Here is a 115,343-nt window from a genome sequence, read left to right on the forward strand (position 1 = left end):
GATAGCTTATAAATAGAGGCCACCTTTCATCCAGTCTCGATGCCGAGATTGGATCGTATGCGGTATTAGCAGTCGTTTCCAACTGTTGTCCCCCTCTGAAGGGCAGGTTGATTACGCGTTACTCACCCGTTCGCCACTAAGATTGATAGAAGCAAGCTTCCATCGCTCTTCGTTCGACTTGCATGTGTTAAGCACGCCGCCAGCGTTCGTCCTGAGCCAGGATCAAACTCTCCAAGATATCTTGAAGCTATTTGAATAGCTCATTATTTGTTGTCGTTACATTTAAGTAACTTTGAATTATGGTTGGTTTTGACTATGTCAAAACCCGCACTCTGGCATATGTTCAATCATATGATTGATTACCTATCATTGTTCAGTTTTCAAAGATCTGTTTGCTAGTCACTGTCGTGCGCTAGCGACTTGATTATAATACCAAGTTCAGAGTATTTCGTCAAGCACTTTTTTAAAACTTTTTGAATTAAATTCACATGTTTTAATGATGTGCTGTCATCCGATTTACGCTGTGTCCTAACGACTTGTATTAGTATATCACAAACAAAGAAAACGTCAACCGCTTTTTCATCACTTTTTACAACTTCATTATTAACTCATTTATAATCAATATTTTGCCTTACGTAGCTTGTTACTATATCATTACTATTTCATATAAAAAACACGTATTTACCTAGTATTTTGATAGTTTACTATCATACATACTATAAGAAATACGTGCTTTTTATAATGCTTATTCCGCTATATATGAGTGTTTACGAATTACGAAATGATATAAAGCTAGTGCTATGATCATTATGAGTGATGTAATTTGATATAAAGATTGATAGCCTAATGCATTTGCAATTAAGGCTAAGATAACCGATCCAGCCCCGACGGCTATATCAAGTGCTAAAAAGTATGTGGCTGTAGAAACGCCTGCACGTTCTATTGGTGCTGATTGAACTGCTAACGCTTGAAATGCAGGTTGAGCAGCTCCATAGCCTAGCCCAAGTAATGGCGCAGTACAAATAATCCCAACCGGAGTCGATACCACTCCAAGAATAGCGAGGCCTACGATAAATAGGCCTACACCAGGATAGATGACGAACCGTGAGCCATATCTAGCATATACTTTACCTACTAATGGTCGGCTAATAATTATCATGAGCGCAAACAAAGCAAAGAACACACTACCCCATACACCTGCTCCCATACTATTCAATTCAATAGGAATAAATACTAGAACACCAGAGTATGTAAAACCTATAAACAATCCCATTAATGCCCAAGGAAGGCTTCGTTTTTCTATAAACTGAGATATACTCCATCCCTTAGAAGATTTTTGTTTTGGTTTAGCTAACTCTTTTGGCAATCGAATGACATTACTCAAAATAAAAGCTAGCGCAGTCATTATAGTCAGAAATATATATAGCGCTGAACTTCCATAGACTTGTAATGCATATAAACCAACAGCAGGACCTAATACCATAGCAATATTTGAGAATACAGCAAACATATTGATGCCTTCACCTTTGCGTGAAGCAGGCAAAACAACTACGGCCAGTGCTGCCATAACAGTAGTACCTAATGCAAATATAGCGCCATGTAAGCCCCGTAGCACAAAAATCGTTTGTAACGATGTTGTTAAATTAAACAACCCCATAATAATAAAGAATAAAACAGATGAAATCAATAAAATTATGCGTTTGTCCAACCCATCAATTAAACGTCCTGCAAAAGGACGACATAAGATGGTCCCGATTTGGAAATATGTCATAGCCAATCCCGCATCTAAAGCGGTACCACCTAATTCAGCTGTTAAAATTATGGGCAATGCCGCCACTAAGACATATTGGGTCATATAAAAAATGCCACTACTTACACCATAATTGATAAAAGCAGGACTCCATAAACGTTCTGAACTCACTATATCACTCTTTCTACTTAAAACCTTATATAGTCTTTATTGTATGTTATTTCTCTTTGAATCACAATGATCTCACTCATAAGAAAAACCCCAATCGCAATAAAATGCGATTAGGGTTTATAGCTTTCACCATAACAATCAAATTATTGATTGCGAATGTCGTTCTTATTTCTATTTTTCCAGAGCACCCATAAAGATGTAGCGACACAGATGGAGGAGTATGCACCACTGGCGAAACCAATAATCATACATAGAGCGAAGTTTTTTGTTGTGTCCCCACCAAATACAAATAGAGATACGCAGGCAAACATTACAGTAGCTAATGTATAGATACTACGATGAATACTTTGTGCAATAGAAGCATTCGCCAAGTCTTCAAATGTATCAGTACGTTTATGAGTATGAGCATTTTCACGAACGCGGTCAAATATAACTACAGATTCGTTCATGGAATAACCTACAACGGTTAAGATGGCTGCCAAGAAAGATGCATCGATTTCTAATTGGAAGAATGAGAATACACCTAATACCATAATCAAATCATGGAAAATAGCAGTCAATGCAGATACGGCTATTCTATATTCAAAACGATAAGAAATATAGAGCGCCAATACAGCAAAGGCAATAACAAGATTCAATAGCGCATGTTGCGTTACTTCAGAGCCGATAACAGCACCAACGGTTTCAATACGTTTTACTGTGTTTTCACCGATATCGCTATTCAATTTTTCTACTACAGCTGCACTTTCACTTGGCTCCAAGTTACGAGTTCGAATCATAACATCTTCGCCTGCTGTTTCTGCAGTATCACCAGACAATTGAATTTGTGCATTTTCAAGGTCGAATGTTTTCAATACATCACGAACTTGGCTAACCTCTACAGGTTTAGTGAATTGAACCTCTACAATGGTACCACCAGTATAGTCAATACCAAAGTTAAAGCCTTTTGTAAAAATAGAAATTAAACTAATGATTACTAGAATGGAGGAAATCACAAACCACCAACGATGATGTCTAATTACGTTGAAACTCATTTGCGCTTACCTCCTTTCAAAGATTTTGGTGCAAAATCATCAGAACTTTTACTTGGTGAGATATTAGCACCAAACCAGAATGGATGATTAGTAAAGTTACAATCAATTAATAGGCGAAGCAAGAAATGGCTGACAGTAATCGCTGTAAACATACTTACAACAACACCTACGCCCAAGCTGATAGCAAAACCCCTTACCGGACCAGAGCCTAAGACCGTCAAGATACCAGCTGTAATGATAACGGATACGTTCGCATCAGTGATTGTAGAAAGAGCCCGTTTAAAACCAGCCTCCATAGCAACACGCATGGATTTACCAGAGAAAACCTCTTCCTTAAAACGTTCGAAAATCAGGATGTTCGCATCTACCGCAACACCCATAGATAAGATAATACCCGCAATGCCCGGCAAGGTCATAGTTGCATTAAAACCTTTACCTAACACGAGAAGTAATAACATAACATATACAAGCAATGCTACATTGGCAACAAAGCCGGATAAACGATAGAGCAAAAGTAAGAATACCATGATCATGGCAATACCAGCGCCAAACGCTACTACGGATTTATCCTTTGAATCTTGACCCAAAGAAGGACCTACAGTACGAACTTCAAGGACATTAATTTTTACAGGTAATGCACCAGAACGCAATAAAATTGCTAAATCTTTTGCTTCATCTAAGGACTTACTACCAGAAATAGTAGCCTTACCACCGGTAATAGCTTGTTGTACTACAGGGTTGGTTAATACATCACCATCGAGAGTAATGGAAATATGACGACCAATATTTTTAGATGTTAAATCAGCAAATTTCTTTGCCCCTTCATCACTAAGCTCGATAGCAACTAAAGGTTGTTTATTTTGACCCATTTCCTCTTTTGCATCTTTTAGGTCATCACCGGTCATAACAGTCTCGCCTTTTTCATTTTTAAATTCAAGGACCGCTGTTTTACCGATACGTTTCATTGCTTCATCAGGATCTTTAACACCTGGTAATTCAATGATAATACGTTTTGCCCCTTCCCGTTGCACAATAGGTTCGGACAGACCCATTTCATTAATGCGTCGTTCAAGAATTTGTTTTGCTCGTTCTACCGCATCATTATCAGCTGTACCATGCTCAGTATCCTCTGCTTCTAGCACAATATGCGTACCACCTTGTAAATCAAGGCCTTGCTTTAATGAACCGGCTAACGGTCCAATAAAATACGCAAAACAACCAATAATTGCAGCAATAACGACTAAGAATTTAACTATAGCCTTGCCTTTCAAAATCGTTGCTCCCTTCTAAATAACATGAATTACACCCTGTTCTGTAACGATAGCGGGCATACGTTGATCATAGCGTTCCATCGGAATCGGGTTTTTCATAATTTGCGCTTTCCATGCGACACCAATATAGTTCGATGGTGAAAGCCCCTTAAGAAAACGGTCATAATAACCATTTCCCATTCCCATACGACCACCAAGCCGATCAAATCCGGCACCAGGCACTAACACAAAATCAATATCCTTAGGATCAATGATTTCATAGGGCTCCTTTGGGACACGGATATTTAGGACGCCATGCACTACATCGTGAAGATTATGAAGTCGTACAGCAATCATCGTAGTCTTATCAGTACAAACAGGTACATAAACGCGTTTACCTGCCTGTAAAGCATGTTCTATAACATCATCCAAATTGGCTTCTTTAGGCATCGCTAAATAGGCCATAATCGATTGTGCCTGTTCATACTGAGGTAATTGAACAATCTCGTGACATAGCTTAGGTGCCCAAGATTCACAATCTGCAATAGATAAAGCAGCGCGCTGGGACTTGCACGCCTGGCGCACTGCTTCTTTTGTTATCATTACTTAGTTTCCTTATTTTTTTTAGAAACTACGGATGCGATAGCAGTACGAGCAAATGTCATTTCTACTTTTTCCGCTACTTGTACCTTAACTTTTTCATCATCAAGTTCGATAATTTCGCCATAGATACCACCAATAGTTACAATTTTTTGGCCTTTTTTCAAGCTGCTCAACAAATTAGTACGTTCTTTTTGTTGTTTCTTTTGTGGACGCCACAACAAGAAATAAAAAATTACGACCATCAAAAGGATTGGCCAGCTAGTTTGTAAAATTTGTTCGATATCACCCATGGGTAATCCTCCTCACTAAAATTCATCTTATCTTTATAAGTATATCTATTCAAAATGAATTTGACTAGTTTTTTTATATTATTTATTAAAGTTATCCCAAAATTGCATTCTAAATTGAGGGAATCGATCCTCTAAAATAGCTTTACGCATCTGGCGCATAAACTCTAATAAGAAATATAAATTATGGTATGTAACAAGTCTCAATGCTAAAATTTCTTCCGCCTTATATAAGTGGCGTAAATAAGCACGAGAATAATTTTTACATGTATAACATTGACAACCTTCTTCAAGAGGGCCCCAGTCATGCGCATATTGAGCATTTCGAATATTAAGACGCCCGTGCCAAGTCATGGCCATCCCATTTCGCGCAACTCGTGTAGGATATACGCAGTCAAACATATCAATACCGCGAGCCACCCCTTCTACCAAACAGTCAGCTGTACCAACGCCCATCAAATAACGAGCTTTATTGGTTGGCAACAACGGTGTTGTATATTCGAGAATTTCATTCATCAAATCATGTGGTTCCCCTACAGATAAACCACCAATGCTGTATCCTTCAAAGTCCATCGCCACTAATTCTGCTGCACTTTGTTTGCGCAAGTCTTTATACATACCGCCTTGCACAATACCGAACATACCTTGTCTATCATGAGCATGACGAGCCTCTTGACATCGATGTGCCCAACGCGTAGTACGCGCTGTAGAGCGTTTCGCATAATCATGTTCTGCAGGATAAGGAATGCATTCATCAAAGGCCATCGCAATATCAGATCCAAGTTGTTCCTGTACTTTTGTGGCCACCTCTGGGGAAAGAAATTGTTTAGATCCATCGATATGAGATCTAAATGTTACCCCTTCTTCGGTAATCTTACGCATATCGCCTAAGCTGAATACTTGGAAACCACCGCTATCCGTAAGGATTGCTTGATCCCAATTCATAAATTTATGAAGGCCACCAGCTTCTTCTATGAGTTCAGGACCAGGTCTTAGGAACAAATGATAGGTGTTGCTTAAAATCACTTGTGACCCAATGGCCTTTAGCTCTTCTGGCGTCATCGTTTTTACTGTCGCCTGTGTCCCAACGGGCATAAACATAGGTGTTTCATACGTGCCATGTGGCGTATGTAACAATCCCGCACGGGCACCCGTATGAGGACATGTTTTCTGTAATTCATATGTAATACTCGGCATAGAATCTCCTAACGTATAAACATAGCATCGCCAAAACTAAAGAATCGATATCGTTCTTTTACAGCTGCTTTATAAGCTGCTAAACAATGTTCACGACCGGCTAGTGCACTAATGAGCATTAATAATGTAGATTGTGGTAAATGGAAATTGGTTACCAATGCATCTACCATCTTAAATTTATAGCCCGGATAGATAAAGATTTTTGTCCATCCACTTGTGGCATGTAGTATACCATCATCAGTAGAGGCTGATTCCAAGGTGCGAATCGATGTAGTACCTACTGCAATAATACGCTTACCCTTAGATTTTGCTTCATTAATACGACGCGCTGTATCTTCAGATACGCTGTAGAATTCGCTATGCATATCGTGATCTTCAATAGTTTCTACGGATACAGGTCTAAAGGTACCTAAACCAACATGAAGGGTAACAAACTCGAGTTCTACACCTTTAGCTTTAATTTTCTCTAATAGTTCCGGTGTAAAGTGTAGTCCCGCTGTTGGAGCCGCAGCAGATCCCTTTTCCTTTGCATACACCGTTTGATAGCGATCCTTATCCTCAAGTTTTTCATGAATATATGGTGGTAACGGCATTTCACCAATTTCTTGAATAATATCATCAAATACACCATCGCAGGTAAATTCCACGATACGACCGCCAAAATCAGTTTTATCTAATACAGTTGCTTTCAACCGCTCATCAAACACAATAACCTGTCCAATCGGACATTTCTTGCCAGGTTTAACGAGACACTCCCAGCGGTTTTCTCCACATGGTGTAAGTAATAAAACCTCCACCTTGCCACCGGAACCCTCTCGTTGACCATATAACCGAGCTGGGATAACCTTCGTATTATTAAACACGAGGACATCTCCTGCTTGTAATTCATCAAGTAAATCGTAAAAATGTGCTTTATGTGTATACTCACCAGTTATTTTATCCAATGTAAGCAACCGCGATGTATCGCGAGGCTCTACAGGATGTTGAGCAATAAGCTCCTCTGGTAAATCATAATCAAAATCTGTAACTTTCATTCTTATCCTTAATACATTTTTTTCAATGTAATACCACTATAGTAATGTCTTAAAATTGTTTGATAATAATTAGTGTCCCCCGTACCAGCTCGTTTCGCCATTTCAGCGGCGCCCCATTGTGACATACCAAGACCATGGCCCCACCCATGACCTTTAATGTACACTGTATCATTCTTGCCTGTGAAAGTATGATACGCTTTACCAGTTGAACTTGCTGGATTTTGATTGACATAAAAATCAAATAATGTTGACTTTAAACCTAACATGCCCCGTAAATCATCACCACTTACCGTAACCTTACCAGCAGTACCTACGAAGGTCGCCGATTTAATACGCCCAGACACGCCTCTATCGGCTGTGGCCTTGCCAGGATTTCCCAATGGGGTTAATTGAATACTCTTCAACTTACCCACTCCCTTACTAGCAGCATTTAACTTGCCCTCTAAAGTGCTACGGCTTGTGGATACTGTCCAATTTGACGCACTAGAATTGCTATTTGAAAAATCTTTAACACCTTTCAAGTACGGAATATCATTGCCCCATACATTGACACTGTCCTCGGTATAGCCACCACCATCAGAATGGAACAAGGCATTAATAGGACGATTATTATATAGCATAACAACGCCTTTAGTATGATTAACAGCAGCCGTAGTACTTTGTGTTTCACCGCTCACACCACCATATACTTGATGATCTGTAGACGTGCTCACATCATAGAGCTGATTTTTATTTTGCTCCATCGTATGTAGTGCATACGTACGAGCCGCTACTGCTTGCGCTTCTAAGGCCGCTGCTGGCCAAGATGGAATCGCCTCTTGTGGAACAACACCATATAAATACGATTCCAATGGAACTGCATTAATAACCATCATAGCTCCATTATTGGCCCGCAATGTAAGAGCCCCTCGATACGCTTTGCCTTCAAAAGTAAAAATGTCACCACTCGTAGGTTTTAATGTGACAACAGAATCAAGAGCTTTGCCATTAACAGCAATCTTATTGCCCCGTACACCTACGGATACAACCTTATGACTACCAACCTTACCATTATTGCTAGTAAGAACGGTTACACCATTTGCACTCGATACGGAGGCATCTTGACGACGAGATCCAAGTAAAACGCGAACGTCCGGTGTATTTTCTACACGAACGCGCGTTGTTACTTGTTCTACTTGATTCTTCGTCACCACCGCGGCCGTTGCACGAGATGCTGTAGTAGAAATTGTAATCTTCGGTTTTACAGCAGTAGTATTAGCAACCTTTGGTTTTGCATTGGCTATGGTCGTACCCTTTGGTTTTACGTTTGATTGTGCAGTAACCTTAGGTTTAACAGTTGTAGTTGCTGTAACTTTAGGTCTAATAGTCGTAGATGCAGTAACCTTTGGCACCGGTTTTGTAACAAGCGGTTTAAACGTGGATTTTCCAATAGTTCCACGCACAGCTTTTACAGGAGTTTTTCCCGACACCGTTGTTGATGATTTAGCTACAACAGGTTTTGTTCCCGATTTACCTACTACCTGTGCAGCCTCAACAGTTGCAAAACTATGAATGCCTAACAATAATGTTGTCATAATCATTAATGGTAATTGTTTCTTTTTCATTTTATTTCCCTGTTTGCGAAATACCTAGATGATCATAAGCCAATTTAGTAGCCACACGCCCCCGCGGTGTTCTACCTAAAAATCCCAATTGCATCAAATATGGTTCATACACATCTTCGATGGTATCTCTCTCTTCACTGACAGCAGCCGCTATTGTTTCTATCCCCACAGGGCCACCATCATAATTTTCAATAATACACTTCAACACTCGTCTATCAATGCGGTCAAGTCCCATCTTATCCACATGTAGACGTTTTAGCGCTTCATCTGCAATATCCGCAGTAATAACGCCATTCCCCACAACTTGTGCAAAATCGCGAACCCGTTTCAACAAACGATTCGCAATACGCGGTGTTCCTCTCGAGCGACGAGCTATTTCACTAGCACCAGCCTGCTCAATACCGATATTCAAAATATCCGCTGCACGAGTTACGATAAATTCTAATTCTTCTTGTTTGTAATATTCCAATCGACTCACGATACCGAATCGATCACGCAATGGTGCAGCCAATGCCCCAGCTCGTGTCGTCGCACCAACCAACGTAAACTTTGGTAAATCAATGCGGACGGAACGCGCACTTGGTCCCTTGCCGATGATGATATCCAAGGCATAGTCCTCCATAGCAGAGTACAATACCTCTTCTACACTTCGTGAAAGTCGATGAATCTCATCGATAAACAAAACATCATGTTCATCAAGATTCGTCAAAATAGCAGCTAAATCTCCGGCCTTTTCTATAGCAGGACCTGATGTTATACGAAAATTAACACCCAGCTCATTAGCAATAATGCCAGCTAATGTGGTCTTACCTAGCCCTGGAGGACCATATAACAGAACATGATCTAAGGCTTCACCACGCTGTTTAGTAGCTTGAATATAAATATTCAGATTATCCTTAGCCTCTCGTTGGCCAATATACTCATTAAAATACTTAGGTCGAAGACTATATTGCCATACGTCCTCTTCTCGATCACCGCCGCCTACGAGGCGTACTTCTTCGTTCATGGCTAACGTCCTTTCCCAAGTTCAACTAAACAAGCTTTTATCAATGCAGATACATCTTTTGAACCATCGTTTAAGGATTCAACTAGTGCTTCCACATCTTTTTGCGCATATCCTAATGATACCAGTGCCTCAATCGCCTCCCCGCTCGGTCCGCTATGAGTAACATCAATTGGTTGGATGGCTGCAGGTGTTTCAACACTGATCTGAGTCATCTTCGCTAACTTATCCTTTAATTCTAGAACAAGACGCTCTGCCGACTTTTTTCCTATGCCCGGTAATTTTGTTAATTGTTGTACCTGACCATTAATAACAGCCAATTTGAAAGCCTCTGGCGTCATGCCGGACAATATGCCTAAGCCTACCTTTGGCCCAATCCCAGAAACAGAAATGAGCAGAATAAAAAGTTCGTACTCATCCTCTGTCCAGAATCCGTATAGTTGCATCGCATCTTCCCGAACATTGAGATAGGTAAACAATGTGGCCTCTTGCCCCTCTATTAATTGTTGTCGTGTAGTGGTTGGCACATACACACGGTACCCTACACCATGTACATCTACATAACAAGATTCCTTGAATAGATGTGTTACAATGCCTCGTACATACCCAATCATTTAATTAACCTCATCAATCTATCTTGGTGAGAACTATGCGCCGTACAAATGGCGACTGCTAATGCATCCGCCGTATCATCGGGCTTAATTTTCTCACGAATCCCCAAAATATTCATGGTCATGTAAATAACCTGATTTTTATCGGCCTTACCATAACCGGTAACAGCCTGTTTAATTTGTAATGGCGTATATTCATATATAGGTATTCTCTGTTGCTCTGCGGCCAGCAATATAATCCCACGCGCTTGACCTACCTTAATCGCCGTCGTTACATTACGATTAAAAAAGAGTTCTTCTACACCAAACTTATCCGGCTTATATTCCTCTAAAATATCGCTTAAATCATTAAATAAGATTTCTAAACGCTGAGCATCTGTCAGTTCCTTCGGGGTCGTAATAGCCCCATAGGCTACTGGCGTTAGCTTGCTTCCCTGCACGTCAATAATGCCATAGCCACAAATTGCCGTACCTGGGTCGATTCCTATAATCCGCACTCCATCCCCCTCAGTTTAAAAATGAGATAAGCCAAAGCTTACCTCGTAACACTCATAATCTATTTTATTATAGCATATTAGACCATCGAAATTCATGAAATCACGATATTTTTATTACCTTTTTACAAGGAGAAACTAGAGGAAGACAAAAAATGAGGAGTGCTCCTAGAGCACTCCCCGTTTCTATTATTCTTCTTCGTCGTCTGGCAAAATACCATTGTGGTATACGTTTTGTACATCATCAAGGTCATCCAAAACATCGAGCATTTTTTGCATTTTTACAGCATCGTCACCAGATAATTCGATAGTTGTATCTGGAATCATTGTAATCTTTGCCACTTCAGTTTCTATGCCCGCATCAGCCAATGCTTGTTCTACTGCATCAAAATCTTCTGGCGTTGTATAGATTTCAAATACATCATCTTCCGCTTTAAGATCTTCTGCACCCGCATCAAGAGCCAACAATGTCAATTCATCTTCATCGTGACCTTCTTTATCGATAACGAATACACCTTTAGATTTAAACATCCAACCTACACAACCGCTTTCACCAAGATTACCACCTTGTTTGGAGAAGGCATGGCGCACATCGGCAGCCGCACGATTACGATTATCCGTCATAACCTCTACGGTAACAGCAACACCGGCAGGACCGTAACCTTCATATACGATTTCTTCATATGCATTCATATCCGTAGCGCCAACGCCTTTATCGATAGCACGTTGAATATTATCCTTAGGAATATTATTTTCACGAGCTTTTTGTAAAGCCAATTTCAAGCGCATATTACCTGTTGGATCCGCACCACCCATACGTGCTGCAACGGTAATTTCACGACCGATTTTCGTAGCTAATTTAGCCTTCAACGCATCGGTTTTACCTTTTTTATGTTTAATATTTGCCCATTTTGAATGTCCTGACATAGACGCCTCCTATTTATTCCACCATGCTTCGCCCCGCAATCGATCCAAGATGATTGAAACGGCACTACGCACAGATAAATGATTGTATTCACCGTGGCCATATATAGGTTCTAAAATATAGTCAAAGCTTTCCATCGTTTCTTTTGTCATACCATAACCGGTACCAAATAATACTAACACAGGGCGGCCCTCATTTTCAAGATGTTCACGCATCCGTGCATAGGAAATTGTATTATCATAGGTCCGAGCATCGGTAGTTGCTATGATGGGTTTCACCCCTTCTAATTCCTCGATAGTACGCACTGCCACAGCGATAGAATTAACGAGTTCAACGCCTGTGAAAGCATCTTTTCTATCTGGATTATAGGTACTACCAAAACCAGATTTCCAATGTTCCATAATGGTAGCCGCTAACTCTCGTTGAGCCGGTATATTATGAATCACAAAATATTTAGACACATCATAGGTGATAGATGCACGCGCAATATCGTGAATATCATAATTTGTAATGGCCGTCGTTATTACCTCTTTATGTTTATTCATAATCGGATAATGAACGAGTCCAATATATAAATTCGCCAATACTATATCTCCTAAATCTTAAACAACTTTTATCAATACATAGTACCATCATATCCATTACGAAGCACTAGACCGCGCACCAGCACTACCAAAACCAGACTTTTGCCCTATAGATGATGCTTTCTTACTTCTATTATTCTCATAACTACGAAAGATTCTTCCACCGCCATAGCCATGTATAGTTGATCCTGATGACGTATATTCATTAGGTTGTTCATACGGTTTTAATGGCGATACCACGCGATACGTCATAGTTCGTCCATCCATACGTGCCGTAGGAGGATTAAACCCATGAAACATATAATACCCAGCTGCAATAGTTGGTAACAAACTTGCCAAACCAGCATCCCACACTAAGTTTCCACCATTATCACGGTGAAAGGTAACTGAACGATTATCGTCATACAAGGCGGTTTCTTTTCCATCGCCATGGTTTAAAAGAGAATACCGATTACCTTGACTATCCTTTAATCGAACCTCCCCCTCATTTGCCTCTGGATAAACCTTATCACACACAGCATAGGAGATATCGTTCCAGTATGAATACACACCTACAAGACCAGCAACTGCGGCGAAAGCACCTGTAAGGTATATGGTTTTCTTACTTGGCTTATACATAAAACGCTCCCTTAGTGCACAGCACCGCTAATAACAAGAGCAAGACCAACGAAAATGCCAAATACAAGAATACCAGCCGCTGTATTACCACGCATAATTTCTTCGGATAATTTATATTTACGATGCCAAATATTGATAAACATATAGCCCGTTACAAATAGTATAATACCTAGCACAGCGTATACAACACTGGCTACAATGCCATGTAACAGAGACGTATCAGCCGTAGTCACGGCTGGTGACATAATAACAGCGCGCAAAATTTCACCGATACCGATAAATGATCCCGCTGAAAGCCACGCCACAGCACAGTTACCACGCTTAATTTCTTCACTAAATTTTCCAGGCACGAAGAAATCGATAACCGTATTCGCTGTTAACATCAGTATAACGCCAAAGCAAGCATAAAAAATTGTCAATAATACATCTGGTATATAAATCATAATAAGCCTCCTAATAATATAATTTTGTATTGGATGTGTTGTTAGAGTTGCTGGTAGGATACAATCGTTCGCGTCCCGTATTATCCCCTAGTCGAACCATGGTCGCATAGTTATCGAGTATATGAGAGCTGATTAATGTACGATCAATAATTTTCCAATCCTCTTGTGTTAATTTTGATTGTTCACATACCTTAACCCTAGTTTGTCCATCCGTATTAGTGATGAGATACACCAAGTCCCCAGAATAAAATACAATAACTTCATGTCCCTCTTCTAAGGTATCCCGCTCATTCTTAATATCACCATTCACAGAATCAATCAAATCTAATGCGGTACTAACAGGATCTAGTGTAGACGTGTATACATAGTCGCTATCCGAATCTGTCTTTGTATAATATGCAGATGTGTCATGCATATGTTCTTTTACCGTATAAGGCACTCCAAACATAGCGCGTATACTATGCCAAGACAAATCATTGTCCGACCAAAACAAAAATAGTAAAAATAGTACACCATACCCCACGCCAACAGCAATAGATCCAAACCTTTTTTTCATAAATTTGTTACGCATCTTTTGCTTAATAGCTTGAGCGGCTGCATCATTACAAAGGCGAATATTCACCAAGGGCACTCGTGACCCTTCGGCAAACATTTTTTCACCTTCAAACCACTCTTCTTCAAAGAATACACTAGCACCACCTTCACAAGGCAGCTGATATTCTCGATATCCTGCGCGGTCCCCTACGGAGGCACCACTTTCACCATCCACATCGACAACCTTTTCTAAGCCGATTTGATGTAATGTAAAATCTTTCCCTGGCCGTGTATGAAAGGATGTTCTAGATACGGTACACCATTCATTATCATTGTACTCAATGGTTAACCATATTTTATCGATTCCCTCAACAGCCTCCAGCCCATATTCATGCCAATAATCACCAGGTGATTTTGTCATAGACGGCTGGCCCCTATAGGATTGTTCCTTATCTGCTTTTGGAATAATCTCTATATATTTAATTTTCTCAGTGATTACATAACGGCTGCCATGAACCTCTAAGACATCATAACAATTAAACTCCATACGCACCCTCTCTAAAGTAGACATAACCACAACTGCTACGAAGTACACCTATTATCCTTTGTTTAACCATACTCTATATGGTCAAAAATTAGATAGTATGTTTCTTACTCTATTAGTAATGGTACAAAATATGCTTCTGTACCAGCTATCTCCTCTGGGGAAAAACGGCACCCTACCGCGGAGGCTTGATCGCCAAGCATAAAACAGGATAAGGTTAAAAATCCATCTTTCACTCCACAATCCACTGTATGAGTAAAACGTTTCTGCTGTATAAAGTCTTGATACATCACCTTTTTACTGTCGCGACAAACGATATCGTCATAGTTATCAACTAGCTTTTCCATGTAAAGCTCAGATGTATCACCACGCTTTTGAACAACTTGTACATGCCTTCCTTCACGGCCCCAAATTTCCTTTTGAATATAAAGGCCATCATCAAGAGCTGAAAAATCATTTTCAAAATAGGATGGTGCCAAATAACGCTCGATGATATCTCGATCTGGTTTCGTAAAAAATTGATCTGTTAAATACAATGCATATACTAAGGACATAAAGGATTTATTTTGTAAAATAATTGACTCTGGCGGATTAAAAAGAGCGAATGTATCATCCTCGTACAAATCTAAGAACATTTCACCCAGAGGTTCTCCATCTGGTGTTTGTTCATCAATTAAAAGTTCCATGGGATGCAATCGATACAATAGAGTCGCATGACTACCATCTTCTAAAGGAATGCCCTCATCATCAATCTTCATATCATAAAAGGATATGAATCGCGTATCTGCCTCAGGACAGGCTGTTTTTAATTCCCTCATAAGGAATTGTGTTGTACCGTAGTCTTCAAAATAATCATGAAAGCAGGAGAATACAAAAGGATCCTTAGGTAGGCTCTCTCTATTTGCCCGCATAGATTCATATTGGTTTCTACCATACTTAGCAGATAAAACAGCGTCATACATGCGCTTTAAAAATGTATGTAATTCATTTCGGCATTCTATATTAGGATGTTTTCGTCCTACATAATTAGCTGCCACTTCATTGGCATAATAGCTTTCAATGAGAAAACATGGCGTATCTGCATTAAGTTCTACCATGCGCAAATTGCCATTTACATCGAGAACAAAATCAAAGCGAGATAACCACGTCGGTAACCCTAAGGCATTCGACTTATGTAAATAAGGAATTAAATTGTCTGGCATATCCATATTTCGAGCAAAGTCATCTGGTGCCATCTGAAATACTTTTGCAGCTTTACAAAATATTTGAAATAATCTACGTGAAGCATGGCGAATTTCATCGTAAAAGTCGGATGAAAAGGCCTGCATGGACAAGGAAGGATACCGATCATCATATCCTTCATATTCCACGAAATTAAATATATTTCTATCAAGCTCATCAATATAGGATTTCATTGTTCATCCTTTCATTAAGAGGCACCGCTCGAAGTTCGAGCCCCTACACTACCAAAGCCATACTTTTCACCAATTCTATGTGCTCGATTACTCGTTTTAGTATTGTAACGATTTCTAGTCATTTCATTAATAGTTCTAGCCACTCTTGCACTATTAGATTTACTAGCGCCTGTACTTGCATCAAAAGGGGTAAGAGGTGATGTAGCGCGATAGGTCATACTAGGTGCATCCATATATGCCGTTGGAGCTGAAAAACCATGAAATGCATAGTATCCTACCGCCAAAGTTGGAATCAAACTGGCTAAGCCTGCATCCCATATAATATCACCCTTCTCATCACGATGAAAGGTAACAGACTTCTCAGCATCATCATAGAGCGCAGTTTCTTTTCCATCACCATGATTAATCAAGGTATAGCTTTTACCTTCATCATCAACGAGCCGCACTTCACCATTATTCGATTCTGGTTTGACCACATCACATAGAGCATAGCTAACATCGTCCCAATACGAATAAGCGCCTACTAGAGCTGCTATAGATGTAAAGGCTATGGCTATGTAAACAGTATTCTTACTTGGTTCATACATATAATATTCCTTCGTTTGATTTCGTAACTGAAATCAATACTATATCAATCTTTTATTATATTTGATAACGTCTTACGTCCCTGCTTATTCTTTAATTCCACCATATACGCATATCGTAACAATATTTCACTGTCATTTCTAATAGTCGCTATGCGTGTATTCTCCGAATCTGACAAGTTTTTTAATTCCCCCACTTCAACATACGTAGTGCCATTAACCACACTAATAACAGATACCTCTTTAGTCGTATAAATGACAATCCATCGCTCAGGAGACTTAGTGTCTTGTTTAATGTTATAAACCTTGCCATACACAGCATCGATAAGATCGATAGCCGTTGCATTGGGATCTTGCTTTGACGTATATACCATCAAACCGTCTTTTGTGCCTTGCGTTTCATAATAATAGGAATCTTTAATCCGCTCTTCCATGGTATATGGGAATCCTACTTCATCACGCAATTCATGCCAAGTCACATCTCCTATAAACAAATATCCCAAAAAGAATAAAATGATTCCCCAACTCAGACCCAATCGTGTCCATTCTTTTCTGCGAGCTGCATTACGAATCTTTTTACTCGCTGCTTGAGCAGCCTGATCTCGCCGTCGATGTACATCAGACAAACGAATCCGCTCACCTTGAGCCTGATCCGTCAAACCACCATGCCAGTCCTCAATAAAGAATACATATATCTTATCATTTTTAATCGTTCTATATTCTTTATAATCGGCCTTATCACCGCTTCTAGCTTTACTTTCACCCTTAACAGACATGACGCGTTGTAAGCCTTTATCGTACAGTTTATATCCTTTAGGCGGCGTTGAACGTAAAATAGTCTCTGAAAAGGTACAACAGTCTTTTTCCCCATTTACAATGGTGAGCCATTTTTTATCTTCACCATCCACTAGCATAAGACCATATTCGGTCCAATTCTTAGCCCCTTTATGAGTACCTAATTCATTATTATACATTTCATCATTAAGAGTATAATTCACTGTCTTTTCTATGATGAATTCTTGATAGGAGATAACTTCAGTAACTACGTATCGCTTTCCCTGAATCTCTACAACATCATAACACTTAAAATTCATAGCCTAGACTCTTCTTCAACAATTTCTTTTAAAAGTTTAATTTCCTCTTTTGTTAATGGTCGTTCCAACAAATCAGGACGCAACAATCGTGTCCGCTTTAAGGCTTCCTTTTGACGCCATGTGGCAATATTTTTATGATGACCACTGCGTAAAACATCCGGTACAGTCCACCCTCTAAATTCTGGTGGTTTTGTATATTGCGGACATTCTAAAAGGGGCTCATAAAATGAATCCTCTTGGGCCCCACTAGCTGCGCCTAATACACCGGGAATCATTCGAGCCACTGCATCGGCTACAACCATAGCTGGCAACTCGCCACCTGTTAACACATAGTCACCAATGGAAATGGTTTCATCTACTAAATGTTCCTCTACGCGATAGTCAACACCTTCATAATGGCCACATACGAGAATCAGTTGATCATAAGTTGCTAGTTCTCTAGCCTTTTCCTGTGTGAAAGGTTGACCCGTAGGCCCCATAAATACAATGCGACGACGTATACTTTCACCAGGATTACCAATGAGGCTCATCTCATCACACATCTCATCCGTTTCGTAGGCACCATTAATAGCACTATCATAGTTAGAGACAACAGATTCTACGGCCTCAAAAATAGGAGGCGCCATCATGAGCATACCGGCCCCACCACCATACGGTGTATCATCCACTTGTCCATGTTTATTATGACTAAAATCGCGCGGATTCGTCACAGCCATATCTAGCCGTCCCGCCTCTATGGCTCGTTTTATGATGGAATGACTAAAGAAGGCATCAAAAAACTCTGGAAACAAGGATATAATATCTATTTTCACAACAGGCCTCCTCCGAATACACTTATTATTATCATATATCTATATATAGCTATCTTATAATTAATTCTATCATAAGACACCTATAAATAGATATAAAAAACCGCCTAAATGGATTATACCCACTCAGGCGGATCTACGATCATCATGCGTTTGTCCATATCGATATCAATGATAACATCATCAATGGCTGCAAACAATTGATCTGGTTCCCCTTCTTTGGAAACCACATATACATCATTAGCTCCCGGTTGTAATACATCCGTCAATGTACCAAGTACATTGCCCTTTGTATCTTGCACCTTAAGGCCAATCATATCAAAGATATAGTAACGGCCTTCTGGTAATTCTACCAAATCTTCACGACGTACTTGAATCTCTTTCTTAGCGAATAATTCAGCCGTGTTACGATCAGGAATTTCCTTAAATGAAGCTAATACGAATTGTTTATGAAATCGTGCGGATGCAACGTGGTATTCTTTACCATCGATGTAACAGGCATCCATATGCATAAACCGTTCTGGAAAGTCGGTTTGAGGCATAATACGAAGATCACCCCGCACGCCGTGCGGGGCGATGATAACACCTATAGTGATGAAATCGTTAGGCTTCATTATTGACGAAACGCAACGATTTTACCGTCTTCTAATAGGATTTCAGCGCCCATCATGGCATCCAAATTATCCCCGATTTTAACGGTAACTGTTTGCTCTAATGTACCTTGAGGAATTTCAGTCCCCAACGTCAATTCTTGAGCATCTTTCAATTTAGCTGTTACTTCTTCTTTGAAAGCCAAGCGTTTATTTTTCTCTTCGTCGATTTGTTGACGAATTGCAGTAAGACTTGTCGCATCAACTTTAGCTGCATCAGCTAAAATACGTTGAGCTTGAAACTCAATTGCTTCCAAATCTTTATTCACCATATCAAGGCGAGTTTCAAGATCGGATACAATTTTCGCTTTCAAATCTTCTGTTACTTTTGCTTTTACTGCTACAGGGACACGTAATGTCATTTCTTCCATTGGAACACTCCCTTTTAGACAATATCAACAGATATCTTTTTGTTCTCTTTAATAGCCGCCGCTTTCACCACAGAGCGAATTGCTTTTGCAATTCGACCTTGCTTTCCGATGACTTTACCCATATCCTCTGGAGCTACATGAAGTTCATAGACCTCAACATTGCCCTTTTGGACCATGGTAACAGAAACGGCATCAGGCTGCTTCACTAATGATTTCGCAATTAATGAAATTAATTCTATCATCACAGTATGCCTCTCTATTAATTACTTTTTAGCGTCTGCAAATTTTTGCATAACGCCTTGTTTTTTGAACAAGGAGCGAACAGTGTCAGTAGGCTGAGCACCTTTAGCTAACCAAGCCAAAGCTTTTTCTTCGTCTACATTAACGATAGCTGGTTGTTTAGTAGCATCATATTGACCAATTGTGTCAACAGGACGACCTTCACGTGGAGCACGTGCGTCAGCAACTACGATACGGTAGAAAGGAGCTTTTTTAGCACCTAAACGAGTCAAACGAATTTTTAACATATGGGATTCACCTCCTTATAATGATGTGCTGGACAGGTTCAGCGCCCCTGTCCATGTATTACATAAACGGTAATTTTGGCATTCCTGGGAATCCGCCCTTACCGCCACGCAATCCTTGTAAACGCTTCATCATCTTCCGCGCTTCTTCGAATTGTTTTAATAAACGATTTACATCTTGCACTTGTGTACCAGAGCCCAAGGCAATACGCTTACGACGAGAACCATTTAAGATGTTTGGATCTTGTCGTTCTGCAGCCGTCATAGATTTGATAATAGCCTCGATGCGACGCACCTCTTTACTATTCAAATCAAGGTCTTTTAATTGATCCTTAATTTGCCCCATGCCTGGCAACATACCAATAATATTTTGTAACGGCCCTAACTTTCTCACCTGATTCATCTGTTTCAAGAAATCATCTAAGGTGAAATTGTTTTTCGCCATCTTTTGCGCCATTTCACGAGCTTCTTCTTCATCGATAGCGCCTTGTACGCTTTCAATAAGAGTTTTGAAGTCCCCTAAGTCAAGGATACGAGAAGCCATGCGATCTGGATAGAATACGTCGAAACCATCCATTTTTTCGCTTACGCCCGTAAACTTGATTGGCAAGCCGGTTACAGCCTTAATGGATAATGCAGCACCACCGCGCGCATCGCCATCGAGTTTAGTAAGGATAACACCGTCAACGCCTAATTTTTCATTAAACGTTTGTGCTGTCGTTACCGCATCTTGACCGATCATGGAGTCTACAACAAGTAGAATTTCATGAGGTCGAACAGCAGCCTTGATGTTGGATAATTCATCCATGAGGACTTCGTCGATTGCCAAACGACCAGCGGTATCGATAATAACAACATCTTTCAACATATGCGTGCTTTGCTCTACGGCACGACGCGCAATATCTACTGGATTAGCACCTGGTGTTTCATCAGCAAATACAGGAATATCGATTTGCTTACCTACTACTTGCAATTGCTTAATCGCTGCTGGACGGTATACGTCGGCTGCAACAAGCATTGGATGTTTACCTTGTTTGCGAAGGTATACAGCCAATTTACCAGCCGTAGTTGTTTTACCAGCACCTTGTAAACCAACAAGCATAATAATTGTAGGAGGCTTACTGGAAATCATGATACGGCTTTGCGTACCACCTAGGAGAGCTGTCAACTCATCATTAACGATTTTAATAACCGTTTGAGCTGGGTTCAAGGATCCGAACACCTCTTCACCAAGGGCTTTTTCTTTAATGGATTTAACGAAATCTTTCGCCACCATAAAGTTTACGTCCGCTTCTAAGAGAGCAGTTCGTACCTGACGCAACGCAAGATTGACATCTTCTTCTGTAATTTTGCCCTTACCTTTTAAGGATTTAAAGGCGTCTTGCAGTTTTTCTGACAAACTATCGAATGCCATATTATCCCTCCATTTGCGTCAATAATTGTTGTACCCGCGATTGTGAAAGCACATCCGCCGGCAACGTATCTTTTAATTCACTTATCACTTGTTCACGTGCCTCGTACTGAGCCACCAAGTGTAATTTAGATTCATAGTCATTCAAAATATGACGTGCACGCTGTAAATTATCGTGTACAGCCTGTCGTGATACGCCTAATTCCTCAGCAATCTCTCCAAGGGACATATCATCTTCGTGGTGAAGTTGTAAGGACATGCGTTGCTTATCCGTCAACAATGGCCCATAGAAATCAAGGAGTAAACTGATAAGTACTCGTTCTTCCATTTCGCCACCTCCATCACTGTCAAGTCATATTACTTTACATATACTACAGCATAAAAAAAGATGTGTCAAGTAGAAATACTTAACATCTAAATTATAGAGAATTATTTTCATATTTTACTTTTATATCTACTGTAATATGCTATAATAAATATATCTAATATTTTCAATATAAAAGATAGGAGGTATTATATGAATACCAAACATTATGATCTTATCGTCCTAGGTTTTGGCAAAGCCGGTAAAACATTAGCAGCGAAATTTGGCTCCATGGGCAAAGCCGTAGCTATGATTGAAGAAAATCCACTCATGTATGGTGGCACATGTATTAATATTGCATGTATTCCAACAAAGACTATGATTGTAGCCGCATCTAAAGGATTATCTTACGATCAAGTATTAAACCAACGCGAGGTTGTTACATCTCGTTTACGCAATAAAAACTTCGGTATGCTAGACACTAATGAACATGTCGATGTATATACTGGACATGGTGAATTCATTAGTAATAAAGAAATTGCCATTACAGCTGGAGAAGATAAAATCATCTTATCTAGTGAAACAATTATTATTAACACTGGTGCTGTAGCGATTAAGCCTAACATTGATGGCATCAGAGCAGCAACAGGCTTCTATAATAGCACAGAAATTCAACAATTATCGACTCAACCAAGTACACTCGGTATCATCGGTGCTGGTCCTATTGGTCTTGAATTTGCCAGCTTATACGCTAAACTAGGTGCAAAGGTAACAGTATTTAATATTGAATCTAGCATCTTAAAACGGGAGGAACCGATCGTACAAGAATTAGCTAACGAGTACTTGACTGAGCAAGGTATTACTATTCTCAACGATGTAACATTAAACTCTGTATCTAATGATGGCAACAAACCTGTTATTACTGCAAATGGTCAAAACTATACCTTTGATGCTGTTTTATATGCTACAGGTCGCAAACCAAATACAGCTAACATCGGTTTAGAAAATACGGATATTACTACTAACGAACGCGGTGCTATCGTAGTGAATGATACGTGTGAAAGCTCCGTTCCTGGTGTATATGCAGTAGGCGATGTAAACGGTGGTCCTCAATTTACGTATATTTCTCTCGATGACTTCCGCATTGTATTTGGTGCACTTACAGGTAATGGCCAATACACATTAAAAGATCGAAAAAACATTCCTTATACAACCTTTTTAACACCTCCTCTGGCTCGTGTAGGCCTTACAGAAAAAGAAGCTATTAATAAAGGTTACACCGTTAAAACGAAGGAAATGCTCGTTGCCACTATGCCAAGAGCTCATGTAAACGACTATTTAAAAGGTGCTTTTAAAATTGTAGTAAATGCAGATAACGATTTAATCCTTGGTGCTACACTTTATTCTCAAGGTGCTGAAGAGTTGATTAACCTCATTAAAATGGCTATGGATAACAACATTCCATATACATATTTCAAAAATCAAATCTTCACACATCCTACCATGGCAGAGAACTTAAACGACCTATGTAATTTTTAATGCCATAAACAAAATCAACAAACAAATGATATAAAACGAAAATAAAAGGGCGCTCATTAGCTAACATATATGCTAATAAGCGCCCTTTAACTATTTAGAGAAATAAGATGCGATTTAAATTATTTTCTATTAGTTTTTTGTAAATAATCTACGTACTACCTTTTGTAGTTTTGGTGTCAATATAATAGCCACCACAATACCTGCAGCACTTGTAATCAAGGAGTATTGAATTTTGCTAGCTGCTACGGCTGCACTTTCAAGAACAAACCACCATGCTAAGAAATAGCCAAATGCAGTCCAAATTGTACCAATAATAAGAGCACTCAAAATACGTGTAAAGGATGCTGTCGGCTTTGTAATGGATGGTGGCAAGTAACCTGCTGTCATACCACCTACAATAAGACCTGCAATACCTTTAATAAAGAAAGAGAATACAATGTATTGCGTATGTCCACCAAAAAGATCAAATAATGCGGAACCAATAGCCGCACCTAAACCACCATATAAACCACCAAAGAGAATAGATGTGGTAAATAGAGCAGCGGAACCTAAATGAACCATGGCCCCACCTGGTATTTCAATGCGAATCGTTGTTGCTACGGCACACAACGCAGCAATAAAACCGATATATACAATATCGCGAGTCTTTAATTTCATAATAAACTCCTTCCCTTTTCTTAAGAACTATACTCAGTATATCAGATGATAGGTACTATAAAAATACCGAGTTTATAGGAATTAAAATATTAGCAATAAAAATGAAGAAAATACAAAACAGCACCTATACCATTCTATAGGTGCTGTTCTATATTTTATCTCATATATAATTAGAGTTTAGCTCGTTTCAAGCGAAGGGAGTTACCCACAACTGTAACGGAACTGAATGCCATCGCAGTACCTGCAATCATAGGATTCAAGGCACCTACAGCAGCCAAAGGAATACCAATGCAGTTAAAGATCAATGCCCAGAATAGATTTTGTTTAATATTAGTCATCGTCTTACGACTGAGGCGTACTGCTTGTACTAATGTGTGTAAATCATTTCTTACAAGAACGATATCTGCTGCTTCTACGGCAATATCTGTACCACTGCCGATAGCAAAGCCGATATCTGCAGTTACAAGAGCTGGAGCATCGTTGATACCATCGCCGACCATACCAACTACAAGGCCTTTATCTTGCAATTCTTTTACCTTGCTAGCCTTATCTTGAGGCAACACTTCAGCAATTACATGAGTAATGCCTGCTTGTTTTGCAATATATTGAGCTGTACGGCGATTATCACCGGTAAGCATCCACACATCGATGCCTTGAGACTGTAGTTCTTTTACAACCTCAATAGTTTCAGGACGCAATTCATCTTCTACAGCCCATAATGCACTGATGACACCATCTACAGCGAGAACAGATACAGATGCACCTTGTTCTTCAAAATGTTGAATATCATCTTGCACCTTAGATAAATCATAACCGAGTTCACTCATCCAACGGCTATGACCAAGTTGTACAGATACACCTTGGTAAGCACCTTGCAAGCCTTTACCCGGTACATCGCCAAAGCTTTCAAGTTCAACAGCCTTCCCCTTGTAGCCATGATCTTCACCATAGTAAACCATAGCCTTAGCAATCGGATGTGATGTACCACTTTCGAGGGCCATCATGATGGACATGTTCGCACTTTCATCACCGCTATAGTTTTTGAAAGCCGTTACATCAAGCACGCCTTGTGTAAGGGTGCCTGTTTTATCCATAACGATAGCATCGAGTTTACCGGCCTTTTCAAGATATTCCGCACTCTTGATGAGAACACCATGTTCCGCACCTAAGCCAGAACCTACCATGATGGATGTCGGTGTAGCAAGGCCAAGCGCACATGGACAAGCGATTACTAGAACAGCGGTCGCATTAATAAGGGCTACATTGATAGAATCGCCTACAATAAAGTACCACACGAGACCAGTTAGTACAGCAAGGCCAATAACAGTTGGTACAAAGTATTGAGCCACAATATCCGCAATACGTTGAATGCTTGCTTTAGATGTTTGAGCTTCCTCTACGACCTTGATAATTTGAGATAACATCGTGTCGCTACCAATGCGCTTTGCTTCCATTGTGAAGGCACCACTTAAATTGATAGTCGCCCCAATAACCTCAGAGCCCACTTGTTTTTCTACAGGTAAGCTTTCACCTGTAAGCATAGCTTCATCAACGGTAGAGTAACCTTCTGTAATAGTACCGTCTACAGGAATCTTTTCACCGGCGCGCACTTGTAAAACATCGCCAGCCACAACCTTAGAGGTAGGAATATCTACAAATTCACCATCGCGCAATACATGAGCCGTTGCCGGTTGCAAAGCAATTAGTTTTTGAAGCGCTTCAGACGTACGCCCCTTGGCTACCTCTTCTAACAACTTACCTAGAAGGATAAATGTAATAAGCCATGCAGAGGTTTCAAAGTAAATACCATGAGGACCAAGTTCTGGATGGAACTGCCAATTATAAATACTGAACAAATACGCCACACTCGTCCCCATAACAACGAGGACATCCATCGTAAGAGCCCCATTCTTTACGGCACTCCATGCACTCTTATAGAACATGAGACCCGGGCCAAATTGAGCGATAGTGGCTAATACAAATTCAACCCAAACCGGCAACGCTTGAATACCAAAACGATGCAAGGTCATGTTGATCATCATCGGTACAGCCATACAAGCCGCAATAATGAGGCGTGTAATATGTGGTTTTAAATTAACCTTTTCTATTTCTTGTTTCGTTTCATCCGCTTCAGTAGCACCAAAACCGATATTCGTTATGGCATCGATAATTTGTTGTGGTTCTACGGTAGTGCCATCCTTAAACTCTACACTCCCCTTACGGGTTAGTAGGTTAACCTTTACAGAAGCTACGCCATCAACCTTAGATACGACGTTTTCAACGCGTTTTACACAGGCTGCACAGTGCATGCCCGTAATGTCAAACTCTTGTTTTTTAGTACTCATATATAACTTCCTTCGATACAATTCAAATCATAGATTCATAAAATATAATAAACACAGTATATTTGTAATATTTATCACATGAACTAATACTCATATATCTACTATTTATAATAACATAGATTCTCAATTCGTCAATATCCTACTAAAACTAGAGGGTTATTCCTTTTCTGTAAGGGAATTAATAATTACGATTGTATCGCTATATATTGTGTAAATAAATATATATATTATTAAACATTATCGCTCATAATCTATACATTACCTTTATAAATAGCTTATAATAAAGTGATGATGATGAATAAATACTATAGTGGTAGAAATAAAAATGGAGGTGAGGAAATGCCAGATACAACTAGCCCTACCGTGGAATTCATATCCATTGCCAAAGAATTCCGCCATGAATATGTAGTGGAGAAATCCAGATTTATCACTACCGTATATCCATGTAGTACCGAAGAGGATGCGCAATCTTTTATCGCCCGTATCAATAAAGAGTTTTGGGATGCTCGACATAATTGTACGGCCTTTGCATTAGGACCAAAGCAAGAACAACAACGCTCGTCCGATAATGGTGAACCATCGGGTACTGCTGGAAAGCCTATGCTAGAAGTCTTGAAAAAGACAGGTATTACAAATGTAGCTGTTGTGGTAACGCGCTACTTTGGTGGCATAAAACTAGGGGCTGGTGGATTAATCCGTGCATACTCCCACTCCGTCGCTGAAACATTGCGTCTTGCGCCAAAGGAATTGCATACCACAAGAACACAATTACAAGCGATTATTGACTATGCATTATATGGCACAATAGAACGCTATCTACAAGATGCCCAACTACATTATGAGGCTACCTTTGGAGAAAAAATAGATCTTACGATTTTAGTGCCACCTATCGATATAGAACGGATACAAAAAGAGCTCCAAGACATGAGTCATGGAGCTGCTACTTGTAATGTATTAGATGCTATCGAAGTGGTATTACCACTATATTAAGTGTTCAATCAAATCGTACACTAACTAATTAGTTGCCATTATGAACTAAACCAGTAAGGCCTTGATTCATTTCATGACGTTTTTCAGTTGTCAATGGATGTGGCCATACGCGTTCTAATTGTTTTTTACGACTAACACCAGCATTATGTGCTGTCATTAATCTGCGTGCTTCCCAATTACGAATTGCTTTACTTAATGTTCTTTTTACTACGCCCATAGTAGTACTCACTTTCCTAGTCACTGCAACTATATCAAAAATATTGATGAGATTATTAAAACAACTTTCAATGTGCTTTATTTCTCTTAATGTGTATAGTATATATGACATTTCTTAAAAGGTAAAATAACTATTCCTTTATTAGTTATAAATTTTAATTATCATGATTTGTGTATTAAAGGGGGATTTTATGGACACATCGTATTATCACAATTTTATAACCCTTGTTCAAACAGGAAACATGACACAAGCTGCAGAAATTCTCCATATTACACAACCGGCTTTGAGTAAGCAGTTAAAGTATTTAGAGGCAGAATTTGGAGCTCAGCTCATCAATATTAAACGAGGTCAACGAGGTTCCAATTTACAACTTACCGATGCAGGTAAAATTTTTTATGAAAAAGCACAGCAATTATGTTCTATTGAAGAATCTACGTATAATGCAGTACAACAGTTAAATTCACGTATCGAAGGTACGCTGCGCATCGCTACCTCTGCATCCCGTTCCACCCCCATCGTACAACAATATTTGCCAGCATTCTCCATGAAATATCCATCTGTACACTTTGAGATTTACGAAGGACTCATGACCAATGTCGTAAAACAGCTCATCAGTGGCAGTGCAGAAATTGGAATTGCTAATATCCAAATGGTAGATACTGATAAATTTGATATTCTCTTAACCCAAGAGGAACATCTATACGCATTATTTAGACGTGATGTGTTCTGGACTGATCGTGAACACGATACCATCACCTGGGATGATATCAGACAATGCCCTCTCTCCTTATCTGGTGGGTCCGTAAGAATGATTATGCAATCATCCTTAACAGATATGGAACATCTAAATGTGAGCGCTATTACGACTACAAAAACATCGGCTATTGAATGGGCATCATCCGGGCGTACGGTGGCACTGGTCCCAATGGATACTAAAGAAATGGTAAACCACCGCAAAATGTCACGCATTAAATTGCCTGAGTTTTCAGGTGACTATAAGAAAGCATTCATCACCTTAAAAGGTCATGCCCTTTCACCAGTGGCACAACAATTTATAGATTTCTATAAGGCCTACGTATAATACATTTACCAATATTGATGCGAAATAATTACATATATGCGAAAAAGCAGGAAACTGGCATTGCCAATTCCTGCTTTTTTGTTGCTACGAGACTATTATTGATGTACAGCACCAACAATGTCAGTAATGCTATTGAGATTATATTGTTCTACAAAATCGCCCATTTCACGAGCAATACGAGAAATCGCGGTTGGATCAACCATCGTAGCGGTACCAACTTGTACGGCCTGGGCACCAGCCATCATAAATTCGATAGCATCTGTACCACTCATGATACCACCAAGGCCAATAATAGGAATAGTAACCCCTTTATAGACTTGGTGAACCATGCGAAGCGCCACAGGTTTTACTGCTGGACCAGATAGACCGCCATAAATATTACCTAACAATGGTTTGCGACGGTGAATATCAATAGCCATGCCTAACAATGTATTAATGAGGCTGACCCCATTACCACCACCGGCTTCTACAGCCTTTGCAATTTCCACGATATCTGTTACATTTGGTGAAAGTTTTACGATAACCGGCTTATCGGTTACTTTACGAACCGCTTTAGTTACTTGTTCAACAACCTTTGGGTCTACGCCAAATGCCATACCTTCACTCTCTACATTTGGACATGATACATTGACTTCAAGGCCTGCAATACCATCCACAGATAGTGTTTCTGCCATCCAAGCAAATTCCTCTACTGTACCAGCAGACATATTAGCTAGTAGCGGTACATCATATTTCTTAAGTTCTGGCAAAATATCCGTAACAAAATGTTCTGCTCCAGGATTTTCAAGGCCAATGCAGTTCAATACACCAGATGGAGTTTCTGCAATACGCGGGCCCGGATTACCATGACGGCCTTTAGGCGTTAATCCTTTCACAGAGATAGCCCCCACCTCATTACTAAGGTCTAGATAACCAGCGTATTCAGGACCATTTCCAAAGGTACCAGATGCAGCGATAATAGGATTTTTCATCTTAATACCGCAATAATCGATGGCGAGTTTTGGATTCGGTGTAACGGTGTTATTTAAATCGTGTTCACTCATTAAAAGAACACCTCCTCAGCTGGGAATACAGGACCATCTTTACAAACCTTATAGCGCTTACCACCTACGCCATCACAAGCACAGCCTAAACAACCACCTGTACCACAGCCCATCCGTTCTTCTAAGGACACTTGGCAAGGTACATTGAGCTCTTTAGCCACTTGAGCCACACCTTTCATCATCGGTGTAGGGCCACAAGTCATAACGGAAGTGAATGTATTAGAATTAATTAGTTCAGGCATAATAGCCGTTGGGAACCCCTTTGTTCCTACACTACCATCATCTGTTGTGATATGAACCTGTACAGTTGTATCCTTGAACAAATCGGCCCAGAAGGTTTCGCTTTTATTTCTAAAGCCCAATATAACTTGTGCAGATTCACCTTTTTGTAAGTGAGAGGCAATACAAAGCATCGGTGCAATACCAACGCCACCGCCAACGAGAAGCATATTCTCAGATGTTACAAATGGTTCACCCAACGGGCCTAAACAATCTAATGTATCACCAGGCACGAGGCGAGTCATAATATCCGTCCCCTTACCTACGACACGGTACAAAAGGGTAATCGTACCCTTTTGTACATCAAATCCAGCATAGCTAATAGGGCGACGCAATAATGGCGCCGTAGAGTCCGCTACGCGAACATTACAAAACTGCCCTACCTTTGCTTCTGCTGCTTGTTTTGGTGCGTGAATATCCATAATCCACACATCAGAGCCTATTTGCTCATTGCGAACGACTTCGCCCTGTTCTACATAGCCACTCATGGTTTTACTCCAATTCAAAATCTTGTAATGCTTCTACATTGTAGTTAGCGTCATCTTTACGGTTTGCTACAACGCGCAATACTTCACGAGCTGTATCAAGACTTGTTAAGCATGGTGTACCCATTTCTACAGCGAGACGGCGCAATTGGAAACCTTCACGTTCAGGCCGTTTACCAGCTGTCAATGTATTAAGTACGAGATCCACCTTATCTTGGCGAATATGGTCCGCACAGTTGTCTTCGCCTTCATGGATTTTATTAACGACCTTGCAATTAACACCATGTTCGATGAAGTATTTGCCTGTACCACCAGTCGCTTCGATGTGATAGCCAAGGTCGATGAAACCTTTTGCAAGTTCACAAGCTTCTGCTTTGTCGCGGTCTGCTACGGTCATAAGGATTGTACCATCTTCTGGAATACGCATGTTGGCACCATTAATAGCTTTAAACAATGCTTCAGAATAGGTACGACCAATACCCATAACTTCACCAGTAGATTTCATTTCAGGTCCAAGAGCGATTTCTACAAGACCCATTTTAGAGAAGGAGAATACCGGTGCTTTTACAGCCACATATGGTTTATTAGGTACAAGTCCTAAAGGTAAGCCTAAATCTTTTAAGCTTTCACCAAGAGCAATTCGAGTTGCACATTCTACCATATTAATACCTGTAACCTTAGAAATAAATGGTACAGTACGGCTAGAACGAGGGTTAACTTCAATTACATTAAGTTCGCCATCAGCCACGATGTATTGAATATTAAGAACGCCCTTAACATTAAGGCCAATTGCAATACGACGTGTATAATCTACGATTTGATCGATAATTTCTTGGCTCAAATGTTGTGCTGGATAAACCGCCATGGAGTCACCGGAGTGAACACCGGCGCGTTCGATTTGTTCCATAATGCCAGGGATACATACATCGGTACCGTCGGAAATAGCATCAACCTCTACCTCCATACCAACCATATAACGGTCGATAAGAACTGGATGTTCTTTGGACGCTACTACAGCTTCCTTCATATATACATCAAGTTCTTTATCATTATATACGATTTCCATAGCACGACCGCCCAATACATAAGAAGGACGAACGATCAATGGGTATTTTAAGTTCTTAGCAGCTGCTTGTGCTTCTTCATCAGATGTAACAAGAGCACCTACTGGACGAGGAATACCAAGTTTTGCCAATAATTCGTCAAAACGTTCACGGTCTTCTGCCATGTCGATACTATCTACGGATGTACCGAGGATTTTTACACCGCGTTTAGCCAATGGGCCCGCCAAGTTGATAGCTGTTTGACCACCAAATTGAGCAATAACGCCAGCTGGTTTTTCTTTATCAATGATTTCCATTACATCGTCCACTGTTAATGGTTCGAAGTACAAGGAATCAGAAATATCGAAGTCTGTAGACACTGTTTCTGGGTTATTATTGATCATAATGGATTGGTAACCCGCTTTACGAAGTGCCCAAGAGGAATGCACAGAGCAGTAGTCAAACTCTACACCTTGACCGATACGAATTGGACCGGAACCAAGTACTACAACAGATTTTTCACCTAGTGGTTTAACTTCGTCTTCTTGTGCATAAGCACTATAGTAGTATGGTGTTTTAGATTCGAATTCTGCAGCACATGTATCTACATATTTATAGGTTGGAAGAATATTCCATTCTTTGCGTTTCGCCTTTACGTCTTCTGCCGTTGTATTCGCATAGCGCGCAATAACAGTATCAGGGAAGGAATAACGTTTAGCTAGACGCAATACATCTTGAGTCAAACCATGTTCAGTTAACGTTTTTTCTACATTGACGATATTCTTGATTTTTTCAATAAAGAATGTATCGATTTTAGTAATGTAGTGGATTTTTTCTACACTAATCCCCTTGCGAAGTGCTTCAGCCACAACGTAGATACGTTCATCATCTACTAAATGTAAACGTTCAATCAATTGTTCTATGGACTCATGAGCAATTTTCTTAAGCTCAATATGGTCTAAACCGATTTCCAAGGAGCGGATAGCTTTCAATAAAGAACCTTCCAAGGTACGGTCAATAGCCATAACTTCGCCTGTGGCCTTCATTTGAGTGCCCAATGTGCGATCTGCCAAATTGAATTTTTCAAATGGCCAACGAGGGAATTTAGTTACCACATAGTCCAGTGTTGGTTCGAAGCACGCTTTTGTTTCACCTGTTACAGCATTAGTAATTTGATCCAATGTCATGCCTACTGCAATTTTTGCAGCTACCTTCGCGATTGGATACCCAGTTGCTTTAGATGCCAATGCAGAGGAACGGGATACACGAGGGTTTACTTCGATAACGATATATTCGTTACTATCTGGATTCAAAGCGTATTGTACGTTACAACCACCTTCGATTTTCAAATAGCGAATGATGTCAACAGATGCGGTACGAAGCATTTGGTATTGAATATCGTTCAATGTTTGGCTTGGTGCCACAACGATGGAGTCACCTGTATGTACGCCAACAGGGTCGATATTTTCCATGTTACATACGATGATACAGTTGTCTGCACTATCGCGCATGACTTCGTATTCGATTTCTTTCCAACCTGCAACGGAACGTTCCGCCAAGATTTGGTGAATTGGTGAAAGTTTCAAACCACGGCGTGTGATTTCATACATTTCATCTTCATTATGTGCAATACCGCCACCAGTACCGCCCAATGTATAGGCTGGACGGATGATGATAGGATAGCCGATGCGATTTGCAAAGGCTACGGCTTCTTCAAGGTCATTGAAGATGTCGGATTCAGGAACTGGTTGATTGATTTCCTTCATCGCTTCCTTGAACAATTCGCGGTCTTCTGCATGTTTAATAGCTTCTAATGTCGTACCAAGCAACTTAACGCCATACTCTTCGAGTACGCCTGCTTCGGATAATTGAACGGCCATATTTAAACCTACTTGGCCACCCAATGTTGCCAATAAGCCCCAAGGGCGTTCTTTTTTAATAACTTCCGTTACGAATTCAAGGCTAATAGGTTCTACATATACACGGTCTGCAATATCTGTATCTGTCATGATTGTTGCAGGGTTAGAGTTAACCAATACTACCTTATAGCCTTCTTCACGAAGGGAACGGCACGCTTGTGTACCAGCATAGTCGAATTCTGCTGCTTGGCCGATAATAATTGGACCAGAACCAATTACGAGTACTTTTTTTGCTTCTGTGGTCATATTATTTTCCCTTTCTCATCATATCTTCAAATTCATCAAACAAATATAGGTTATCAGTAGGTCCAGGGGACGCTTCTGGATGGTATTGTACGGAGAAGATTGGCAATTCTTTGTGGCGCATACCTTCTACAGTACCATCATTCACACTGCGATGTGTGATTTCAATATAATCAGGCAAAGAAGAATCATCTACGGCAAAGCCATGATTTTGAGATGTAATATATACACGGCCGGTACGAAGATCTTGTACAGGGTGGTTAGAACCACGGTGACCAAATTTAAGTTTGAATGTAGTGCCGCCATATGCTTGTGCCAATACTTGGTGCCCCATGCAGATACCAAAGATTGGTTTCTTACCAAACATTTTCTTCACTTCTTCTACTGCATAACCTAGATCTTGAGGATCTCCAGGGCCATTGGACAAGAAAATACCATCAGGATTAACAGCGAGTACGTCTTCTGCTTTAGAATCTGCTGGGAATACAGTTAAACGGCAACCAGCAAGCTCTAAGGATCGAAGAATATTTTCTTTTACACCATAATCCATTACAGCTACATGAAATTCTGCATTTTTATCGCCACGCATGCCTTGCCATTTTGTAGTGACGCGCATAACTTGGTCTGTAGGCAAATCTTGTTTAAATAATTTTTGAATATCTTCCATCGGATAATCAGCACGTACAAGTACGCCTTTCATAACGCCATGGTTACGAATAGTACGCGTAATAGCACGCGTATCTACATCATAGAGGCAAGGAATGCCATGTAGACGTAAATATTCGCTGAACAAACCTTCATTTTGCCAATTGGATGGGAAATCACATAGTTCACCTACGATAAAGCCTTTACAGTATGGTTTAGGACCTTGTGTAATAGCATTTAATGTACCATAGTTACCAACGAGTGGATATGTTAATGTAATAATTTGATCCGCATAGGATGGGTCAGTCAAAATTTCTTGATATCCAGTCATGCCTGTATTAAACACAACCTCGCCCACTGTAGGAGCGCCGCCTAATAGGGAACCTTCAAATACGGAACCGTCTTCCAGAACTAATTTGCCTTTCATTATAGGACCACGCCCTCCTTCATAACGATATTACCGTCTACAACGGTAAGTTTTGCTTTACCAGTAACAGTCATGCCATCAAATGGGCTAACTTTACCTTTTGTATAGAATTTATTTCTATCTACAGTCCATTGTTCTGTAGTAGAGAACACTGTAATATCTGCTGGTTTACCAACTTCTAAAACACCTGCATCTAGATGCATTAACTCAGCTGGGCGCGTACTCATGTAGTACACCACTTGGTCGATGCTAAGTTTATCTTGCCCATAAGCATTTGTAATAACGCCGGCCAAGGATGTTTCAAGACCACTAAAACCATTTGGAGCACAGCAGAATTCATGGTCTTTTTCTTCAAATGCATGTGGTGCATGGTCTGTAATGATAGCATCAATGGTGCCATCTTTCAAACCTTCTAGCAATGCTTGACGATGATCTTCGGAGCGAATTGGCGGTGCCATTTTGAAAGCTGGATTATATTCGCGCAAATATTCATCAGTAAAGGATAGATGTTGGCTTGTTACCTCACAAGTTACATTAACCCCTTTAGCCTTTGCACGGCGTACCATATCCACCGTATTTTTACTACTTACGTGAGCGATATGGATATGACCACCTGTCATTTCCGCTAGTAAAATATCGCGAGCTACCGCCAAATCTTCAGCTACAGCTGGACGTCCGATAACGCCCATTTCATAAGATACGAAACCTTCATGCATATGACCATTTTTAGTCAAGCTAATATCTTCTGCATGGTCGATAACCATTTTATTGAACATGGATGAATATTCCAACGCACGACGCATGAAAGCAGCACTTTCTACATAGTGTCCATCATCAGAATACGCTACAACACCAGCCTCAGCCATATCACCTAATTCAGCAAGTTCTTTACCTTCAAGGTTCTTGGATACAGCACCGATGAATTCTACTTTTACGACACCAGTAAGTTCAGCTTGTTTTTTCAAACCTCGTACAAGAGCCGCATTATCTACTACTGGTGTTGTATTCGCCATGGTCACGACGCGTGTAAAACCACCAGCAGCTGCCGCTTGTGTACCAGAATGGAAATCTTCTTTTGCTTCTTGTCCTGGTTCGCGCAAATGTGTATGAATATCGATAAGACCCGGTGCTACAATAAGTCCTGTTGCATCATATACTTCAGCACCATCTGCACTTAAATTTTGACCGATGGCTGCAATTTTACCATCTTTCACGAGAACGTCTGCTACTTCATGTTGTTGTTTTGCCGGATTGACTACCGTACCATTTTTAATAAGCAAGCTCACTACCGTCACCTCCATGAATTGTTAAGTACAATACAGCCATACGAACGGATACACCATTGCGTACTTGTTCTTGAATTACGGATTGATCCCAGTAGGCTACATCTGGGGAAATTTCAAGGCCACGGTTCATTGGGCCTGGATGCATAACCATAACATCATCTTTTGCTAGGCTTAATACATCTTTATTGATACCAAAGATACGCGCATATTCGCGATTTGTTGGATATAGAGCGGAGTGAATGCGTTCTAATTGAATGCGAAGTACATTGACAACGTCTGCATCTTTTACAGCTTCACGCACATCGTGATGAATGGTAACACCCATTTTTTCAAGTTCAGGATAGAGCATAGTACGAGGACCTGCCAAGTGAACGTCAGCCCCCATTTTAGTAAGACCGTAAACATCGGAGCGAGCTACACGGCTATGCATAATATCGCCTACGATAACGACTTTTTTACCTTCTAATGAACCTTTGCGTTCAATGATGGAGAACATATCGAGCAATGCTTGTGTTGGATGTTCATGGGCACCATCGCCAGCATTGATAATGATAGGATCAACGGCTTTTGTCGCATAGAGAGGAGCCCCTTCTGCACTACTGCGCATCACGATGGCATCCGTCCCCATATAGGACAATGTTAATAATGTATCGCGGAAGCTTTCACCCTTACCCATAGAGGAACCACTTGGTGTAATATTGATTACATCTGCCCCTAAATATTTACCTGCTAGTTCAAAAGAACTACGCGTACGTGTACTAGGTTCCATGAATAGATTGATAATCGCCTTACCTTTCAAATAAGGGATTTTTTTGTCATCAGACAAAACAACCTTCTTCATCTTTTTCGCTACATCTAGAATTAATTTAATTTCTTCAGGTGTAGCATGTTGTAACCCTAACAAATGTTTGCCATGCAAGCTCACTTGTCCCATGATTGCCTCCTAACCGTATAACAAAAAAGACCTCTTGCCCCAGGGCAAAAGGTCGAATAGTTTGCACAAAGAAGCCCTTGAGGGCGCTTCAACTATATGTCCTTTTTTAGCCTCTCTGGACCAATTTAAAAGGGATTTTGTAATGCTACAGTATCTCGTACTGTATATTGCACTTATCTCTATTCATTGTACTGAAATTACCTGTGAAAGTCAATGTAATTCCCATGAAGAAACACAAATCGGATGCCTCAACAGGCATCCGATTTAATATGTAAATCCACCGATTCGTTTACTGTTGTTTTCTGGTCAACTGATCAATAGATACCGCATTTTGTGTAGTATCTTCATCTTGATTGGCAGATGTATTAACATCATCTAACTCGGCAAAGCTACGACGTTTACCACCTTGTGCTGCAATACGCGCTGCTTCACGTTCTTCTGCCAATTTTTGACGTGCAATTTCTGCGTTTCGCTTGGCGATAATTTGTCGTTGTGCAGCTAAGCGGATTTCTTCAGCCCGTTGAGCTGCTTTTTTCTGAGCTTCCCGTTGAATATCAGCACGACGGCGTGCCTCTTTGGCTTGTTCTTGAGCAATTTCGTATTCACGGTACCGTTTTTCTGCCAATTGGCGAGCTTCTTCGGCTTTTCTAGCTGCTTCTGCTTGTTCCTTCGCAATCCGTTCACGCTCTGCTTTACGTGCTGCTTCTGCAGCGCGATTTTCTTCGCGGATGCGAGCTTCCTCAGCTTGTCGAGCGGCTTCCGCAATTGCCGCCAAGCGAGCCTCTTCAGCTTGACGAGAGGCTTCTACTCTACGCGCTTCTTCACGTTGACGTGCTTCTTCAGCTTTGCGTGCCTCTTCTTGAGCTCTCTCAATCGCTGCTAAGCGCTCTTCTTCAGCTTTACGTGCAGCTTCTTGTCGAGCCATTTCGGCCTTGCGCAATGCTTCCTGACGAGCTTCTTCGGCTTTTCTAGCCTCTTCAGTGCGTTTTGCTTCGGCTGCAATTCGATCAGCCTCTGCTTTGGCTTCTGCAGCCTTGCGTTTTTCCTCGGCCTGACGAGCCGCCTCTTGACGCGCCGCTTCTGCTTTTCTAGCCGCTTCTTGGCGTTCTGCTTCGTTTTTAGCCGCTTGTTCTGCCGCTTTGTGTTCTGCCTCTATGCGTGCAGCCTCAGCTCGTTGTTCAGCCAAAATGCGTTCTTCTTCAGCCTTACGCTGCGCTTCTAAACGTTGTGCTTCTAACTTTGCTGCATATTCACGAGCTTTTTGCTCGGCTGCTTCTCGAGCAGCTTGCTCACGTTCCGCTTTTTCACGAGCTGCTTGTTCGGCTGCGATGCGTGCTGCCTCTGCTTTTTGAGCATCAGCCTTGGCTTTTTGTTCGGCTGCAATACGAGCCGCTTCAGCCTTAGCCGCATCATCTTTCGCCTTTTGCTCTGCTGCAATGCGTGCTGCTTCCGCTTTTTGGGCATCAGCCTTAGCTTTTTGTTCAGCCAATTGTCGATCAGCTTCCGCTTTAGCACGTGCTCGTTCAGCAGCTGCATCGGCTTTTGCCTTGAGTTTAGCTTGTTCCTCTGCATCTCGTTTATCTAATTCAGCCTGTCTATCTTGAGCTGCTTTATGAGCAGCAGTTGCCTTTTCAGCCGCTAATTTAGCTGCCTCTGCTAATTGATGAGCTTGTTCTTCTTTTTGCGTCTTCGCTGCTACATATTTTTCTTCAATAGCCACCTTCTTAGCTGCTTCGGCTGCTTCTTTTTGCGCCTCTGCTTCTAATGCACGCTGACCAGCTTCATTAGTAGCCAATACGCGAGCATATTGAGGGTTTGCTAACGCTTCTGGTATCAGTAAAAAACGAACTGGTAAATTCGAAGCACCAGCCGGCATGAAATCGATGGTCAACGTATCACCACCGTAATAGTTCCCCATGTATCGAGAATCTAATACAGTATTATGACCTAATGCCATTAAACCATCATCACCACCGATATGATAGGTCATGCTTTCACTAGGAGCCTTCTGCCAACGACGTTGTGCTTTCACAGTAAAAGAACCCGAATAACCGCCGCCTAATGGATTGAAATAGAGGCGGAAAGGATCCTCGCCGCTTGTAGGAATTTTAACGGTATAAGAAATACCATAGTTCCCTGCGTCCTTAACATAAGCTTTATTATCGAGCTCATCCACGCCCTCTACAAAACGGTCTTCTCTATCATTGCCCAGTTCCACATAGGCGCCACCTAACGTGGTGTTATATTCTTTTGTTACTGCCATTTCGCGCTCAGCACCGGTGAAAGTACCACGCAACCGCACATGGTCTATAGGCAAATTATTCACCCAATACGAGGACTCAATAGAGTTCAGATTCATAGGAATCATCATAACCCGTGCAAATACAGGAGCACTTGTTTGCAAATCTACGATGCCTGTAAATAAAGCATCTTTAGGTATTGGGGAGTGTTCTAAATCGGTAAATACGAGTTGACGACTTTTGGGAGGCATCACAAAGGAATACAATGGTTTATCCGTCAATGGTTGCTCTAATTCCTTTCGTGATAAATCGCGGCCCGCCGCAAAATAATCTGATGTGGCGATGGATTTTAGTTCACGGAACACGGCAATGCCATTTGGTTCATTACCTGTATTCTCCAAGATAATGGCAATCTTATGAGGTTCAGCCATTTCATTTACATGGTAAAAGTAGATACGCCCTTTCCCATTAATGCTACCAGCACTTAAAACGCCGCCTACGGGACCTACATATTCAGGACTATCAGATAAAAGCAATGTATCCTTCTGCGCTTGTAATTCCGCTGGTAATGGAGTAAACGAAAAATATCCTATGGAGTTCAAATCAATATCGCTTGCTGCATGACCTGTTAATGCTCCCATAACTGCTAACATCGTCGCTAGCTTATATGTTTTCTTAAATAACATAATATTAAACCTCTTCCAGCCCCATAGGATCATATGTAAGGGCTAATGCTTCTAACTTTTTCAAACGATGTCCAATACCTGATTTAGATAAGGTACCATTCATCATTTCTTCTAATTCTTTTAAACTTGCTTCCGGATTATTCCAGCGCAATCTAGCTACAATTTTCAATTTATCCGGCAATGCATCAATACCTATATGCTCATCCAATATACGGATGGCTTTCACTTGACGTACCGCTGCATCTACGGTTTTTTGTAAATTTGCAGTCTCACAATTTACCTGTCGATTGATCTGATTGCGAACGGTCTTCATGATGCGTACATTTTCAAATTCCATCAATGCCGATTGAGCACCCATGACCTGTAAACAATTTGTTACCGCATCGCCTTCTTTAAGATATACCACATATTCTTCTTTACGCTCTGTCAGACCTGCATGAATGTGAAATAATTTCAATACATATACAATCTCACGTGCAAAAGCTTCATTGCCCGTCATAAACTCAAGATGGTAATCACTTTGTGGTTTATTAACGGATCCGCCCCCTAAAAAAGCGCCGCGCAAGAAGGCGCGTCGCGCCTCCATTGAGTGTAACCACTTCCGCGGCAACTGTTCGGTAACAGGCCACAATGCCAAATCTTCTAAGGCTTGGCGCCCCTCTTGAGATGGATCCACCGTTAATGTATACATATTCTTTTTCCGCAAATTTAAGCCTTGGCGCACCATAACATGGGTCGGCAATTCGTATTGTTTTTTAAGTATGCCTAGCAAACGTCTAGCCACCGCATTATTAGCAGTGGCTAGTCGTATACCGATAGCTCCCCTCATACCGAGCAATAAGGAACCACCCATGCGCAATAAGCAGGATGCTTCAATTTTCATGGCCACATCGGTATCCGTTTCAGGCTCATAGGCACATAATTCATTTTTTACATCTTCTGCAAAAGACATAGGTTTTCCTTTCTAATGATCAGCACGGCGTAAATAATATTCTAATACCCGTGGTTCCATATCTGATTTCATAGCATATATGATATCCATAAGGACCTTACCTAAACGTTCTGGGTCATGAATAGCAGGTTTTTCTTGGCTAATAAGCGTTGCTCTAACCGTGCGAATCCCCATGTCTTGTAAACGTTTAGAATCGATGGCCACAGGTTCTGAACCAACTGCGCTATACTGTTCTACCATTTGAATTGGCAAAGGTCCATCATTGGCGAGAACCGTATCGATGATGCCTCCCCCACTATGGTCGATGATAGCTTGTACGTGATCAGCCAATGTATAGCCAGACGTTTCACCAGGTTGTGTCATTACATTGGCAATGTAAATTTTATTGGCCTTACTAGCGCGCACATGGTCCGCGATTTTGTCAGTCAATAAATTAGGAATGATACTCGTATAGAGACTACCAGGCCCTAATATGATAACATCTGCTTCATCAATGGCGCGCAATGCAGCGCCTTCTGGTTTTGGATGTTCAGGACTACTAAATACGCGTTTAATCTTCTTTCCTGCGTGTGGAATATTACTTTCACCATCCACAATTGTGCCATCAATGAGTTCAGCACTGAGTTGAATAAATTCTGTAGACGACGGAATGACACGACCGCGGACACGCAATAATTTACTAGCCGCTTCGAGGGCCTCCTCTATATCGCCATCATAAACCTGTGCCAACGCCGTAATAAAGAGATTCCCAAAGCTATGACCAGAGAGCTCATTGTTCCCTTCAAAACGATAGCGGAAAAGATTTTCCATAACACCTTCTTGTTCTGCAAGAGCTACAAGACAGTTGCGTAAATCGCCAGGTGCAATCATTTTAAAATCTTCTCGCAAGCGGCCGGAAGAACCGCCATCATCGGCAACCGTAACGATAGCCGATAAATTAGATGTGTGAGCTTTCAAACCGCGCAATAAATTGGATAAGCCCGTACCACCACCAATAACTACGATTTTAGGGCCTTTATCAAGACGGATATTTTGAAAGATAATATCCGATACCTTGCTAGAGGGATCTGGTAAAACAGCACGGATAATGGTTTTAATAACTTTGCTAGTACCAACTAAAATCAAGACAGCCGCTATACCAATAAGTACTGCGCCCACTAAAATCAATACATTGTAATTATAATATCCCGTTAAGGAATAGGAATAGGCAAGAACAATGTCCTCTATATACGATAACCATTGATAGTTAAATAATAGTGAAATGCCTATGATTAATAAGCCTACCCCCAAGCTATAGAGAGCAAGCCAACGTTTTATATTAAGGCCCGGGATTAACCACCGGAACCAACGTTTTCGTAACATATAATCCCCTTTTAATCCCCTAGATCTGCTTGATGTGGATTAAAATCTTCTTCCACATTATTCTTCATCATATCCCGATGTTCCACCGTGACACGATAACCTTTTTCTAATAAATGAGCATACAAAGCCTCTGCCATGGCAACAGAGCGGTGCATACCACCTGTACAACCAACGGCTACAATAAATTGTGCTTTGCCTTCCTTCTCATAATTAGGCACAAGGAAATCCATAGTATTAAAATAGTGTTTTTTAAATTCATCCGTTACGTCAAAGGAGTGAATATAGTCGTTAACAACCTGTACACGCCCCGTTTTATGACGGTATTCTGGAATATAGAACGGATTTGGCAAGAAACGAACATCCCAAATCATATCTGCATCCAATGGCAAGCCGTATTTAAAGCCAAAGCTCACAACAGTTACGGACATGCCGTGTTTATCCGCCACTTGAGTAAAGCGTTTTTTCAAGTATTCCTTTAAGGATGCGGTTTTCATATCCGTTGTATCGATAATATAATCCGCTTTATGGCGCACAGAATCTAGAATTTGACGTTCTTTTCTTAGGCCTGTTGTAATGCGACCACTTGGTGCGAGCGGGTGACTACGGCGAGACTCTTTATAACGACGAATCAAGGTTTCATCACTAGCATCCATGAACACGATTTCATAATCTACCTTCATCTCATTCAAGGTCTCTAACGAAGCAGATAAAGCTTCAAAGAATTCACCGCCCCGAATATCCACGACGAGGGCCACGCGATTAGTGCGGACCCCACCTTGACGACAAATCTCACTCAGTTTCGGAATTAATACAGGCGGAATATTGTCTACACAAAGATAGCCCATATCTTCTAATGCCTGTAACACCTGTGTTTTTCCAGCACCAGACATGCCGGTTACGATTAATAAACGAAATGCTTCCATACCTTACTCCATTATAATAAATGTTCTTCAATCCAATGAGCTACACCGTCTTCATTATGATGCCCACATACCTCACAGGCTACCGATTTTACATGATCCACAGCATTTTCAACGGCTACTGAGTACCCCGTTTTAGATAACATAGATATATCGTTCTCTGCATTACCAAAGGATACGATATGCTCTAGGCCAATTCCATATTGCTGTGCTAACTGATATAACGCATCGCCCTTGGATACATGAGGTGCAATGATTTCTAAAAAATCCTGTTGGCTCCGCACTAACGTAGCCGTATCGCCTACAATGGGCGTCAATGTATCAATGATAGAATCTATGTTTTTAACAGTATCTATAGCAATTAATTTATTCGGCTCTTGTGAAAGTTCATACAAAGAATCGCCTAAAAATTCAGCTTTAGCCCCTGTTTGACATTCATATAAATCCGATTGCCAATCCTGATGATGACACAATAGATGATCATCTACATATGACTGAATATGCCAACCATATTGACTTGCTATTTTCCAAATCCGTTGCACCGTATCTAATGGCACAGTCCGTTCAAATAGCTTACGACCTGATTCTAATTCTTGGATGAGGCCTCCAGAAAATAATATCATCGGCACATTACCAAGCTGCAATGACATGCCAACAGGCTTCGCCGTTTGGTACATGCGTCCCGTTGCAATAGTGATACGAATGCCTTTCTCTTGCAATTGATGCAGAACATCCTTAGTATACTCTGACACCGTATTATCACTGCGCAACAATGTTTCATCACAATCGATAGCCACCATCTGAATATGTGAAAAAGAAGGATTCATCAGCAGACCTCCTTATATAATTACTGTATTTATCTATTATACCATTTATAAGGGGTGCAAAAAAAGAGACTCCCGAAGGAGTCCCTTTTATATTTGTAACTATCAAATTAGAATTTGTAGTTAAGTTCTGCACGGTAGAAGTCAGCTTTGTCAGTTTTAGCGCTGTCAGCTGTTTTCCAGTCGAAGCCGTAGTATGCGGACAAGCCAACGTTTGGTTGTAATGCATAGTCAACGGAAGCCATCCAACCTTTAGCGTTTTGGATGTATTTATGGTTCCAAGTGGAATCGAATACAGGTGCGTTTTCTTTAGCGTTGAAGTATTGACCTTTAACATCCCAAGAACCTTTTTTAGCGATGCTGTAGTCACCATAACCGATGCCTGCAGTCCAAGCTGTGGAGTCTTTAATGTTAGAAGCTTTTACCCATTCGCCACCAACCCAAACTTTGTCGAAGTTAGTGTTAGCATTGAAACCGTAAACGTTTTTGAATTTATTAAGTTTAGCGGAGCCACCATTATCTGCGGAAACACCTAATTCTTTGCCATCGTTGAAACGAGCATAGAAACCACCTAAATCAGCATGTTTACCTACTTTACCATTTAAGCCTAAGTATACTACTTCAGCGTTAGCATCTTTTTCTACAGTTGTAGTTGCTGCAGTCGCACCAGCTGGTGTATGGGAAGCAGTCATAAGATTGCTAGAAGTCAAGTAACCATAAGCAGCTTGGAAACCGATTTTATCGTTACCAGCGTTGAATTGAGCACCATCGAATGTGGAGTCATAAGCTAAACCAGCACCGAATGTTTGACCGAAACGACCAGCTTTAGCGGATACGCGTTCACCAAATTTATGGTTTACATAAGCGCGGTCCATTGTTACTGTAGAAGATTTGGATGCATCACCAAATTCATACGCACCTTTAATACGAGCTACTGCATCAGTACGATCGTTTACTTTTGCATTGAATTGGATACGAGCACGGCCATCAGTATTGGAGGAAGCATGTTCTTGGTCTTCCCATTTTACACGCATATCGCCAGTTACTTTTACGTTACCAACGCGGTCTTCCAAACGAGCTACACGAACGCCCAAGTTGTTCAATTCGTTGGAGAATTCATCAGCCAAACGGTTGATCATAGCTTGTTGTTCAGCGTTAGCGCGGTCTTGGTTAGCCATAGCTTTAGCTACCATTTGAGCCATTTCGTAACGAGTGATATCGTTTTGGCCTTTGAAAGTGCCATCTGGATAACCGTTAACGATACCAGCAGCTGCTAATTGAGAAACTGCTTGGTATGCCCAAGAATCAGGAGTTACATCGGAGAATGGGTTAGCTGCGAATGCAGTAGTTACACCCAAAACTGCTGTTGCTGCAAAGATTGCTGCGAATTGTTTTTTCATAGTTGAATTCCTTCTTTCTGAAAAATAAGAATAAAATTGTTTTCACAAGTTGCGATTCACAATTCATTCTAATTTCAAGATTTAGAATTCTCTTTGGAGTGTCCACGTTTCCTCGCCATAATTCTTCATCGAGATTTCAGTATGTTTTGCTTACCGCCTCTTGTTGCCATGATATTAGCACGAAGATTTTTTGATGTAAACCCTTTTTTCTCATTTACATTCTCATTTGAAAAATTTTATTTTTTAAAATCTTGGAAAAGTTAGATTTTATCTAAATTTTTTACAACTCAAAAAAATCAAAATTTTATACAAATTTATCCATTTTTTCTTATAATGATATTTATTCTCATCATAATTATTAAGCCTTACTTATTAAATATATTGTAATTATTTTTATTTATTAATATAAATTCACATTTGAGTCATTTTATACTCATACTACATATTGCATATTACTATTTTCACATACAAAAAGGAGCCCTCCAAGGAGGACTCCTTTATATATACTATTATATGTTATTAAGAGATGGTTTTCATAATAGTGTTTTTTGATTATCAATTAGAATTTGTAGTTAAGTTCTGCACGATAGAAATCGGATAAGTCTTTACCGCTTTGGTCTTTAGAGTTGAAACCGTAACCAGCGCTTAAGCCTACGTTATCTTGTACAGCGTAATCAACGGTTGCTACATAACCTTTGTAACCGTTATTTGTATTAGTTAAGTCATATGCTTGATCCCAAGTGGAGCTTACGATAGGTGCATTAGCTTTTTGGTTGAAGTATTGACCTTTCACATCCCAAGTACCTTTCTTAGCGATGTCGTAGTTACCATAACCTACACCAGCTGTCCAAGCTTGAGAATTAGCTACGTCAGAAGCTTTCAACCATTCACCGCCAACCCATACTTTATCTTTGCGGAAGTCTGCATTGAAGCCGTATACGTTTTGATGATCGGTAGCAACGCTAGCACCATTATGTTCTAATTTACCGCTAGACAATCTGGAGTAGAAACCACCAACGGAGGATTCTTGACCGATTTTGCCTTTAACACCTACATAAGATACAGATGGGTTATCAGATTTAGCATTGCCTTCTGCAGCGCCTTCCATCATGTAACCATAAGCACCTTGTACTTGAATTTTATCATTACCAACGTTCAATTGAGCACCGTCGAATGTATCATCGTACATTAAACCGCCACCAATTGTTTGATTGAAACGACCAGCCTTAGCGGATACGTTTTGACCAAATCTGTGATCTACATACGCACGGTCAATTTTAGCAGTTGTACCATTGGAAGCATCACCGAATTCATAACCACCTTTAACACGAACTACTGCATCAGTTTTATCATTTACTTTTGCATTGAATTGAACGCGAGCACGGCCATCAGTTAAAGATTTGCTACCATCTTTGTAAACGCCTTTGTCTTCAGAGCCTTGATAACGGATACGAGCATCACCAGTAACTTTTACATTACCTACACGGTCTTCCAATTTGGAAACGCGTACGCCCAAGTTGTTCAATTCATTGGAGAATTCATCTGCCAAACGATTAATCATTGCTTGTTGTTCTGCATTAGCTTTATCTTGGTTAGCCATTGCTTTAGCTACCATTTGAGCCATTTCGTAACGAGTGATATCGTTTTGACCTTTGAAAGTACCATCTGGGTAACCATTAACGATGCCAGCTGCTGCTAATTGAGATACAGCTTGGTATGCCCAAGAATCAGGAGTTACATCGGAGAATGGGTTAGCTGCGAATGCGCTTGTTACACCTAAAAGAGCTGTTGCTGCAAATACTGCTGCGAATTGTTTTTTCATAATAGATTCCTTCTTTCTGATATAGTCTTTTTGACTAACAAATTTAGAAAAAAATATATATTATCAGAAGACTGTACATCTAGTTATGATCTATATAAGAACATCCTGATGAGTATCCACGTTTCCTCTTCTTCTGTTCTTGTATATCACCACAACTGGGTGTGTTGTCTTTCTGTTATGTCAATATACATCCGGTCAACAAATTTGTAAAGCATTTTATGCAATTAAATATGATGAAATTTCTTTCATGAAATGATTTTATACAACAAAAGCAGTATTTATCTATATTTATCAAAATTAAATTTTACAAAATTTCATTTTATTTAAGTATAAAATAATGTATTTTAAGCTATCATATTATGCCAATTAATATGCAAAACTAATAAATATATTTTTAATTAATCAGTTATAATAAAAAATAAGACCTATCATCTCTGATAGATCTTATTTCATAAGCATTAATTAGAATTTAAATAACAAGTCTGCACGATAGTAATCATTTACCTTATGGCCTTCTTGTGTTTTGGCATGGAAGCCATAATATGTTGTAATACCTACATTTTTTTCTGGTGCATAGGACGCACTAAGCTGCCATGCTTTATAGCCTTCATGGCGAGTCTTACCATATAAGTCATTACCTTCATATTTTTGTGTTTTGAATACAGGAGCATTCTTTTCTTGATTGTAATAATCAAGAGCTACACGCCAGGAGTTTTTCTTAGTGATTTTGTAGTCGCCCCATTTAACGCCTACGTTCCATACATCGCTATTGTTAAGACCTGTTGCAGTCACCCACTCAGCATTAGTTGCGAATTTTCCACTATTGTATTGTGCATTAAAACCATATACATTGTTAAAATCATTAATAGTTTTGCCATTACCCATTTTAACGTTAGTAGTACCTACATGAGCAAACATACCACCTACATTTAAGTGTTTATTTACTGGTGCACTAAGGTTAATAAGCGCCATTTCAGTATTATTATCTTTAGAGGCCTTACTAAATCGACCTAGTGTTGGGTAACCATAAGCGGCATTTACTTTTACTTTTCCAACTTGTGTTGTATACCCAATACCATCAAAGTTACTAGAATAAATTAAACCATCACCAAAGCTTTGTGTATAGCGACCAATATCTACCATATGATTCTTGCCAAATTTGTGCTCTACATAAGCTAGATCAAAAGACATAGTATGATCTTTTGCTGCATCACCAAGTTCAATAGATCCTGTCGTTAATCGCGCTTTCACAGATGTATTCTTATTAACTTTAGCATCCATATTCAAACGTACACGAGCTGCAAATTTACCTTCCGAATCTAGATTATCAATGCCTTCCTTTTCAACATAGTTAATACGAGCATCCCCAGAAAACTTAACATTCCCTACACGGTCCTCTAAGGCGGCTACGCGTACACCCAAATTAGACAATTCATTAGAGAATTCATCAGCTAAGCGATTAATCATCGCTTGTTGCTCTGCATTAGCACGATCTTGGTTTGCCATCGCTTTAGCAACCATTTGAGCCATTTCAAAACGGGTAATATCCTTTTGGCCCTTAAACGTACCATCTGGATATCCATTAATGATGCCAGCACTAGCTAATTGCGATACGGATTGATAGGCCCAGCTATCAGGTGTTACATCAGAAAAAGGATTGGCAGCAAAGACTGTCGTTACGCCCACAACAGATAATGCGGCAACTGCTAAAGATAGATTTTTCTTATTCATCATCTAAACCTCTCAATAAAAAATTCACATAACATAAAAATAATATCAATTTTCAATATCATTGTAAACGATATTGATTATATAAATCATTCATCGTTATATGCATAAAAGAGATAGATTGCAAGCAATATAGTACTTCATATAATATATAAAAAAGAACGTACATTACAATTTAGTAATATACGTTCTCATATAAAGCATTATAGTATTGAGCTGTAACACGTAAAACTATACATTTTTATAGACTATTATCTACTATAGGGCATATTCTACAAAACCTAATACATGATCTACAGGTACAGGTCCGATGAATCGACTATCACTCGAGTGATTTCGATTATCCCCCATTACAAAAACATGTCCTTCAGGTACTACAACAGGTGTAAAACGGCTATAGTTCATTGTTGGATCTTTTGTATAAGGTTCTTGTAACTCTTCTCCATTACGCCATACGTGACCATCTTTAAACTCCAATGTATCACCAGGTCTACCAATCACACGTTTTACCCACACATCATTTGTTTGAGCAGATTTATCGATAACACTAACATAGTTCATCAATGGTTCTTTCACATCATCCGTCCATGTACGTTCACGGTTCACACGGCTATCAATGATAACGATTTGACCATAATCAGGTACATCACGCATAATATGTTGCCACTTGGTAACGATTAAATATTGACCATTATGTAATGTATCCTCCATGGATTCACCGGATACCCGTGTTGGTTGTACGATAAAAATATGAATGACCATTGCAATAACTAGCGCCAATACAATGGCATATATCCAATCTAATGTTTCTTTTACAAATTTATTATTCATTAGAGCCCCCTTAATGTCCACTCTTAGTAAAACGTCCACCAAATACATCGTGTACATCTTGAATAGTTATAAATGCTGATGGATCCACTTCATATACAGCATCCTTCAAACGCGTAATCTCTAAACGAGTTACAACTGAATACAATGCATGTTTAGGTGTTTTCAAATAACCACCTTCACCATATAATATGGTAACGCCTCGATTTAGTTTTGCATTTAATGTATCCGCAATTTTCTCTGAATTGTCTGCATCAGTAATAATCATAACACCCTTTGATTCCTCAAGGCCTGTAATTGTAATATCGATCATTTTATAGGCGATAAAATAGGCTACTAAGGAATACATAGCACTATCCCAACTATATACAAATCCGGCAGCCCCTAAGATGACTAAATTCATGGCCATTACAATCTCGCCTACAGAAAATGTAGTTCGTTTATCAAAAATAATAGCTACGATTTCCGACCCGTCTAAGCAGCCTCCATTACGTATAATAAGGCCTACGCCAATACCAAGTATGATACCACCAAAAATGGCGCCTAAAAAAGGATTGGTTGTAATCGGAGTAAATTCATGGGCAAAGGATGAAAATATGGCCATCCAAACGATAGAAAATAATGTAGATATGGTGAATACCTTGCCATTAATGCGATAGCCAATATACAAGAATGGAATATTAATTAATACTACAAATATACTAAACGATATCCCCGTAAGTTCAGCTGTCATCAAAGATATACCAACAACGCCACCATCGATGATATTATTTGGCACTAAAAATAGATCTAGGCCCACCGTATAAATCAGGGCCCCTATAATCATCCAAATACATCGCAGTAGTATACTGGACCAATGTATCTTTTTTATCACATTACTCATGTGTATCTCCTTCATTATATAATTTTTTAATTGCCGCTAAACGTTTAGCTTCTAAATCATCTTCTGCTTTACAGTCTTGAAGTTTATTATAATCCTCTTCCTTCAATTGTTTAGTATATCGCTTACCAATGACATAGGCTGTTAAATCATCTACTGGTTCAGGTGGAAATTGCATGCCTTTTGGTACGAATCTACGCCAACCGGTAGGTGGATTATATTGCCAATACAATTTTCGAGCCTCTTCAGTACTATGTGATTCATCGATCAAACTCGTCGTAATTTTATGATTGCGCCCAATTTGTTGTATAGATGGATACAAATGCTTATGATTGGTACCATTACCACATACGATATGATGTATACCAAGATAAGTACTTAATATACTTTCAAAGGAACTATTAAATGTCTTAGTTTCTACAATGGTTCGATATATTAACTCACCTGCTTGTGAAAGAATAGCTACACCGGTCTTTTCATTCCCTGGATCAACAGCGGCTATATACGATATATTATTCATACTATTTTCCTCATTCCTCAATACAATAGTTATATTTTATCACAAAATAAAAGACCTATGTATTAAATCTTAATACATAGGCCATTTATATAGAAACTAATTTGATTTTATAAGTTTACCCGTATCTGTCATCTGTGTAATACGCAATTTAATGTGTACAGGGCCAGATGAATATGTATCACCATCGGCATACGCCTCTACATATACCTTGCCATGTAGCATGCTAATGCGACGTATCGCAGAAAATAGTTCATCTCCAGGTATTGTACCAATATCACCGGACAACGAATCTGGTATAACCCCTTTAGACTTAGCCTCTTCATTGACTTGTTTCAAGAAACGAAGCATATTGACTTGAGCATTACTACCACCATCGATAACAGACGTAGCAATCACGTCACCTGATTTATAAATAAATTGTTGTGGATACACGTGAATCGTCGCAACTGCTGGTTCACCAGCAATGATATTACCAGCTGCCACCACTTGGATAACCATAGGCGTTTTGGATTCTTCAATTTTCGAGATGGCAACCTCTATATTTTGACGGTCCACGTACACGACGGATTCACCATGGTCTTCAACGCCTAAGCGACGAAGTACGAGCTTATTTGTATCTTCCACAATACTATTAACTGCATCACGCGCTTCATTAGGAGATAAACCATTACGCACTACTGCCTGTGCTAATAATTGGTCAACTTGGAATAAAATCGTACCTTCTCTAAGATGGATAATCCCCGTTTTTAACTCTTCTTGTGTTTTCTGCAAGTCGGCAATATGTTTTTCCATACTAGCCCGTGTAGCTTCCAAGGCAGCTAATTTTTTAGAGGCCTCATCATAGGAGGCTTGTAATGCAGATAATTCTGCCTCTGTAGCAACCTTTGCAGCCTCTGCATCAGCTAATTCTTGACGGCTTTGTTCAACCTCTTTGCGAATTGTTTCAATCTCAGCCATACGGTCCGCTAATTCTTTTTTATTAGCTTCCAATAGGGCTTGACCTTGTTCTAATTCAGCATTTTTAGCAGCTACTTCTGCTGTTAGCTGATTCATATCTGCCCGCAATTGATCCATCCCAAAAAGCGCAGTACGTACGCTTTGCGATGTAATTGTAAGAACACCAACCGTTGCAGCTGCAACGAGTAGACCTGTTACAATCGTTACAATAATCGATGTATGCTTAGGACGCAATCCAAAGAGGGACATTCTACGCTTACCGACCTTTGTTCCTAGTTTATCACCCATATAGGCAATAAGCCCGCCCATGATAGCGATAATAACGAGAATCTTTAATCCTACAAGCATGGTGTCCCTCCTTTCAAAATAAATTGTAATCCAACATACTATCTATTAGCGTGAAACACGCCAATTTAAATATAATCCGGCAATGATACCTAATGTATCAGGAATCATTGCTGCCATCCATGTTGGTAATGCACCACCCTTACCAAGAGCTCCGGCAAAGGTCATGACACCATAGTAAATAAAGATGATTAAAATACTGATACCAAATCCGATAGACGAACTAGACCTTTGTTTTTGCAAGCCCAACGGTGCGCCTACTAAGGCAAATACAAAGCTTGCCAACGGAATGGTAAAACGTTGATACATTTCCATTTCTAACTTATTAGAATTTGTATATGCAGCTTTATATGCTTTAATTTGATGACGCAATTCTTTAATCGTCAATTCTTCTGGTTTACGTTGATCTTGTTGTACTTCATTTGGTGTAGATTTAATTGGCAATACTTGTTCTTTAAACTTCATTGTCCGCTCTACACCTTCACCGGCCGATACGTCATAGATTATACCGCTATGCATGACCCATACTTGGCCATTCCATTCAGCATTTTCCGCATTTTCTACCTGTTGTAGTTCACCTTTGTCATTGAATTGTTGCACCGTAATCATGCTTAGTTTTTTACTTTCACTATCATAGTGTTTAGCATACATCAATGTACTAAGATTGTCACCATTCATAGATTTTAGCACAATATGATTTTGCGTTTGTGGCGATGCATTCTTCATAATTTCTTCGCGCACAATGGTTTGATACATATTGTTTGTACGTGGTACGACAAATTCATTAAATGCTACAGCACCAATAGAAATAAGCAAGGCTAAAATATATACAGGCATTGCAAGTCGTAAAAAACTAAGGCCACCAGCCCTCATAACTACAATTTCACTAGTACTACTTAGTCTGCTGAAAGCCATCAGCGAACCAAGCAATACAGACATAGGGAATGTCAATAAAATAATGCTTGGCATAGCTAAAAAGAAGGCTTTCATAACGAGTAGTAGCGGAGCACCATATTCTGTTATATATTGAGCAATGCGGAATAATGTACCTGTACCAATGAAAATACTGGTAAAAGCAAATACCCCAAATAGGAATGGACCTACAAAGGCTTTTAAAATATATTTATCTAATAAGCGCATGGTCCCTCCTATAATTTAAAATTGTTACCTAAATAATGTTCACGAGCAATTGGGTTATTGGCAATTTCATCAGGTGTACCTTCCAATAAAATCTTACCTGTGCTTAGAATATATGCCTTATCAACAATGCCTAATGTTTCTCGCACATTATGGTCTGTAATAAGAATGCCGATTCCTCTATTTTTTACTTGTAAAATAATTTGTTGAATATCGGCAACTGCAATTGGGTCTACGCCGGCAAATGGTTCATCCAATAAGATAAAGTTCGGTTCTAAGGCCAAACAGCGAGCAATCTCTACACGCCGCCGTTCACCACCGGATAGTTGCATCCCCTTGCGATCTCGCACATGACCAATATTAAATTCATCAATAAGAGAGTTTACAATTTGATCGATTTCATCACGATTTTTATTTGTTGTTTCCAACATGGCACGAATATTTTCCTCAACAGTCATAGATCTAAAAATCGATGCCTCTTGGGGTAAATAACCAATGCCTTCCGCTGCCCGCTTATACATCGGTAACATCGTGATATCCTTACCATCAACTGTAATAATACCTGTCGTCGGTTTTTCAATGCCTACAATCATGTAGAACGATGTAGTCTTACCAGCCCCATTAGGCCCCAATAGCCCCACGACTTGTCCTTTTTCAACATGAAGACTTACACCATCTACTACATTCCGACCATTAAATGTTTTGACTAGGTTCTTAGTTTCTATATACATACATTAATCCTTACTAGTTCGGTGTGATAACTAATGTACTACGTCCGCCTAATGTTTCCGCAGAGTTATCCTTCAAGTACAATTTTAACTCAGGCGCATTCAACACATTGCCATTTTGTACTGCATGTGCTGAGCCAGTAAGCAATACAACCCCATCATTTTGATTAGGCGTTTGCGTATATGTAGCACGATCTGCCGAACCAGATACATTTTTATCTGGATTATTAAATGTTACACCACCTTGTGCAACGGCGCGAATTTCTTTCAACCAACCTTCTACTTGGTTACCTGTTAATGTAGTGCCTTCTGCAATTAATTTAGCATTCCCCACTACCTTACCATATTCAGTATCAGAGTTGTACTCAACAGAGTCACCAAAGATTTGGCGATCATCCCGTTGCAAATGAACATCCCCCTCTGCACTAAACTGGTTATCATTTACACTATGTACAGATTGTGCTGACATGGACATATTATCACCAATCATGGAAACGCCACCTTCTAGAGATGCTTCACGAGTTTTAGTATTGTACCATCCATTCGCACCAGTCATCGTTTTATCTTGTTGTGTAATCACTACATTACCAGATGCCTCTGCACGACCTGTATTACCATCATAGGATAATGTATCCGCACTAATGGTCAACGGACCTTCATTGGCAGCCCAAGCGGTAACAGATAGCATCATCATTGCTGAGATTACAGCTAATCCCATATATTTTTTCTTATTCATCGCAATTCCTCAACTTTACTTTTTCGTCAATTTAGCATGACCAATCGCTTTGATTTGTTTCAACGACATATTACCTTCTAACTTATCACCAGTTAAAGTAATATCTTTTGAATCATAAGTGAAAGCCGTTTTTGATGTAAGCATTTTAGTTTTGTTATCAAAATGTAATGCATCGGTCTTAAAATTAGCCCCTTCCGTATTGGTAGCTGTTACACCACCATCAATATCAAGGGAACTATGATCGCCAGACAATACAGCATGAGGTGCCGTAATCGTTGTTGTCACATCATCTTGATAGAAAAGACCCTTTAAATTAGTGAGTACAATCGATTTTGAACGAGGGTCATACTCGATTTTCTCTGCAGATAGGGCCCATACCAACTTACCGTCCTTCTCTTCTTGAAGCTCGGCACCTTGGAAATTCACCAGTTGCCCATTATTAGCTCCTTTAGAAGAAGAGTCTCCAGAGTCGTGCAAAATGAACGCGATTAGACCAACTAGAGCAATGACGATAGCCACGACAATAGCGATTAATTTTTTATTGTTTTTCATGTGCTCTCTCCCGAATCTCTAGTTTCTTATAATAATCAACGATTTCGCTCATCTTAGTCATCCATCGATGTTGAAACCAAATCCACTCATCAGGATGTTCACGAATAAAGTCTTCTGTTACGCGTACACACTCTTCTGTCAACGTATACATATCTACATCATCATCGCCACTATTATTGTAATGTAATGGTGGCAAGATATGAACAATATGTCCACCTTCAGGCTTTCTAGATGTAAAAATTGGTACTACAGGAGAACCGAATTTTTTAGCAAATGTAGCCGGTCCTACAACAGCGGAAGAAGGTTGCCCTAAAAATGGCACCGGTAACCCGTGAATATATCCATCTTGATCGGCCAAAAAGCCCAACAATTTCTTCTTTTTCAATGCTTTTGCAGCAGAAACTATTTCATTACCACCGCTGGCAAACACATCGAGGCCAACCATTTCACGATATTCATTCATAAAGCGTGTAAATTGTGCATTAGGTTGTTTTTTTACAATAGTTGTAGATGGATAACCATGTGCAGCTAACGCAGCCCCCATCCATTCCCAGTTGCCTACATGCCCAGTAAGAACAATGACGCCTTTATCTTCTTTAATAGCATTATCCAAATGCTCTACACCGCGCATTTCGATATGCTCATTAATAAATTTCTTAGTCAAATTCGGCATATACAGAATTTCCATAACGCTTCGACCTAGGTTTTTGAATAGCTTTTCAATTAAAGCCTCTGCCTGTTCGTCATTCATATTCATGCCAATTTTTATATTTTTAATGCCTCTTAGCTTTTGCTTTTTTGCAATAACTCCATACAGGGGTCCTAAGCTAGCACCTATGAGCAAAATGAGCTTATACGGCAGTCGACATACAAGCCAACTAATTCCCTTAACGACATGGTATTGCCATTCATTATTCATTCTGCTCACCTCCTTTATTGACCATGGTTATGAGCCTCCATAGCATAGTCTTTTACGACTGAATCCCACATGTTTTGAGCTTTTAAAATATATTCAACAGCATCTCGCACGGCACCAGAGCCACCATTGTGATTTGATACAAATTGAGCCAATTCCTTAACCTCAGCCGCCGCATCTTGAGGAGCCATCGGCAAGCCTACGAGAGATAAAGCCCCTAGGTCATTTAAATCATCACCCATATAAGCTATATGCGCCAACTCAATATGATGGCTTTCACATAGAGAACGTAGAGCCTCCGTTTTATTAGCATGCCCCATTAATAAAGCATCAAATTTTAATTCCTTAGCACGCCGTTCCACCATAGGCGATGTGCGAGCCGTTATAATGCCTAGGGAAATCCCTGCTTTATGAGCAGCGGCTAGACCTAATCCGTCTCTTGCAGAGAAGGCCTTTATTTCTTCACCACTCGATGTATAGATTAATTTTCCATCTGTTAATACACCATCAACATCGAGGATAATCCACTTAATATTCATTACACGATGCCTCGACGAAGTAAGTCTGTAATGTGAACAATCCCCATTGCATGGCCTTCTTCATCTACTACAGGTAGTACTGTAATAGGACGAGGTTGATTTTTTTCCATTACATGAAGTGCTTCAGCAGCCAATTTATCCTTTGTAATAGTACGTGGCATATTCGTCATCATATCTTCAACTGGCCACTCTAAGAAGTTGCTACCAGAATCAAGACCGCGACGCACATCACCATCAGTTACAAGGCCGATTAAGTGACCATCTTCATCGATAACGCTAGTGGCACCAAGTCCTTTTTCCGTCATTACAAACAGAGCATCACGAACGGTTGCCCCTTTGTGTACAACTGGATTATCTTCACCACCATGCATAATATTTTCAACAGTCAACAATAAACGTCTTCCAAGTGAGCCACCTGGATGGAAAACAGCGAAGTTTTCCGGCGTAAAATGATGACGCTCTAGTAAACATACCGCCAAAGCATCGCCCAAGGCCAATGCTACTGTTGTACTTGTAGTTGGTGCCAATCCTAACGGACATGCTTCGCGTTCAACTTGCGCCAATAATACAACATCGGAATTTTTAGCCAATGTAGATTCAGGTTTTCCTACAACGCAAATCAATTTAGCACCTATGCGGCGCAATGAAGGCAAAATACCAATGATTTCACCTGTTTCCCCACTATTAGAAAAGGCAAGTACTACATCATCTTCAGTAATCATACCTAGATCGCCATGAACACCTTCCCCTGGGTGCATAAATAATGCTGGTGTACCTGTACTCGCTAATGTAGCAGCAATCTTACGACCAATATGTCCAGATTTACCCATGCCAGTACATACAACACGACCTTTACATGCAAGAATCATGTTAACAGCATTTACAAAACTTTGATCTAATGTTGTTATTAACTGTTCTATCGCTTGTGCTTCCTCATGAAGCACTTGAGCGGCCTGTTCTAAAATATCCAATACTATCGCCCCTTATCGTTTAACGATTTTATCAATAGCTACTAAGTCTTTTAATAAGTCTTCGAATTGATTTAAATATACCATGTTTGGACCATCGGAAAGCGCTTCTTCAGGATTATCATGTACTTCAAAGAATAAACCATCTACACCACTAGCAACAGCGGCACGTGCCAAATTTGGCACAAATTCTCGATTGCCACTGGATTTTGTACCAGCCCCACCTGGTAATTGCACACTATGAGTAGCATCAAAAATCACTGGATAATCAAAGGAACGCATAATAGGGAATGATCTCATATCTACAACGAGATTATTATAGCCAAAGCTAAAACCACGTTCTGTAAGCATAAGATTTTCATTGCCCGATTCTTTCATTTTATTAAGAACATTCTCCATATCTTTTGGAGCCATGAATTGACCTTTTTTTACATTTACGCATTTGCCCGTTTTAGCAGCACCGTAAACTAGGTCAGTTTGACGACATAAGAATGCAGGAATTTGGAGAATATCCAACACTTCTGCTGCTGGTTCAATTTGTTCAATAGAATGGATGTCGCTAACAACTGGTACATTCAATTCTTTTTTGATGGATGCTAAAATTTTTAGACCTTCTTCTAGGCCTGGACCGCGGAAAGAATTGAAGCTAGAGCGATTAGCTTTATCAAAAGAAGCCTTAAATACATAAGGAATGCCTAGGCGTTCACAAATTGCTTTAGCCTCTTTGCCAATTGCCAATGTGCGGTCGTAATCTTCGATTACGCATGGGCCTGCTAATACAAACAGCCCTTTACCGCCACCAATTGTCATATTACCAACGTTTACTGTTTTCATTTATTTCTCCTCTTGCTCGAATATTTCATTTACACGAGCTAAGTCTTCTGGTGTATCAACACCAACAAATCGTTTATCTGTAGTAATGACGCGGATGGAAAATCCATTTTCCAACGCTCTCAACTGCTCTAACGACTCTGTTTGCTCTGCTGCAGTAGGCTCCATCTTTGCATAGTCTAATAAAAATTGACGACGATATGCATAAATGCCAATATGCTTTAAAGGAGCATTAACAAAATCATGACGTGGATAGGGAATTAAGGAGCGGGAAAAATACATCGCATCATTTCGTTTATTAAGTATAACCTTCACCGCAGAAGGTTCATCATACTCTTCTTTTAATAAAGGGGTTGCTACTGTAGCCATTTGTAGATGTGCATCATCTTCAAAAAGTTCTCCTAACTGATCGATTAAATGCGCATCAATCATAGGTTCATCACCTTGTACATTGATGATAACATCTAGGTCGGTATATTGTTGTGCTACTTCAGCTAATCGGTCAGTACCAGTCGGATGATTGGCATCAGTCATAACAACCGTACCACCAAAAGATTTAACCGCATCATATACGCGTTGATCATCAGTAGCCACAATAACTACTTGTGGTTTCTTCGCCTGTGTAACACGTTCATAAACGCGTTGAATCATAGGTTTACCCGCGATATCTGCCAAAGGTTTTCCTGGCAATCTCGTGGAACCAAATCGAGCTGGAATCACACAACCAATATTCACAATAAAACCCCATTTCTTTTATTTGCGTATCTTATTATTATACACTAAATCTCTAAATTTTCTATGAATTCTTGTTTTCCAGAGATGAACTCAATACCTATGGATAGCACTAGAATCGGTATTTTCAAGTCTTCAATTGTATGCAACTGACTTAATTTAACAGCATCTTTTTCAGTAATCATAATCGCCTTGGCTTGATGAGCAAAAGCTTGCTTCCAGATTTCTACTACATCATCATCCGAAAAATCATGATGATCACCAAACCCCATTGTATGTACTACATCGTAGCCACAGCCTTCCAGCGTCTTCGTAAAGGATTTAGGATTACCGATACCACTTACGGCCATAATAGGTAAATCGCTATCAGTACCAATAGGATGTCCTTCATCACCATTAGCCCATGCCTCAAGTGTATAGACTGCACGTGGTTTATGAATGGTCTCATAAACAGGCTTTTGTGGCGCCATCCGAGCTAATCGCTTTCTAAGTGCTGCAACCAATCCTGGATCAACTTGATCTACTTTTGTAAGCACAATAATATCAGCTCGTGCAAGTCCCTCCATAGGCTCACGTAATAATCCTCTTGGCAATACATGTTCATAGCCAAAAGGATTCGATGCATCAATTAATACAATATCCTTATCTCGATGCAACGCTCGATGTTGAAAACCATCATCCATTACAAGATAATCAGCACCTAACTCTTCAATTGCTATACGTGCCGATTCTATACGATTACGACCAATAATTACACTAGATTTTGGTAGCACTTTCGCTAATAGCCAAGCCTCATCTCCACTTTCCTCAGGCTCTACTAAAATAGATCCATGCTTGGAAATAATTGTATTTTGACTATTATCTTTAGCTCTATAACCACGGCTCAATACAGTTGGATGAAAGCCTTTCTGTCCTAAAATATCACAGATAAGTCTAACCATTGGAGTTTTACCAGTTCCACCAGCTGTTATATTACCAACACTAATTACAGGTACCGATACTTTTACAACACCTTTATTTGCATCAAACTTTGCGTTACGCATAGTAACAGCTTTTTTATACCCCTTACTAAGAAGTGATAACCCAGCCCTGGCTACATCGCCTAAGATAGATTGATCTTCGCCGCTTACAATGCTCTTAAAAATATCTTCACCATTCATAGTAGGCACCTCCTTCCGTATCGATTACACCAATATTTCTTAAGGAATAATATGATGTGATTCAAATAGTTGACGTAATTCTTGCGTATTGCGACGCGTTGCACCACGATTTTCACGGATAATATCTAAGCAATTCTGCCCCATTTCTTTCGCTAATTCAGGGTGTTTACAGAGATGTAAAATCATAGTAGTTAAATCTTTTTGATTTTTAACTTGCTCACATGCATGTCTAGAATGTAAGAGATTAAAAATTTCCTTAAAATTAAACATATGCGGGCCCACAATAATAGGTTTTCCATGAGCAGCTGGTTCTAGAATATTGTGCCCCCCTGTTTTAACAAGAGAACCACCTACGAAAATGATATCGCCTAAGCTGTACAAACGACCAAGTTCCCCTATCGTATCAAGTACTACTACAGGAATTTCCTTATGCACCGGTTCGGTCATATCACTACGACAAATGGCTTCCAAACCATAACGTTTTGCTAAGGTCTGTACATCATGGCCTCTATAAATCTCACGAGGCGCAATAAGTAATCTTGCATTAGGATACTCTACTAAAACCTGTTTAAAAGATTCAAATACGGCTTCATCTTCACCCTTGTGTGTACTGCCTGCCACGATAATAGGATGATTATGACCAAATCCAAATTCGTCTAACAAGGCTTGCTTTTCTTCTTCGGATACTGTTGCATAGGTTTGATCATACTTCATATTGCCAGTAACAGTGATTTCATCAGGGTTCGCACCAAGCTGTGCAATATATTCTGCATCAAAATTTGATTGCATACAGAATCGTTCGATAGAGCTCAACATTTCCCGCGTGAAAGCACTAATATAGCGATAGCGTTTCATACTGCGATCGGAAATACGACCATTCACCATCATAACTGGAATCTTTTCAGACTCTGCGATACGCAAGAAATTTGGCCAAATTTCTGTTTCTACTAATAAAATAGCAATCGGTTTAATGATATGCAAAATTTTACGTGTTAAGTACGGTAAATCTAAGGGGAAGAAAATTATGCCTTCAGCTTCCGGTATAATTCGATGTGCCATCGCATGACCTGTGGCCGTAACGACAGATACAACGACTACCGCTTCTGGAAACTCTCGTTTAATTTCTTTTACAAGAGGACTCGTTGCAACAATCTCCCCAACTGATGCAGCATGAATCCATATCGCACGACGTCCTTCTATTTTTTTTAATAGTGTAGCAGGCATATATCCTGCACTTTGTTTTATACGCTCATAAAAACCATCTTCAAAAGCAAGACGATATAGGATAACCGGAATTAGGCCAATCCAGTAAAATATGAGCAATACATTATATATCCAGTACATGTTTATCCTTTATTAGAGAACTGAACGGAATAAAGATGGTTATATAAACCATTTTCCAAGGCTAATAGTTCTTGGTGAGTTCCCTTCTCTACCAACTTACCTTGATTTAATACAACAATTTGATGTGCATTTTGTACAGTGCTCAAACGATGGGCAATAACAAAGGCTGTACGACCTTCCATCAAGCGGTCTAACGCTTCTTGTACAAGTTTTTCACTTTCTGTATCAAGAGCAGACGTAGCTTCATCGAGAATTAAAATCTTAGGATTCTTCAAGATAGCACGTGCAATTGCAACACGTTGACGTTGACCACCTGATAATGAACTACCTCGTTCACCTACGATAGTATCGAGACCATCAGGCATCTTATCTACAAACTCTAATACATTCGCCGCCTTAGCTGCTTCGTAAATTTCTTCATCACTCGCATCTAAGCGACCATATAAAATATTCTCTTTAATGGATGCATTAAATAAAACTGTTTCTTGTGGTACTAACCCAATTTGATTACGTAACGATTTAAAGGTTACGTCTTTAATATCTGTACCATCAATTGTTATAGATCCACTCGTAACATCATAAAAACGAGGTAATAGATTGGCTAATGTTGTCTTGCCTGCTCCAGACGGTCCTACTAAGGCTACGCTTTCACCAGCCTTAACAGACAAGTTAAAATCACATAATGCCATTTTTTCACCATCGTAGGAGAAACTAACGTGATTAAAATCTACATCGCCTTTAATATCAGGCAATTCTATAGCGTTTTCTTTTTCCACTACATCGGCTTTTGTATCTAAAATATCAAACACACGGTCAGCTGCAGCCAACGCTTTTTGGATATTACCATAGACTTGGCTCAAACGCTTAACAGGATTTGATAGGTTAATAGCATAAATCAAGAACGCAATTAAAGAACCAGCTGTAATTGTTCCTGTAACTACGGAATAACCACCATACCACAGGATAACAGCCACTGCAATCGCTGCAGAGAACTCAACCATAGGACTTAATAAGCTAGTCAATTTAGTGGCTTTAATAACGGCATTAAAGTTATTTTGATTTTCTACTTCAAAGCGTTTAACTTCAAAACCTTCGCGAGCAAAAGATTTTACGACGCGAATAGCGGAAATTACCTCTTGTAAAAGAGCTGTAATATCAGCGATACGGCCTTGTACATCATGGCCAGCTAAACGCAACTTTTTACCAAACACATTTATGATAATCAGCACCATTGGCACCGTTATAAATGTAACAAGCGTTAATTTCCAATCGATGAGCAACATGGAAACTAAGGAACCAATTAAGGTAACGGACTCCGTAATAAGAGATATAAGATTATCCACTACTGCTGATTGAAGAGCAGATACGTCATTTGTGAGATTACTCATGATGACGCCAGTTTTACGTCGATCAAAATAGGATAAGGACAAGCGTTGTAAATGCTTAAAAATTGCTTCCCGTACATCGATGATAACCCGTTGACCGATATAGGACATATTGTAAGTCTGTCCATATGTGGCAAAGCCACGAATTAAAAATATCAAAATGATGGCCCCAACGATGAGATTGAGCATAAACATATTTTTATCTTGTAATACTTGGTCTACGACGTTTTTGATTAGCCATGGTACTACGAGATATGCTGCAGCTGCTACAATCATGCAAAATACAGCAAATATCATTCGTTTATAATAGGGTCTCACAAAATACAATAAACGTGAGTAACTATTCATTAGTTTTCTCCTTACCTAGGTCATAAATCAATTGAGCCACGCGATTAACAGCACCTGACTCACCTAGTTTTTCTTTGACGCTGCGCAATTCGGAGCGCATATGTTGATTAACTTGCAAATCATCTAATAGAGGCAAGACGGCATTCACTATAGCATCTACGGAGACATCATCTTGCAATAATTCAGGAATGACTTCCTTGCCGGCTACAATATTAGGCAACCCTACATGCGTAAGATTTACGACCATCTTACCGATGCCATATGTAATAGGCGATACCTTATATAATAATACAGTTGGCAACTCCATCATCGCTGTTTCTAGTGTAGCAGTGCCCGATGCAGCTAAACATACATCACAGATTTGCATCAAATCATAGGTGTGGTCTTCCGTAATCATTACAGGGACATTTCGTTCACTGATGAAAGCTTCTAATTCACTGCGCTCAATCGTATGAGCACGCGGTAAAAAGAACTGCACATCTTCGTGAGACTGTAACAAACGTTCCCCACTTTCAAGCATTACATCCAAGAGGGATAACACCTCTTGTTTTCGACTGCCCGGCATCAATAGAATGCGTTTTGCTTCTGGCCTAGCCCCAAAGTAGTCCATCGCCTCCTCCTTAGTCATGGATGGATGCACGATATCTACTAATGGGTGCCCCACAAATTCTACGTCACAATTGAACTTGCGATATGCTTCTGCTTCAAACGGAAAAATAGAGGCCACCTTTGTAACAAATTTCTTAATCGTCTTGCCACGGCTGCTATGCCAAGCCCAAATAGTAGGCGCTATATAGTACAATACAGGGATTCCTAACTGGTGAGCTACTTCAGCCAATTTCATGTTGAATCCCGGATAATCGATACATACGAGTACGTCCGGTTTTTCTTTCATCATGACCCGTTTTAAATAGGTGCGTAATTTAAAGAACTTTGGCAATGATTTTATGATTTCTACGATGCCAATAACGCCGAGATTTTTGATATCATATACGATACGAACGCCAGCTTGTTCCATCAAGGTGCCACCCATACCGAACATTTCTATATTGGAATCTATTTGTGAAAGCGCTTTGGCCACGCTAGCGCCATGTGTATCTCCAGACGCTTCGCCAGCAGAAAACATAATTTTCATCATAGTTCCTTTCTAGCATCTACAAATGCTTGATCTACAGCACAAATAATAATATTATGGCGATTAGCCATTTCTAGTACATCTTCTTGTTGTACAAATATCGTTTTTTCAGCCTCTACAGCCAAAACATTACAACCACTATCAATCATGGACATTAATGTCTTAATACCTACAGCAGGCACATCAAAGCGAACATCTTGATTTGGTTTTTCAGTCTTAACGACTACGGCCTCACCTCTACCGAGTTCACCGCCGCGCAATATGCATTTATCAGTTCCTTCAATAGCCTCAATAGCCATTGCTGCTTTATGCTTTACTACTACAGTTTGACCAATATCAAGCTTGCCCATCTGTTTAGCCAATTCAAAGCCGAAACAAATATCCTGCCATTGTTCTTCTGTCGGTTGTCGTTTGGTCAATACCCCAACCTTAGGCATGAATGGTTTCAAATACACAGTTTGATCTAGGACAGAAAAACCTTCTCGTTCAATTTCATCAACAATAGCGAGCATAATAGTATCATCTTTACGATTTTTCAATCGTTTAAGGACACCCAAAGTTTTTAAATCAGGGAAGGATAAGCCTTTATATAAAATTTCCTTTGTTACCTTCCCGAGCATAGTAAGCTCAGTAACGCCCTCTTTTTTCAAGGTTTTAAATATTTTACCTAACTTAGCCACACTAATGTTGTAAAAAGCATCCGCTTCTTTCTCTAATATAGGATCTGTATCAGGCACAACACTGATAACTACAACTTGATGCCCCAACATATGAGCAGCCCGCATGAACTCAACAGGTAAAACGCCAATACCTGCAATTAAACCTACCTTGGCCACGACTATACCTCCTATGTGAAGCCTTATATGGTCCACAATTTTTCGTCAAATCATTTGTTTTGAGTATAATTTTAAGACATACTCATATACACTATATTGTACTATAAATCACGCCATTTTACTATAATTTCAACGCTTTTCTAGCTATAAACGCATTGTATTTTCCTACATTCTTGCACAAAAAGGATGCGTCTAAAAAGAGTATAAAATAACCACAAAAAAACTCTACATTATATAAACATAATGTAGAGTTTCATATTAATCACGACGGGTACGCATAATGCCACGATCAGCATTGCGTAAAAAGCGTAATAAGTTTTCAATTTCAACGGAAGAATCAAGTTGCATTTCCATCTCTTCAATCGCTCTAGACAAGCTAAAGCCTGAACGATAAATGATGCGGAACGCTTGCTTCAAGCTACGGCGTACCTCTTCCGAAATACCTGCACGAGATAGGCCAACAGAGTTCAATCCGATAACACGAGCCGGTTGACCATCAGCAATAACATAAGGCGGAATATCTTGTACCACCTTAGCCATACCGCCAACCATAGCATTACGGCCAATTTTCACAAATTGATGAACACCAGCGAGGCCACCTATAACCACGCGATCTTCAACGATAGCATGACCAGCCAAGCCTGCACAGTTACTCATAATAACATTATTCCCCACAATGCAATTATGAGCTACATGCGTACACGCTTGTAATAAACAGTTATTGCCAACACGTGTTTCTTCGCCTTCTCCAGTAGCGCGGCTAATGGTAACGAATTCACGGATAACCGTTTCATCACCTACGTAACAATAACTTTTCTCGCCTTTAAATTTTAAATCTTGCGGTTCCAAACCAATGGATGCACCTGGATAGATTTCACAACGTTTACCAATGGTTGTCCAACCACCAATAACTACATTGGCACCAATCTGAGTGCCATCCCCTATTTCTACATTTTCCCCGATGACAGCACCAGGTCCAATGACAACATCTTTGCCCAGTTTAGCATTCGGATGCACTATGGCCGTGTTATGAATGTTGGATTCCGCATTTTCCATGCCTACAACTATCACTACAATCACTCCTTAAGTCTATTATACAAGGGCAAACATGTATTCACCGCTAGCACAAAGTTTATCGCCCACATAAGCGCGACCTTCAACCTTGCCCATACGGCCCTTAATTTTTACAATGTCTACTTCCATGCGTACAACATCACCAGGTTTTACCGGATGACGGAAACGTACTTTATCAATGCCTGTAAACATAGGTGTTAATCCACGATTTTCTTCAGGATATAATAAAGCAATGCCACCAACTTGGGCAATTGCTTCTGTTAATAGTACACCAGGCATAACTGGATTTCCAGGGAAATGGCCTTGGAAGAACAATTCATTGAATGTAGCATTTTTAATGCCCACAGCACGCTTCATTGGTTCCAATTCAATAATACGATCTACCAATAGCATTGGGTAACGATGTGGTAAAATTTCTAAAATGTCTTCATGGTTAAGAATCATTGCTGTGTCTCCCTTATTTCTTCTATTATACTATGAGCCAAACGAGAATTGAGTTCATGGCTCGATTTTAACGCAATTACATGTCCCTCAATAGGTCCCAATAAATATAAATCACCCATCACATCAAGGGCTTTGTGACGAACTAATTCGTCTTCAAATCGTGGAACAGATAAACAGGTTGTATCATCGTATACAAGAGCATTATCTGTACTGCCACCCTTTGCCAAGCCCATGGCTTGCAATTGTTCCAATTCTTTTACAAATCCAATGGTTCTAGCTCGGGCAATATGTTCTTCAAAATACTCAGGTGTTACATCAAAATCACATTGTTGCGTACCAAGCAACGGATGTGGATTAATCGATGTGAATGTAACGCGATATCCATCATAAGGTACAATAAGAATAAATCTATCGCCATCATAAATGGAATGACTACGTTTCACCTTATACACATGTCGTTCAGCTTGTTGTTCTTCAATTCCCGCCTGAAGGATTAAGTCAACAAATACGGCACTACTTCCATCGCCAACAGGTGGCTCAGGAGAGTCCATTTCAACAAAGCAGTTATCAATATTCATAGCACTGAATGCAGCCATTACGTGTTCAACAGTGAAAACCTTTGCTTCACCATGTTCCAAAGTAGTAGCGCGCATAGTGTTCGTCACATTATCAATGTGTGCTCGAACGGAGGGGGCTCCCTCTATATCTGAGCGCACAAACACAATTCCTGTATTTTCAGGTGCTGGCTTAAAAACCATGGTTACAGGTTCCCCGCTATGAAGGCCAATTCCCTTATATGAAATAGCCTGTTTAATTGTTTGTTGGGGCTTACTCATAAGAATGTCCTTTCATAATCTAATTCCATGTCTACTATACACCATACTGTATTATACCCTATTTGCATAGCTGTTACAAGAATATAGGACTATTTATCAACTGACTAGATGTAAAAAATCGGCATTGCAAAGCTTTATTTTAAGACATCTGCAACGCCGATTATACTTTTTATATTTTTTTAATGAAACACATCTGGTGGAGTATCAATCTTGTCACCGTAGTAACGACGAGTCCATTTCCAACGATTATGTAGCCAGAACCAATCTTCTGGATAACGACGAATATAATCCTCAATAAATTCATTGAGCTTAATCGTAGTAATTGCTACATCCCGTTTCTTATCATCTGTTTTTTCTACATATAATGGTGGATGTACTTCAAGTTCATGTTTTCCCGTATAAGGGCTATAGTGCATGGTCACAAAGATGATAGGTACATCTTGCATACGCCCTAATACAGCAGGACCATCTGCTGTTAGTGTTTCATAACCAAAGAATGGTACCAATACACCATTTTCTCCAGGATCCTGATCCATAATCAACCCTAAAAAAGCACCGCTTTTTAAAGCTTTCACCATATCGCGCACACTCGTCTTATACATCACATGTTGATGCATAAGCTCACGATATTCATTGATAAATTTATCTGCATCGCCGTTTTGTTTTAGCGCTACAGAAATTAGAGGGTACCCTTCAGAAGCCAGTACACCTCCAAGCAATTCCCAGTTACCGCTATGAAGGGCAGCCAGAATAGCCCCCTTGCCATCAGCTAAGACTTCATCCAAAATATCCTTATTGGTAAAGTTGACCATATCTTTATAGCCGCCATCTTTAATTTCAGGGTATCTCAATACATCGATAATCATACGACCAAATCGAGTCGTACTCGCCTTAGCAATTCGTTTTGCTTCAACAGGATCATCAGTGATTTTACAAAACAAAATCTGCCCGATTGCCAACCGCTTCCGTTTAGGAGGCACAGCAAGCCAAGCAATTTCACCAAGCAATGTACCTATTGCATACTGCCAACTATGAGGCAACATGCAAATAAAGGCACTAAACAACTTCATAAACCTATACATAAACGTATTAGCTCTCCTTAAGCTGCGCTTTTAAAGCATCGATTTCCTTCTGCAATTGTTTTACAGTTTTTACCATTTCTGGTAAGCGATGTTCATAAGCGGACAGTTTTAACCATTCCTTATGAGGACGCATTGGGTAACCAGCCATAACAGCATCTGCTGGTACATTACCAGTAATACCAGTTTTACCAGCAAATTTTGCATTGTCACCTATTGTAATATGCCCTGTACAACCGGTCTGTCCTGCAAAAATTACATTATTTCCACATTTCGTACTACCTGCAATTCCCACTTGTGCAATGAGGAAACAGTTTTCACCAATTTCAACATTATGTCCCAAGTGAACTAGGTTGTCAATTTTTGTCCCTTTTCGAACTAATGTAGATCCCATAGTTGCATTATCGATGGTTGTACAAGATCCAATTTCTACATCATCCTCTAAAATGACATTACCTACTTGAGGAATATGCGTATGTACGCCATTTTCAGTAGCAAAACCAAATCCTTCACCACCGATTACCGCTTTGGCACGTAATACGACACGATTTCCTAATATACAATTTTCATGAACAACGGCGCCAGTATATATATCACAATCATTACCAACACGAGTATTATGACCAATATAAACATATGGACGAATTGTAACATTATCACCAATCACTGCATTATCATTGATAACACAATAGGCACCAATAGCAACATTATCGCCTAGCTTAACATTCTCACCAATGATTGCAGTAGGATGGATTTCACGTGGTATTACAACAGGTGGATGAAATAATTGTAATACTTGTGCGAAGGCAACCTTTGCATTATCTACAATGATTTGTGTCATCGGTGCATTGGGCGCTTCTTGCTCTAAAATTACAGCACCAGCTTTACATAAGCCAATGTGTTCCACATATTCACCAATAGCAAATGTAATCGATTGAGGTGCCGCTTGTTCAAAGCCACGTGTTTCTGTGATTACTAGCGATTCATTACCAACCACCTTACCACCAATAAGTTGAGCAAGCTCCAGTACGGTCTTTTCCACTATTAAGTCCCCCCCAAGTGTTAACTAAACTATTGCGCAGCTCCAGCAGGTTGCGCTTGTTGGGCTTCACCTTGTTGAGCATCACCTTGTTGCGCTTGTTGAGCTTCTTGTTGGTTCGCTTCATTTTCTGCAGCTTTAATATCTTCATCAGATGCTTTGCCCATTTTATTGATTAAGTCATCAGTTACATCTACGCCGCCACCAACAACAGCACCTTTAAGCAATACTACATCTAGCTTTTTCTCTTTAGCTAATTCATTAACTTGTTGATCAATATATTGTTTCAACTCTTGATTTTTTGCAGTTGTGAAAGCATTAAAATCTTGTTTTGCATCAGTCGTAACTTGCGCTTTAGATGCTTCATCAGCAGCATCGATTTTGGCTTGAAGTTCTTTACCTTTTGCATTAATTTCTTTGTTAATCTCAATAGATTTCGCAGTTTGTGTCACAACTTTTTGGGAATCTACATAGCCAATAGTATTGCTACCACAGCCACCAATAATTGGCAATGCCATAATCATTGTTGCACCTAAAATTAAAGATTTCATTTTCTTATTCATCGTATACTCCTTACTGAACTCGATATGACGCTTTCACAGCATCTGTTATATCTAGCCCTTTGATATTTCCACCATGATCAATCAAAACAAGGTCTAAATGACGTTCTTGAGCAATAATAGCAACGCGCATCCGCACGTCTTCTAAAATGGCTTCATGAAGTGCATTTACCTCTGCCTCTTTATCCGATAATTTCTTTGCCCAACTATCGTTCCACTCTTGAGGAACTGGCAAATTATTCGTCGATACAATCGCTTTAGCTTGATTTTGCATCATTGTATCGCGTTTCTTTGCTAGTTCAGCTTGTACAGATTCGGCATATTGTTTAAGTTCTTGTTCCCCTGCATCACGAATAGGTTTTAATTCTGCATCTACTTTAGCCCGTATAGTATCCATATCAAAATTGGATGGTTTACGTTTAGCCAGCAAGCTTTGAAGTCGGCTTTCCAATTCAGCTTTTTGTGCCTGAGCAGCTTCTTTCTGCGCATCATCGATATAAACACGGCTATCAAAAGCATATAGTTGTAATTGTAGATTTACAATCTCCAAGTCATATCCCTTGTTAACAACCTTGAGCTCTTTCATGTATTTTTGTACCAGTTCAGCCCGTTTAGCATCTAGCTGTGCATTAAGTTGATTTTGCTTTGTAGCGATACGCGTTTGTAATTCAACATTCAACGCATCTGACAATGTTGTGTCTAAAGACAAGGATTTAAGCTGTTCGTTCTGCAAATCAGACTTAGTATTTAACGCCTCTTGTTCTAAAGCATATTGCGCTTTTAACTGTTCTAATTCGGTCTTTGCATTCTTATAATCTTCATAAGACGGATTAAACTCTAGTACATCATCAATTTGTACTACCCCAATAGACGGCCCTTCTGAAGATTGACGATTAGTAATAAATCCATAGCCTCCATACATCGCAATCAGTGCAGCTGCTAAAAACAGAAATAATCCTATATACCGTTTATTTAGCTTCATACTGCTCACCCTTATCCGATTACCTTTGTATCGTTATTATTTTGCATCAGATGCAAGTTTTTTTAGTACTTGGTCAGTAATATCTACACCGCCATAAAGAACTGCGTCTTTAGGAAGAACTACAGATAAACCCTTAGCATTGCCAACAGCTTTAGCTGCTTCCATGGTTTGATCTGCCATTTGTTTATTCATTTCTTCCATTTTCTTTTCTACATTAGCTTGTGCTTCTTGCTTAATTTTAGCTTTAGTAGCATCATCTTGAGCAGCATCTACCTTCGTTTGCATATCTGCAGCTACTTGACTACGATAATCAGTAAATTCCTTAGCAGCTTTTACATATACAGGGTTTTCAGGATTATCCAAACGGCTCATATCGATTACACCTACATTACTAGCAGCACTAGTACCAGGTGTAGCCATTTGAGTATAGGCTAACGCACCAATACCGATAATAAAAATTGCGGCAATAACAATGGAGAATATTTTCACATTCTTCTTGTTATTCATCATTCTCATCATAATGAACATTCCTCATTTCTGTTAATCTACGCACTATGAGTGCCATAATAGAGATATTGGTGAAAGCCCCCTCTATAGAAGGTGCTTTCACCATAATATGTCTCAATATTAGAATTGTGTACCGAAGCTGAAGTGGAATTTCTTCTTATCCTTGCCAATACCATAGTCGAGTTTAACAGGACCGATTGGTGTAGTGATTCGAACACCGGCACCAACGCCATAGTTAAAGCTCTTAGTATTTTTATACCAAGGAACATTAGGAGCATCCCAAGCATCACCGATATCTGTAAATAATACGCCACTTACCTTTTTCACGATAGGGAAACGGAATTCCAATGTCGCATTATACATATTTTTACCGCGGAATTGATCATCTTCGTAACCACGTAATGTATCTGCGCCACCTAATGTGAACAATTGGCTATATGGTGCATCACCTTGGATGAAACCACCACGTGCACGGAATGCCAATACATTTTTGGAACCCACTTTTTTGTATGCACGCATTTCAGCTGTGAATTTATAGAAATCAAAATCACCGCCTAAGCCATGACCAGCCCATTGTGCAGTGTAGGAAATACGACGACCACGAGTTGGTTCATAAATATTATCGCGGGAGTCATATACCTTTTGCCATGAAATGGAATTGATGCGACCAAAGTTTTTACCTACATAATCCATGCCGGCAAAATCATATGAGCCGTTATTCCATCTATTATTAGGACCTGCACCAGTACCCGCATCATAACGGAATCCAGAGCTATCGTCATTATCCCATTTGTATTTATCAGAGCGGGATTCAAGTGTTAAGTAGTCGCGTGTATATTCGCCTGTTTGACGACCAAAGGAGATATTAAAGCCTTTGGATTTTTTGTTGTATTCTGCTACTTCGCTACCATCGCTATCATAGTCAGTGTATTCATCTTCACGGTTGAAGAAGGAGAATCCAAGAGAAGTACCTCTGTGGTCAATCCAAGGTTTCAAGTAAGAAATTTGGTAGTTTTTATATTTCTTCTTACCACCGATTTCCCAGTGAACTTTAAATTTATCACCTGTACCGCGAAGGTTATCTTCACCAAATTCAACGATACCCATCAAGCCATCGGATTTAGAATAACCTGCACCTAATGTGATTGTACCTGTTTTATGTTCCAATACGTCAATTTCGATAATTACATTGTTAGGATTTTTTTCACCTGGTAACATACGTACATTTACATCATCAAAGAAGCCCAAGTTGTACACGCGTTCTACGGAACGACGAACTAAGAACTTGTTGAATGGTTTACCAGTTTTTTGTACGAACTCACGAGTGATAACTTTGTTTCGAGTTTTCTTATTACCAGCTGGTACAATATCTTCTACAATGCCTTCCACGATATGGATATGAATCATACCATTGTCATCTACAGCAATACCGTCTACATGAGCTAACATATAACCATCACGAGCATACGCTGCATTGATACCTTGTACCTTTTGGCCTACATATACGGAGTTCATAATTTGGCCTTCAGGAATTGCCATATATTTAGTTAATACATCGGATGTGTATACAGAGTTACCTTCAAATACAACACCATGTACTACAGGGTTAGTCACAACAGCAAAGTCAATTTTCACGCCTTCCGGAACAGATGTAAAGACCGGGTTCACTTCTGAGAAATAGCCACTGTTACCCAAATTTTGTACATCTTTAAATACACCATCAACGGAAACAGCATCGCCTACCTTTTCAGATAACAATGTCATTAATTGCGCCGCTTGATCTGCAGGAATACCAGAGATAGATAAGCCTGTAATTGTTTTACCTACAAATGGGTTAACAGAATCAGCACTAACAGCAGTAACGTATTGAGCCTCAACAGATGTTACAGCTTGTGCCTGACCGTTTTCTGCAACCTTATCCAAGTCTGTACCTGCTGTAGTTTTGGAAACCATTTTAACTTGTTTATCGTCTGTTTTTAAAGCCCCGTTATTAACGGTAACTGTACCATCAGAACCTTGTACAACAGTACCATCAGTGGATAATGTAGTGTCACCACGAGCAGCTAAAATTGCCGCATCAGTATTATCTTGTGTATTAGCACCCTTTTCTGTACCCGCATTGTATACAGCTGCTTTAGTCGTTGTATCATCAGTAGTTGCAGTATCTGCTGTAGCAGTTGCATTCATATCTGGTGTATAGCCTGTTTGTACTTCTGCAGCAAACACACTGCCAGTACCCATAACAGCAGTCAACACAGATGCTGCTAGCATACGTTTATAGGCTTTGCTTGTTAACATAAAATCCTCCTAAAATTATCCCTCTTTAAAGAGTATTAAATCTTTATTATTATATCATATAATACTGGGAATTAGTACTACTATAATTCAATTTTATGAAATTAAAATGACTATAATGAAGCTCCTTATTCAGATTCTTCATTATAGTCATCATTGCTAGAACTCTCGTGTCCAACGTCCACCAATATAGGTACTACCTTGTGATGTATGCCAAGCATTAAACTTAACACTTCGCCGTAACGAGTATTCAATACCATATTTATTTTGTTTATTATTGATACCTTGCGTATAGGTGATCATCGTTCTCGGCAAGACATATTTGCCGATTTCGATATTATAATTTCCCGATGTTTCCCTACTAGTAGGTTCATTCGGATCTATGGAGCCTGTCGTAATATTAACACGATCTAAACCTAATGCATTTTGCACTGCATCTTGTACATAGCCAAAAGCAAACATTTGTGCACTGGCTACCGCTAATGCATTCGCATCTTCATTGGTAATTGTACTACTATTCGATGGTTCACCACGACCGAAGGTCAACATAGAAATGATTTGCTTACGCGATAAACTTGGTTCGGATTTAAGCGTTAAATCCATATGATCCACAGTACCTTTCACGCCGAGATGGATATTATAAGTACCTACATTTGTTTCCGCATCTAGTTGAAGCATAGGCAAATACGTTCCAGATGTAAAAGTTGCAGTCCCCTTTGTAATATCAAAGGTATGGCTTAGATATTTAAACGTACCACTCACCACGTTAAACTGTCCACTAGAGGTAGGATTAAATACAGAGCCCCCAAAATGAACATCTCCACTAATACGCATATTATACAAAGTTCTATCGTAGAGTCGTACATTTTTACCAGCATGTACGTTAACATCAATCCCCAAATCACGCGTGCTTTCACTAGTTTCTAAGGAAAGTGGAATTTTGAACTTCATATTCTCTAGATTTAGATTACCCATAAGTGTAGGGATTCCCTCTTTTTCAGCTATATAGAGTTCTCCCTTTAATGGACCTGAAATATACTCGTTAGATAAATCTAACCCATCCAATTGAATGGCTGCACGGTAACTAGTCATGGTATGACCTGTCCAATTAACCTTCGCTGCTAAACCAGCGGTCCCTTTGCCCGCAGATATGCGAGATTGAAAATCTGCTTGTTGACCTGAGAAAATTAAATCCCCATCAATATTCTTAAGCTCATTTCCTACAGTCTTTATCTTCATGGTACCATTTCGAACAGATACTGTACCGTACGCTTCTGGTTGATCAATAGTTCCTGTTACATGAACAACACCTTTTAATGCCCCAGTTGCGTCTTTCACCGTAGGAGTAATCAAAGGGATAACAGCCATATCAGCCTCATTAAAGTCAATAGTCATATCCATCGCTTTAGAATCATTTGCATCGAGATATCCAGTCGTATACAACGCGGCTAGAGGAATCTTGCCATATGCACTTAGCTTATAGTTTTCTTTAACCCCTTGAATACGTTGAACGTTAATAACCTGATTTTCCATGGTTGCCAATACAAAACCTTGATCAATATCGATACCGTTATAAGAACCATTGGCAAGGCTCGCGGATAATTCAACCTTAGGATTTTTTGTAACCCCTGTCATATTGATAACACCGGTAATGGAACCAGTTGCATTAATATTATCACCAATAAGCGGTAAGAATGGTTCTATATCAACATCGCGAACTGCAATTTGTAAATCTGCATCACCATCTAAATCAACAGTACCACCAGCAGCAATAAGTCCATCATCAACAGGTAATTTTAATGTTCGAATTTTAAACTTACGATTTTCTAGACTGGCATCTATCTTTGCATCGCCTACTACCTTAGTATCAATAGTTACATCCTTAATTGAACCCACCACATTAAGGCTTGGATTGCCATAGGTGCCTCCTAAATCAACTGTACCACTCAAAGAACCATCCAATTTATCCACCGGTTTTCCCAGTAGGGATAATAGATTGCTTACACGACCATTTGTCACCTGTAATGTACCAAATAATCGCTTATCGCCCACAGTAGACATACCTGCACGGGCCATATAATGGCCACCTTGTTCTTCATCAAATTCAAATTTTTCTAAATTAACAACGGTTTTATCTGCATATAATGTACCAGAAATGTTGGTGATACCTTCGCCATTAATAGTTAAGAAGTTAGATGTAACAGATCCATTAAAATTAGGATTGTATAAAGAGCCTCCAATATGCCCCTTAGCTTGTACATAGCCTTTTACATCATAATCAGTATTGACTAATAACCTACCAATATCTATATCTTTACCTTCTAAATCGATATTTAGGGCATCTTCTGACATAGTACCAGAACCTTGAATGACAGCACCATATCCTTGAATAGTAAACTTAGGTAATGTAAGAGTCTTATTTTCTAATGTATAATCTGCCTTTGCATCACTAATCAATTTGCCATTATAAGAACCATCATATAAATGAACATGGCCCTGAACATATGGATTATCTAAAGTACCACGAATCTCATTTTCAGATTCAAACCACCCAGTAAGCGGAACATCAGAAAACGGCCGAATCAAGTTCTCTATCCGGACAGCTTTAGCACGCGTCCGCATATTAAGTGCATTAGAATTTAAATCAAATGTACCCCCTACAGTAATGGCACCATCTCCATCACCTATAGATGTATCTGTTAATTCTAATATATGATTTTTAATAGTAAAGCCTGCATTAATGGAATTAAAGTGAGCCCCACTATAGATAATCTCAGGACTTGTAACACTACCTGTTACAGATGGATTATCTAAACTTCCTGTAATAGAAGCATGGCCTGTAATATTGCCAGATATACTATTACCAACAAGACTTGAAAAATTAGATGCATCTAATGAATCCGCCGACAAGGATAGATTCAATAGATTATTATCAATCGTTCCATATCCACTAAGTTGGCCATTTCCTATCGCCCCCGTAACGGCTATATTTGTCAAGGCGCCTACATTATTAAAGCTAACGCGAGCAGAATCAATAGATATACCACGCACGGATAGACTCGTTCCCACTATATTACCTTCTATGGAGGTAATATCACTATTTTTTCCTTTTACAGAAAATTCTCCATTCACAATACCAGATGCCTGTGTAGATAAATTTTGTGTAAATGGAGCTATTTCTGCATTATGAATCGTACCATCAATGGAAAATTCACCACTATCAATGCCGTATTGTCCTTTGGCTTTTACGCTACCATTACCAATGTATAACGAAGCATCGTGAATATCCACTGTACCATCGAAATAACTAAAATTAGCCTCTCCACTATCGATATGATAGCTATCATACGAGATGGCATCACTCTTTATAGAACCAGATACATAGGGATTAACACTAGTACCGCCGATATGAACACGGGCACCTACGTTACCAGTAATTTGATTTTTGGTGAAAGCCTCTAAAGCTACGGAATCAGCAACCGCATTTAAGTTTAAACCAACCTCATCCCCTAATGTTACCAAACCATTCACCTTAACGGCTTGATCGTTTACATACCAGCCACTATGACTGATTAAAACAGTATTATTTTGGAAGAAAATCTTACCATTGCCCTGTCCAATTTGGTATGTAGTAGACCCGTTTTTATAGGTACCACCTAAGCCATCAAAGGCTAAATTACCAGACATAGAATACTTGCCATCACGCCCCGTAATCTGCGCTTTTACATCATGTAATATACCAGATGTTATAGAGAGATTTTTATTGGATGGAACCATATTCATAATGCCTGATATATCAACAGACTCGGCTCGAACAAACAAATCAAAATCATCCATTTTATTCATGTTGATAGAGCCATTAACAGCGATCGAATGGTCATCTAAAAGTCCATTTAATGCCCCTTTTGTCATACCATCAACATGTAAGGCTATATTTCCATCTAGATTGGATAGCCTATGTACATTGCCATCTTTAAATCGAACAGCACCTGTAGCATCATTAATGACGATATTGCCATCAAATGATTTCTTATCATTTTTTGAGGATGACTCCAATAAAGAATTTACATTCCAAGATCCATCAGCTAGTTGCCACACATGGACGTCCGGTTTTTCTAAAGTAATGGTAGAAACGATGGCTGCACCACTTGAATTCCCCATCAAAATAGATGGAGCAGATGTCCATTTCATTGATACCTTCATAGTCGGAACGGCCGCTACCAAATGGTCATTTTCATCCCTTAATGATACATTTTGCAGTACTACATCCCCATTCCAAGCGATGTGCATAGAATCATACTGAATTGTACCTCTAACTGTATTATGTAGTTGTTCCTGTACCATGGGCGCCACATATCGCTCTGCAATTGGATTGATGGTAGTAGCTATTCCAGCTACACCCAATCCTAAAACTGCTGCACCAATTAGGCACCATTTTTTCCTTGTCATAGGAAACCCCACACCTAAAAAAATTACGCTTATTTATACATCAATATTACCATACTCTATGATATTTCAATAGTATATGATGTATAAATTTTATGAAATCAAAATGTAATACAGTTCATTCAACGATAAAAAAATGACGACCGCCGAAGCAATCGTCATTTTAAATAGAGTGTATATTATCTCTATGATTATTTTTTTGCAGATGTAGCTGTCGCTAAAGCTGCTAATTGTTCTATAGCACCACTATTAGCAATAATACTTGCCCCTTGACCTACAGGAGTATCCAAAGGAATGCCTGTTGCTTGTTCAAGAGCAGAAATACTTACATTGTAATTATATAAAGCATCTACATAATTATTGCGAGATTCAGTCAATTTAGTTTCTGCATCGAGTACATCAAGGTTTGTACCTACACCAGCGCGGTAACGAAGTGTTGCAATACGGAAATTTTCTTGACCTTGATTTACTGCCGTTTGCGTACTTTGAATTGTTTGTTCTGCAGAACGCAAGTTAAGGTATGCTTGTTGCACTGCAAGATTTACCTTATCAACAGCTGCTAAATTAGCTTCCTTAGCCTTTTCTAATGTATCTTGAGCAACCTTAATTTTATTTTGTGTTTGGCCCCCATCCCACAAACTCCATGTAGCGGATGCGCCAATATGCCAAGATTTACTGCTTGTACCAAAGTAGCCATCTGGATCAGCATAGCCACGACCAGCTTCGACACCTACTGTTGGTAAATAGCCAGCTTTCTCAGCTTTTAAACCCTCTTCAGCTTGTTTTACAGCCATCGCAGATTGTACAAGAGCAGAACGATGAAGCATAGCATACGCTTTTGCTTGTTCTAATGTAACAGCATATGGTTTGTATTGCAAATCATGTTCTGCTGTTGTAATAGACGTTTGTGTTGGGTATGCAATCACCAAATTCAAGTTTGCTTCCGCTAAATTCGCTGCATTTTGTGCTTTTACAAGGTTTGTTTGAGAGTCAGCCAAATTAGTATCCGCAGCCAATACATCAGAATTAGCTACAAGACCTACATTATATTGAGCCTTTACATTATCCACATGACCTTGGTAATCCTTAACAGCTTGGTTTGCTACGTCTACCTTGTTACGATACATAATCAATGTGTAGTATCCATTGATAGCATCATATTTAGCTTGTTGTAAAGCTTCTTCATAAGCAGCACCACTACCTTCACGAGCAAAGCGAGACTTATCAATATTAGCATCTAACTCAGGGCTAAATACAGGGGCCTTAATAGTGAAGCTATGTTGACCAGTCTTACTAGTAACAGTTCTCCCCGTCATAGTATTGGCACCGTGATTACGAGCGCCTTGCCATGTATAGGATACATTAGGATTTTTTCCTGCTGCTGTAGCACTTACTGTGGCTTTTGCAGCTTGATAATCCCACAAGGATTGTTTTGCAGTACGGTTATTAGCCAGTGCAAGAGAAACTGTGCTATCTTCATTTAGGTTCAATGCGACTTCATATTGTTGTGCATCTTGAGAAGCTTTTTGAGCTAATTGTTGTTGCGTTAATTGAATAGCTTCTTTTTGAAGTTTTGTGAGTTTGTCACCATTATTGACAGATGTAGAAACAACGTCACTTGCGAATGCACCTGTTGTAGCCATCGATAATATTATGGCTAATGAAAAGGCCTTCTTATTCATACGTATACCTCCACACGATATGTGTTTTAAAAGACTTGTTTAATACCAAAGTAGGTGCCTCCATTTGAAGAGCCAAATGGGCGTGTCATTTGCACAACACCGTACGTATTATTATGTAAGCGTATATCAGAACGTAGTCGATATTTAGGATGATTCAAATCATACATAGCTGCAGAAACACCAAAAGACCCACGTGGATTATAGTCAATGCCAAATCCGAGCTTGCTTTCAAAAATACCACCGCGTACTAACCATTTATTTGTGATAAATTTACCGCCATTCAAATCAAAATCGGTATCATCACCAATATTAGAAAGTCCAAATTCACCCATGCCTTTATCTGTGTAAACGCGAGCACGACCATTGATACGGACCTCTTCTTGATTTGTATTATAAAGTAAATCCACAGAAGGTTCTACTTTAATAGATGACTTTTTTTCAGGACCATTAGCCTCCGAAGAACCATTAACGGTTTCAGATGCATATGGTTTGCCACCTAACAATTTATTGACACGAGCAGAAATTTGCTCCGTATTATGCAATGTTGCTTTAATATTTTCTTGTGCTTTTGGATCCGTTACGGTTCCTTCCATGGAACGCGCCATGTGATCAACACGATCCGTGGTTTGTTTAATATTCGTCAAGATAGCACGCATGTCATTACCAGCATTACCATCGGCATTAAATTGTTGAGCCGCTTGATTTAGCTGAGCCGTCACATCTGCCATATTTTGTGTAACCGCTACCGCATTGTCAGCCATGACAGCCGTAGATTGCAACGAATGTTTTAATGCGTCTTGTGTTTTAGGGTCGCCAATAATATTATTAATGGATTGCAACATTTGTTCTGTACCAGCCATTAATTTTTGAGCACTTTGCATGGCTTTATCCATCGCATCGACCCCTTCACCTTTAACGGAATCACCATCATGTAAATATACGGTTGATTTACCAGGTGAAATTTGAATAAATTTATCCCCTAAGAATCCATCAGATCCTAAGGAAAATGTTGAATCGCTTGGTATTTGAGTTTTATCATCGACTTTCATCTTCACCAAAACACCAGATGGTGTAATTTCAATATCAGAAACCGTACCAATTGCAACACCAGAAAATTTAACCTGATTACCATTTTTCAACCCATTAACTTGAGCAAAATCACCGGTAATCGTCATCTGAGGTTTTGCAAATACGTCTATACGCCCCACAAATATGATGCCCAGCACGAACAACACAACACCTACAATTGTGAAAGCCCCTACTTTAGCTTCCGTCGTCCACTTCATTATCTGTCTCTCCTTGTTCCGATATCGATAGCCTCCGCCTCACCATGAATAAATTGTTGTACTTTAGGATTAGGTGAGTTTTTAAAATCCTCTGTTTTAGATACTTCTATAAATTTTCCCTTATCAAGTAATGCAATTCTGTCAGCCACATAAAAAGCAGATTGCATATCATGAGTTACTACGATAGATGTACAGCCCAACCGTTCTTGCATACCCCGGATGAGCATGCTAATCGTTCCCGATGTAATAGGGTCTAGACCAGACGAAGGTTCATCATACAAGATGAGCGTCGGATCAAGAGCGATAGCCCGAGCAAGACTAACCCTTTTCTTCATCCCCCCAGATAACTCATTAGGCATGTAAGACTCATATCCGCTTAACCCAACCCAACCGAGTCGCTCATCAACTATATGTTGAATTTTATCATCACTCAGATTGGTATGTTCCCTTAGTCCAAAGGCGACATTCTCCCCCACTGACATAGAGTCAAATAATGCGGAGTATTGAAATACCATGCCCATCTTTTGACGTACCTTATTAAATTCTTCTTCAGATAATGTAGTAATATCTACACCATCAACAATAATTTGGCCTGATGTGGGGCGTTGTAAACCTATAATCAAGCGTAATAGCGTACTTTTACCACTACCACTACCACCCAAAATAACAAGCGTCTCCCCATCTTCAATGGTCAGATTAACAGAATCTAATATTACACGCGTGTCATAGGCTACAACCACATCACGTAATTCAATCATAAAGTCCTCGTTCGAGATAATCGATTAAAAGAGTAGAGTCGATAAAAAATAATTTAATACAAATACTAAGATAATACTTGTTACTACAGAACTAGTAGTTGAGAAACCAACAGCTTCGGCCCCCATCTTGGTATGCATTCCCTTATAGCACCCTACAAGAGCGATGACAGCACCAAAAACACTAGATTTAATTAACCCTAATGTAAAATCAGAAATGGTTGAAAACATTTGTATCGAATCTAAATAGGTGGCTGGTGCTAACCCCTTAATAGCAGTAGCTACAAAATAACCACCTGCAATACCAATGACAACGCCATAAAATGCGAGGATTGGTACCATAATCATGCAGGCTACAACGCGAGGTACAACGAGATAACCGATTGGATTTACAGCCATAACGCGTAATGCATCGATTTGCTCTGTAACCTTCATCGTACCAATTTCAGCTGTAATGGCTGCCCCTACACGGCCTGCTAATACAACGCCTACAAGAATAGGTCCTAATTCACGTCCCATCGCAACGGCCATGAGTCCGCCTACCGTACCTTGTGCACCATAGGTAATTAACACATCTGTTATTTGTAATGTCATTACACCACCTGCAAATAATAGTGTCAGACTAATAATCGGTAGTGAGTCTACGCCAAGATGAGCCATCTGTTGTAGCACATGCCATGCATTGAGCATTTTTAATTGTTTTATGGTCTGCCATAGAAGTAGCATGGCAGTACCCACATTCGATAAGCCGGCCATTACATTGCGACCTATCGCCTCAAGCCAATTCACAACAGTCCCCCTTACTATTTGCTTATATTTCAAATTTTACTCTACTTGATCATTTGAAGGTTTATCATTAGATGGTTTCTCATTCGAAGGTGCATCACCTGCTGGTTTATCCTTGGATGGTTTTTCCTTAGATGGTTTATTAACAGACTTGTCTTTTTTATTTTGAGATGCTTTGGAATCTTTTTTATTACCTTGATCTTCTAATTCCAATTTATGTTCCATCTTAACCTGTTCTTTAGCTTCTTTAGCACGTTTAGCTAATGCTTTGTCACGGTCTTTAACACTCATAACTTGGATTGTAAATTGACCGTCCCCTTGAACAATATACTCTGTGTCGATAGCAGTTTTTTCATTTTTCTTTTCATCATCTTTGCCATCGCTAAGGTCTTCACTACCTTTTTTCTTTTTAAGATCTCCAGGGCTAGGTTTATCTTCTACACCTTGAAGTTTTGCCTTTTTCACAGAGCTTGTAGAAGCTTCTTCATTTACAAGACTAACGCCATCTTCTAAGATTTCTACAACAATTTGATTATTCGTATCAGTCTTTTGTAATTCATCAAACAAATCGTTAAAGTCTTTGTAAACTTTTAAACGGCGTAGAACTTCATCAGTCAAATTATATTTTTGTTTTTCCAATACATAAGGCAATGGGATTTCGCCACCACCACGAACCTCTAAGGTATATTTACCTAAAGGTTGGTCTTTAGGTACTGTGAAGAATACCTCTTTATTGACTTTTTCCCCACGATATGGTTCCAATGTAACGTCAACTACAATCGTATCACCAGGAGATACAACTGTCGATGATGCAGCTGCATCTACAAGTTTTGCCGTTTTCTTATCTTGTGTTACCTCTGTTTCCACATTGATATCCGTAATTTCATAGTTAATAAAGCGATTGTTCATCAATACATCGATAACATTGTAAAATTCATCAACCGTTTTTTCACTAATAGATTCAGAACTGTAGAACATATTGGTTCGCATTAATGATTTTTGTTCACCATTACGTGGTGTAATCGTATAGGTAATTTTAGCAGTACCAGCACCACTGCGGTCTAGTGTCTTATTTAGCATATTATACAGTGCTGTAGCCGCCAATGTAGGTGTCATATCCTTATCTTCAATAACCTTTACATTAGACTGCTTATCACGGCCCATATCGATATCTTTTAAATGAAAGCGAACAGGAATCCCGCTAGAAATAGTGCCAGAGACACCGGCAATAGCTGCGCCACGATCCTCAGTAACGGTACCGATTTCACGTCCCATAGAACCTAGTTTAAAGGCGGATTCATAACTTTTAACAACCGTAAAAATATTGGCATTATGCATAAAATAATTAGCGGAACCATGTTTCAAGAACGGATGCCCGAAGGCCACCATTTGTTTGCCATCAACATAGGTAACGGTACCAATAGCACCGAGTTTTAAATCGCCATCAACCAATAACGCTGCTACAGAACCACCAGCCTCTAACGGCTTTGCAATATCATCACTACTAGAACTAGCTGTATCATAGGTTTCGTAATTGTATTGTGGTAATTTTGATTTAAAATACTCCATAGATGTACTATCAAATCCATAGGCCATCAAAGGAGTTTTCATTGGAATTAATTGTTTGTCTGACCAAGTATTTGTCAAATTCTTTTCATACGGTATATTCCATAATTTCACCATATCTTCGATAGGCGTTATCATGCCAATCGTGCCATCAGCAAAGCCCCAACCATATGCTACGGCACCTACAAGTTTCCCATTAATATATACAGGACTACCACTCATACCATGCGCAATGCCACCGGTCTGTTCCATAACAGGGCCAGAAAACTTTGCAAGAATTAAATGTCCAGATGGGCCTTTATCCTTCATAACGCCCAATACCTTAACATTAAAATTCGATATCGTATCCCCTACTATTACTGTTTTTGCTATACCTTCCATACCAGTCTGTACATCTTGAACAGGCATAAAATCAACTGCCTGTGCCGATGATAGAGCACTACAGAAGAAAAGCGCCAGTATCGTTTTTCTATACCGACGCCAAGAATGAGAAAACTTCATTCCTATCTCCTTTATTTGCTTTCTACAGTGACAACGACTTGATCACGAGAAATATCTGAACCTACTGTAACATCAACTGCAGTCACAGTGCCATTCACCGTGGATTTAGCTGCCGCCATAGGGCCTGCCAATGTTTCTACAGTCACCAATGTTTGACCTTCTGTAACAGAAGTGCCAACAGCAACAGTAGAAGCAACTTTACCTGTTAATACACTTTGGTATGATACAGGGGCCGCCATTACAGAAGTAATACCTAATGCTGTTAAAGCAGCTAAGGCTAAAAGTGTCTTTTTCATAACGATCCCTCCTTTTACAATAGAATACATAAAGATATTATACTAAATCTCTAGCTTTTTTTCAAACAAAATTGTATGCAACTCATTACTTGATTATAAGTATTTTTTCATAAGTACTAGGCGTTTCATTACCTTTGTGAGTATAATGGCCATCAACCTCTACATCAACACTGCCTTGATTAGATAATTCAAATCCATTGATAGCCCCTAAAGAGGTCAATAGATTAGCCCCTTCTTCTAGTGTAACACCTACAGAAGAAGCATTATGTTTATCTACAGTGGCTACAACGAGCTTTTCATCCTTTGTTGTGCCGATAAAACTTCGACTACGATTCGTAGAATCTTTAGGGCCCACATAACTACCATTATGTAAAACCAGTGTGCCCCCTTCAACCATAGCGCCACCAGCAGTTTCTACCTTCGCAAGTTCCTGACGTGGTTGTAATACAACAGGCGTGCCCACTTTTAAAGATTTTAATGAAGCTATGGCCTCACCATGAGCAGACAATACAAATTGATTGTTCCCTAATGCGGAATTGCCATTTCCCACCTTAAGAACCTTCCCATTACTTACTGTCACTTCATAACCGAATTCATTTGTATTTGTACTTTCACCAAAACTAGATGTATATAGCGTAAGAGCATTATTTCTACGTGGACCATTTACAGTGGTAATCACCAACGTAGATTTAGGTGTCTTAGCCTGCAACAATGGTTTCTTCTCTTCTATAAAATACCCTCTACTTGGCGTATAGCGAAGAACGCCAATGGATTGAATGCGATTTAAATCTACCTCACCAGATGCACTAACCGAATACGGTTTATCAAAGCTCTTTCCCGGAACGGATAAACCGACAGCAGCAATGTGTTGCTGTGAAATCGAGGACAAAGTCTTTCCACCGGGCACACTTGCTACCACCATTGGTGCATCATTGTTAACTGTCATCGCATAAGCGCGAATTAATCCCTCGTTAACTGCTGTTTTTATGTTAGCAGTCTGAATCGATGCACCTACACTTTTCGTTGTCTTCTGACTGTAATCTGAAAATAAATCAACAACCACACGATTGGGATTTGATAGGGTGAAAGCATGGTAATTAATCGATTGATTGGCAGATAGTCTCACTTGTAAACCATCATTAGTAGGTTGAAAGGACATACCTTTCAACACACCGATCTTATGTGTTGTACGATCTGCGGCATTAGAAATTTTATTAGTTGTATTGGCTAAGTTCAAGGTAACCGTATTTTGGTTTGCGTTATATGACTTAGTCCAGGATAAAGGTAATTCAGTCATATCAAAAACAATACGGCTTGCACCATCATAATCGGATACTCGCACGGCTGTCAAATCACCGGCACAAGCAGTAACAGTAGTTGTTACCATAATAGATGCTATTATAGCGGCTGTTTTAAGGCATATCATCATCGAACTCCTTTACAATATATAGAGTTTATAAATTCTGTATGTTAACGTATTCTGTTATAAATCAGAACTAGATATAACAACTCAAATTAGATTATACTTTATTATTAATTTTATACAATCTATTCACTTGTAGTATACACTATTTCTCGCAATAATACAAAAAGCTGAGACGGTTTCCCACCTCAGCTTTTCTAATTCTATTGTAAGTCTTCTAATGTATCTCGCAATGATGACATTTCATCTAATGTTTTTGCTACCCCTTTAATTACCGCATACCTTGGTAATTCGACTAAATAAGCAGCTATGCCAACAGATCGAGAAATAACACGGTCAAGCCCACTAATCAACGCCCCACCACCGGTGAGAATGATACCATGATCGCCTATAGCAGCCACCAATTCAGGTGGCGTTTTTTCCAATATAGACTTGATTGCCTCAAGAATACTCATAACTTGAGACTCTAATGCACGCTGTATTTCTAGCGAATGTAATGTAACTATCTTAGGCAAACCGCTAATAACATCACGCCCCCGAATTTCTACCTCTCGCTCTTCAGAACGCCGGTCTACAGTGCCTGCAGATATCTTTATTTCTTCTGCCGTTAGAGGACCAATGACAAGCTTTTTCTTGCGCCGTACATATTGAATAATAGCCTCATTAAAAGAATCTCCGCCAATACGCAACGATTCACTCACTACGACACCTGTATCACAAAGGACTGCAATATCCGTAGTGCCACCGCCTATATCTACGACCATAGCACCAACCTTATCCGCTTCATTTAAATTTGTGCCCATAGCCGCTGCTAAAGGCTCTTCAATCAGAACTGTCTTCTTAGCCCCAGTTCGTAGTAATGCTTCAAGAATAGCACGTTTTTCAACAGGAGTAATCCCCGATGGAACACAAACAACGATACGTGTTTTCATGAGACGAGATGCAGGAACAACAGAACGAATAAAATACTTGAGCATAAATTCCGTCATATCGTAATCAGCAATAACGCCTGCCTGCACAGGTCGTATAACTTCAATCCCCGTCGGTGTTCGACCTATCATGCGACGTGCGCTTTCACCTACTGCTAATACATCGCCAGTCCGAGTATCTTTCGCCACACAAGCAGGTTCATCTAGAACAAGTCCTTTGCCCTTGACATAGATTAAAACATTGGCTGTACCTAAATCGATACCCAAATCAAATGTAAGGGAACGACCAAATTTAAATACTGTCTCACCTACATTCTGAGGGGACACAATACGCTTCAATGTCATAGCTGGAGTGGTCTTTGCAATCGGTTTCGTCCGTTTTTGACGGCGCTCTTTACGGCGTAATTCCGTCACCTTAACCATAGCAGCTCGCGAAGTGCGCTCTACAACCGACTCTTTTTTAGCTTTTGCATCATTATCTTGACTGCGACGCAAAGCCGGCACTTGTTTACGCCGGCTTCGTTTCTTTGTATTCTGTTTTGGCCTTTTGTTCTTATTCGTCAACCCGAACAATATCGGCACCTAACCTTTTCAATTTACCCACTAAATCATCATAACCGCGATCGATATGATGTAAACGACCTATTTCTGTTGTACCTTCCGCAGCTAAGCCTGCACAAACTAAAGCCGCCCCAGCACGTAAATCAGTTGCATTCACAACAGCGCCATGTAAGGATTGCATCCCTTCTACGATAGCTTGTCGATTATCAATATCTATATGAGCCCCCATCTTACGCAATTCAGCAACATGCATAAAACGATTTTCAAATACGGTTTCCGTTACTGTGCTTGTACCTTCCGCAATAGTAGTGAACGCCATGAATTGAGCTTGCATATCTGTAGGGAATCCAGGATATGGTAATGTTTTAATATCTACAGCTTTTAAGCCTTTGCCAGTGCTAATAACACGAATACCGTCAATATCTTCTTCTACGGTAACGCCTGCTTCTTTCAATTTAGCCACTACTGGTTTCAAATGTTCAGGTAATGCATTTTCTACGAATACATCACCACCAGCCATAGCCGCAGCAATTAAATATGTACCAGCTTCAATACGATCTGGAATAACGGTATGGATAGCACCATGCAGGGATTCTACGCCTTCAATACGAATCACATTCGTACCTGCACCGCGAATATTGGCCCCCATCGCATTCAAGAATGTAGCTAAATCAACGATTTCTGGTTCTTCTGCAGCATTTTCAATAACTGTTTTACCCTTAGCCATAGAAGCAGCCATGATTACATTTTCAGTGGCCCCTACACTTGGGAAATCCAAGTAAATTTGAGTGCCTTGTAAGCCCTCTGGAGCATGTGCATATACATAATCTTCTGTGATTTCAATTTTTGCACCCAACGCTTCAAACGCTTTTAAATGTAAATCGATAGGGCGCGCACCAATAGCACAACCACCAGGCATAGAAATCTTAGCTTCCCCTTTGCGAGCCAATAATGGTCCCATCACAAGGAAGGATGCTCTCATTTTGCGTACCAATTCATAAGGAGCTTCGGTAGCCGTCAACATGGATGCATCGAAGATAATTTCATCATCAGCTTCGTTTCGTGTAATCTTAACGCCCAAAGACTCAATAACTTGGGAGATGGTACCAACATCCTCTAAATTTGGAATTTCCAATAATTTACTCGGTGTTGATGCTAATAAAGTAGCTGCAATAATAGGCAACACCGCATTTTTCGCACTACTAACGCGCACGCGACCATTCAGCTGATTACCGCCTTTAATAACGAGCTTTTCCAAAAGAATTCCTCCTACATTTCTTATATCAAAATGGTTATGTTCATGTATAACCATATTCGTCACACTGTTATATACTAACGATTATTATACTATTTTTTAGGCTTTCTCATCAAGTAAAAACCCCTAAGATTATCAATCTAATCTTAGGGGTCTACACAGACTATTTACTGAAAGCAAAGAAATTAACGAGCTTTCAATGTTGTTAATTTTTCATCTCTATGAATCGTATCTAGGAATCGTACAGTGCCTGTTTTAGAGCGCATTACAATAGTATGCGTACGAGCACCGCCTGGGAAGTATTGAATAGGATTCAATAAGTTACCACGTGTAATCGCTGTAGCAGCAAAGATTACATCGTCAGTACGAACTAAATCATCAAGTGTCAATACTTGGTTAACATCTTTGACACCCATTTCATGACAACGACGAATTTCTTCTTCATTTCCTGGTTTCAAACGAGCTTGCATATCGCCACCTGCACATTTAAGTGCTGCTGCGGCTAATACGCCTTCTGGTGCACCACCAGTACCGACAACCATATGTACGCCAGAACCTTCGATACAGCATTCCATTGCAGGGTTAACATCACCATCAGAAATAAGCATAATACGAGCTCCTAAATCACGAGCTTCCTTCATTAAACCATAATGACGTTCACGATCTAGCATTACCAAGTTGATTTCATCAACCTTACGGCCCATCTTTGCAGCTACGTTTTGAATATTTTCTGTCAAAGATTTTGTAATATCAATAGCGCCAGCACCACGAGGACCTACACAAATCTTTTCCATGTACATGTCTGGTGCATGTAACAAGCCACCCTTTTCAGCAATCGCCATAACAGCAATAGCACCGTTTTGGCCTTTGGCAATCAAATTCGTTCCTTCAATTGGATCTACTGCAATATCTACTTCTGGACCGCCAGCACCAACATGTTCACCAATATATAACATTGGAGCTTCGTCGATTTCACCTTCACCGATAACAACGGTACCGGAAATACGGACAGAATCAAATGCTTGACGCATTGCATCAACGGCTAAGCCATCGGCTTCGTCTTTTTGACCACGACCTAACAAACGACCACTACGAAGTGCAGCTGCTTCGACTACACGAGCAAATTCTAAAGATAAAGTACGATCCATTTTAGGGCCTCCTTAAAAAGATGTTTATATTACTTATTGATTAGCTTGTTTCCAATCAGCCATGAATTTTTCTAAACCTGCATCGGTCAATGGATGTTTCATAGCTTGTAACAACACTTTATATGGCACTGTTGCAATATGGGCACCAGCTTTCGCACATTGTAAAATATGCAATGGTGTACGTACGCTAGCAGCGATAATTTCAGTATTAATACCGTGAATAGCAAAGATATCCGCAATATCTTGAATTAATGTCAATCCATCCATGCTAATATCATCAATACGCCCTACAAAAGGGCTCACAAATGTAGCACCAGCGCGAGCCGCCAATAATGCTTGATTAGCAGAAAAAATCAATGTTACATTTGTCTTAATACCTTCTTTTGAAAGCACTGCTACGGCTTTTAAGCCTTCTGGAGTCATTGGAATTTTAACAACCACATTAGATCCCAGTTTTACAAGCTCATGTGCTTCTTCAATCATACCCGGTGCATCACTAGCAATGACCTCTGCACTCACAGGGCCCTCTACAAGATCCGCAATTTCCTTGATTACTTGTTTTAAATCACGTTTAGCTTTCACAATTAGGGATGGGTTTGTCGTTACCCCGTCGATAAAGCCATAAGAGTAAGCATCTTTAATTTCACTAAATTCGGCTGTATCTATAAAGAATTTCATGGGACCTCCTTATTTGGCAGGCGTAATTTTTTCTACGCCGCCCATGTATGGAACCAACACCTTAGGAATCACAACGGAACCATCTGGTTGTTGATTATTTTCCAAAATTGCCGCTACGGTACGACCTACTGCAAGGCCAGAACCATTCAATGTATGAACGAATTCAGGTTTGCCTTTAGGGCCACGACGGAATTTAATATTTGCACGACGAGCTTGGAAGTCCGTCATATTGGAGCAAGAAGAAATTTCTCTATATTTATTTTGTGCAGGCATCCATACTTCTACGTCATACGTTTTAGCAGAACCAAAGCCGATATCACCAGTACACAATGTAATAACACGGAATGGCAATTCTAATAGACGTAATACTTCTTCTGCATTATCTGTCAATTTTTCTAATTCATTCCAAGAATCTTCTGGTTTTGAAAGTTTTACCATTTCTACCTTATTAAATTGATGTTGACGAATCAAGCCACGTGTATCACGGCCAGCTGAACCTGCTTCAGCACGGAAACAGGCAGTAAATGCAGTGTAATATTTAGGCAATTCATCTTCACTCAAGATTTCACCGCTATGATAATTTGTTAATGTAACCTCAGCAGTAGGAATCAAAAAGTATTCTGTATTCTCAACGTGGTACATATCTTCAGCAAATTTAGGCAATTGACCTGTACCTGTCAACGTTTCACGAGTTACCATATATGGTGTCATCATTTCTGTATAGCCTTGCTTATCAACATGAAGATCAACCATGAAGTTAATAAGAGCACGTTCTAAACGAGCACCTAAGCCTTTATATACGGTAAAGCGAGCACCGGACATTTTTACAGCACGGTTAAAATCAAGAATATCTAATTCTTCGCCGATATCCCAATGCGCTTTTGGTTCAAAATCAAATTGACGTGGTTCACCCCATTTGCGTTGTTCTACATTTTCGTCTTCATCAGCACCAACAGGAACAGATGCATCACACATATTTGGCAACATCAATGCAGCATTGCGCAAAGATTCTTCTACTTCGCGAATGCGACCATCTAATTCAGAAATTTCATCGCCAACGCGTTTCATTTCTGCAATTTTATCATCTGCATTTTCTTTATTGCGTTTTAATTGGCTGATTTCTTCTGTTACAGAATTACGTAATGCCTTTAATTCTTCAACCTTTTGAATCAATTGTTTTCGTTCATCATACGCAGCAACAAAGGTATCAAGATCACCCTTTGTATGACGATTATCCAAATTTTGTTTTACTAATTCGAGATTTTCTCGGACAAATTTCAAATCTAACATAGTATCAGCCTCTTCTATTATGTCGTACAATTTAGTATTTTAATACATTTAAGTATACCATAAAATATAGCATTATTCATCATCTTCTTCATCGAGAAGATAATCCTTAGCCATCCATTTACGGGTCGCAGTGAAGGAAATAGTGACCCATTTCTCTGTAGGATTACCTCCGATTTCTTCATCTATTTCATTTCGAATACGATCAAGTTCTGCTATTGTTTGATAAGGAAACTTCTTTGGCACTAGAATATCAATCTCTATGATGCGCGAGTTACCATAAGCCTGTACACTCGTCACATAATCCTTAAATGAATATTTTTCCATAAAACGATCCATGATTTCTTGTACCTCATCATGCAAGGATGAAGGCGCCCACCCCAAGATTTGTTTTGTAGAAGGTACAATAATCTTAATAACAGATGGTGTCATTTGCAATGCTAGTACAATCAAAACGATAGGGTCAATATATACCGCCCAATAACTGTATGATGTATCCTCTAACAAGATAGCAGCTATAAAGCTGATGAGGATAGCTGCCTCAAGCCACGCGTCAACAGACCAGCTCACATTATCAAACTTGATTAGATTCGATTGTAAACTTTTATTAATGCGATGTACATAAAAATAATATGCTGTATCGGCTATAGTAAAGAAAATAGCATAGTAAATAGCTATACCGAAATCAACATGGCGACCACCATTTAGTAAATCCCCTATACCACTAATCAATGCGTATAATACAATCAATAGGATAAAAAATCCTTCCACAACGAGCACAAGAGGCTCAAATTGCCAATATCCAAACTGGAACCGTTTACTTGTTTCGCGCGCTACCAATTTGGCCGTCATAAGCATCATAATCTTAATGATTACATCGATGAATGAAAATATACCATCTAATAATACGGCACTAGAACCAGTAATTACACCCATAATAGTACCACTAACGGCCACCAACGACATTAATGCAACGGATTGCTTTAGTAATCGTTGTTCTATGGAACGTCTTGCAGCTAATATATCCATAATTACCCCCTTTTATACCTATATTATTTTATTATACCCTAATATTGAGTATTTTTAAAATCACACAAAATAGCCCCCCACTATTAGAATTCTATACTTCTAATAACAGAGGACTATTCAAAGGAGATAGTATCGCCAAAGTTCTTATAACAATAGCTTAATGGTACTATTTACCAATATTATGTTCTAAATCAAAACGATCGGATACGAAACCGTATAATGTCCAACCTGCAAAGGTTACAATAGAACCGTATGTCATAGCGTCAAAACCAGATGCATACAATGCATATAAGCTATATAAGGAACCGATAAAGGCGATGAATGTCGTACCTTTAAGTTCACTACCAGCACGTTTTGCAGCTTTCATCAATACGATAACGGCACCCATGGATAATAGATAAGGAATAATATTCGTTACAACAGCCAAGTTAACCAATGTTTCGAATTGTTCACTTAAGGAAGGACTAATTGTCATCAAACTCATAAGAGATTGCAAGATAGTAATTGTTACCATACCAACTACTGGAGCATCTTTAGATGTAATTTTACTGAACAATTTAGGGAAGTAACCTTCGTCAGCGGCACCTTTAAATACGTTCGCAATCGTGAACTGCCAACCAAGTAAGGAACCGAAGCAAGACATAACCATAAGGCCCATAACGATTTTACCAACTGTACCATTGAACATGGACGCGAACGCTAGACCGAATGGTGCGTTACTATTAACGAGTTCACTAGCTGGTACGATACCAAACATCATATTAGTAGAAACGATATAAATCGCAGCAGCGCCTAATGTGCCACCAAGAACGGCTTTTGGTACATTCTTTTCTGGATTATCTACAGCATCAGCATTAGCACATGCGGATTCTAGGCCAAGGAAAGCCCACAATGTCATGGCGATGGAGTTTGTAGCCGCTTCGCCAAATGGCATGTTGTTGACATTCCAGTTTGCCACATACATATCTGCGGAGAAATATGCCCAACCTACAGTACTAATTACAAGTACTGGTGCAATAACGCCCCATACAGTAAAGCTAGATACACGACCTGTAATACTAGCACCACCAAAGTTCAATACTGTTGCAAGCCATAACGTGAAAATTGTATAAATACCAGTCATTAATGGTGTTAATGTTGCATCAGCAAAGGTTGCTGCATACCCTACAGCGGAAATAGCAATTGCAATATTAGCAATCAAAAGAGATACACCATAGGTATAGTTCGCCATAAAGTTCCCTGCTTTACCGAAGGAATATTCAGCATAACCACCCATGCCGCCACCTTTGCGTCCATACATACCACATTTAGCAAATGCGTATGCCAAACACATGGAGCCAACAGCTGTGATCAACCAAGAAACGATTGAAAGAGCACCTACCTGCGCCAACTTTGTTGGCAACATGATAATACCGGAGCCCATCATATTTACAGCTGTTAAAATTGTCAGCTGCAATACGGACATTTTATTTTTGCCTGTACTCATAGTTTTACCACCTTTTTATTGATTGTGGCGCCGTCAGAGAAACTCTGACGGCACACAATAGTGTTATTTTTCAAATTCTTTTTTCAATACATAGCCATAAGCTTTTTTAGTTCCATCTGGTTGTGGTGTAATGTATACGCCTTGGATTTCAGGAGCAAAGCCAGGTAACTTGTTGATGCCTTCTTGCAATGCTAAGAAGTAATCACAAGCTGTTTTGGACCAGCGTTCACCAGGTTGTACACACAATACTCCAGGAGGATATGGGAGAGCGCCTTCAAGAGCAATGCGGCCTTCAGCTTCATCTAATGGTACAAGTTCGCCTTTACCACGTTGGAATTCAAAGTTCGCTTCTTGAGGATTCATTACATATTCTGGAAGGTAGTCATGTAAGAATAAGCGTTCTTGCAATGTACTAACTTGTCTATCCTTGTAGAAATCATGCATTTCTTGGCATAATTGACGGATATGATAGCCTTTATATTTGTCGATATTAGCATAGTAAATCGATGGTAAAACATCTTGCATAGGAGCATCAGCTTCAATTAATTCTTCAAAGCGAATCAATTGTGCCACTAAATCGTCCATCTTAGTTTTGGATTCTGCTGGTGTCATCAAGAATAAAATAGTATTCAAGTCACATTTTTCAGGAATGATACCATTTTCACGTAAGTAGTTTGCAAGAATATTGGCATGAATACCGAAGTCTTCGTATTCACCAGTTTCTACGTTGATACCAGGTGTAATCAATTGGAACTTGCAAGGATCGATAAAGTATTGGCCTTTACCATAACCTTTGAAGGAGTGCCATTTAGCATTTGGTTCAAATGCGAAGTAGTCCACATCTTGAGCCATTTCTTTAGTATCCCCATCTTCCCATTTTTTACCATGTACAACAGGAGGTACTAATGGACGAAGGTATTTACAATGTTTCAATACAGATTTACGAGCATCGATAACTGTTTCTACACAGTCAATCCAAAGTTTTTTACCAGCTTCGCCTTCATGCATCTTAGCATTTACGTCAAGTGCGGCGAATAATGGATAGAATGGAGATGTAGACGCATGCATCATAAATGCATTGTTAAGACGTTTATGGTTTACATAACGGTCTTGACCTTTAACGTGTTTATCTTTTTTGTGGATTTGAGATGTTTGAGAGAAACCAGCTTGTTGTTTATGAACAGATTGTGTTACCAATACACCTGGGTCATTAGGGCCTAATTCCAAGAGCAATGGACTGCAGTCTTTCATCATAGGGATAAATTGTTCGTAACCAACCCATGCGGAGTCGAAGAAGATGTAATCACAAAGGTGACCAATCTTATCAACAACTTGACGCGCATTATAGATAGTACCATCGTATGTACCTAATTGGATAACTGCTAAGCGGATAGGACGCTCTGCTTTTGCTTTTTCAGGATCTTTTTCAGCAATCAATTCACGAATGTATTTTTCGTCGAAGCAGTGTTCCAAAATACCACCGATAGAACCGAATGGATTACGCGCTGTTTCAAGGTATACAGGAGTTGCACCAGCCATTACAAGAGCACCATGGCAAATGGATTTATGGTTGTTACGATCATATAGAATGATATCGCCAGGTGTTAATAGGGCATTCAATACAACCTTATTAGATGAAGATGTACCATTTAATACGAAATATGTTTTATCTGCATTATATACTTGCGCCGCATGTTGTTGAGCCGCACATGCTGGACCTTCATGGATTAAAAGGTCGCCTAACGCAACGTCCGCATTACAAAGGTCAGAGCGGAATACGTTTTCACCGTAGAAGTCATAGAATGCGCGACCAGCTGGATGTTTACAATAGAATTGACCACCTTGGTGACCTGGACAGTCAAATTGAGAGTTACCTTCTTCTACATAATCAGCCAACGCTCTAAAGAATGGAGGCAACATAGATTCTTCATATTTGTCAGCAGCAGCTTCGATTTGACGTTTATATAAGTCGAAGTTTGTACTAGAACCATCAATTACACGTTCCACTTTCCCCATGAATTGATCGATATCAACAGAATTATCAAAAACAACTAAGAATACAGGGATGCCAAAAGATTTTACAGTTTCATTATCTAAGATAGCTGTATCACTTTCACTAATAACGATGGCTCCTATATCAGTAAAATCGGTTTGACTTAAATCTACACTTTCATGGCCGTCTAAAGGTCCAAAGTAATATTGTGCCTTATGAGAAAATGCAACCTTCATGTGTTTCATAATACGTTCCTCCTAAAGTAAGAGTTGTAATTAAAATTAATGGAACTTATGTACATAAATATAAGATGTATACCCCTTTAGTAATTGATAGCTATCTCATTTAGTTAGGTGTATTCTTTATCTTTATGTATATTCTAACATTTATGCAATTTAATTTATAGCGTTTAATAATACGAATTACACATGCACACATAGCAATTATGAGTTTTATGCAAAATGAATATTACGTTAAATTATAGAATATAGTTGTATAAACTTTTTCATATATCGATAACCATTATTAATATGTAAGGTAATATATATCAAGCACTTCATGCATATCTACTTACTGGCACACAAAAAGGCTGTAATAGCACACAGTTTCACCGCATTCTATTACAGCCTTTAATTTAAAAATTATTCAGTTATTTCTTCTTGAACTTGAGATGTTTCAGGTTTCATTAATGGGAACAACAATACATCGCGAATGGATGCAGAGTCTGTCAAGAACATAACAAGACGATCGATACCGACGCCCAAACCTGCTGTTGGTGGTAAACCGTATTCAAGAGCATTGACGAAGTCTTCATCCATACGGTGAGCTTCATCATCACCAGCTTCACGTTCTTTCAATTGATCCAAGAAACGTTGTTTTTGATCAATTGGGTCATTTAACTCGGAGAAGCCATTTGCCAATTCGCGGCCATAGATGAACGCTTCAAAACGTTCTGTAGCCAATGGGTTTTCACGACTTGCTTTGGCAAGTGGAGAAATTTCTTTTGGATGTCCATATACGATAGTTGGTTGAATCAAGTTTTCTTCTACATAATCTTCGAAGCAAGCATTCAAGATTTTACCAATACCATCATTATTTGTGTATTCTACATTCAAACGATCTGCAATAGCACGCGCTTCTTCTACAGTAGTTACTGCATCAAAATCTTCGCCAGTGTATTTTTTTACACCTTCTGCCATTGTGATGCGGTTCCAAGGTGGAGTTAAATTGATTTCAGTACCTTGGTATGTAATTTCTTGTGTACCTAGTACTTCTTGAGCACAGTAGGATACAAGATTTTCTGTTAAACGAATTGCATCTTCTACATCACCATATGCTTGGTAGGATTCGATGGTTGTGAATTCTGGGTTATGACGATTATCGATACCTTCATTACGGAAACAACGGTTCATTTCGAATACGCGTTCCATACCGCCAACAATTAAACGTTTTAAGTATAATTCAGGTGCAATACGCATATAGATATCAATATCAAGCGCATTGTGATGCGTAATGAATGGACGAGCAGCAGCACCACCTGGAATTGGATGCATCATAGGTGTTTCCACTTCCATGAAGCCATCGTTCATCATGTATTCGCGAATCTTCGCAACGATTTTAGAACGTTTAACAAATGTATCCCGTACTTCTGGATTTACGATTAAATCTACATAACGTTGACGATAACGAAGTTCAGTATCCTTTAAACCATGCCATTTTTCAGGTAATGGACGCAATGCTTTGGATAACAATGTCAATTTGTCGACTTTAATCGTAACTTCACCACTGTGAGTTTTAAATACATGGCCTTCAATACCTACAATATCGCCAATATCAAGCATTTTTACATATTTGTAATTATCTTCGCCCAATACATCTTTACGGAAATATACTTGGATATCACCAGACAAATCGCGAATATTGGCAAATGCTGTTTTACCATGGGAACGCATCGTCATCAAACGACCTGCGATGACTACAGGTTGGTCTTCGTAGTTCAAGAAGTCATTTTTAATATCTTTTGCATGATCTTTAACAACAAACCGTTGGCCGAATGGATAAATACCATCAGCTTCGTATTCAGCCAATTTGTCGCGGCGAATTTGCATTTGATCATTTAATTCTTCTTGTAAATTTTTAATTTCTTCACTCATGTTATCGCCTCTTTTGTTAAAATGAAAAATTATTGAATTGCTAACACTTTGAAAGTAACAGGACCATCTGGTGTGGATACCTCTACTTCATCGCCCTTACGTTTACCCAAAATAGCTTTACCTACAGGTGATTCGTTGGAAATACGATTGTTGAAAGGATCTGCTTCGGAAGAACCAACAATAACATATTCCAATTCATCATTGTACATTGTATCTAATACGGTAACCTTGCTACCTACGGATACTACATCACCCTTAATGGATTCATCAATGATTTTTGCTGTATTAATTTTATTTTCTAACTCAGAAATATAACCTTCAATGAAAGCCTGTTCATTTTTAGCATCATCATATTCAGAGTTTTCGCTGATATCGCCGTATTCAATAGCTGTTTTAATACGTTGTGACACCTCAATACGGCGCACAGATTTATAATATGCTAATTCATCCTCAAGTTTTTTCAAACCTTCGGCTGTAAGTAATGTTTCTTTTACGTCTGCCATGGATTCTCCTAATCTTTCTACATATAAATAATAGAAAAAGTGTCATAGTCGATGACACCTTATCTTTCATCTTTAATTTTTAATCAATTATACTAAGAACCCCTGTATTTGTCAATGTGAGCCCCAGTTTTCCAATACATCTCTATAGGTTGAAAGCTCTGTTTTAAAGCTTTCAACAGTGTGAATTGTATTCACACGATTACGCCAATAAGCTGCTTCAGGCATGCCCCTCATATACCATCCCGCATGTGTTCGGATTTCTCTTACCCCTAGAGCCGCCCCTTTATACCGACAGAGTAGTTCAAAATGTTTGAGCAGCATATCTAATCGCTCTAAATAAGTGGGTTCTGGACTTAATTCACCTGTAGTTAAATAGTGATTAGTGCGCTCAAAAATCCATGGGTTACCTTGTGCACCACGTCCAATCATGACCGCATCACACCCTGTTTCTTGCATCATACGAAGCGCATCTTCAGGGGTCCATACATCACCATTCCCTATTACGGGGATTGATAAGGAATCTTTAACCGCTTTTATATAGGACCAATCCGCTCGCCCCATATACATCTGTTCCCGTGTGCGCCCATGAACAGCAACAGCTGCAACACCAGTACTTTCGATACGTTTGGCAAAGTCGACCACATTGATATGATCATCGTCCCAACCGATACGCATTTTGACCGTCACCGGCACATCAACAGCTTTTACTGCGGCTTCTGCTACGCGAGCCGCCAAGTCAGGTGTTTTCATCAACGCCGAACCGTCACCGCTAGAGACGACCTTTTTAACAGGGCACCCCATGTTGATATCTACAATATCTGCACCAGCATCTGCTACCACCTTCGCGCCCAATGCTATTGCTTCTGGATTGGAACCAAAAATTTGCATCGATACAGGATGCTCGACCGCTTCCATACGCAATAACTCATGCGTGCGCTCATTTTTATATTTGATACCCATAGCACTGACCATTTCGGTACAAACCATGGAGGCACCATGTTCTTTGGCCAACAGTCGATATGCTATATCGCTAACCCCTGCCATAGGAGCTAAAATAGCCTTACCTTGGATAGGTACATTGCCAATGGTCCATGTTTCTATCATTATAATTCACCTAATAAAACAGGTACAGCCTAAGCCGTACCTGTTGTTATACATTCATACTATAATTACAACCAACTCTATTATAGTACCATTATTTATTTCGTTCGTAAATAAGGCGGAGACCTTCCAATGTAAGCATTGGTTCTACATGGTCAATACAATCGGTAGCACTGCTGATGAGTTGTGCCAAGCCACCTGTTGCCACCACAGTTACATCGCCACCCATTTCAGCTTTCATACGTGTCACTAGGCCCTCTACCTGTCCTACATAGCCATAGAACATACCAGATTGCATAGATGATACGGTATTACGATTAATAACCTGACCTGGGTCCTTTACCTCAATACGAGGCAATTTTGCAGCGCGTTGGAACAGAGCCTCTGCTGAAATCGTTACGCCTGGCGTAATAACGCCACCAATATAATCACCATTTCCAAGGACTGCACAATAAGTTGTAGCGGTGCCAAAATCAATGATAATCAACGGCCCCTTATATACAGCATTGGCCGCTACGGCATTGACGATGCGGTCAGCACCTACCTCACGAGGATTATCATATTTAATAGCGATACCTGTTTTTGTGCCAGGACCTACAATGATAGGATTTACATTAAAGTAACGCAAGCATACACGTTCTAATGTTGGCATCAATGGCGGTACTACAGAGGAAATAATGATAGCCTTGATATCCTTTGCGTTAACCTTGCGATCATGAAAAAACAAATTCATCATCAACATGCCATATTCGTCCGTGGTACGCACACGATCTGTAGAAATTCTCCAGTGTCCTACTAAATTTTTCTTATCGTAAACACCAAGAACAATATTCGTGTTTCCCACATCAATTACTAATAACATGCATTCCTCCTATTTTCGCGGACGTATAGAAACATCACCTGCAACAATTCGTTTAACTTCTCCATTAGTCGTTTTCACCAATAAATTTCCATCGTCATCGATATCAGTTGCCACACCTTCATAGGTATTCCCCGGTGCTCTAACCTCAATTTCTTGATTCAAAGTAACGCTCAACTTACGCCATTCATTTAAGGTATCCTCAAATCCACTATCTAGCACATCGTAATATTGGTGTTCTAATTCTTCTAAGATAATTTTGAAAGCTTCTGTCCGTTCAATATCAACGCCTTCCATTAAGAGAGATGTGGCGATTTGTTTTATTTCTTCCGGTAGCTCTTCTTGTTTCGTCTTAACATTGACCCCTATGCCCATAACGATATAGGAAATTTCCTCCATCGATCCAGACATTTCCGTCAATATACCAACAAGCTTACGACCATTTACCAAAATATCATTCGGCCATTTAATACCTGCATCAGCAAGCCCCATTTTGTGAAACGCCTTGGTAAGCGCCACAGCAGCCATCAACGTACATTTAGGAGCCTCCGCAGGGGGGAAATCAGGTCGGAGAATAAGACTAAACCACAAGCCTTTTCCAAAGGGAGAATACCAACCACGAGACAAGCGGCCACGACCAGCAGCCTGTTCCTCTGTAACGACTACGGTACCTTCCTCAGCGCCTTGTTGCGCCAATCTACGAGCTTCTAAATTCGTTGATTCAGTTGTATCCATATATACATATCGTTTACCAAAAATATCGGTATTCAATATTTGTTTCATTGCTAATGGGCTTAACAAATCCGGTTCCTCCAACAAACGATAACCACGCTTTGTATAGGACTCAATTTTATAGCCCTTTTGTCTTAGTGCTTTTATATGCTTCCAAATGGCAGTTCGTGATACATGACATGCTTCAGACATATCTTGACCTGAAACAAAGTCACCTTGATTCTGTCTTAAGAATTCTAGTACTTCATCACGCATGATAAGGCCCCTTTCTCCTGTCGGTTTACAATTCGATTGTACAAGTGGGCCCTTGAAAAAGCAAGTGTTATTTATCAATTTAATAAATAATCATTCAAAAAAATGCAAAAAATCTAGATTTTTATACCCCATTAGGTAGACAAATAGATTAATGAATGATATTACAGGCCATTAATAGTATAATGAGTAAAGGATGATGAAATTAAGGAGTAGTAATGAAACGATTTACATTAGAAGAAAAAAATGAGGTCCTGGAGACCCCCTTTATCCATATTCATCGAAAATTGGATGTATTATTAAATATTGCTAAACTACTAATGGAATGCGGTGCTGACACAGTACGAATAGTATCGGAAATCCAACAGGCTGCTACATTTATGGGGATTCCACACAATTATTTAAATATCCACATTAGTTATACAACCATTATGATTAATATTTTTCATGAAGAGCGCTCTATAACAGTTTTCCGGAAAACGCCAACCCACATACCGAATATGGCTATGATTAATGCCATATCAAAACTCACCTGGCGAGCTTTTGAACGCCATTATTCTTTAACTACCTATGAACGTTTAGTTGGGAAACTACAACAAACGATTCCCGTCTATCCAGTCTGGGTAAAAGGTATTGCTTGCGCATTAGGATCTGCCGGTCTAGCTTACTTATACAGTGCGGATATTATTGCATTAGTAGTAACATTCATCTGTTCATTATGTGGCTATTTTATGAGGGTCGTATCTCAGCGCCTTGGATTTAATGAGTATTTAGGCAACGCTATCTGCGCCTTTACGGCCATGTTTATTGCCTATGGTTTCTATACCTTCATCGAGTTAGGATCACTGGTATATGTCCTCGTCTGTTGTACACTCTTCATGATTCCAGGTGTGCCACTTATCAATTCGGTTATCGATACTATAAACAACCACATTTTATCCGGCATAACACGAGCTATTAGAACCTTACTTATCGTGGGCAGCATGACACTCGGCATGGCGATGGCTCTTTACTTCAGTCCATTGCCGGCATTTAACTTTGTGGATATTAAGCCTCATATTTTTTCTATAGCACAGATTATTGGTTCCTTTGTTTCCGCCGCCTCATTTGCTGTACTATTTAATTCACCAGCTCGTCTATTACCCTATATCGGGCTAGGCGGTGTCGTTTGCGTAGCAATTCGTAACTTAATGCTTTTAGAATACGGATTTGCCTTACCCGGTGCTACATTCATTGGTGCAGCCGTAATGAGCGTCATCTTTGTCAAACTCTCCACATGGCTACGAACATCTGGTCCGGTACTAGTCGTACCATCAGCTATCGCACTGATGCCCGGCATTTTGCTCTATCGTTTTCTATTTGATATATTACACATAAACTCACTAAACGAATCAGGTCTATTGTACATGGCACAAAACGGGACTACTGGCATTCTATCTATTGTAGGTATCGCAGTCGGTGTGGCTGTGCCAAATGTACTAGCCCAACGATACCTTCAAAAACGTAAGAATCAACGCACTCAAGAATTGATGGCTACGAGACATGCCTGTGATGGACAATAGCAAGAAAACAACTATATATACAACAAGGGGCTGTTTTCTTACAGCCCCTTTTATATTGCCTTACATATACATACCTATTTTAAAATAGAACAGGCCTGTTCTATTTTTTAGAAGCACCATACATACCTTTCCTAAATTAGTACACGTCTGTTCTATTTTTTTAGAGCCCATTTATTACATACTAAAAGGGGCCTTCGGGGCCCTTTTTGCTTAGAAATACCAAAAGCTACTAGTTGATTTCATATAACCAACTAATAGCTTTTTAAATTTAAGGGGCTGTTTTGTTACAGCCCCTTAGTTATGTATTAAGATTGTACATCAGATTCTGTAGAGCTCGTCTTAGATTCTTTAGTAGCATTAGGCATAGAAATCACTTCGTCCACAGGACTTACTATAGGTGTTTCTGTTTCATCAGGAGCCTTAGTAGTACCATATTTATGAAGATTTTCAACAGCCTTAGCATCAATAGTTTCTTCTTCTAATAAAGCCTTTGCCATATTGTGTAAGAAATCCATGTTATCTGTTAAGAGTTGTTCTACATCGCGATATGCTTCATCTACAATATGATGAATTTCAACATCGATCTTACTTGCAACTTCTTCACTATAGTTGCGTTCATGACCAATATTTTTGCCGAGGAATACTTGCTCTTGTTGTTCACCAAATACAATTGGTCCCAACGTATCGCTCATCCCCCAACGAGTAACCATAGAACGTGCCGTATTCGTTACACTTTGTAAATCGCCAGATGCGCCCGTACTGATATCGCCAAGTACAAGAGCCTCTGCAATACGACCACCAAGTGCTACGCGTATGTCCGCCAATAGTTGTGCTTTAGTCTTATAATCATGTTCCTCTTTAGGTAACATCATTGTATAACCACCAGCATAACCGCGTGGAATAATCGTTACTTTATGAACAGGGTTTGCATGTGGCAATAAATGAGCCACGATGGCATGACCAGATTCATGATAAGCGGTCAATTTGCGATCCTTTTCGCTCACAATGTGACTGCGGCGTTCAGGACCCATGCTAACCTTTTCACTGGCTTCTTCCAATTCAGCCATGGTAATAACCTTTTTGTTTAAGCGCGCAGCTAACAATGCAGCTTCGTTTAACAAATTGCTCAAATCAGCACCAGTAAAGCCAGGTGTCTTTTTAGCAATCGTTTTTAAGTCTACATCATCTGCTAATGGTTTATTACGTGCATGAACCTTAAGGATTGCTTCACGACCATGAAGATCTGGACGTCCAACAACAACTTGTCTATCAAAGCGACCTGGACGCAATAATGCAGGGTCCAAGATATCTGGTCGGTTAGTCGCTGCAAGGGTAATGATGCCTTCATTGGCACCAAAGCCATCCATTTCAACGAGTAATTGGTTTAGCGTTTGTTCACGTTCATCGTGACCGCCACCAAGACCAGCACCACGTTGACGACCTACCGCATCAATTTCATCGATAAAAATGATACAAGGCGCATTTTTCTTCGCTTGGCCAAATAAATCACGCACACGAGATGCACCGACACCGACAAACATTTCTACGAAATCGGAACCGGAAATGGTAAAGAATGGAACACCGGCTTCACCGGCTACAGCCTTAGCTAATAAGGTTTTACCTGTGCCTGGAGGTCCTGCTAACAAGACACCTTTCGGAATGGTTGCACCAATACTTGTAAATTTACCTGGGTCCTTCAAGAATTCAACAACCTCTGTCAATTCTTGTTTTGCCTCTTCGGCACCAGCTACATCGCTAAATTTAACCTTTACATTACCATCGCCCATCATCTTAGCACGACTTTTGCCAAAGTTCATTACGCGACCGCCACCACCTTGGGTTTGTTGCATAATAAAGAAGAACACAACCACAAGGATGATAATAGGAATCGCGGAGCCTAATAAACTAACCCACCAAGAAGGTTGTTCAGGTGGTGCAGCAGTAATCTCAACACCATTATCTGTCAACGTTTTGATCAACGTATCATCAGATGGAGCATAGGACACAAAATCTGTACCATTTTTTAGTTTTCCTTTGATTCCATGGTCATTTGTAATCGTTACAGATTCAACCTTTTTTTGTTGTACCTGTTGAACAAAACCGGTATAACTCATTTCGGCCTTATTAGTATTCTGCCCTGCAAGGGAATCTATAGCGAAAACGGCAATTGCAATGATAAGTAAGTAAAGGACGAGTTTTTTACTAAATTGACTCAAAAAATTACTCCTTTCACATGTAATGTATAACCTAATAATGCATAATGATATGCATTATTATATTATACCATATAAGGCGAACAAATACTCGCCATTATTTTAGTTATAAATATATTACACCCTTATTGGTAAACAGATTCTTTCAAAATACCAATATATGGTAATTGACGATATTGTTCAGCATAATCAAGGCCATAACCAACAACAAAATAATCTGGAACTGTAAAGCCTACATAATCGACATCTACATCCATTTTACGGCGTTCTGGTTTATTAAGAAGGGCAACAAGTCGAACACTCTTAGCGCCACGAGCCTTCAAATTATCCAATAAATAGTGAAGGGTTGTGCCCGTATCTACAATATCTTCTACAACGAGTACATTTTTACCTTCTACGGAACGATCTAAATCTTTTAAAATACGGACCACACCAGTACTTGTTGTACCATCGCCGTAACTAGAGCAAGAAATAAAATCGAATGATACATCTACTGAATCATCGATGGTGCGAGCTAAATCGGTATAGAAAACTATAGCGCCTTTCAAAACGCCGACTAATACAACAGATTCATTAGCATAATCTTTGCTAATCTCAGCACCTAACTCACGAATGCGAGTTGCTAATTGTTCTTGAGAATATAAAATTTCTTTTACATCTTGATGCATATATAAGACCTCCCGGATCTATATCTAATGTTTGCAATATACAAGTATTGTATCACATTGCGCGTTAATTGTAACTTTTTGTATGGTGAAAGTTTTAGCTTCCCCCGTACGTATGATATGGGCCAATTGTTCTTGATGCGCTAGGGATAATGAAACACTGGGTATCATCAATTGCCACAATCGTCGCTGCATAGCGAGCGGTAGTGCCCGCATACGACGCCTGGATACCTGAAATCCATTATCTACAGATTGTACTAATTGTATAAACAAGCGCTGGCTTTCACCATTAAGATACGCCTCATCAACTTGAGCAATATCACCCAATCTACATAAGGCATCTACTACATTGGGATTAATTGTTTGTAACGTAGGAATTACCTCATGACGAATGCGGTTTCTATTATATTTCACATCTTCATTAGATGCATCCACGCAATATTCAATATCCTGTAAACGAGCATATTCTAGTATTTCATCTTTTGTAACCGCCAATAGAGGTCTAACTATAGGAACAGTGTAATCATGACTTATCACAGACATGCCGGTAATACCTTTGATACCAGACCCGCGCAATATGTGTGCTAAAATGGTTTCCCCTTGATCATCCTTATGATGAGCAGTGACAATATAATCATAATGTTCACGCTCAGCTAATTCATTGAACCACTTATAGCGCTCGTATCGACCAACAGTCTCTAACGACTCCTTTCGCTCCCCGGCTATAGTGGGAATATCCTTTTTAACACCCCAAAATGGCAAATTGTTCTTATTGCAATAGGATGCAACCATTTGCAATTCACTTAGGCTTTCTCTGCGAATAGAATGATCCATAGTAGTAACGCCAATAGTCCACCGTGCTTTTCTATGTACCTTTACATATTGCAAAACATTTAATAAGACCATAGAATCTGGGCCCCCTGAACAAGCAACTAAGATTCGTGCCTCATGAGGAAATAAACTAAAATCTTTTAAGGTCTTATTAACCATTCTATGGAGTTGTTTGATTTGTTTAGGAGTCGATTTACTGTGCTGTCTCATCATAACTTGTAATCAATTCTTGTTGTAATGCTTCCATACCATCTTGTTCACTTACAAAAATATGAGGCACCTCATAAGCATCCATAAATGATGTTAGTATTTCTGCACCACTTACAATAATATCTGCACGCCCAGGCTGTAGTCCTGGTACATGTAAACGCTCATCACGGCTCATATAGCGCAATTGTAAGATAATGCCTTCTATACATTCTCTAGAAAGCTTATGACCTTGAATTTTATGGCCATCATATTCTGTCATTTTTAAATCAATAGCCGCTAAGGTTGTAATAGTGCCTCCGATACCAATGAAATCACCGAACGTACCTTCTATCATCATGGGGTCCCATAAAAACCGTGTTTCTTCCCATACTCGTTGAGGGCCTTCATCCGAAAGAGGTCTAAGGCGTACCGCACCAACCGGATAGGAGCGACTCCAATAGATGCTATCTTTAGAACCGAGCGCCAACTCAGTACTACCACCGCCAATATCAATGGTTGCATAATGTAATCCGTCGGCTAAACGATCTTGTAAAGCACCTCTAAATCCATAAACTGCTTCTTCATCACCACTTAAGATACGATACGTCATGAAGCAATATGTCATGGCTTGCTCCATAAACGCAATGCCATTTGATGCTTCTCGAACGGCACTCGTTGCAAATGCAAGACAATGGTCTACGCCATAATCTTTCGCTAGAGTGGCTATTTCAGAAAACGCTTTATAAGATGCATCCATCGATTCTGTCGTTAACGATCCATCTTCATTTCGTTTGCCTAATCGCGTTGTCCATAACCGCTTTGGTTCGTTATGCCATTGACCATCTGTATAAGTTCCTAGTAATAATCGAATAGAATTAGAACCTACATCGATAATAGCAGCTTTCATAGTCGCCCCTCCTTATTATCCCTCTATTAATTACCCACTATAATTGCAATTTTAAAGTATATGCACAAAGAGATGGCCGAAACCATCTCTTTATTTTAATCGCGACGACCGCCACGGCCACCACGTTTACCTTCTGTATTGCGTTTTAAATCATGTAATCGCTCGTTGCTATCACGCAAGAATGATTTCATCTTTGCCTCAAAAGACTCTGCACTTTGCCGACTTTGTGCACGGCGCTCTGGACGGCGTTCCTCTACTTGTGGTTTTTCTTGAGTTTGACGAATGGAAAGACCAATTTTACTACCATCTACAGATAAGACCTTTACCTTCACTGCATCTTGTACTTTTAGTACATCGTTAATATTCTCTACATAGCCATGAGCTACTTCTGAAATATGAACTAAACCTGTTTGTTTATCACCTAAATCGATAAAAGCACCAAACTTTGTAATACCGGAAACTGTACCGTTTAAAACGCTACCAACTTCGATTGCCATGCAACCTCCTAATAAAACCTCAAAATATAAACTAAAACTATACCAATGATGACAAGATTATTTTACATATGGCACTTCACCTGGTTTAACGAGGCCTAATTGCTCACGTGCTACATTTTCAATATTCTTAGGGTCTTGTAGCTTTGCTTTTTCTTGTTCTAATTCATCATTTCTTTGTTGCAATTCTTGCAATTGTTGTTCAATATGTTGTTTTTCTTGATATATAGCTACTAATCGATATGCTTGTCCAAGTAAAAGCATAACCATTACTGCAACTGCAATACGTTTCACCCACATAAGGACAATCTTACGGTCTTCAGCGCGTCGATTTCGTTGCACCCGTCTACGCTTTATCGGTTTTTCACGATGTTCAGATTGTTTCATGCAGAGCCCCCAAAAACAGTATTAACTATATACATAATAACAAATTATACCACAGAACCCCTAGAAAATTATAGGTAGAAAAATGTATAAAAGTAGATTTATTTTAATACAAATTTAACGCGTATCACATAGTTTCTGCCTTTTTGGCATATTCTCTAATAACCGCACAAGATTTCTTAAACAAGGCCAATTCATCCTCTGTCAATTGTAATTCAAGCACATCTTCTATGCCATCCTTACCAATGACAGCCGGTGTAGATGCAAAAACGCCTGTTTCCCCATATTGACCATCTAAATAACAAGAACATGGCAATACTTTTTTCTCATCATGGAATACAGAGCGAATTAACTCTGTGGTGGCACTTGCTATACCAAATTCCGTAGAGCCTTTGCCTGCCAACACATGATATCCACCAATTTTAACATCATCTAACACTTGTTTATGATCTAGTTCTGGAAATCTATGAGGCAATTCTTTTTGCAATTCTACTAACGGCTTGCCTTGTACATACACATGGGACCATGGCACCATAGCACTTGCGCCATGCTCACCCATGCAATAAGCAGTAATAGTTCGATTGCTAATATCGAATATATGAGCTAACTCTTTTTGCAATCTTGCAGAATCTAGCGCTGTACCTGACGAAATAATGCGCTTTGGATTCCAATCTAAATGTTTACATAAATACGTAGCCACTACATCTGCTGGATTAGATATAGAAATAATAAAGCCCTTAAATCCAGATGCTTTAATGCGAGGAATAACATCCTTTAGTACTGCGATTGTATCGCCAAGGCTTTCTAGGCGATCTTGATATAAATTAGGTAGTGGACCTGCACTAAAAACGAGAATATCACAATCACCACATTCTTCAATAGGACCAGATGTAGCCGTTACACGATGAGGGATATAACTAACCGCATCATTAACATCCATAGCCTGTGCTTTAGCTTTCTTTTCATCAATATCCATCATATATAACTCATCAACTTCGCCCTGCAAAGCTAAAGAAAAGGCTACATGCGAGCCTACATGTCCAGTTCCGATAATACCTACTTTACGTAATTTCATAAGGGCCTCCTCAATACCATTTGGTTTATAAATAATTGAAAGGACTATTATAGCCACTTACTATAATAGTCCTTTTTTAAATATATTGTTAGTCCCTTCCAAAAAAGAAACTCACTACAGCAATAACGATAACTGCACCTACAATGGATGGAATTAAGGCCATACCCGCAAGACTTTGAGCTAATGTACGTCAGATAATTCTAAAGGAAATAAATTCTCGCCTTGTACATCAATTTTATTTTTCTCTACATATTGTTTACGCATATTCCATAAAATAGTCAAATCATCTGGATCTATTTTATTTAATGCATAGATTCGTATAAATTGAGAACCATAATAGCCTTTCAAGCTATCTGGAATCCCTTTCGTTCCTTCTCCCAGAATACGAGTATTAAAATATCCCTGAATTTCTTGTTTCGATTGATCAATAATGATAAATCCTGAACCATCCAATATATATATTTTAGCATCTCTTTGTTTAAGTGACTTTACATTATTCGTGATAAAAAACGATGTATCCAAATCGATGAGAGATGATTCATAACCGGATTGATAATAAGGCTCTATATAATGAGCCCCCTTATCCGTAGCATTTAGCATATCCATAAAGTGTTGCTGTTCTTCAGACGTAAAATCCCGAAAACTACTTATATTCTCAACATGGCGCACGCCCTTTTGATAGTTTTTTAGTTGTCCCGGATCAATATGTGTTCCCTTAAATTGAACTGCATTAAGGCGAATGGTATTATCCCTTACATTATAAATACCATAACCTTCATAGCCTAAAAAATATACATTATCACCGATTTGCTTCATCGCCAACAGTCGCTTCGATATAATAGCATCATTTGATGTAACCATTAATGTATGCTGTTCTGGATCAACTTTCACAGACTTTACATCATCATTAACCATGGACATAGCCCAATAAGACAATCCCATTAAAAGAATGGCAACAATGATAAAGCCCAGTCGTTTTGCATTCATTTTAACCCCTTATGAATACACATCTCATATTATTTCTTTAGTGTTTGAATCCTATCACCTATGGATTCCCCATTATATGTAAACTCTTTATCTAGCTCCAGCAAGGGATCCAAAACAAATAGTCTATCCCAAAAATAGGGATGAGGAATCACTAATCGAGCATCATTGATATACATACACACACCATCATCCGATAGGGCATATACAATATCCAAATCAAGTGTTCTTGGTCCCCAATGAATATCCCTCTTACGTTGAGCCTCACACTCTAATGACTGTAAGACATCGAGTAAATCGTGAGGTTCTAATGAGCTAGATACACGCCAAACAGCGTTTAAAAACACATCTTGTTCTGTATAGCCCCAAGGTTCTGTCTCCATAACGGAGGAACTAGTAATCCTATGAACTTGAGGATGTATTGAAAGCGAATCATATGCGCCCATAATAAACTGACGGCGATTTCCTATATTAGAACCTACACTAATATAGTATGTATACATTAAATTTGACCTCGAGTCGTTACAACTTCTACATAATCTAATACACCAGCTATCGGCACAGATGGTTTTCGTACGGCTACACTAAGGCCGATAATACCCTGAAAGTGTTGATACAATGTATCGGCAATCAATGCTCCTATATGTTCTAAGAGATTACAACTTTCACCAGTCATAATGGAAGCTACCATGTCGTAAACCTCAACATAGTTGATAGAATCCTCTAACACATCTGTTTGACCTGGTTTTGTTAAATCAGTCTTGATTTCAACATCTACGTAGAATCGTTGACCTTGTGATTTTTCAGAATCTAAATTACCATGATACCCATAAAAAGCCATATTCTTTAATATGATTTTATCCATAGTAAACTCCTTATTCGCCCCGCAACAATCCGTCTGCTACAGCTAGTGCTCGTTTATGCATCAATACATTATGCACGCGAACCATATCAATCCCTTGGAATACCCCTGTAATACAAGCAGCAACAGTCCCTTCATCGCGTTCTTCTGGAGGTAAACCACCGAGCATTGAACCTATAAAGCGTTTTCGACTAGGTGCCAATAACACCGGATATTCATAAGCTGTAATTTCGCCTAAACGTTGTAATACCTCAATGTTTTGTTCCTCGGTTTTGCCAAATCCAATACCTGGGTCGAGCCAAATATTTTGTGGTTGTACACCTTCTTTTAACGCTTTATCAACAGCCGAGAAAAAGTAGGCTTTCATATCTTCAATGATGTCATCATAATTTGTATCATTGCTATTATGCATAATGATAACTGGCACTCGATATTTTGCTGCTACAGCTGCCATATCAGGATCATAATGCAATCCCCATATATCATTTAGAATATGCGCCCCTTTAGAGAATGCATAATCTGCAGTTTTTGCATGGTATGTATCAATGGAAACAGGAACAGAAGATGCTTCTAATACAGGATCCAGTAATACGCTAAGGCGTTCAATTTCTTCATCCGCACTCAATGGAGTGCATCCAGGGCGTGTAGATTCAACACCTAAATCGATGACATCAGCCCCATCTTGAATCATTTGTTTAGTCCATGTAACTGCTGCTTCTGGTGTATTATGCAATCCGCCATCAGAAAAAGAATCTGGTGTGCCATTTAAGATTCCCATAATTAATGTATGGTCAAATAAGCGTAATGATTTTCCATCACTCCAAGTATATTGTCTACGTTTATACATTTGTGCCTCCTAACATAGCCAATGCTTCATCTCGCAAAGAGCCAGCCTCCCTTAATAGGCCTCTACTTTCTATAGTAACAACTTGCGAGCCTTGTTGCAAAGTCCCCTTCATCAACATACATAATTGTGTTGCTTTAAGACGTACAAAAACACCTTCTGCTGATAAATCACGTTCTATAGCATCAGCGATTTCTCGAGTCAAGCGTTCCTGTAATTGTGGCTTTCTACTTAACACCGTAATTACATCATTAAACTTACTTAAGCCAGCTACACAACCACTATGTGGTTGATATATCACATCTACTGTACCAAAAAATGGCAATAGATGGTGTTCACACATTGAATAAAATGGAATGTCTGTAACGGCTACCAAGCCATTGTAGTCCGTAGAAAACAGTTCCCCCCAGAGTTCCTTTGTCTCCTTTCCGACACCAGAAAACAGCTCTTCATATAATTCTGTTACACGGGTCGGTGTTTTTTCTAACTCTGGCGCCTTTGTATCAACGGATAGAGCACGTAAAAACTGTTCTATACCTTCTTTCGCAAGTTGATTCATAGGCCCTCCTAAACGATCTTCGTTGTCCAATCCTCTATATTCCAAATATCGGTAACCCAACCTTCATAGAATTCCGGTTCATGACTAACGAGAACAATGGTTCCCTTAAATTCACGCAATGCCCGTGCCAATTCGTCCTTAGCATAGATATCCAAATGATTTGTCGGTTCATCAAGAACAAGAACATTATATTTCTTCTGCATCAATTTGCAGAGTCGCACCTTTGCATTTTCTCCACCGGATAGGACACGCATTTGAGATGTAATGTGTTCGTTCGTCAATCCGCATCGCGCTAGTGCTGCACGAACTTCGGCATTCGTCATAGCCGGATATTCATTCCAAATATAGTCTAACGCAGTTTCTGAATTAGATGGTGCATCCTCTTGAGCAAAATAACCTACTTCGAGGAAATCACCCTTCACCAATTCACCGCTGACAGGTTTTAACAGTCCTAAAATG

108 protein-coding genes, 1 rRNA gene and 1 pseudogene (1 of these 110 running past the window's edge) are annotated in these 115,343 nt (G+C 39.6%); 4 read left to right on the forward strand and 106 right to left on the reverse strand.

Annotation, left to right across the window (positions count from 1 at the left end; all coding sequences use genetic code 11):
- From HMPREF1151_RS05890 to ylxM, 27 genes are all read right to left on the reverse strand, one after another.
- Window positions 1–238, reverse strand: a 16S ribosomal RNA gene (locus HMPREF1151_RS05890); the annotation flags it as partial.
- A 507-nt stretch (window positions 239–745) separates the two neighbouring features.
- A complete protein-coding gene (locus HMPREF1151_RS05895; RefSeq protein WP_009661469.1) occupies window positions 746–1,921 on the reverse strand; it encodes an MFS transporter in 1,176 nt (391 codons plus the stop codon).
- A 143-nt stretch (window positions 1,922–2,064) separates the two neighbouring features.
- Entirely contained in the window at window positions 2,065–2,955 is an 891-nt protein-coding gene (gene secF / locus HMPREF1151_RS05900) for a protein translocase subunit SecF (protein WP_005378319.1), read from the reverse strand.
- Window positions 2,952–4,226 carry a protein translocase subunit SecD gene (secD, locus tag HMPREF1151_RS05905; protein ID WP_009661460.1) on the reverse strand — a complete coding sequence of 425 codons (1,275 nt, stop codon included), beginning with the start codon at window positions 4,224–4,226 and terminating at the stop codon, window positions 2,952–2,954. The genes secF and secD overlap by 4 nt, the downstream gene beginning before the upstream one ends.
- Window positions 4,227–4,241: 15 nt before the next feature.
- On the reverse strand, window positions 4,242–4,808 hold the full coding sequence (locus HMPREF1151_RS05910) for a 5-formyltetrahydrofolate cyclo-ligase (protein WP_009661465.1): 567 nt from the start codon (window positions 4,806–4,808) through the stop codon (window positions 4,242–4,244).
- Window positions 4,808–5,098, reverse strand: coding sequence for a preprotein translocase subunit YajC (yajC, locus tag HMPREF1151_RS05915; protein WP_005378318.1), 291 nt, complete (start codon window positions 5,096–5,098; stop codon window positions 4,808–4,810). The genes HMPREF1151_RS05910 and yajC overlap by 1 nt, the downstream gene beginning before the upstream one ends.
- Before the next feature lie 78 nt (window positions 5,099–5,176).
- Window positions 5,177–6,292, reverse strand: coding sequence for a tRNA guanosine(34) transglycosylase Tgt (tgt, locus tag HMPREF1151_RS05920; RefSeq protein ID WP_009661477.1), 1,116 nt, complete (start codon window positions 6,290–6,292; stop codon window positions 5,177–5,179).
- An 8-nt stretch (window positions 6,293–6,300) separates the two neighbouring features.
- Window positions 6,301–7,326, reverse strand: a complete 1,026-nt coding sequence (gene queA, locus HMPREF1151_RS05925; RefSeq protein ID WP_005381777.1) for a tRNA preQ1(34) S-adenosylmethionine ribosyltransferase-isomerase QueA — start codon at window positions 7,324–7,326, stop codon at window positions 6,301–6,303.
- Window positions 7,327–7,334: 8 nt separating this feature from the next.
- Complete coding sequence (locus HMPREF1151_RS05930; RefSeq protein ID WP_009661487.1) at window positions 7,335–8,930, reverse strand: SpoIID/LytB domain-containing protein; 1,596 nt, start codon at window positions 8,928–8,930, stop codon at window positions 7,335–7,337.
- Between the two features lies 1 nt (window position 8,931).
- The gene (gene ruvB, locus HMPREF1151_RS05935) at window positions 8,932–9,936 is read right to left on the reverse strand and encodes a Holliday junction branch migration DNA helicase RuvB (protein ID WP_005378326.1); all 1,005 of its coding nucleotides are present in this window, start codon (window positions 9,934–9,936) and stop codon (window positions 8,932–8,934) included.
- Window positions 9,937–9,938: 2 nt separating this feature from the next.
- Window positions 9,939–10,547 (reverse strand): Holliday junction branch migration protein RuvA, encoded by a 609-nt coding sequence (gene ruvA / locus HMPREF1151_RS05940; RefSeq protein ID WP_009661450.1) that lies wholly within the window; start codon window positions 10,545–10,547, stop codon window positions 9,939–9,941.
- Window positions 10,544–11,041, reverse strand: coding sequence for a crossover junction endodeoxyribonuclease RuvC (ruvC, locus tag HMPREF1151_RS05945; RefSeq protein WP_005381796.1), 498 nt, complete (start codon window positions 11,039–11,041; stop codon window positions 10,544–10,546). Before ruvC ends, ruvA begins: the two co-directional genes overlap by 4 nt.
- A 186-nt stretch (window positions 11,042–11,227) precedes the next feature.
- On the reverse strand, window positions 11,228–11,965 hold the full coding sequence (locus tag HMPREF1151_RS05950) for a YebC/PmpR family DNA-binding transcriptional regulator (RefSeq protein ID WP_009661479.1): 738 nt from the start codon (window positions 11,963–11,965) through the stop codon (window positions 11,228–11,230).
- Window positions 11,966–11,974: 9 nt separating this feature from the next.
- Window positions 11,975–12,547, reverse strand: a complete 573-nt coding sequence (locus tag HMPREF1151_RS05955; RefSeq protein WP_009661492.1) for an RNA methyltransferase — start codon at window positions 12,545–12,547, stop codon at window positions 11,975–11,977.
- A gap of 57 nt (window positions 12,548–12,604) precedes the next feature.
- On the reverse strand, window positions 12,605–13,165 hold the full coding sequence (locus HMPREF1151_RS05960) for a hypothetical protein (protein WP_009661429.1): 561 nt from the start codon (window positions 13,163–13,165) through the stop codon (window positions 12,605–12,607).
- Window positions 13,166–13,176: 11 nt separating this feature from the next.
- Window positions 13,177–13,608, reverse strand: a complete 432-nt coding sequence (locus tag HMPREF1151_RS05965) for a DUF350 domain-containing protein (RefSeq protein ID WP_009661466.1) — start codon at window positions 13,606–13,608, stop codon at window positions 13,177–13,179.
- Between the two features lie 10 nt (window positions 13,609–13,618).
- The gene (locus tag HMPREF1151_RS05970) at window positions 13,619–14,689 is read right to left on the reverse strand and encodes a hypothetical protein (protein ID WP_009661455.1); all 1,071 of its coding nucleotides are present in this window, start codon (window positions 14,687–14,689) and stop codon (window positions 13,619–13,621) included.
- Between the two features lie 104 nt (window positions 14,690–14,793).
- Window positions 14,794–16,101 carry a glutathionylspermidine synthase family protein gene (locus tag HMPREF1151_RS05975; RefSeq protein WP_009661422.1) on the reverse strand — a complete coding sequence of 436 codons (1,308 nt, stop codon included), beginning with the start codon at window positions 16,099–16,101 and terminating at the stop codon, window positions 14,794–14,796.
- A gap of 14 nt (window positions 16,102–16,115) precedes the next feature.
- Entirely contained in the window at window positions 16,116–16,688 is a 573-nt protein-coding gene (locus tag HMPREF1151_RS05980) for a hypothetical protein (RefSeq protein ID WP_005377918.1), read from the reverse strand.
- A 44-nt stretch (window positions 16,689–16,732) separates the two neighbouring features.
- The gene (locus tag HMPREF1151_RS05985) at window positions 16,733–17,779 is read right to left on the reverse strand and encodes a DUF4178 domain-containing protein (protein ID WP_009661470.1); all 1,047 of its coding nucleotides are present in this window, start codon (window positions 17,777–17,779) and stop codon (window positions 16,733–16,735) included.
- The gene (trmD, locus tag HMPREF1151_RS05990) at window positions 17,776–18,591 is read right to left on the reverse strand and encodes a tRNA (guanosine(37)-N1)-methyltransferase TrmD (protein WP_009661431.1); all 816 of its coding nucleotides are present in this window, start codon (window positions 18,589–18,591) and stop codon (window positions 17,776–17,778) included. Before trmD ends, HMPREF1151_RS05985 begins: the two co-directional genes overlap by 4 nt.
- Window positions 18,592–18,704: 113 nt before the next feature.
- Window positions 18,705–19,202: a ribosome maturation factor RimM gene (gene rimM, locus HMPREF1151_RS05995; protein ID WP_009661495.1), complete on the reverse strand. Its 498-nt coding sequence runs from the start codon at window positions 19,200–19,202 to the stop codon at window positions 18,705–18,707.
- Window positions 19,202–19,609: a YlqD family protein gene (locus tag HMPREF1151_RS06000; protein ID WP_005377933.1), complete on the reverse strand. Its 408-nt coding sequence runs from the start codon at window positions 19,607–19,609 to the stop codon at window positions 19,202–19,204. Before HMPREF1151_RS06000 ends, rimM begins: the two co-directional genes overlap by 1 nt.
- Before the next feature lie 14 nt (window positions 19,610–19,623).
- Window positions 19,624–19,851 (reverse strand): KH domain-containing protein, encoded by a 228-nt coding sequence (locus HMPREF1151_RS06005; protein ID WP_004695567.1) that lies wholly within the window; start codon window positions 19,849–19,851, stop codon window positions 19,624–19,626.
- Window positions 19,852–19,872: 21 nt separating this feature from the next.
- Window positions 19,873–20,136: a 30S ribosomal protein S16 gene (rpsP, locus tag HMPREF1151_RS06010; RefSeq protein WP_004695565.1), complete on the reverse strand. Its 264-nt coding sequence runs from the start codon at window positions 20,134–20,136 to the stop codon at window positions 19,873–19,875.
- A gap of 58 nt (window positions 20,137–20,194) precedes the next feature.
- Window positions 20,195–21,547: a signal recognition particle protein gene (gene ffh, locus HMPREF1151_RS06015; RefSeq protein ID WP_009661458.1), complete on the reverse strand. Its 1,353-nt coding sequence runs from the start codon at window positions 21,545–21,547 to the stop codon at window positions 20,195–20,197.
- A 1-nt stretch (window position 21,548) separates the two neighbouring features.
- The gene (gene ylxM / locus HMPREF1151_RS06020) at window positions 21,549–21,872 is read right to left on the reverse strand and encodes a YlxM family DNA-binding protein (protein WP_005377912.1); all 324 of its coding nucleotides are present in this window, start codon (window positions 21,870–21,872) and stop codon (window positions 21,549–21,551) included.
- A 189-nt stretch (window positions 21,873–22,061) separates the two neighbouring features.
- Between ylxM and HMPREF1151_RS06025 the strand changes: the two genes are divergently transcribed.
- The gene (locus HMPREF1151_RS06025) at window positions 22,062–23,387 is read left to right on the forward strand and encodes an FAD-containing oxidoreductase (RefSeq protein ID WP_009661472.1); all 1,326 of its coding nucleotides are present in this window, start codon (window positions 22,062–22,064) and stop codon (window positions 23,385–23,387) included.
- A gap of 129 nt (window positions 23,388–23,516) precedes the next feature.
- Here the strand turns inward: HMPREF1151_RS06025 and HMPREF1151_RS06030 are convergent, their stop codons facing one another.
- Together HMPREF1151_RS06030 and HMPREF1151_RS06035 are read right to left on the reverse strand one after the other, a co-directional pair.
- Window positions 23,517–24,044, reverse strand: a complete 528-nt coding sequence (locus tag HMPREF1151_RS06030) for an ECF transporter S component (RefSeq protein ID WP_009661488.1) — start codon at window positions 24,042–24,044, stop codon at window positions 23,517–23,519.
- 170 nt (window positions 24,045–24,214) lie between these two features.
- Window positions 24,215–26,389 (reverse strand): cation-translocating P-type ATPase, encoded by a 2,175-nt coding sequence (locus HMPREF1151_RS06035; RefSeq protein WP_009661433.1) that lies wholly within the window; start codon window positions 26,387–26,389, stop codon window positions 24,215–24,217.
- 339 nt (window positions 26,390–26,728) lie between these two features.
- On the opposite strand from HMPREF1151_RS06035, the gene HMPREF1151_RS06040 reads away from it, so the two are divergent.
- A complete protein-coding gene (locus HMPREF1151_RS06040) occupies window positions 26,729–27,379 on the forward strand; it encodes a YigZ family protein (protein ID WP_009661491.1) in 651 nt (216 codons plus the stop codon).
- A 28-nt stretch (window positions 27,380–27,407) separates the two neighbouring features.
- On the opposite strand, the gene HMPREF1151_RS06045 is transcribed toward HMPREF1151_RS06040, so the two are convergent.
- The gene (locus HMPREF1151_RS06045; protein ID WP_016476626.1) at window positions 27,408–27,596 is read right to left on the reverse strand and encodes a hypothetical protein; all 189 of its coding nucleotides are present in this window, start codon (window positions 27,594–27,596) and stop codon (window positions 27,408–27,410) included.
- 190 nt (window positions 27,597–27,786) lie between these two features.
- Here HMPREF1151_RS06045 and HMPREF1151_RS06050 point away from each other — a divergent pair, with 190 nt between their 5' ends.
- A complete protein-coding gene (locus tag HMPREF1151_RS06050; protein WP_009661427.1) occupies window positions 27,787–28,677 on the forward strand; it encodes a LysR family transcriptional regulator in 891 nt (296 codons plus the stop codon).
- A gap of 95 nt (window positions 28,678–28,772) precedes the next feature.
- Here HMPREF1151_RS06050 and HMPREF1151_RS06055 read toward each other — a convergent pair whose 3' ends face one another.
- From HMPREF1151_RS06055 to HMPREF1151_RS06360, 62 genes are all read right to left on the reverse strand, one after another.
- On the reverse strand, window positions 28,773–29,720 hold the full coding sequence (locus tag HMPREF1151_RS06055; protein ID WP_009661486.1) for a dihydroorotate dehydrogenase: 948 nt from the start codon (window positions 29,718–29,720) through the stop codon (window positions 28,773–28,775).
- Entirely contained in the window at window positions 29,720–30,487 is a 768-nt protein-coding gene (locus HMPREF1151_RS06060; RefSeq protein WP_009661452.1) for a dihydroorotate dehydrogenase electron transfer subunit, read from the reverse strand. The genes HMPREF1151_RS06055 and HMPREF1151_RS06060 overlap by 1 nt, the downstream gene beginning before the upstream one ends.
- A gap of 4 nt (window positions 30,488–30,491) precedes the next feature.
- The gene (gene carB, locus HMPREF1151_RS06065; RefSeq protein WP_009661446.1) at window positions 30,492–33,692 is read right to left on the reverse strand and encodes a carbamoyl-phosphate synthase large subunit; all 3,201 of its coding nucleotides are present in this window, start codon (window positions 33,690–33,692) and stop codon (window positions 30,492–30,494) included.
- Window position 33,693: 1 nt separating this feature from the next.
- Window positions 33,694–34,761, reverse strand: coding sequence for a glutamine-hydrolyzing carbamoyl-phosphate synthase small subunit (gene carA / locus HMPREF1151_RS06070; RefSeq protein ID WP_005377893.1), 1,068 nt, complete (start codon window positions 34,759–34,761; stop codon window positions 33,694–33,696).
- Entirely contained in the window at window positions 34,761–36,047 is a 1,287-nt protein-coding gene (locus tag HMPREF1151_RS06075) for a dihydroorotase (RefSeq protein WP_009661482.1), read from the reverse strand. The genes carA and HMPREF1151_RS06075 overlap by 1 nt, the downstream gene beginning before the upstream one ends.
- Window positions 36,031–36,981, reverse strand: a complete 951-nt coding sequence (locus HMPREF1151_RS06080) for an aspartate carbamoyltransferase catalytic subunit (protein WP_005377928.1) — start codon at window positions 36,979–36,981, stop codon at window positions 36,031–36,033. Before HMPREF1151_RS06080 ends, HMPREF1151_RS06075 begins: the two co-directional genes overlap by 17 nt.
- Before the next feature lie 289 nt (window positions 36,982–37,270).
- Entirely contained in the window at window positions 37,271–39,907 is a 2,637-nt protein-coding gene (locus tag HMPREF1151_RS06085) for a hypothetical protein (protein ID WP_009661449.1), read from the reverse strand.
- A gap of 4 nt (window positions 39,908–39,911) precedes the next feature.
- Window positions 39,912–40,859, reverse strand: coding sequence for a DNA-binding protein WhiA (gene whiA, locus HMPREF1151_RS06090; RefSeq protein WP_005383011.1), 948 nt, complete (start codon window positions 40,857–40,859; stop codon window positions 39,912–39,914).
- A gap of 12 nt (window positions 40,860–40,871) precedes the next feature.
- Window positions 40,872–42,221 carry a uridine diphosphate-N-acetylglucosamine-binding protein YvcK gene (gene yvcK / locus HMPREF1151_RS06095; protein WP_005381793.1) on the reverse strand — a complete coding sequence of 450 codons (1,350 nt, stop codon included), beginning with the start codon at window positions 42,219–42,221 and terminating at the stop codon, window positions 40,872–40,874.
- An 11-nt stretch (window positions 42,222–42,232) separates the two neighbouring features.
- A complete protein-coding gene (gene rapZ, locus HMPREF1151_RS06100; protein WP_009661493.1) occupies window positions 42,233–43,144 on the reverse strand; it encodes an RNase adapter RapZ in 912 nt (303 codons plus the stop codon).
- A gap of 11 nt (window positions 43,145–43,155) precedes the next feature.
- Window positions 43,156–43,968, reverse strand: a complete 813-nt coding sequence (locus tag HMPREF1151_RS06105; RefSeq protein ID WP_009661448.1) for a Cof-type HAD-IIB family hydrolase — start codon at window positions 43,966–43,968, stop codon at window positions 43,156–43,158.
- A 107-nt stretch (window positions 43,969–44,075) separates the two neighbouring features.
- Window positions 44,076–45,365 carry an S-layer homology domain-containing protein gene (locus HMPREF1151_RS06110; RefSeq protein WP_009661436.1) on the reverse strand — a complete coding sequence of 430 codons (1,290 nt, stop codon included), beginning with the start codon at window positions 45,363–45,365 and terminating at the stop codon, window positions 44,076–44,078.
- A gap of 559 nt (window positions 45,366–45,924) precedes the next feature.
- Complete coding sequence (locus HMPREF1151_RS06115; protein ID WP_005376643.1) at window positions 45,925–47,187, reverse strand: S-layer homology domain-containing protein; 1,263 nt, start codon at window positions 47,185–47,187, stop codon at window positions 45,925–45,927.
- Window positions 47,188–47,649: 462 nt separating this feature from the next.
- Complete coding sequence (locus HMPREF1151_RS06120; protein WP_009661426.1) at window positions 47,650–48,921, reverse strand: putative porin; 1,272 nt, start codon at window positions 48,919–48,921, stop codon at window positions 47,650–47,652.
- 252 nt (window positions 48,922–49,173) lie between these two features.
- The gene (lepB, locus tag HMPREF1151_RS06125; protein WP_009661483.1) at window positions 49,174–49,746 is read right to left on the reverse strand and encodes a signal peptidase I; all 573 of its coding nucleotides are present in this window, start codon (window positions 49,744–49,746) and stop codon (window positions 49,174–49,176) included.
- Window positions 49,747–49,756: 10 nt separating this feature from the next.
- Window positions 49,757–50,626, reverse strand: coding sequence for a YitT family protein (locus tag HMPREF1151_RS06130; protein ID WP_009661475.1), 870 nt, complete (start codon window positions 50,624–50,626; stop codon window positions 49,757–49,759).
- Window positions 50,619–51,143: a hypothetical protein gene (locus tag HMPREF1151_RS06135; RefSeq protein ID WP_005381780.1), complete on the reverse strand. Its 525-nt coding sequence runs from the start codon at window positions 51,141–51,143 to the stop codon at window positions 50,619–50,621. Before HMPREF1151_RS06135 ends, HMPREF1151_RS06130 begins: the two co-directional genes overlap by 8 nt.
- Window positions 51,144–51,239: 96 nt before the next feature.
- Window positions 51,240–52,448: a DUF3084 domain-containing protein gene (locus tag HMPREF1151_RS06140; protein ID WP_005376558.1), complete on the reverse strand. Its 1,209-nt coding sequence runs from the start codon at window positions 52,446–52,448 to the stop codon at window positions 51,240–51,242.
- Between the two features lie 45 nt (window positions 52,449–52,493).
- Window positions 52,494–53,585, reverse strand: a complete 1,092-nt coding sequence (locus HMPREF1151_RS06145; protein ID WP_009661424.1) for an LptF/LptG family permease — start codon at window positions 53,583–53,585, stop codon at window positions 52,494–52,496.
- An 8-nt stretch (window positions 53,586–53,593) separates the two neighbouring features.
- Window positions 53,594–54,313 carry an LPS export ABC transporter ATP-binding protein gene (gene lptB / locus HMPREF1151_RS06150; protein ID WP_005376602.1) on the reverse strand — a complete coding sequence of 240 codons (720 nt, stop codon included), beginning with the start codon at window positions 54,311–54,313 and terminating at the stop codon, window positions 53,594–53,596.
- 13 nt (window positions 54,314–54,326) lie between these two features.
- Window positions 54,327–55,046, reverse strand: coding sequence for an LptA/OstA family protein (locus HMPREF1151_RS06155; protein WP_005376608.1), 720 nt, complete (start codon window positions 55,044–55,046; stop codon window positions 54,327–54,329).
- Between the two features lie 15 nt (window positions 55,047–55,061).
- Window positions 55,062–55,598 carry an LPS export ABC transporter periplasmic protein LptC gene (gene lptC, locus HMPREF1151_RS06160; RefSeq protein ID WP_005376610.1) on the reverse strand — a complete coding sequence of 179 codons (537 nt, stop codon included), beginning with the start codon at window positions 55,596–55,598 and terminating at the stop codon, window positions 55,062–55,064.
- Entirely contained in the window at window positions 55,585–56,517 is a 933-nt protein-coding gene (locus HMPREF1151_RS06165; RefSeq protein WP_005376592.1) for a lysophospholipid acyltransferase family protein, read from the reverse strand. The genes lptC and HMPREF1151_RS06165 overlap by 14 nt, the downstream gene beginning before the upstream one ends.
- A 14-nt stretch (window positions 56,518–56,531) precedes the next feature.
- Window positions 56,532–57,053: an HAD family hydrolase gene (locus HMPREF1151_RS06170; protein WP_005376638.1), complete on the reverse strand. Its 522-nt coding sequence runs from the start codon at window positions 57,051–57,053 to the stop codon at window positions 56,532–56,534.
- Window positions 57,053–58,024 carry an SIS domain-containing protein gene (locus HMPREF1151_RS06175; RefSeq protein ID WP_005376628.1) on the reverse strand — a complete coding sequence of 324 codons (972 nt, stop codon included), beginning with the start codon at window positions 58,022–58,024 and terminating at the stop codon, window positions 57,053–57,055. Before HMPREF1151_RS06175 ends, HMPREF1151_RS06170 begins: the two co-directional genes overlap by 1 nt.
- 12 nt (window positions 58,025–58,036) lie before the next feature.
- The gene (gene kdsA / locus HMPREF1151_RS06180; RefSeq protein ID WP_005376564.1) at window positions 58,037–58,855 is read right to left on the reverse strand and encodes a 3-deoxy-8-phosphooctulonate synthase; all 819 of its coding nucleotides are present in this window, start codon (window positions 58,853–58,855) and stop codon (window positions 58,037–58,039) included.
- The gene (gene kdsB, locus HMPREF1151_RS06185; RefSeq protein ID WP_009661485.1) at window positions 58,856–59,587 is read right to left on the reverse strand and encodes a 3-deoxy-manno-octulosonate cytidylyltransferase; all 732 of its coding nucleotides are present in this window, start codon (window positions 59,585–59,587) and stop codon (window positions 58,856–58,858) included.
- A gap of 44 nt (window positions 59,588–59,631) precedes the next feature.
- Entirely contained in the window at window positions 59,632–60,744 is a 1,113-nt protein-coding gene (lpxK, locus tag HMPREF1151_RS06190) for a tetraacyldisaccharide 4'-kinase (protein ID WP_009661443.1), read from the reverse strand.
- A gap of 39 nt (window positions 60,745–60,783) precedes the next feature.
- Window positions 60,784–62,088: a 3-deoxy-D-manno-octulosonic acid transferase gene (locus HMPREF1151_RS06195; RefSeq protein ID WP_005376599.1), complete on the reverse strand. Its 1,305-nt coding sequence runs from the start codon at window positions 62,086–62,088 to the stop codon at window positions 60,784–60,786.
- 2 nt (window positions 62,089–62,090) lie between these two features.
- On the reverse strand, window positions 62,091–63,821 hold the full coding sequence (gene msbA / locus HMPREF1151_RS06200; protein WP_005376614.1) for a lipid A export permease/ATP-binding protein MsbA: 1,731 nt from the start codon (window positions 63,819–63,821) through the stop codon (window positions 62,091–62,093).
- Window positions 63,814–64,956: a lipid-A-disaccharide synthase gene (gene lpxB, locus HMPREF1151_RS06205; protein ID WP_009661454.1), complete on the reverse strand. Its 1,143-nt coding sequence runs from the start codon at window positions 64,954–64,956 to the stop codon at window positions 63,814–63,816. The genes msbA and lpxB overlap by 8 nt, the downstream gene beginning before the upstream one ends.
- Window positions 64,956–65,792, reverse strand: a complete 837-nt coding sequence (locus tag HMPREF1151_RS06210; RefSeq protein ID WP_005376584.1) for an LpxI family protein — start codon at window positions 65,790–65,792, stop codon at window positions 64,956–64,958. Before HMPREF1151_RS06210 ends, lpxB begins: the two co-directional genes overlap by 1 nt.
- 258 nt (window positions 65,793–66,050) lie before the next feature.
- A complete protein-coding gene (gene lpxA / locus HMPREF1151_RS06215; protein WP_005376607.1) occupies window positions 66,051–66,863 on the reverse strand; it encodes an acyl-ACP--UDP-N-acetylglucosamine O-acyltransferase in 813 nt (270 codons plus the stop codon).
- A 21-nt stretch (window positions 66,864–66,884) separates the two neighbouring features.
- Complete coding sequence (fabZ, locus tag HMPREF1151_RS06220; RefSeq protein ID WP_005376579.1) at window positions 66,885–67,310, reverse strand: 3-hydroxyacyl-ACP dehydratase FabZ; 426 nt, start codon at window positions 67,308–67,310, stop codon at window positions 66,885–66,887.
- A complete protein-coding gene (gene lpxC / locus HMPREF1151_RS06225) occupies window positions 67,307–68,146 on the reverse strand; it encodes a UDP-3-O-acyl-N-acetylglucosamine deacetylase (RefSeq protein WP_009661484.1) in 840 nt (279 codons plus the stop codon). Before lpxC ends, fabZ begins: the two co-directional genes overlap by 4 nt.
- A 179-nt stretch (window positions 68,147–68,325) precedes the next feature.
- Window positions 68,326–69,228, reverse strand: coding sequence for a lysophospholipid acyltransferase family protein (locus tag HMPREF1151_RS06230; protein ID WP_005381729.1), 903 nt, complete (start codon window positions 69,226–69,228; stop codon window positions 68,326–68,328).
- Between the two features lie 7 nt (window positions 69,229–69,235).
- On the reverse strand, window positions 69,236–70,267 hold the full coding sequence (lpxD, locus tag HMPREF1151_RS06235; RefSeq protein WP_005381785.1) for a UDP-3-O-(3-hydroxymyristoyl)glucosamine N-acyltransferase: 1,032 nt from the start codon (window positions 70,265–70,267) through the stop codon (window positions 69,236–69,238).
- 29 nt (window positions 70,268–70,296) lie between these two features.
- The gene (locus HMPREF1151_RS06240) at window positions 70,297–70,827 is read right to left on the reverse strand and encodes a hypothetical protein (protein WP_005383070.1); all 531 of its coding nucleotides are present in this window, start codon (window positions 70,825–70,827) and stop codon (window positions 70,297–70,299) included.
- A gap of 10 nt (window positions 70,828–70,837) precedes the next feature.
- Window positions 70,838–71,806 carry a hypothetical protein gene (locus HMPREF1151_RS06245; RefSeq protein ID WP_009661462.1) on the reverse strand — a complete coding sequence of 323 codons (969 nt, stop codon included), beginning with the start codon at window positions 71,804–71,806 and terminating at the stop codon, window positions 70,838–70,840.
- Window positions 71,807–71,842: 36 nt separating this feature from the next.
- A complete protein-coding gene (locus tag HMPREF1151_RS06250) occupies window positions 71,843–72,325 on the reverse strand; it encodes an OmpH family outer membrane protein (protein WP_009661451.1) in 483 nt (160 codons plus the stop codon).
- 108 nt (window positions 72,326–72,433) lie between these two features.
- The gene (locus tag HMPREF1151_RS06255; protein WP_009661447.1) at window positions 72,434–74,611 is read right to left on the reverse strand and encodes an outer membrane protein assembly factor; all 2,178 of its coding nucleotides are present in this window, start codon (window positions 74,609–74,611) and stop codon (window positions 72,434–72,436) included.
- Between the two features lie 156 nt (window positions 74,612–74,767).
- A complete protein-coding gene (locus HMPREF1151_RS06260; RefSeq protein WP_009661473.1) occupies window positions 74,768–79,057 on the reverse strand; it encodes a translocation/assembly module TamB domain-containing protein in 4,290 nt (1,429 codons plus the stop codon).
- A 188-nt stretch (window positions 79,058–79,245) separates the two neighbouring features.
- On the reverse strand, window positions 79,246–80,736 hold the full coding sequence (locus HMPREF1151_RS06265) for a TolC family protein (protein ID WP_009661441.1): 1,491 nt from the start codon (window positions 80,734–80,736) through the stop codon (window positions 79,246–79,248).
- Between the two features lie 26 nt (window positions 80,737–80,762).
- Window positions 80,763–82,022: an MlaD family protein gene (locus HMPREF1151_RS06270; protein ID WP_009661494.1), complete on the reverse strand. Its 1,260-nt coding sequence runs from the start codon at window positions 82,020–82,022 to the stop codon at window positions 80,763–80,765.
- Entirely contained in the window at window positions 82,022–82,780 is a 759-nt protein-coding gene (locus HMPREF1151_RS06275; protein WP_009661471.1) for an ABC transporter ATP-binding protein, read from the reverse strand. Before HMPREF1151_RS06275 ends, HMPREF1151_RS06270 begins: the two co-directional genes overlap by 1 nt.
- A gap of 24 nt (window positions 82,781–82,804) precedes the next feature.
- Window positions 82,805–83,566, reverse strand: coding sequence for an ABC transporter permease (locus HMPREF1151_RS06280; protein WP_009661489.1), 762 nt, complete (start codon window positions 83,564–83,566; stop codon window positions 82,805–82,807).
- A gap of 36 nt (window positions 83,567–83,602) precedes the next feature.
- Window positions 83,603–85,630 (reverse strand): SpoIVB peptidase S55 domain-containing protein, encoded by a 2,028-nt coding sequence (locus HMPREF1151_RS06285; RefSeq protein ID WP_009661430.1) that lies wholly within the window; start codon window positions 85,628–85,630, stop codon window positions 83,603–83,605.
- An 11-nt stretch (window positions 85,631–85,641) separates the two neighbouring features.
- A complete protein-coding gene (locus HMPREF1151_RS06290; RefSeq protein ID WP_009661435.1) occupies window positions 85,642–85,926 on the reverse strand; it encodes a biotin/lipoyl-containing protein in 285 nt (94 codons plus the stop codon).
- Between the two features lie 85 nt (window positions 85,927–86,011).
- Window positions 86,012–87,352: a phosphodiester glycosidase family protein gene (locus HMPREF1151_RS06295; RefSeq protein WP_009661478.1), complete on the reverse strand. Its 1,341-nt coding sequence runs from the start codon at window positions 87,350–87,352 to the stop codon at window positions 86,012–86,014.
- A 200-nt stretch (window positions 87,353–87,552) separates the two neighbouring features.
- Window positions 87,553–88,782: a rod shape-determining protein gene (locus HMPREF1151_RS06300; RefSeq protein ID WP_005381741.1), complete on the reverse strand. Its 1,230-nt coding sequence runs from the start codon at window positions 88,780–88,782 to the stop codon at window positions 87,553–87,555.
- Between the two features lie 49 nt (window positions 88,783–88,831).
- Complete coding sequence (gene murA, locus HMPREF1151_RS06305) at window positions 88,832–90,097, reverse strand: UDP-N-acetylglucosamine 1-carboxyvinyltransferase (RefSeq protein WP_009661423.1); 1,266 nt, start codon at window positions 90,095–90,097, stop codon at window positions 88,832–88,834.
- Window positions 90,098–90,279: 182 nt separating this feature from the next.
- Window positions 90,280–91,242, reverse strand: coding sequence for a class II fructose-bisphosphatase (glpX, locus tag HMPREF1151_RS06310; protein ID WP_005376616.1), 963 nt, complete (start codon window positions 91,240–91,242; stop codon window positions 90,280–90,282).
- 33 nt (window positions 91,243–91,275) lie between these two features.
- Window positions 91,276–91,920 carry a fructose-6-phosphate aldolase gene (gene fsa / locus HMPREF1151_RS06315; protein ID WP_009661456.1) on the reverse strand — a complete coding sequence of 215 codons (645 nt, stop codon included), beginning with the start codon at window positions 91,918–91,920 and terminating at the stop codon, window positions 91,276–91,278.
- A gap of 9 nt (window positions 91,921–91,929) precedes the next feature.
- Window positions 91,930–93,210 (reverse strand): serine--tRNA ligase, encoded by a 1,281-nt coding sequence (gene serS, locus HMPREF1151_RS06320; RefSeq protein WP_005379799.1) that lies wholly within the window; start codon window positions 93,208–93,210, stop codon window positions 91,930–91,932.
- Between the two features lie 72 nt (window positions 93,211–93,282).
- Window positions 93,283–94,236: a cation diffusion facilitator family transporter gene (locus HMPREF1151_RS06325; protein WP_005379813.1), complete on the reverse strand. Its 954-nt coding sequence runs from the start codon at window positions 94,234–94,236 to the stop codon at window positions 93,283–93,285.
- A gap of 166 nt (window positions 94,237–94,402) precedes the next feature.
- Window positions 94,403–95,722 (reverse strand): putrescine-ornithine antiporter, encoded by a 1,320-nt coding sequence (potE, locus tag HMPREF1151_RS06330; RefSeq protein ID WP_009661439.1) that lies wholly within the window; start codon window positions 95,720–95,722, stop codon window positions 94,403–94,405.
- 63 nt (window positions 95,723–95,785) lie between these two features.
- Entirely contained in the window at window positions 95,786–97,960 is a 2,175-nt protein-coding gene (gene speF, locus HMPREF1151_RS06335; RefSeq protein ID WP_009661457.1) for an ornithine decarboxylase SpeF, read from the reverse strand.
- Window positions 97,961–98,356: 396 nt separating this feature from the next.
- Window positions 98,357–99,868: a lysine--tRNA ligase gene (lysS, locus tag HMPREF1151_RS06340; RefSeq protein ID WP_009661445.1), complete on the reverse strand. Its 1,512-nt coding sequence runs from the start codon at window positions 99,866–99,868 to the stop codon at window positions 98,357–98,359.
- Window positions 99,869–99,897: 29 nt separating this feature from the next.
- Entirely contained in the window at window positions 99,898–100,371 is a 474-nt protein-coding gene (gene greA, locus HMPREF1151_RS06345; protein ID WP_005379802.1) for a transcription elongation factor GreA, read from the reverse strand.
- 111 nt (window positions 100,372–100,482) lie between these two features.
- Window positions 100,483–101,475 carry a tRNA dihydrouridine synthase DusB gene (gene dusB / locus HMPREF1151_RS06350; RefSeq protein WP_038141416.1) on the reverse strand — a complete coding sequence of 331 codons (993 nt, stop codon included), beginning with the start codon at window positions 101,473–101,475 and terminating at the stop codon, window positions 100,483–100,485.
- A 91-nt stretch (window positions 101,476–101,566) separates the two neighbouring features.
- The gene (locus tag HMPREF1151_RS06355) at window positions 101,567–102,334 is read right to left on the reverse strand and encodes a type III pantothenate kinase (RefSeq protein WP_005376623.1); all 768 of its coding nucleotides are present in this window, start codon (window positions 102,332–102,334) and stop codon (window positions 101,567–101,569) included.
- 9 nt (window positions 102,335–102,343) lie between these two features.
- On the reverse strand, window positions 102,344–103,318 hold the full coding sequence (locus tag HMPREF1151_RS06360; protein ID WP_005376606.1) for a biotin--[acetyl-CoA-carboxylase] ligase: 975 nt from the start codon (window positions 103,316–103,318) through the stop codon (window positions 102,344–102,346).
- Between the two features lie 215 nt (window positions 103,319–103,533).
- Here HMPREF1151_RS06360 and HMPREF1151_RS06365 point away from each other — a divergent pair, with 215 nt between their 5' ends.
- Window positions 103,534–104,877 (forward strand): threonine/serine exporter ThrE family protein, encoded by a 1,344-nt coding sequence (locus HMPREF1151_RS06365; RefSeq protein ID WP_009661425.1) that lies wholly within the window; start codon window positions 103,534–103,536, stop codon window positions 104,875–104,877.
- A gap of 305 nt (window positions 104,878–105,182) precedes the next feature.
- Here HMPREF1151_RS06365 and ftsH read toward each other — a convergent pair whose 3' ends face one another.
- The 14 genes and pseudogenes from ftsH to HMPREF1151_RS06430 form a co-directional block, all read right to left on the reverse strand.
- On the reverse strand, window positions 105,183–107,093 hold the full coding sequence (gene ftsH / locus HMPREF1151_RS06370; protein ID WP_005376569.1) for an ATP-dependent zinc metalloprotease FtsH: 1,911 nt from the start codon (window positions 107,091–107,093) through the stop codon (window positions 105,183–105,185).
- Between the two features lie 122 nt (window positions 107,094–107,215).
- Window positions 107,216–107,758: a hypoxanthine phosphoribosyltransferase gene (gene hpt, locus HMPREF1151_RS06375; RefSeq protein ID WP_009661434.1), complete on the reverse strand. Its 543-nt coding sequence runs from the start codon at window positions 107,756–107,758 to the stop codon at window positions 107,216–107,218.
- 24 nt (window positions 107,759–107,782) lie between these two features.
- Entirely contained in the window at window positions 107,783–108,745 is a 963-nt protein-coding gene (gene tilS / locus HMPREF1151_RS06380) for a tRNA lysidine(34) synthetase TilS (RefSeq protein ID WP_038141421.1), read from the reverse strand.
- A 34-nt stretch (window positions 108,746–108,779) separates the two neighbouring features.
- Entirely contained in the window at window positions 108,780–109,682 is a 903-nt protein-coding gene (locus HMPREF1151_RS06385) for a phosphatase (RefSeq protein ID WP_009661476.1), read from the reverse strand.
- 95 nt (window positions 109,683–109,777) lie between these two features.
- Window positions 109,778–110,179 carry a S1 domain-containing RNA-binding protein gene (locus HMPREF1151_RS06390; RefSeq protein ID WP_009661440.1) on the reverse strand — a complete coding sequence of 134 codons (402 nt, stop codon included), beginning with the start codon at window positions 110,177–110,179 and terminating at the stop codon, window positions 109,778–109,780.
- A gap of 57 nt (window positions 110,180–110,236) precedes the next feature.
- Window positions 110,237–110,563 carry a septum formation initiator family protein gene (locus HMPREF1151_RS06395; protein ID WP_009661481.1) on the reverse strand — a complete coding sequence of 109 codons (327 nt, stop codon included), beginning with the start codon at window positions 110,561–110,563 and terminating at the stop codon, window positions 110,237–110,239.
- A 124-nt stretch (window positions 110,564–110,687) separates the two neighbouring features.
- Window positions 110,688–111,635 carry an L-lactate dehydrogenase gene (locus tag HMPREF1151_RS06400; RefSeq protein WP_009661464.1) on the reverse strand — a complete coding sequence of 316 codons (948 nt, stop codon included), beginning with the start codon at window positions 111,633–111,635 and terminating at the stop codon, window positions 110,688–110,690.
- Window positions 111,636–111,723: 88 nt separating this feature from the next.
- A pseudogene (locus HMPREF1151_RS09800) lies at window positions 111,724–111,822 on the reverse strand (GlsB/YeaQ/YmgE family stress response membrane protein); the annotation flags it as partial.
- Window positions 111,816–112,622, reverse strand: coding sequence for a hypothetical protein (locus HMPREF1151_RS06405; protein ID WP_009661438.1), 807 nt, complete (start codon window positions 112,620–112,622; stop codon window positions 111,816–111,818). The pseudogene HMPREF1151_RS09800 and the gene HMPREF1151_RS06405, both read right to left, overlap by 7 nt.
- A 29-nt stretch (window positions 112,623–112,651) precedes the next feature.
- Window positions 112,652–113,122 carry a 2-amino-4-hydroxy-6-hydroxymethyldihydropteridine diphosphokinase gene (gene folK, locus HMPREF1151_RS06410; RefSeq protein WP_009661444.1) on the reverse strand — a complete coding sequence of 157 codons (471 nt, stop codon included), beginning with the start codon at window positions 113,120–113,122 and terminating at the stop codon, window positions 112,652–112,654.
- Complete coding sequence (folB, locus tag HMPREF1151_RS06415; RefSeq protein WP_005379804.1) at window positions 113,122–113,484, reverse strand: dihydroneopterin aldolase; 363 nt, start codon at window positions 113,482–113,484, stop codon at window positions 113,122–113,124. The genes folK and folB overlap by 1 nt, the downstream gene beginning before the upstream one ends.
- Before the next feature lie 10 nt (window positions 113,485–113,494).
- A complete protein-coding gene (folP, locus tag HMPREF1151_RS06420; RefSeq protein WP_005379818.1) occupies window positions 113,495–114,328 on the reverse strand; it encodes a dihydropteroate synthase in 834 nt (277 codons plus the stop codon).
- Window positions 114,321–114,884 (reverse strand): GTP cyclohydrolase I, encoded by a 564-nt coding sequence (gene folE / locus HMPREF1151_RS06425; protein WP_005379821.1) that lies wholly within the window; start codon window positions 114,882–114,884, stop codon window positions 114,321–114,323. The genes folP and folE overlap by 8 nt, the downstream gene beginning before the upstream one ends.
- Before the next feature lie 8 nt (window positions 114,885–114,892).
- On the reverse strand, window positions 114,893–115,343 hold the 3' end of the coding sequence (locus HMPREF1151_RS06430) for an ABC-F family ATP-binding cassette domain-containing protein (RefSeq protein WP_005376611.1). 1,106 nt of this gene lie beyond the right edge of the window; only the last 451 of its 1,557 coding nucleotides appear in the window; its start codon lies off the right edge, out of view — the gene reads right to left on this strand; its stop codon occupies window positions 114,893–114,895.

It is taken from the genome of Veillonella sp. ACP1 (genome assembly GCF_000286635.1).
GTDB lineage: Bacteria > Bacillota > Negativicutes > Veillonellales > Veillonellaceae > Veillonella > Veillonella atypica.

Bases quoted from the DNA above. Each gene is read 5' to 3' on its own strand.
- secF (WP_005378319.1), bottom strand. From the start codon at position 2,955: ATGAGTTTCAACGTAATTAGACATCATCGTTGGTGGTTTGTGATTTCC.
- HMPREF1151_RS05910 (WP_009661465.1), bottom strand. From the start codon at position 4,808: ATGATAACAAAAGAAGCAGTGCGCCAGGCGTGCAAGTCCCAGCGCGCT.
- yajC (WP_005378318.1), bottom strand. From the start codon at position 5,098: ATGGGTGATATCGAACAAATTTTACAAACTAGCTGGCCAATCCTTTTG.
- tgt (WP_009661477.1), bottom strand. From the start codon at position 6,292: ATGCCGAGTATTACATATGAATTACAGAAAACATGTCCTCATACGGGT.
- queA (WP_005381777.1), bottom strand. From the start codon at position 7,326: ATGAAAGTTACAGATTTTGATTATGATTTACCAGAGGAGCTTATTGCT.
- HMPREF1151_RS05930 (WP_009661487.1), bottom strand. From the start codon at position 8,930: ATGAAAAAGAAACAATTACCATTAATGATTATGACAACATTATTGTTA.
- ruvB (WP_005378326.1), bottom strand. From the start codon at position 9,936: ATGAACGAAGAAGTACGCCTCGTAGGCGGCGGTGATCGAGAAGAGGAC.
- ruvA (WP_009661450.1), bottom strand. From the start codon at position 10,547: ATGATTGGGTATGTACGAGGCATTGTAACACATCTATTCAAGGAATCT.
- HMPREF1151_RS05950 (WP_009661479.1), bottom strand. From the start codon at position 11,965: ATGTCAGGACATTCAAAATGGGCAAATATTAAACATAAAAAAGGTAAA.
- HMPREF1151_RS05960 (WP_009661429.1), bottom strand. From the start codon at position 13,165: ATGTATAAGCCAAGTAAGAAAACCATATACCTTACAGGTGCTTTCGCC.
- HMPREF1151_RS05965 (WP_009661466.1), bottom strand. From the start codon at position 13,608: ATGATTTATATACCAGATGTATTATTGACAATTTTTTATGCTTGCTTT.
- HMPREF1151_RS05970 (WP_009661455.1), bottom strand. From the start codon at position 14,689: ATGGAGTTTAATTGTTATGATGTCTTAGAGGTTCATGGCAGCCGTTAT.
- HMPREF1151_RS05975 (WP_009661422.1), bottom strand. From the start codon at position 16,101: ATGAAATCCTATATTGATGAGCTTGATAGAAATATATTTAATTTCGTG.
- HMPREF1151_RS05980 (WP_005377918.1), bottom strand. From the start codon at position 16,688: ATGTATGAACCAAGTAAGAATACTGTTTACATAGCCATAGCCTTTACA.
- HMPREF1151_RS05985 (WP_009661470.1), bottom strand. From the start codon at position 17,779: ATGAATTTTAAGTGTTATGATGTTGTAGAGATTCAGGGAAAGCGATAC.
- rimM (WP_009661495.1), bottom strand. From the start codon at position 19,202: ATGAAGCCTAACGATTTCATCACTATAGGTGTTATCATCGCCCCGCAC.
- HMPREF1151_RS06000 (WP_005377933.1), bottom strand. From the start codon at position 19,609: ATGGAAGAAATGACATTACGTGTCCCTGTAGCAGTAAAAGCAAAAGTA.
- HMPREF1151_RS06005 (WP_004695567.1), bottom strand. From the start codon at position 19,851: ATGATAGAATTAATTTCATTAATTGCGAAATCATTAGTGAAGCAGCCT.
- rpsP (WP_004695565.1), bottom strand. From the start codon at position 20,136: ATGTTAAAAATTCGTTTGACTCGTTTAGGTGCTAAAAAAGCTCCTTTC.
- ffh (WP_009661458.1), bottom strand. From the start codon at position 21,547: ATGGCATTCGATAGTTTGTCAGAAAAACTGCAAGACGCCTTTAAATCC.
- ylxM (WP_005377912.1), bottom strand. From the start codon at position 21,872: ATGGAAGAACGAGTACTTATCAGTTTACTCCTTGATTTCTATGGGCCA.
- HMPREF1151_RS06025 (WP_009661472.1), top strand. From the start codon at position 22,062: ATGAATACCAAACATTATGATCTTATCGTCCTAGGTTTTGGCAAAGCC.
- HMPREF1151_RS06030 (WP_009661488.1), bottom strand. From the start codon at position 24,044: ATGAAATTAAAGACTCGCGATATTGTATATATCGGTTTTATTGCTGCG.
- HMPREF1151_RS06035 (WP_009661433.1), bottom strand. From the start codon at position 26,389: ATGAGTACTAAAAAACAAGAGTTTGACATTACGGGCATGCACTGTGCA.
- HMPREF1151_RS06040 (WP_009661491.1), top strand. From the start codon at position 26,729: ATGCCAGATACAACTAGCCCTACCGTGGAATTCATATCCATTGCCAAA.
- HMPREF1151_RS06045 (WP_016476626.1), bottom strand. From the start codon at position 27,596: ATGGGCGTAGTAAAAAGAACATTAAGTAAAGCAATTCGTAATTGGGAA.
- HMPREF1151_RS06050 (WP_009661427.1), top strand. From the start codon at position 27,787: ATGGACACATCGTATTATCACAATTTTATAACCCTTGTTCAAACAGGA.
- HMPREF1151_RS06055 (WP_009661486.1), bottom strand. From the start codon at position 29,720: ATGAGTGAACACGATTTAAATAACACCGTTACACCGAATCCAAAACTC.
- HMPREF1151_RS06060 (WP_009661452.1), bottom strand. From the start codon at position 30,487: ATGAGTGGCTATGTAGAACAGGGCGAAGTCGTTCGCAATGAGCAAATA.
- carB (WP_009661446.1), bottom strand. From the start codon at position 33,692: ATGACCACAGAAGCAAAAAAAGTACTCGTAATTGGTTCTGGTCCAATT.
- carA (WP_005377893.1), bottom strand. From the start codon at position 34,761: ATGAAAGGCAAATTAGTTCTGGAAGACGGTTCCGTATTTGAAGGTTCC.
- HMPREF1151_RS06080 (WP_005377928.1), bottom strand. From the start codon at position 36,981: ATGGGACAAGTGAGCTTGCATGGCAAACATTTGTTAGGGTTACAACAT.
- HMPREF1151_RS06085 (WP_009661449.1), bottom strand. From the start codon at position 39,907: ATGTTATTTAAGAAAACATATAAGCTAGCGACGATGTTAGCAGTTATG.
- whiA (WP_005383011.1), bottom strand. From the start codon at position 40,859: ATGTCTTTTGCAGAAGATGTAAAAAATGAATTATGTGCCTATGAGCCT.
- yvcK (WP_005381793.1), bottom strand. From the start codon at position 42,221: ATGTTACGAAAACGTTGGTTCCGGTGGTTAATCCCGGGCCTTAATATA.
- rapZ (WP_009661493.1), bottom strand. From the start codon at position 43,144: ATGGAAGCATTTCGTTTATTAATCGTAACCGGCATGTCTGGTGCTGGA.
- HMPREF1151_RS06105 (WP_009661448.1), bottom strand. From the start codon at position 43,968: ATGAATCCTTCTTTTTCACATATTCAGATGGTGGCTATCGATTGTGAT.
- HMPREF1151_RS06110 (WP_009661436.1), bottom strand. From the start codon at position 45,365: ATGAAAAAACAATTCGCAGCAATCTTTGCAGCAACAGCAGTTTTGGGT.
- HMPREF1151_RS06115 (WP_005376643.1), bottom strand. From the start codon at position 47,187: ATGAAAAAACAATTCGCAGCAGTATTTGCAGCAACAGCTCTTTTAGGT.
- HMPREF1151_RS06120 (WP_009661426.1), bottom strand. From the start codon at position 48,921: ATGATGAATAAGAAAAATCTATCTTTAGCAGTTGCCGCATTATCTGTT.
- lepB (WP_009661483.1), bottom strand. From the start codon at position 49,746: ATGAATAATAAATTTGTAAAAGAAACATTAGATTGGATATATGCCATT.
- HMPREF1151_RS06130 (WP_009661475.1), bottom strand. From the start codon at position 50,626: ATGAGTAATGTGATAAAAAAGATACATTGGTCCAGTATACTACTGCGA.
- HMPREF1151_RS06135 (WP_005381780.1), bottom strand. From the start codon at position 51,143: ATGAATAATATATCGTATATAGCCGCTGTTGATCCAGGGAATGAAAAG.
- HMPREF1151_RS06140 (WP_005376558.1), bottom strand. From the start codon at position 52,448: ATGCTTGTAGGATTAAAGATTCTCGTTATTATCGCTATCATGGGCGGG.
- HMPREF1151_RS06145 (WP_009661424.1), bottom strand. From the start codon at position 53,585: ATGCGCTTATTAGATAAATATATTTTAAAAGCCTTTGTAGGTCCATTC.
- lptB (WP_005376602.1), bottom strand. From the start codon at position 54,313: ATGTATATAGAAACTAAGAACCTAGTCAAAACATTTAATGGTCGGAAT.
- HMPREF1151_RS06155 (WP_005376608.1), bottom strand. From the start codon at position 55,046: ATGAATAAGAAAAAATATATGGGATTAGCTGTAATCTCAGCAATGATG.
- lptC (WP_005376610.1), bottom strand. From the start codon at position 55,598: ATGAAAAACAATAAAAAATTAATCGCTATTGTCGTGGCTATCGTCATT.
- HMPREF1151_RS06165 (WP_005376592.1), bottom strand. From the start codon at position 56,517: ATGAATAATGAATGGCAATACCATGTCGTTAAGGGAATTAGTTGGCTT.
- HMPREF1151_RS06170 (WP_005376638.1), bottom strand. From the start codon at position 57,053: ATGAATATTAAGTGGATTATCCTCGATGTTGATGGTGTATTAACAGAT.
- kdsA (WP_005376564.1), bottom strand. From the start codon at position 58,855: ATGAAAACAGTAAACGTTGGTAATATGACAATTGGTGGCGGTAAAGGG.
- lpxK (WP_009661443.1), bottom strand. From the start codon at position 60,744: ATGAATGGTGAAGATATTTTTAAGAGCATTGTAAGCGGCGAAGATCAA.
- HMPREF1151_RS06195 (WP_005376599.1), bottom strand. From the start codon at position 62,088: ATGTACTGGATATATAATGTATTGCTCATATTTTACTGGATTGGCCTA.
- msbA (WP_005376614.1), bottom strand. From the start codon at position 63,821: ATGAATAGTTACTCACGTTTATTGTATTTTGTGAGACCCTATTATAAA.
- lpxB (WP_009661454.1), bottom strand. From the start codon at position 64,956: ATGAAAATTATGTTTTCTGCTGGCGAAGCGTCTGGAGATACACATGGC.
- fabZ (WP_005376579.1), bottom strand. From the start codon at position 67,310: ATGATTCTTAACCATGAAGACATTTTAGAAATTTTACCACATCGTTAC.
- lpxC (WP_009661484.1), bottom strand. From the start codon at position 68,146: ATGAGTAAGCCCCAACAAACAATTAAACAGGCTATTTCATATAAGGGA.
- HMPREF1151_RS06230 (WP_005381729.1), bottom strand. From the start codon at position 69,228: ATGTATAGGTTTATGAAGTTGTTTAGTGCCTTTATTTGCATGTTGCCT.
- HMPREF1151_RS06240 (WP_005383070.1), bottom strand. From the start codon at position 70,827: ATGAATAAGAAAATGAAATCTTTAATTTTAGGTGCAACAATGATTATG.
- HMPREF1151_RS06245 (WP_009661462.1), bottom strand. From the start codon at position 71,806: ATGAAGCTAAATAAACGGTATATAGGATTATTTCTGTTTTTAGCAGCT.
- HMPREF1151_RS06250 (WP_009661451.1), bottom strand. From the start codon at position 72,325: ATGATGAGAATGATGAATAACAAGAAGAATGTGAAAATATTCTCCATT.
- HMPREF1151_RS06255 (WP_009661447.1), bottom strand. From the start codon at position 74,611: ATGTTAACAAGCAAAGCCTATAAACGTATGCTAGCAGCATCTGTGTTG.
- HMPREF1151_RS06260 (WP_009661473.1), bottom strand. From the start codon at position 79,057: ATGACAAGGAAAAAATGGTGCCTAATTGGTGCAGCAGTTTTAGGATTG.
- HMPREF1151_RS06265 (WP_009661441.1), bottom strand. From the start codon at position 80,736: ATGAATAAGAAGGCCTTTTCATTAGCCATAATATTATCGATGGCTACA.
- HMPREF1151_RS06270 (WP_009661494.1), bottom strand. From the start codon at position 82,022: ATGAAGTGGACGACGGAAGCTAAAGTAGGGGCTTTCACAATTGTAGGT.
- HMPREF1151_RS06275 (WP_009661471.1), bottom strand. From the start codon at position 82,780: ATGATTGAATTACGTGATGTGGTTGTAGCCTATGACACGCGTGTAATA.
- HMPREF1151_RS06285 (WP_009661430.1), bottom strand. From the start codon at position 85,630: ATGAAGTTTTCTCATTCTTGGCGTCGGTATAGAAAAACGATACTGGCG.
- HMPREF1151_RS06290 (WP_009661435.1), bottom strand. From the start codon at position 85,926: ATGAAAAAGACACTTTTAGCCTTAGCTGCTTTAACAGCATTAGGTATT.
- HMPREF1151_RS06295 (WP_009661478.1), bottom strand. From the start codon at position 87,352: ATGATATGCCTTAAAACAGCCGCTATAATAGCATCTATTATGGTAACA.
- glpX (WP_005376616.1), bottom strand. From the start codon at position 91,242: ATGGATCGTACTTTATCTTTAGAATTTGCTCGTGTAGTCGAAGCAGCT.
- fsa (WP_009661456.1), bottom strand. From the start codon at position 91,920: ATGAAATTCTTTATAGATACAGCCGAATTTAGTGAAATTAAAGATGCT.
- serS (WP_005379799.1), bottom strand. From the start codon at position 93,210: ATGTTAGATTTGAAATTTGTCCGAGAAAATCTCGAATTAGTAAAACAA.
- HMPREF1151_RS06325 (WP_005379813.1), bottom strand. From the start codon at position 94,236: ATGGATATATTAGCTGCAAGACGTTCCATAGAACAACGATTACTAAAG.
- potE (WP_009661439.1), bottom strand. From the start codon at position 95,722: ATGAGTACAGGCAAAAATAAAATGTCCGTATTGCAGCTGACAATTTTA.
- speF (WP_009661457.1), bottom strand. From the start codon at position 97,960: ATGAAACACATGAAGGTTGCATTTTCTCATAAGGCACAATATTACTTT.
- lysS (WP_009661445.1), bottom strand. From the start codon at position 99,868: ATGAGTGAAGAAATTAAAAATTTACAAGAAGAATTAAATGATCAAATG.
- greA (WP_005379802.1), bottom strand. From the start codon at position 100,371: ATGGCAGACGTAAAAGAAACATTACTTACAGCCGAAGGTTTGAAAAAA.
- dusB (WP_038141416.1), bottom strand. From the start codon at position 101,475: ATGATAGAAACATGGACCATTGGCAATGTACCTATCCAAGGTAAGGCT.
- HMPREF1151_RS06355 (WP_005376623.1), bottom strand. From the start codon at position 102,334: ATGTTATTAGTAATTGATGTGGGAAACACGAATATTGTTCTTGGTGTT.
- HMPREF1151_RS06360 (WP_005376606.1), bottom strand. From the start codon at position 103,318: ATGCGTGATGAAGTACTAGAATTCTTAAGACAGAATCAAGGTGACTTT.
- HMPREF1151_RS06365 (WP_009661425.1), top strand. From the start codon at position 103,534: ATGAAACGATTTACATTAGAAGAAAAAAATGAGGTCCTGGAGACCCCC.
- hpt (WP_009661434.1), bottom strand. From the start codon at position 107,758: ATGCATCAAGATGTAAAAGAAATTTTATATTCTCAAGAACAATTAGCA.
- tilS (WP_038141421.1), bottom strand. From the start codon at position 108,745: ATGGTTAATAAGACCTTAAAAGATTTTAGTTTATTTCCTCATGAGGCA.
- HMPREF1151_RS06385 (WP_009661476.1), bottom strand. From the start codon at position 109,682: ATGAAAGCTGCTATTATCGATGTAGGTTCTAATTCTATTCGATTATTA.
- HMPREF1151_RS06390 (WP_009661440.1), bottom strand. From the start codon at position 110,179: ATGGCAATCGAAGTTGGTAGCGTTTTAAACGGTACAGTTTCCGGTATT.
- HMPREF1151_RS06395 (WP_009661481.1), bottom strand. From the start codon at position 110,563: ATGAAACAATCTGAACATCGTGAAAAACCGATAAAGCGTAGACGGGTG.
- HMPREF1151_RS06400 (WP_009661464.1), bottom strand. From the start codon at position 111,635: ATGAAATTACGTAAAGTAGGTATTATCGGAACTGGACATGTAGGCTCG.
- HMPREF1151_RS06405 (WP_009661438.1), bottom strand. From the start codon at position 112,622: ATGAATGCAAAACGACTGGGCTTTATCATTGTTGCCATTCTTTTAATG.
- folK (WP_009661444.1), bottom strand. From the start codon at position 113,122: ATGTATACATACTATATTAGTGTAGGTTCTAATATAGGAAATCGCCGT.
- folB (WP_005379804.1), bottom strand. From the start codon at position 113,484: ATGGATAAAATCATATTAAAGAATATGGCTTTTTATGGGTATCATGGT.
- folP (WP_005379818.1), bottom strand. From the start codon at position 114,328: ATGTATAAACGTAGACAATATACTTGGAGTGATGGAAAATCATTACGC.
- folE (WP_005379821.1), bottom strand. From the start codon at position 114,884: ATGAATCAACTTGCGAAAGAAGGTATAGAACAGTTTTTACGTGCTCTA.